The following is a 114,551-nucleotide window of genomic DNA, read 5'->3' as shown; positions in this document are numbered from 1 at the left end:
GCCGGCTCCGCCTTTGCCACCGGGTGGCCGGCCGCGCGAGGGGCCGTTGTTTTTGTCGTTGTCGCGGGGCATGAAGGGTCTCACTGCAGCGGAAGCTGAATTGGGTTGAGCGGTGCGGACAGGGTTCGCGGGCCGAAAATGCGCGCTCATTGGGGCGCATTCTCACGCAAAACCAGTATCCACTTTTGCTGAATGCAACTCCGTAGCAGAGTTTTGCGCAGGAAACGAGCCGTTGACCGCACCTTCTTTCATGGATCTGGCGCTGAAAGCGGCCGAAAACGCCGGAAATGCCGGCGAAGTCCCCATCGGCTGCGTCATCGTAGGGAATAACGAGGTGATCGCCACGGCCGGCAACCGCACCCTCCGGGACCGCGACCCGACCGCCCATGCCGAAGTCCTGGCGATCCGGGAGGCCGCCGCCAGGCTCGGCAGCGAGCGGCTGGTTGACTGCGACCTGTATGTGACCCTGGAGCCCTGCACCATGTGCGCGGGCGCGATCTCCTTCGCCCGGATCCGGCGGCTGTATTACGGCGCAGCCGATCCCAAGGGGGCGGGGTCGATTCCGGCGTGCGCTTCTTCGCTTCGCCTACCTGCCACCACGCGCCGGAGGTCTATCCGTCCGTGGGCGAAACCCAGTCCGCCGCGCTGTTACGAGAGTTTTTTAGAGCGCGGCGCTGAGGCTTTGCTGACAGCCAAGCTAACGGGAACGCGGGTCACTTCGTGTCCGTCTTCGTGGATGACGCAGATGTGGCGCTCATGGTCCTGATGCGTCGCCGGCCGGGCGCTGACTTCGTCGGCGATCACATAAGCCTGTGCAATCGCTTCGGCGTCACTGCGCAGCTCCCGACCAGCATGGTCGCGCTGTGTCGTGCCGTTCTTGAGGTCGAAGTAATAGTGCGCCATGGGTACCTCACAGCCCCATCAACGCGTTCCACAACCTTCGGTTCCCCGAGAGGGTCACCCGAATACCGTTACTTGCCTTTGCGCTCCCGCGCCACCGCCTGCCAGCCGATATCGCGGCGGCAGAAACCTTCCGGCCAGTTGATCAGGCCGATGGCCTCATAGGCGCGGCGCTGGGCCTCAGCGACGGTCTTGGCGGAGGCCGTCACGTTAAGGACACGCCCGCCATTGGCGAGAATCCAGTCGCCGGATGCCTTGGTGCCGGCATGGAAAATCTCGACACCCTCGATCTTCTCGGCCCGGTCCAAGCCGGCGATGCGCGTGCCCTTGTCGTAGTCGCCGGGATAGCCCTTCGTGGCCATCACCACCGTCAGCGCCGGATCCGGGAACCAGCGCAGATCGAAATTCTTGAGTTGCCCGTCACAGCACGCAATCAGCGCCGGCAGCAGATCCGACATCATACGGACCATCAACACCTGACACTCCGGATCGCCGAACCGGGCATTGTATTCGACGAGTTTAGGCCCTTGCTCGGTCACCATGACGCCGGCATAGATCACGCCCTTATAGGGCGTCCCCATGGCGCTGAGCGCGCGCAGGGTCGGCATGATCATCTCGTCCATCACCTGCGCGCAGAGCGCCTCGGTCATAACAGGCGCCGGCGAATAGGCGCCCATGCCACCTGTGTTCGGGCCCTTGTCGCCGTCAAAGGCGCGCTTGTGGTCCTGCGCAGTTGCCAGCGCCAACGCGTGCTCGCCATCGCACAGCGCGAAGAACGAGGCTTCCTCGCCCTGCATGAACTCCTCGATCACGACTTCCGCACCGGCCTCGCCGAAGCCGCCATCGAACATCATGTCGACCGCGTCCAGCGCCTCGGCTTCAGACATCGCCACCACAACGCCCTTGCCAGCGGCGAGGCCATCGGCCTTGACCACGATCGGTGCGCCCTGGGCCCGGATATAGGCCTTGGCAGACTCTGCATCATGGAAATGCCCGTAGGCCGCAGTCGGGATGTTGTTGGCCCGGCATAGTTCCTTGGTGAAGCTCTTCGAGCTTTCCAGTTGGCCGGCGGCTTTACTGGGTCCGAATGCCTTGATGCCGACGGCAGCAAGATCGTCGACGATGCCCGCCGCTATCGGGGCATCCGGGCCGACCACGACGAAATCGACCTTGTTCACCTTGCAGAAATCAATCACGGCCGCATGGTCGGTGATATCCACCGCCACGCATTCGGCCTCCCGGGCGATGCCGGCATTACCTGGCGCGCACCAGAGCTTGGTCAGCAGCGGAGACGCGGCGAGTTTCCACGCCAGCGCGTGTTCGCGACCACCGGAACCGAGGAGGAGAATGTTCATAACCAGCCAGACCAATTGCAATCAAACACGCCCATCGTTTAGCACGGCGCGTCGGGACAGCAATCAGTGGTCTGAGTAATCAACCGGCCAAGCGGCCAACCCTCAAGCGACGGCGACATTTGTTTCCGCGCGATAGCGGCGGATCAAACCCACCGTCCAGCCAAGGAAATAGCCGGCGCACGCCCCCGACACCAATTGCCCGATGAGCGGGACGGCAGCACCCGAACCCAGCTTCATCGCGGTTGCGACCGCCACGGCATATTGCAGGAGGAAGACCGACAGGTTGCGGATCAGCGGCAGCCAGCTCCCGGGGCGCAGAATGGTGCCGTCCTGCCGATCGACGGTCATCTCGCCGGGACCGACCCACAGAGCGACGGCCGCCATCACGATTGCCGCTGCCAGCCATGCCCCGATCAGATGCAATTGGCCGCCGGCAAAGATCAGCCGCGACAGCCCCATCAGGAGAAACACCATCGGAACGATCAGCAAACGGCGCAGCTGTGTCTTTCGCGGCCGGAGCGACAGGCTTCCGAGCCAGATCAGCAGTGCGAGCAACGCGAACACCCAGATCGGTGTGTTGGTCAGAATGCGCCACGCGATGTCCATGACAATCTCCAGAGCTTTACGTTACTTGCTTTGCTCTACTTGCCTTCCGCAGTTGCGATGATCTCACGCAAGGTGGCGACGTGCCGCGCGAAGGCGCCGCGCCCGACGGCGGTGGCCGTCACCGTTGTCTGCGGCTTCTTGCCGACGAACGCTTTCTCGACGCTGACATAACCGGCTTTCGCCAGTGTCTCGATATGCGCGCCGAGATTGCCATCGGTGGCGCCGGTCAGTTTCTTCAAGCGCGGGAAATCCAGCCCTTGTGCCGGATGCAGCGCGTTCAACGCGGCCATGATCTTGAGCCGCAGAGGCTGATGGATGATGTCGTCGAGCTCTGCCATGTCAGTTGCGCCGCATCCAGAGGCCGCCGAGCAACAGGCCGCCGCCATTGACGACAGCCATCCAGAGCGTGAACCACGGTCCGGCGAAGAAGTAACCGAGCAGTGTCAGCGCGATCACGCTCATGCCGATCACGACGAAGACGCGGCCGAACCAAAACCCTGTCATCACGTAAGGCAACATGAAGTAAGTCGTCCAGAACGCTGCGATCTGCCGCGGCGCCATGTTCCCGAAAACGATGCTCCACAGACAGCCGAAAGCCACGAAGGCGATAAACGCTGCCGTTGCGCGGGCATCGAAGGTGCTGACACCTTCGCGCTTCTTGTTGAGGGCCCCGATGCTGATCGCGCAGATGACACCCGCGACAATGACGACCGACCAGATGACGGGAGCCGCAGCAGGCGCGAAGAACGAGAGCAGATAACCGATAAAAGTCGCAACGCCCCATAGAATGAGCATCGTACTGGCGTGCCGATAGAACACCGACTGCCGGACCAGCCGACTGAGGCTCTCGATCTCCATCAACGCAGCACTGGCTTCCTGGCTGTTGATCACGGTGTCACCTCGTTGCGAGATCATCGGCCACGACGGCGACGAAACTTGCCGTGCTGACGACGTCCATATGATTTGCGTCGTCGAGGACGCGCACGTCGATATTGGCTTTCGACTGCATCGCCTCGCGATATTTGTCGGCGAACATCAGCTCGTCATTGCGCCCGGCGATGACCGATATGGGCCCATTCGCCGGATCGAGATCCAGGCGGTAGTCGCGATGCGTGCCGAAATTCTGCAGCAGCCGAAACGAATATTCGGAACTCAGAATGCGTGTCGACCCCGGTTGCACGGCAAAAGCAACCACCGGGAGCTGCGAACAGCATGTCACCCCGAACGACTGCAGCACACTGAGCGCGATGATGCGCGGCACACTCGGACTGGCCCATCCACCTGCGTTCTCGCGTGTGGATGGCGACTTCAGGCCGAGATAGGGTGACAGCAGAACCGTGCGTGCGAAAAGCCCCTGATTGACGGACCCCGCGACGCGCAGCGCGAACCCGCCGCCCGACGAATGCCCGGCGAGCGTCAGTGGCGACGCCAGCCCCTGCCCGCGCAAATGGCCGACGAGATCTGCAAGATCATCGTCGAGCTGTCCGAGATAGGCGATATCGCCGCGGGTCCCGGATGCGCCATGGCCGCGCATGTCGGGAGCGATGCTTTCGACACCCCGCGCGGCAAGCGCTTTTGCGAGAGCGTGCACCGCTATGCTCGATCCCGACGAGCCGTGAATGAGCAGTGCGGCACGGTTCACGGACGGTCCGGATGGCGTGTAGCGCCGGTAGGCCAGATTCGAGCCGTCTCTCGCCTGGAAATACTGCAGCGGCGGAACGTCCCCGCGATACGCACTGCGCGCCGTGTCCGCAATGGAGGCCAGTGCCTTGGGTCTGGAGACCGGCACCGCAATCATGCCAGCCAGCACCAGAGCCACCAGGCCCGCTGCAGCAAGGAGCCAAACGATGCCACGGACCGCGAAGGTCAATATCGACGCCATAATACCCGCCATTCTCTGAATGCAGATAACTCTGTATTACAGAGTTATCTGCAGATCAATATCCGATTGGCGTTTTGCGACCGACATCCCTACTTTGCGACGATCCTGAAAGCCGAGATTCGATGCCCAAAGCCGCCGCCCCCCTCACCAATTCCCCCGAATTCACCGTCTCCGAGCTGTCCTCAGCCCTGAAACGGACGGTGGAAGACACTTACGGGAACGTGCGGGTGCGCGGCGAAATCTCGGGTTTTCGCGGGCCGCATTCCTCCGGCCACTGCTATTTCTCGCTCAAGGACGAGAGCGCCAAGATCGAGGCGGTGATCTGGAAGGGTGTCCATGGCCGGATGCGGTTCAAGCCGCAGGAAGGCCTGGAAGTCATCGCCACCGGCAAGCTGACCACCTATCCCGGCTCGTCGAAATACCAGATCGTCATCGAGGCCATCGAACCCGCCGGCGTCGGCGCGCTGATGGCGCTGATGGAGGAGCGCAAGCGCAAGCTTGGCGCGGAAGGCCTGTTCGACGAAGCACGCAAGCAGCTGCTGCCGTGGCTGCCGGAAGTGATCGGCGTGGTGACGTCGCCGACGGGCGCTGTCATTCGCGACATCCTGCATCGGCTGGAAGACCGCTTCCCGCGCCGCGTGCTGGTCTGGCCCGTCAAGGTCCAGGGCGAAGGCTCGGCCGAACAGGTCGCCGCCGCCATCCATGGCTTCAATGCGCTGCCGGTGGGCGGCACGATTCCGCGGCCGGATCTGCTCATCGTCGCGCGCGGCGGCGGCTCGCTGGAAGACCTGTGGTCGTTCAACGAAGAGATCGTGGTGCGAGCCGCGGCCGAGAGCATGATCCCGCTGATCTCGGCGGTCGGCCACGAGACCGATATCACACTGATCGATTTCGCCGCCGACAAACGCGCGCCGACGCCGACAGCGGCCGCCGAAATGGCGGTGCCCGTGCGCGCCGAACTAATGGTGGAGATATCCGGCTTCGAGCGCCGCATGATGCTGTGCTGGCAGCGCGGACAGGAATCCCGCCGCAACGAACTACGCGCCGCAGCGCGTGCTCTGCCGGATCTCAGCGAATTGCTCGCCATCCCGCGCCAGCGTCTCGATGGCGCAACCGCATCGCTGCCGCGCGCTCTGAAAGCAAATACACACGCGCATCATCGCCGCTTCGCGCAGGCCAGCGCGGGGCTGACGCTGCGCGTGCTGCGCGCACAGATCGCCCATGCTACGCAGCGGCTGACGGTATCGGGCGAACGCCTGAGCCTCTCCGCGCGTGCATTGCTTCGGCAGCGCCGCGATCGTTTCACTGGCCTTGAAGCACGATTGAAGGCCTCCAAGCTCGCCAATGCGCAGGCGCAGCGCAATGCCATCACGCGCGATCGGGAGCGCGCTCTGCGCCTCACTGAGCGCGCGCGCCGTGCATTGACGACACTGGTGCAGCGCCAGCAGGCGCGCGTACAGGCGTCGAGCCAGTTGCTCGGTGCCCTCTCCTATCGCAGCGTGCTGGCCCGCGGCTTCGCGCTGGTGCGCGACGAGCAAGGCGCGGCGCTGCATGCCGCCGCCAATATCGGAACCGGCGCGCGCCTGAGCATCGAATTCGCCGATGGCCGCGTCAGCGTGACTGCCGATGGCGACCGCACGGCACCTGCTCCGCGCGAGGCCAAGCCTGCGGCGCCGGCCGCGCCGAAAAAGGCGCCGAAAATCGATCAGGGCAGCCTGTTCTAGAGGTTGCGCAGGCCGCCTTTATTGGGCGACGCTGCGGCCCTATTTATGCTACGAGATGACGACATTCAGGGCCGGTGACCGATCCGGCGAGACGACTTAGTGACGATCCAGGAGACAGCCGTGCTGAACAAATTTGGCCCCTCGGGCCACGGCGAAGCCCAGTTGCAATATCTCGACGGCGATTTCCGCGTGGTGTCGCCCGGCACCTATGTGACTTGCGCCATCACGGGCGAGCGCATTCCGCTGGACGAGCTGAAATACTGGAGCGTGGATCGGCAGGAAGCCTATGCGGTGCCGAATGCGGTGCTGGCGCGGCATTATCCGGACGCCGTGAAGGGTCAGAAGTAAGGCCGTAGGATGGGTAGAGCGTCTTCGCGAAACCCAGCCTACCTTTTGAGTGATTTCACCCGCGCCTCATTGAGCTTCTCGATCACGAAAGCCTGCAGCGCCGTCTTGTCCTCGAAGGCCAGCGTGACGGCGAATGGCACGATCTCCGCCGCAGCCGACATGCTGCTGAGCTTGACGACATCCTTCTCCGTCGTCACCAGAGTGAGCCCATCACGCTTCGCTTGCAGGACCAGCGCATCGATCTCACCGGACGTATACGGATGATGATCGGCGAAGGCCTTCTCCACAGCCACGTCCACACCTGCATGACGCAACGTGCGGAAGAAGCGTTGGGGATCGCCGATTCCCGCAAAGGCCAGCACGCGCTTGCCGCGCAGGGCCGCCACTGACGCCTCGTCCGGCACGAGGCGCGCCGTCAACACCGGACCACCTTTGCCCGCGACCAGCGCCGCCACGCCCGTAGCCGCAACACCATCGCCAATCACCACGAGCACATCGGTGCGTGCGATCTGCAGATCGAGCGGCGCGCGCAAAGGTCCCGCGGGCAGCACGCGCCCGTTGCCGAGACCGCGATTGCTGTCGATCACAATGAACGACGCGTCCTTGACGATGGCCGGATTCTGGAAGCCGTCATCCATCACGATCACGCTCGCGCCGGTCGAGCGCGCCAGCGCTGCGCCCGCAACGCGATCCCCGGAAATCACCACCGGCACCTGCCGTGCCATCATCAGCGGTTCGTCGCCGACATCTGCTGCCACATGTCTCGACGGATCGACTTTCACCGGTCCACGCAGTCTGCCGCCATAACCGCGACTGAGCACCACCGGCGTCTCGCCGAGATCGCGCAGCACGTGCACCAGTGCCAAAGTAGTCGGCGTCTTTCCGGCGCCGCCGACGTGATAATTGCCGACACAAAGAACGGGAATGCCGACATCGACGCCCTTGCGCGCCATGCGGCTACCTGCGACTTCGCCATAGATGGCGCCAAGCGGCATCAGCAGACGCGACAACCATGTCGATGGCGGCCGCCAGAACGCCGGCTCACGCATCCTGCGCTCCCGCTTCGAGCCGAAGCTGCATCAAATAAGGCTCCAGCGCATGCAGCGTACGGTCGAGCGCACCGCCAAGCCGTTCAACCACGCGGTGCCCGGCCTCGATCGCGGCATCGCGCGCCGCCTCGTTGCCGAGCATCTGGCCGAGCTGTTTCACCATTTGCTCCGAGGAGTCGGCGAGCTTCGCGCCGCCCGCGCCGTCGAGTGCTTCATAGACATCGGTGAAATTGAAGACGTGCGGGCCATGCACCACGGACGCACCGAGCTTCACGGCTTCAATCGGATTCTGCCCGCCATGCGGCACCAGCGAACCGCCCATGAACACCACCGGTGACAGGCGATAGAACAGGCCGAGTTCGCCCATGGTGTCGGCCACGTAAATATCGGCGCCTGCATGCGGCAATTCCTCGCGCGAGCGCAACGCAACCTGCGCACCTGCCACAGTGATCATCTGCGCGATATCCGCTCCGCGATGGGCGTGGCGCGGCACGATGACCGTCAGCAATTTCGGGAAGAAGCTGGTCAGCGTTTTGTGAGTCTCGAGGATGATCTCCTCTTCGCCGGGATGCGTCGACGATGCGACGATGATGGGGCGACCGCGCGTCACCGCCATGAGCTTGTCCAGCTTCACGGCGTCGCTGGGCGGCGCCTGCACATCGAGCTTCAGATTGCCCGTGACGACGACGCTGCGTGACCCCAATGCGCTGAAGCGCTCGGCGTCAGTTTCGGACTGCGCCAGGCAGATCTCGAAACGGCCGAGCAACGCGCCGATGGTCGCCGAAAATTTCTGCCAGCGCGGGAATGAGCGCTGCGACATGCGCGCATTGATCAGCACCATCGGCAGCCGGCGCTTGGCGGCGGAGATGATGAGGTTCGGCCAGAGATCGCTCTCGATGAACAGGGCCAGGCTCGGCTTCCAGTGATCGAGGAAGCGCGCCACGAAGCGCGGTGAATCATAGGGTATGTATTGATGGATGATATCGGTCGGGAACCGCTTGGCGATGATCTCCGCCGACGTCACTGTGCCCGACGTCAGCAGAATGCGCATGCCCAGCGCGCGCAGCCGCTCGATCAGCGCTGCTGCCGCCAGCACCTCGCCGACGCTGGCGCCGTGAATCCAGACCAGCGGCCCGGCGGGGCGCTCGATCTGCGAGATGCCGCGACGTTCGTCGAGGCGCGCAGGATCTTCCTTGTTGTTCTTCAACCGTTGCTTGATCAGGACAGGCGCAAGCGGCGTCAGCGCCGCCGACAATCTGCGATAGGCGCGCAGCGTGATCGGCAGCGCGTTAGGCACGACGCGCACCTTCCGGCCGACCTACCGCGTCATAAGCGCGCTGCGTGGCCTCGTTCAGCGTGGCCTCGAGCTGCAGGCGCAGCGCCTCCATCGTGGCAGCGTCGGCATCGGCAGGAACGCTCAGCGGTTCGCCGCCGACCAGCACACCGCGACCGAAAGGCAGATTGATCGTCGTGCGGTCCCAGTTGTTGAGCTGGACGTAGCGGCTGGTGGCCATGGCAAACGGCATGATGGGCCGGCCGCTTTCGCGTGCCAGCATGATGATGCCCATGCCGGCGACACGCGAGCGCTTCGGCACGTCGGCGGTCAGCGCCATATTGATACCGCGCTCCAGCACCCGCACCATTTCCTTGAACGCACCAACACCGCCCTTGCGGTGAAACGCGCCGCCATGATCGCCGGAGCCGCGAACGGTGGCGATGCCAAGGCGCTCGGCAGCCAGCGCATTGAACTCACCGTCGCGATGCTTCGAGATCAGCACGGCACCGCGATAGTCCTTCTGCCGGATGAACGGCGTCATGAAGTGCTGGCCATGCCAGAACGCCAGAATGACCGGCATCTGCGGCTCGACAATGTCATAGACATCGACGGGATCGAAGGTGAACTTGTTGGTCTTCCAGACCAGACGCAAAAATTCGGCCGCGAGAAACCCCGCGGCGCGCTGAACCCAGCTGCTGCGCAGCGTGTTTCGGAGCAGTCGTTTCAAGCGGCCGGCTTCGCGTCTTGGCCAGGATCGAGCAACCGATGGAGATGGACGATGAAATAACGCATATGGGCGTTATCGACGGTCATTTGCGCCTTCGCCTTCCAGGCCACGAACGCCGACGCGTAATTCGGATAAACGCCCACCACTTCAACCTGGCTGAGATCCTTGAAGGTTGTCCCCTTCAGATCGGTGAGTTCGCCGCCAATAACCAGATGAAGCAGTTGCTGTGGTGTGTCCGACATGAATCCTGTTCCTGCAGCCGCCGGCTGCGATCCGATAAGTCAAAGATAGTGGTGCAGCCGGTTAAACCCGGCGGTTCTGGAATTGCTCGACGATGTAAGCATGGCGATCGGCCCCCGCTGCCACCAGCAACCCGTGCGTGACTTCCCGGCGATTATAGAGGATGGGATCGCCCGAAAGCTCGGTCATCCTACCATTCGCTTCGTGCACGATCAAATCTGCGGCGGCCAGATCCCAGTCCCGGCTCTGCCCCCCGGCAAAGGCCGCATCCAGCCGGCCATTGGCGATCCAGCACAATCGCAGCGCCAGTGAGCCGATTCGCGGATAAAGCGTGATGTCCTGCCGGGGATGGACCATCCGCTCGACCAGAGGTTTCGGGCCCGCCACGCGCGAAAAGTCCATCGCGGAACCGGTCGTGGCCCGAACCGGAACGCCATTGCAGGTGGTGCCCTGCCCGCGGATCGCCAGAAAAAATTCATCTGTGGATGGCGCAAATACCGCGGCCATCACCGGCCGGGCATCCTCGACCAGCGCGACACAGACACACCAGTCCTCGCGACCGGCGAGATAGCTGCGCGTGCCGTCGATGGGATCGATGATCCAGGTCAGGCGCTTGCCGAGACGAGATTCGTCATCGGCACTCTCCTCCGAAAGCCAGCCATAATCCGGCGTCGCGGCGCGAAGCCGCTTCTCGATCAGATCGTTGAGGGCGATATCCGCTTCGGAGACGGGTGAGGATTCGCCCTTGGTCCATTTCCTGAGTTCTGTACCGAACATTGCGAGGCCGAGCTCGCCGGCCGCCCGCACTGTGTCCGCCATCAGGGCAACATCGTGCGCGAGCCGTTTGTCTGTATCGAGATCAGCGTCCGGCAATCGTCAGTCCCTCGACGCGCACGGTCGGCGCGTTGACGCCGTATTTGAAAGTGAGGTCGTTCGCAGGCGTCATCGACTTGAAGATCTCGAACAGATGCCCGGCGATGGTGATCTCGCTGACGGCGTAAGTCAGCTTGCCGTTCTCGATCCAGAATCCGCCGGCGCCGCGGCTGTAGTCGCCGGTCACGCCATTGACGCCGGAGCCGATCAGATCGGTGACGTAAAAACCTTCCTTGATATCGGCGATCAGGACTTCGGGGCTCACGTCGCCTGCTTCCATGTGCAGGTTATACGCGCCGGGTGATGGTGACGACGACACGCCGCGATGCGCGTGGCCTGTCGTGGTCATGCCGAGTTCGCGCGCGGTGGCGCAATCCAGCAGCCAGGTGGTCAGCACGCCGCCATCGATGATGGCCTGCTGCTTTGTCGCAACGCCTTCGGCATCGAAGGACTGCGAGCGCAGGCCGCGCACGCGCAGTGGATCATCGATGATGCGGATATTGCTGCTGAACAGCTGCTTGCCGAGACTGTCCTTGAGAAACGTGGTCTTGCGCGCGACGGACGCGCCATTGGCGGCACCGATGACGTGACCGACCAGCGAGTTCGAGACGCGCGGATCGTACACCACCGGCACCTTGCAGGTCGGCACTTTGCGCGGATTGGCCCGCGCCACCGTACGCTCGCCCGCGAGTTTGCCGACGCTGGCCGGCGACTCCAGGTCGGATGCATGGAGCGCCGAGGTGAAGGCGTAGTCGCGCTCCATCTTGGTGCCGTCGCCGACGATGGCTGTCATCGACACGCCCTGGCTGGAGCGCAGATAGGAGCCGTGAAAGCCGGTGGAGGTCACCAGCACCATGCCGCCGATGCCGGTCGAGGCCGATGCACCGCCCGACTTGGTCACGCCCTTCACCGCGAGTGCCGCCGCTTCGGCTTCCACTGCGCGGCGTTCGAGTTCGCTCACCGACGGCACGACGGGATCGAGCAGATCGAGATTTGCAAAGTCGCGCGCAAGCAGCGCTGGATCGGCAAGGCCGACATATTGATCATCAGGTGCGACGCGTGCCATCGCGACAGCACGCTCGGCCAGTTGCGCGACATTGTCGCCGGACATGTCATTGGTGGAGATCACCGCCTGACGTCGGCCAACGAATACGCGCAATCCCATGTCGTCGCCTTCGGAACGTTCGGAGGCTTCGACCTTGCCGTCACGCACTTCGACGCCATGCGACACGCCGCGCACCGCGACCGCATCCGCGGCATCCGCGCCGGCCTTCCTTGCAGCCTCGACGAGACGCTGTGCCAGCACCGAAAGCGCGGACTGGTCGAGCAGATCGGAATTGTCGGATTTCGTGGAGGCGGACGACGACGCGTTTGGTGAAGAATTCACGAACAAAATCCCAACGTTGAGAGACGATTTTCGACCGGTCCGAAGCGGTGATGGCCGCTGTTAGAGATGTGCCTATTTCGCAGGGACTTCAAGCATTTGCCGTGCCGAAAAGGAAAGAATTTCAGGGCTTTCGCAACGACTCGTCAATCATGCCTGCCAAGCTTCTGTCAATCATGAAGGGCAGTCGGATTCGATTAACCAGCCTTTTTAAGCCGATTCCGAACCGGCTCTGGCAAGCTCTCCCCATCGACCGAAAGCATAATTTCGGCGGGGAGATAAAAAGCCGTGAGGCATCAAACAGCGACAGGTGGGGCCCATGCCCCGGGATCGAGCAGCGCATTGCGGCTCGATCCCCATTCACTTCCGGTTCGTTTCGAGGCGCATGATACCCGCGCCGACGGAGCGATCCGCCATATCGAACTGCACCGTACCCGCGTCGTCCTGCATCGCGCCGTCAGCGGCATGCGCATGGCGATCAATGTGCGCGTCAGCGATTTTCTCGGCGTCACCCTGCGCGGTCTCGACGACGGCAAGATGCTGATGCTCGCGCATCGCGATCCATCGCTATCGATTCCATTGCTGGTCAGTTCCGATCGCGAGGAAATCGACATGGCCTGGCAGATGTGGAGCGAGATCTTCGCACTTCCGCAATTGCCCGAAGAGAAGACCTACGAACCGTCGCAGCGCCGCCGTCGCCGCAATGCGATTCGCGAGCGCCGCCCGAAATTCCTGGTGCGTCGTCGTCCAGGCGCGTTGCTCGGCGAAGCCGGCATGTACAAGGGCGAGCGCGAGATCATCGCGCGACATTAATGAGACAGGCAGGATCACCTGCCGTCTTACTCTCCCGGCAACCGCAACACCTTGACCGGATTCATGATCCGGTCGGGATCGAGCGCAAGCTTCACACGTCGCATCAGATCAAGTTCGACCTCCGACGTATAAAGCGGCAGCCGATCGATATGCATGCGGCCGATGCCATGCTCGGCGCTGATACTGCCGCCACAAGCCACGCTTTCCTGGTGCACGATGGTGTTGGCCTCATGCGCCGCAGCCTCGCGCACCTGTGCATCGCCGATGTCATAGGGAAATACGACGATCACATGCACATTGCCGTCACCGACATGCCCGCAATGCGCGACCTGTGCATTCGGCAACTCGCGCTGCAGCCGACGCGTGACGCGATCGATAAATTCCGGAAGCGCCGAGATCGGCACCGACGTATCGTTCGACACGGTGAAGCCTTCGCGCTTGTTGGATTCCGAAATCGTGTGACGCAGGTTCCAGATCCGGTCGGCCTTGGCCTGATCGGTGGCGATCACCGCATCGCCGATGAGCCCGTCCTCCATCGCTGCGGCCAGTGCGGTCTCGAGGCTTTCCACCGCATTCCAGTCCGCGGCACTGTCGGCCAGTTCAAGCAACACATACCATGGCGCCTCGTCCGCCATCGGACTTCCACTCCCCGAACCATGACGCAGCACGATCTGCAATTGGCTCTGCGACATCAGCTCAAAGGCCTCGACACGACCGCCCGTCGTGCGCTGCAGATACTGCAAGAGCGCAATCGCCTGGCCGACCTCGTCCATCGACACCATTGCCGTCGCCGAAACGACGAGCTTCGGATACAGTTTCAGCACAGCGGCAGTGACGATGCCGAGCGTGCCCTCGGCGCCGATGAAGAGCTGTTTCAGGTCGTAGCCGGTATTATCCTTGCGCAGCGCCTTGAGACCGTTCCAGACACGCCCGTCTGCCAGCACCACTTCCAGCCCGAGCACCTGCTCGCGCATGTTGCCGTAACGCAGCACGCCGGTGCCGCCGGCATTGGTGGAGATCAGCCCGCCGATCTCGCAACTGCCGACGCTGCCGAGCAGCACAGGGAACTGGCGATCATGCTGGTCCGCCAGCGCACGTACATCCGCCAGAATGCAGCCAGCTTCCAGCGTCACCGCATTGTTGAGCGGATCGAGGTGGCGCACGCGGTTGAGTCGCGACACATTGACGATCAGCGCCGCCACGCCATCCGGAACGATGGCACCACCGGTCAAGCCAGTATTGCCGGCCTGCGGTACGATGGCGACGCCGCTTTCACCGCACAGGCGAACCACCGCCGATACCTCGTCGGTACTCGCAGGCAACGCGACAGCCACGGCCTCGCCGCGATAGCGCGCACGCCAGTCCTGCTGATACGGTTCGGCATCCACGCCGGTTCGCACATATTTGTCGCCGATGATTGCCGCCAGCGCCTGCAGAAACGCTGCGCGTTCGCTATCCGTAAGAGGCAAAAGGCGATCCTTTCGACTGTCTATTCCGACTTCAGACCGGCGGCCTGAATGATCGGGCCCCACTTCACGCCCTCGGCCTTGACCTGTGCTTCGAGCTCCGCGCCGGTCGAGCCCACCGGATCTCCGCTCAGCTCGCGCAGACTCTTTGCCACTTCGGGATCCGCAACCGCCTTGCGGAACTCCGAACTCAACCGTTCGGCCAGCGCCGGCGCCATGCCGGGCGGGGCGAACACCGCGTTCCACGTGTAGGTCTCGTAATCAGGCAGGCCGGACTCCGCGATCGTCGGGATGTCCGGGAAGGACGGCGAGCGCTTCTTGGTGGTGACGGCGAGCGTGCGGATTGAGCCCGCCTTGATGAACGGCGCCGCACCGCTCAACACGTCGAACAGAACCGGGATCTGTCCGCCCATCAGGTCGTTCATGGCCGGCGCACCGCCGCGATAGGGCACGTGCTCCATCTTCACGCCCGCCTGCACCTTGAACAGTTCTCCGGACAGATTTGGTGGCGTTCCCACGCCGGACGACCCGTAACTATATTTGGTCGGCTCGGCCTTGAGCAGCGCGATAAGCTCGCCGACGGTGGTCGCCTTCACCTGCTTGGACACCATCAGCACGTTGGGCACCGTAACCAGCATCGAGATCGCCGTGAAATCCTTCACCGGATCGTAAGGCGGCACCTTCGCCATCAGCGGGTTGATCGTATGGGTGGAGATGGTGCCCATCAACAATGTCAGCCCATCGGGCTTGGCGCGCGCGACCCGCGTGGCGCCGACCACGCCGCCAGCGCCGCCGACATTCTCAATGAGGATCGTTTGCCCGAGTTGGTCGGAGACCTTCTTGGCGACATGCCGGCTCACGATGTCGGTTGCCCCGCCTGCGGCGAAAGGCACGACCAGCGTGATCGGACCTTTCGGCAATTCGGCCTGCGCCCAGGCATGGGTACTAGGAATCATCATGCTAGACGCCGCTACGGCTGCCGAGCGGCAGAACGTGCGGCGCGTAATCTTGCTCGCCATTGTTTCCCTACCCTTGATGATGTTTTTGTTTCCCACACTGGTTTTCCAGCATTGGGTCTCCCAACGATAGTCAGAAGGGCGCCGCATCTACATCGATGGGCGCCCTTCCGTTTGTTCAGAGCGGCGCGTGTCCGAGCGCTGCGCGGAATCGGTTCTTCACATAGACACCATCACGCGGCGGCAGCACACGCGGCGGGTTTTCCGCTTTCACTTTGATGGTCGCGAGCTTGACGCCATCGCGCGACGACAGGCGACCGTGCAGATCCTCCACGCCGGCCATGTCGCGAATCTCGCGCGTCCAACCGAAGCCGCAGGCCTGCGCCACGCGATCGAGATTGACGCCGAGCCCGGCGTGGCTGACCTGCATGCCGGTTTCGCCGAAATGCCCGTTGTCGAGGATGGCAATCGTCAGATTGGCAGGTTTGCGCGTGGCGATGGTGGCGAGGCCGCCCATGCCCATCAGCATCTCGCCATCGCCGGTGACGACCAGCACCGAATGATCGGGCTTCGCCGTCGCCAGCCCGAGCCCGACCACGGCGGCGCTGCCCATTGCCGCCCAGAGATAGTAGTTGTTGTCGTGATCGCCAACAGCCATAACGTCATAGGACGGTGAGCCCAAGCCGGTCACAACAAGCAGATCCTTGCGGCCGGCCAGCAGCTTCTGCACGACCTCGCGGCGGTCGAGCGCGCCGCTTGCGTTTACTTGACCCACTGCTTCTCTCCGATCAAACGCTGCCCCAGGAGCAATGCACAGGCTGCATCGCCATTGAATGCCATCGACGCGGCACCGTGCAACAGCGGTGCGACATCTTGCGGCTCATCGGCGCGCCAGGTCAGCACACCCATCAGGTTGAGCGCCTTCTCCGTCGCCTGCCCCATCGGGTTCTGCCACGCATTGAATTCGGCCCAGTCGCCGCGCATGGTCACGACCATCAGAAGCGGGAAGCGCGTGCAGGCCTGCAGCGCCAGCGTGTTGATACAATTGCCGACACCACTGGACTGCATCAGCAGCGCACCGCGCTCGCCGCCGAGCCAGGCGCCTGCGAGATAGCCGATGCCTTCTTCCTCGGTGGTCAGCACCACGGAATTGATCGCATTGTCTTCGTCGGCGAGACGGATCGCCGTGGAATGGCCGGCATCGGGCACATAGACGATGTGCTTGACGTCGGCCTCCTTCAGGATGCGGAACACATCGTGCCGCCAATCCACCTGTGAACCGGGCATGGGCCCTGCGTCTGACATTCCAGTCTCCGTTGCTTGCAGCATAGCGCTGACTCACGCTTAGCCCAAAGCAGACCGCGCAACGCATACAGATTTGCTTGATGAGATATGCCGAGATTTGATCTCTGGCGTTGCAGCACTCGACAGCGCGCGAATGGTGCGACGCAGCTACGTTTTCCTGGGATCGATCATGTGGCCGACCCAGATATTCCGGGCGACGAGATCGGCCGCGATCTCCGTGAATGTATCGCCGACGAAGCGCGCCGCCGCGCTGACCGAGCGGTCTGCCGGATAGGCCAGCACCAGCTTGCGCGCCGGCGTGGGATCGATCAGCGGCGCCGCACAGAGCACGCCGCTCTCGACCAGCGCATGGATCGGCGCAAGCGGCAAAGCCGTTGAGCCGACGCCGTTGCGCACGAGATCGATCATCGCACCGAAGGAGTCCGCTTCGACACTGCCACGCAGTTGGATGCCCGCCTGCCGCGCGCATTCCTCCATGATCCCGCGCAAGCCATGGCGCAGGCTGGGGAGAACCAGCTCTTCGTGAGCCAGCGCCGCGAATGGAACGGGCCGATCCATGCGCAATCCCTTGCCGCCGGCGCTGACGAATAGCAGGTTCTCCATCATGACCGGCACGATGCGCAGTGAACGCAGCGGCTGCGGATCGTAGGACACCGCGAGCTCGAGTTCGCCGCGCTGGAGCCAGTCGAGCAGATGCCCGGTGAAAGCCGACGACAGGCGGATCGAGAGCTGCGGATGCACCTCCTTGATCTTCTTCACTAGGGGAACGGTGACGATCTCGGCCACGGTCGGCGTCGTACCGATGGAAACGAGGCCCTTGAACGAGGCGCTCTCTTCGGATGTGACATTGCGGATGGCATCGAGCTCGGTCATCACGCGGGTCGCGTGGTTGAGAACTTCGCGGCCGATCTCGGTGATGACCATGCCGCGCCCGTGCCGTTCGAACAGCACGGCGCCAAGTTCTTTTTCCAGCAGTCTGATTTGCCGGCTCAGGGCTGGCTGCGCGATGCGCAGGCGATCGGCGGCCTTGCTCAGGCTTCCCAGTTCGGCCACGTGGATGAGTGTCTTGAGCTGTGCGACGTCCATCTCTGTGGTCCACCAGTGCTTCAGACGGCGCGATTACGCCGCCCGCATGATGGCATCCACGAGCAATCCTGCAAACAGCAGCAGCCCCGCGTCGCGGTTGGATTTGAACAGCCGCAGGCACAGCGCGGAGTCGCTGATATCGGTGCGTGCGACCTGCCAGGCCAGATGCACCGCGAATGCCGCGAGGCCAAGCCATGCCGGCCAGCGTGCGCCTGCCAACAACAGCGCCACTCCGATCAGCAACACGGCAAGCCCGTAGAACAGCGTCAGCGCGGCTTGAGTGCGCTCCCCAAACAACAGCGCGGTCGACTTCACGCCGATCAGCGCGTCGTCCTCGGTGTCCTGGTGGGCATAGAGGGTATCATAGGCGATCACCCAGCAGATCGAACCGGCATAGAGCAGCAGCGCCGTCGCATCGATGCGGCCGAACACCACGGCGAAGCCCATCAGCGCGCCCCATGAGAAGGCAAGACCCAGCACGCTCTGCGGCCAGTAGGTAACGCGCTTCATGAAAGGATAGGCGGCAACGATGCCAAGCGAGGCGATGCCGGTAGCGATGGCGAAAGTGTTGAACTGCAGCAACACCACAAGGCCGATCAGTGCCTGCAGCACCAGAAATGCAAAAGCCTGTTTCGCCGTAACCTGCCCAGCCGGAATCGGCCGCGAGCGCGTGCGCTCCACCTTCGCGTCGAGGTCGCGATCGGTGATGTCGTTCCAGGTGCAGCCGGCACCGCGCATGACGAAGGCGCCGATGAAGAACAGCGCGATCATCTTGGGCAGTTGATGAATATCATGCGCCATGCCGGAGGCGAGCGCCGCCGACCACCAGCATGGCATCAGCAGCAACCATGAGCCGATCGGACGGTCGAAGCGCGACAACCGCAGATAGGGCCGCGACCACAACGGCGCCGAGCGATCGACCCAGTTGCCGGTCGCATCCGCAACGCGGGCGGCCGCGTCGCTCATCGGAACAGAATGATCTGCCACCCGATCATCGGGTGAGCACGTTGCCGTTCAGCGTATCGAAGGTGGTGCCGCCGCTCTTGCGCGCATTGTTCGCTTCCGGCAGCGATGCCGACGAGCCGAGTACATCGCTCAGACGCGGCGCAGCCGCCGGGCCGCCACCACCACCACCCCGTTGTTGCTGCGCGACGCTGCAGACCTTCTGCCGCATGCCTTCGGTGTTCTTGTGGCCGGTCTTCATCTGTTCGCCGACATTGGGCGGGATGCCGCACTTCTGCGCATTCGCCTCGATGTATTTGATCATCTTGACTTCGGTCTGCGAGAAAGAGGTGATCAGCTTGCAGGCCTCGTCCGGAGGCGCGCGGCGTTCGCTCGCAGCCTTGATGGCAGCGCCCTTCTTTTCGGCGTCCTGGCGCAGGGGCAGAAAGCCCTTCATGCAATCTTCGCCGCCGGGCGGACCTGCCTGCTGCTGCGGAGGAGCGCCGAAGCCGCCGCCACCGATTGGCGCGGCGCCATTGGAGGGAAACGCGCTGGGCGCAGCCGCTGCACCATTGACCGGCGGAAATGGCGATGCGCTGGCAGGCGCGCCGTTCACCGGCGGGAACGGCGACGAACTCGCAGGCGCAGCCGAGCTGTTGCCCGGCAGCGGCGCGGGAAACGCGCCCTGGGCGTGAACTTCGATAGCCTGCATGGCGAATAGGGCCATGGACAGCGGCACAATCAAACGACGGATGATCACAGATATTCCTCCGGCAGCTCAGTGCCCCGATTGATCGGGGGCGAAGCCCATCCTGATTCAGGACTTTCTACGATTCCTGCCAAGCCTTAACAACCCACCAAGAGCACGCGGATTCGGGCGGCAGCACGGCGCAAACCCGCGTTCCCGCATGATAATTCGTCGCAGTTGGGCTAAAGCTCGCCCTCTGAATGGAACATGAACGATGCCGCAAGCCGATTTCCGCAGTCCCCGCCTGTTTGTCGATGCGCCTTTTGCAGCCGACGCGACCATTTCGCTCGACCGCAACCAGAGCAATTACCTCGGCAATGTGCTGCGGCTAGGCTCCGGCGCCTCGGTGCTGGTGTTCAACGGCAAGGATGGCGAATGGCAGGCTGCCATTTCCGGCGGCAAGCGGGCAGACCGCCTGACCCTGCTGACCCAGGTCCGGCCGCAGGACCGCCTGCCCGATGTGACCTACGTGTTCGCGCCGCTGAAACATGCCCGGCTCGATTACATGGTGCAGAAGGCCATCGAAATGGGCGCGGCAGCGCTGCAGCCGGTGATGACGCGCTTTACCCAAGCCAGCCGGGTGAATACCGAGCGGATGCGCGCCAATGTGGTCGAGGCGGCCGAACAATGCGGAATTCTGAGCGTGGCCGCTGTCGCCGAGCCGCTGAACCTGCCCAAATATCTCGATCAGCGGGATGCCAAACGGCTGCTGATCTTCTGCGATGAGGCCGCCGAGGTGGCCGATCCCGTGACCGCGCTGACGGGCGCCCGGACGGCCGCCTCCGCCGGAATCGACGTGTTGATCGGTCCGGAGGGCGGCTTTGCCGACGAGGAACGGGCTTTGCTGCTGAAACAGGCTAATATTCTCCGGCTGGCGCTGGGCCCGCGGATCATGCGGGCCGATACGGCGGCGGTGGCCGCTCTGGCGCTGGTGCAAACGGCCCTTGGTGACTGGAATGGTAACCAGGTAGGCAAATAGCCCACTGCCATGACCCGACATTAAGGCCGCCGGGCGATGGTGGTCGAAACGTCGCAACCGCCATGCTATGGGCTGCGCCAACGACCACTCTGTTGAGATTGCTGGACTTCGAGATGACCAAACCCGCCGCCCCTCGCGCGACCGGATCCGCCGCCTGGGCGGATGCGCTGCTGTTGTCGTTTGCTGAGGCCGGCTACGCCCATGCCGAGCCGGCGATCCTGCAGCCGGCCGATCCGTTCCTCGATATGTCCGGCGAAGACATCCGCAAGAGCCTGTATCTGACGACCGACGCATCGGGCGAAGAACTGTGTCTGCGGCCGGATCTCACGATCCCCGTGGCGCGCGATTATCTCGCCTCACCGCAGGCCGGCCAGCCTGCGGGCTTCAGCTATCTCGGCCCGGTGTTCCGCTATCGGCAGGGCACGCCCAGCGAATTCCAGCAAGCCGGCATCGAATCCTTCGGCCGTCAGGACCGCGCAGCCGCCGACGCCGAAATGCTGGCACTGGGCCTCGAGGCGACAGCTGCCTTCGGCCTCAGCGATATCGAGATCCGCACCGGCGACGTCGCGCTGTTCGCGGCGCTGATCGAGGCGCTCGACCTCTATCCGGTGTGGAAGCGCCGGCTGATGAAGGACTTCAACCGCAAGATCAGCCTGACCCACGACCTCGATCGGCTGACCCTCGCGGAGTCGCCGGTCCGCAACGAATATGAAGGCGTACTCGCCGCTCTCGCGGGCTCCGACCGCAAAGCGGCGCTGGCACTGGTCACCGACCTGATGTCGATCGCCGGTGCCACCAATGTGGGCGGCCGTTCGGTGGCAGAAATCGCCGATCGCTTCCTCGAACAGTCGACGCTGAAAGGCGGCGCACTGCCGCGCGATGCGTTGGTGCTGATCAAGCGCTTTCTCGCTATCTCCGGCGACCCTGACGACGCTCTGCAGCAACTGCGCAAGCTCGCCTCGGATGCCAAACTCAACATCACGGCCGCCATCGACGAATTCGAAAGCCGCATCGGCTTCATGGCGGCGCGTGGTATCGATACCACCAAGACGCGTTTCTCGACGTCATTCGGCCGCGGCGTCGACTACTACACCGGCTTCGAATTCGAACTGCACCGCAAGGGCAATGGCACCGAGCCGCTGGTAGCCGGCGGACGCTACGACGGACTGCTGACGCAGCTCGGCTCCGCCACGCCAATCCCCGCGGTTGGTTTCTCGGTCTGGATCGAAACCTTGACCCAACACGCCTCCTCGGCGCTCGTTTCCGGGAGCGCGTCATGACCGCACCATTCGTCCTCGCCGTTCCGTCCAAGGGACGGCTGCAGGAAAACGCCGAAGCCTTCTTCACCCGCGCCGGCCTGACGCTGGCGAAGCCGGGCGGCGTGCGCGATTACCGCGGCACCATCGCCGGCTTCGACAATGTCGAAATCGCCTATCTCTCGGCCAGCGAGATCGCCTCGAACCTGGCGCGCGGTGCCGTGCATCTCGGCATCACCGGCGAAGATCTGCTGCGTGAAAGCATCCCGGACGCCGACAAGAAGGTCGCCTTGATCGAAGGTCTCGGCTTCGGCAGCGCCAATGTGGTCGTTGCCGTGCCGCAGGCCTGGATCGACGTCCGCACCATGGCCGATCTCGACGACGTCACCACCGGCTTCCGCGCGCAGCACAATCGCCGCATGCGCGTTGCCACGAAGTATATCAACCTGACGCGCAACTTCTTCGCGTCCCACGGCGTGGTCGACTATCGCATCGTCGAAAGCGCCGGCGCCACCGAAGGCGCACCGGCCACCGGCACCGCCGAACTGATCGTCGACATCACCACCACCGGCGCGACCCTCGTCGCCAACGGCCTCAAGGTACTCGATGACGGCGTCATCCTGCGCAGCCAGGCCAATCTTGTCGCCTCGCGCGCCGCCGACTGGTCGCCGCAGTCTCTGGAAACCGCGCGCATCATTCTCGACCACATTGCCGCGCGCGCCCGCGCCAGCAAATATAAGGAAGTGCGCACCCGCTTCGCCGGCTGCAATCAGGCGCTCCTCACCGAGGCTCATAACCGTTTCGGCGTGGTGTCGCCGTTCGGCGGCCCGACCTCGTCGGGCATGATCACGCTGCACTGCCCGCCGGCGCAGCTTTACGCGCTGAGCAGCTTCCTGCGTGCCAACGGCGCAGATACCGTCTCGGTCGCCTCGCTCGACTATGTGATGGATCGCGAGAATCCGCTGTTCGCCAAACTTGAGGCGTTCTTGCGGCAGTAACGCGCAGCACAGCGTTTCGCCTTGCTGGCGGACGCACCGGCTGATTACCATATGATTCATGAGCATATTTTGGATATCGGAATCTGATCGATGATGCTGGGCAGCGACGTATCGAGCCTATCGACCGATGCCGCGACCGCCGCGGCACAAGGCCTGTCGATCGTTGTGCCTGTTTACAACGAGGCGCCCGGCCTTGCTTTGTTTCACGAGCGGCTGGCCGAGCTTGCGACTACACTGAAAGAACGCCACGGCCTCGCCTGCGAAGTCGTCTATATCGATGACGGCAGCGCCGATGGCACGCTGGCGGTTGCGCGCAGCCTCCAAGCGACGTCGCTCGACGTTCAGGTCGTGTCGCTGTCGCGCAATTTCGGCAAGGAAGCCGCGCTGATGGCGGGGCTCGACCATGTCACCAAGGGCGCGGTGCTGTTCATGGATGGCGATGGCCAGCATCCACCGTCGCTGGTCGAACAGCTGGTGCGCCACTGGATCGTCGAAGGCTATGACGTCGTCTATACCGCCAAGGCGCATCGCGACAACGAGTCCTTCCTGCGCCGCCAGGCCGTGCGCGGCTTCTATGCGCTGATCAACTGGGGCGCGCGGCAGAAAATCCCGGAAGACGCCGGCGATTTCCGTTTGCTGTCACCGCGTGCCGCGGCGGCGCTGCGCCAACTGCCGGAGCGCAACCGGTTCTTCAAGGGACTGGCCACCTGGATCGGCTTCCGCCAGCTCCGCGTCGACTATGAACCGGCCGCACGCGAACATGGCGTGACGTCTTTCAATCCCAAGCAACTGATCGGCCTGTCGATCGAAGGCCTGACCTCGTTCTCGGTGGCGCCTTTGCGGTTCGCCAGCCTGCTCGGTCTGCTGCTCGCCTTCGGCGCGTTTCTGTTCGGTCTGTCGATCCTGTGGGAGACATGGGTGTCGGGCAAGTCGGTACCGGGCTATCCATCGCTGGTCGTCGGCCTGATGACCCTCGGCGGCGTGCAGCTGATCATGATCGGCGTGCTCGGCGAATATATCGGCAAGATCCTGTCTGAGCTGAAAGCGCGGCCGATCTATTTCGTCGCCGAGCACAGCGTGAAGCGCAACACTCCCGATAGCGTGGGGCAAACCACCGACCGGACCGCTGCCGAATGACCGGCGCAGCCCTGCGCCGCATCACACTCTGCGCCGACGATTACGGCATCAGCCCCGGCGTCAATCAGGGCATCCGCGAACTCATTGCGCTTGGACGCCTCAACGCCACATCCGTGATGGTGGTCGGTCCAGCGATTTTGCGCGATGACGTGAGTGCGTTGCAGGACGCCGTCGCCAAGAAGCCGAATTGCGAGATCGGGCTCCACGCGACACTGACCGCCCCGTTTCATCCGCTAACGATGCACTACCGGCCGCTGCTCGATGAACTGTTTCTGCCGCTCGGCAAGATGCTGCGCTTCAGCCTGTTGCGAAAACTTGATCGCGAAGCCATCGAAACCGAACTGACTACGCAGATCGCGAAGTTTGTGACCCTGTTCGGGCGCGCCCCCGACTATGTCGACGGACACCAGCACGTGCAGACCTTCCCGCAGGTGCGCGATGCACTCCTCGCCGCAGTGAAGAAAAATGCGCCGAAGGCCTGGGTCCGCCAATCCGGCCGTGTGCTGCCGTTAGGCCAACGCCTCGATAATCCCAAGGCGCTGCTGCTCGACACGCTCAGCGCCACGTTCCGCCGACGTGCGACGCGCGCCGGCGTGACGTTCAATCCGGGCTTCGCCGGCGCCTACGATTTCACGAAGCACGCCGACTTCGGCGCGCTCATGGCCGGTTTCCTCAACGACCTTCCGGATGGCGGGCTCGTGATGTGCCACCCGGGTCATGTCGATGAAATCCTGATCGACCTCGATCCGTTCACCGACCAGCGCGAGCGCGAATATCAGTATCTGGCTAGCGATGCCTTCGCGCAATTGCTGGTGGCAAACAACGTCACGCTGGCGCGCTAGTCCGCGAACTGCCCGCTCGCCTTGATGATCGGCGCCCAGCGATCGACCTCGCTGTCGAGCTGCTTCTTCAATGCCTGCGGCGTCGCCTGATCCTGGGGCACCGGATCGGTGTTGATGTCGTTGAAGCGCTTGATCAGCTCGGGATCGCGCAGCGATTCCTGCAGTGTCTTCGCCAGCTTCTGCACGATGTCATCCGGCGTGCCCTTCGGCGCATAGATGCCGTGCCAGGCGCCGGCCTCGAACCCCTTCAGGCCGGCTTCGTCGGCGGTGGGCAGGTCCGGCATCGACGACAGGCGCGTCTTCGTCGTGATGGCGTAGCTCTTCACCAGCTTGGCTGCGATCGGGCCGGTGGTGTTGGTAGTCTGATCACAAGTGAGATCGATCTGGCCGGCGATCAGGTCGTTCATGACGGGGCCGTTGCCCTTGTAGGGCACTGACAAGATCTGCTTGTCGATGGCATTCATGAACATCAGGCCGCAGAGCTGCGAGGCCGCGCCGAGGCCGGCATTGCCGAAGGTCATCTTGTCGCCGTTGGCTTTGATATAGGTGATCAGCTCGGCGAGCGTGTTCGGCGGCAGGTTCGGCCTGGAGATGATGGTCATCGGCGCATTGGTGACGAGGCCGATCGGCGCGAAGGCGGTCTTGGTGTCGTAAGGCAGTTTGCGATACAGCGTCGCAGCCGTAGAAATTCCGATGTGATGGATCAGGATCGTGTAGCCGTCCGGCTCGGCGCGGGCCGCGCGGGCGGCCGCGATGGTGCCGCCGGCGCCTGTGGCGTTTTCGATGATGATGGTCTGGCCGAGGATCTTCGACATTGTCGCAGCGGTGACGCGCGCGACGGTGTCGGTGGCCCCCCCGGCCGCGAACGGCACCAGCATGGTGATCGGCCTGTTGGGATAGCCCTGCGCGAAGGCAGCGGAGCTTGCCAGCGTAATCGCAAACGCAAGTGTAGCTGTGGCTTTCATGAGATCCTCCCTGAATATTGTTTTGATTTATTGAAGGCGAACGCCCCGGTGAGGCCGGGGCGTTCGGAAATCGCGTCAGACATTCGAACTATGGATCGCGTCCACCACGGCGTCGGTCACTTCTTTCGTCGTGGCCTTGCCACCGACATCCGGCGTGATGATGCCGGCTTCGCAGACCTTCTCCACCGCACGCATTAACCGCGCGGACGCATCGGGTTCGCCAAGGTGATCGAGCATCTGTGCCGCAGTCCAGAAGCTGGCCACAGGATTGGCGATCCCCTTGCCGGTGATGTCGAAGGCCGAGCCGTGGATCGGCTCGAACATCGAGGGAAAGCGGCGCTCCGGATCGATATTCGCCGTCGGCGCAACGCCGAGGCTGCCGGCCAGCGCGCCGGCGAGGTCAGAGAGAATGTCAGCGTGAAGGTTGGTCGCGACGATGGTGTCGAGGCTCTGCGGCTTCAGCGTCATGCGCACGGTCATGGCATCGACCAGCATCTTGTCCCAGGTGACGTCAGGGAAGTCCTTCGACACTTCGTCGGCAATCTCATCCCACATCACCATGCCGTGGCGCTGGGCATTCGACTTGGTGACCACGGTGAGGAGTTTGCGCGGACGTGACTGCGCGAGCTTGAACGCGTAGCGCATAATCCTGATCACGCCGACCCGGGTGAACACCGACACTTCGGTGCCGACTTCCTCCGGCAGCCCGCGATGCACGCGGCCGCCGCAGCCGGCATATTCGCCTTCGGAATTTTCGCGCACGATCACCCAGTCGAGATCGCCGGTTTCGACACCGCGCAGTGGCGAGGTGATGCCGGGCAGGATTTTGGTCGGGCGCACATTGGCGTATTGGTCGAAGCCCTGGCAGATCGGCAGCCGCAGGCCCCACAGCGTGATGTGGTCGGGCACGTCGGGCGCGCCCACCGCACCGAAATAGATGGCATCGAACTTCTTCAGCTTCGGCAGGCCGTCGGCCGGCATCATGACGCCGTGCTTGCGGTAATAGGCAGAGCCCCAGTCGAAGGTCTCGACATTGAAGGTGACGTCGCCGACCCGTTTCTGCAGGGCGTCGAGCACACGAGTGCCGGCGGCGATGACTTCGGGTCCGATCCCGTCGGCCGGAATGGCCGCGATGGAATATTCGCGCATGGTGAGGTCTCTGCTGGGTTGAACTGGCTCTCGCCACCCTGCAGGCGAGCCGCTCCCGGCTCAATCGCGGTTGTTTATACAAATAAATGATATAATGGTTTGTACTTGTCATGGCCGGGCCTGTCCCGGCCATCCACGCCTTTCTTCGGTGTGGCCAAGACGTGGATGCCCGGCACAAGGCCGGGCATGACGAAGAGGGACCACCGATGGATCTGCACCAGTTGCGCTGTTTCGTGACGGCGGCGGACGAACTGCATTTCGGCCGCGCGGCGCAGCGGCTCGAGATGATGCCGTCGGCACTCGGCCGCTATATCCGCCTCCTCGAGGACGATCTCGGCACACGCCTGCTGACGCGCACGACGCGCAGCGTTGCCCTGACCGATGACGGCGTCGAGTTTCTGAAACAGGCACGCGACCTGCTCGCCCGCGCGGATCAGATTGCGTCGTCCTTCCGCGCACGCGTGCGTGCCCGTGCAGCCACGATCCGCGTCGGCGCAATCGACAGCGCCGCCGCCGGGCTTCTGCCGGCGCTGCTTCACGATCTTCGCGAACGCGCCCCTGACGTTGCCATCAAGCTGGATGAAGACAAGACGATCCGGCTGCTGCCGCGCCTGCTGTCGGGCCGGCTCGATCTCGCTTTTGTCCGGCCGCCCGAGAGTGCCGACAAGCGGCTGGAATTCATGTTTCTGTTTCACGAGACAGCCGTCGTGGCCGTCTCCGAGCGCCATCCGCTGGCGTCGCGCACGCATCTGACGATCGCCGATATCGCCGACGAGCCTCTGATCGTGCCGGAGCGACGGTCGCGGCCGCACAGTCACGACCTGACGATGAAGCTGTTTGCGGAATCCGGGCTGCAGGCCAATGTCGTGCAGATCGCCGACGAGAAGCAGACCATCGTCAATCTCGTCGCCGCCGAAATCGGACTGGCGATCGTGCCACGCTGGACCTCCCGCATGCCCGCACGCGGCGTTCGCTATATGCCGCTAGGCATGGCGGCAATGAACAGGCTTCCGCTCGCCGCGGCGTGGGTCAGAGGGACCCGCGATCCGGCACGGGATCAGATTCTCGACATGCTGAAGGCCAATCTGGCACGCTACGCGCTGGAAGCATGACAAGAGGAAGCACGACAAGGCCTGCCGGTCGTTTTGTCGCATAACTAAATTTAATCCAGGCGGCACTTATTGCGACACAAAGCGTCACTACATCTCCAGCGCGCAAAGCAAGCGCGCTTTGAAGACAGAGGACGCCATGACACCGCAAGAACGCCAACTGGTTGACGATCTCTTTGACCGGCTCAGCAAGGTCGAAGGCGCGCCACGCGATCCAGACGCGCTCGACGCCATTGCGCAGGGCCAGCGCCGCGCCCCCAATGCGCTGTATGCGCTGGTGCAGACCGTATTGCTGCAGGACGAAGCGCTGAAGCGCGCCCATGAGCGCATCCAGCAACTGGAAGGCAACGGCGCCCCCGAACAGGCTGCTCAGGGCGGTTTCCTCGATTCGATGCGGGACGCCCTGTTCGGTCAGGGCCAGAGCCCGAACCAGCCGCGCGGCTCCGTGCCGAGCGTTCGCCCGCCCGAGCCGAGCCGTCCTGCCTGGAACACCGGGCAGGTCATCGGCCAGCCACAGCTACAGGGTGGCTATGGTCAGGGCGGATATGGCCAAGGTCAGGCGCCGGGACAGTTCGGCCAGCAGCAACCTCAGGCTGGCGGTGGCGGTTCGTTTCTGGGTACCGCAGCGGCGGCCGCAGCCGGCGTGGTCGGTGGCTCACTATTGCTCGGCAGCATCCGTTCGATGATGGGCGGCAGCCATCAGCAAGGTTTCGGCGACGCCGCCAATGCCAGCGAGAGCAAGAGCCCGTGGAGCTCCGGTTCGGATTCGTCCGGCGGCAGCCTCGGCAATCAGGCCGGCGTCAATGATATCGGTTCGTCCAGCGGCTCCCGCGCCGGATCGTTCGATCAGGCGCAGGCCGATGCCGATCAGGACCAGGATCAAGACCAGGACGAGGGCGATTACGACGCCATGGATATGGATTCCGACGACAGCGATTTGGCCTGATCGTTTAGACCAGCAACACAAAAACGGCCGCTCTCACGAGCGGCCGTTTTCATGTGACGGGAGATCAATCAGATCACGACAACCCGGGCGCCGACGCCGACGCGGCCATAGAGATCGATGACGTCCTCGTTGCGCATGCGGATGCAGCCTGAGGAAACATTGGTGCCGATTGTCCATGGCTCGTTGGAGCCGTGAATACGGTACAGGGTCGAACCAAGATACATCGCGCGTGCGCCGAGCGGATTTTCCGGACCGCCTTCCATATAGCGCGGCAGATCAGGACGGCGCGCCAGCATTTCCTTCGGCGGCGTCCATGACGGCCATTCCTTCTTCGCAGTGATCGTCTTTACACCGGACCAGGTGAAGCCCGGCCGGCCGACGCCGATGCCGTAGCGCATCGCCCTGCCGCCACCCTGCACCAGGAACAGAAACTTGTTCGGCGTATCGACGACGATGGTGCCGGCGCTCTCGCTGCCCTGATATTCGACCATCTGCGGTTGATACTTGGGATCGAGCGTGGGACGCGCGGGATCTGCCGTCTCTTCCTGCCGATAGACGCGTTGTTGCGGATCCATCGGCGGCAGCAGCGAGCGGCGCTGCTCGTAAGAGTAGTCCGGCTGTTGCTGATAACGCTGGCCCTGCTGCGCCGGACCATCGCTGAACAGAAACTCGATGAAGCCGCCGCCCATGCGCGAGCGTTCGGCATAGGCCGTGCGCTGCATCGGGCGCTGCGGCTGCTGCGCATAGACCACCGGAGGCTCGGCGAACTGCGCCGCGGCTTCCACCGCAAGCGTCTGATGCGATCCAGCGGCGATGAAAGATGCGCTGGCAAGAAGCGTGAGAGAGAACTTTCTGAACATCGACGTACTCTGCACTGTTTCGTCGTGCGCGTTCTCACCTGAGAAGCGCTTTGCACACTCCGACTTAAGGTTAAAATCGCCTCGGTTTGGTAAACACAATCGCCGTTTGGATTCACCACGTCGTCAAACGGCGCAGTTCTATTTGGTAGCGTTTATTTTGAATGAACGCGAAAGCCCCATGGTTAACTAACAGTTTGCACAGCGATTATCGGCTATCGGTGCGATGTTCCCGCGTGAACTTCACGTTAAACTCATAGGTATACGAACGGGGGATTGATTGAACGTTGGGGGACCTGATGTCTGTTCGTCGCAAGCGATTTCGCATTGAAGAAGTTTTCGGTACTGCACCTATGCCCAATGAAGTGGTGGGCAGCAGCGAGCCGATGCCAATGCATCGCGAAATCATGGCTGAGCTCCGCGCGATCCGCGCGCAGATGGGAGCGCCGGCCCGCAACGCCGTGACAGATCAGGTCGGCGCCGCCGCCGATCAGCAGGTTGCGGAAGCACAGGCTCTGCTCGCAACCTACCGCGCTCAGATCGAGCAGTGCGAAAAGCTCAAGATCGAACTCGATCTGATCCACGACGCCATTACCCGCACCAAGATGGAAATCGCAGTTCTTCACGGAAAGAGCTTCGAAGGCGACGAAATGGCGAAGGTCAACGGTGAACTCGGCGCCGTCGTCGGCGGCACCGAAGAAGCCACGCAGCAGATTCTCGCCGCAGCCGAAGCCATCGATAATGCATCGACAGCGCTCGGCAAGGTGACCTCACCCGATCAGCAGAAGCAGATGCTGGAAGAGATCGGCGATAACGTCGTCGCGATCTTCGAAGCCTGTAACTTCCAGGACCTCACCGGCCAGCGCATCAGCAAGGTGATGACCACGATGAAGTTCATCGAAAACCGCATTACTGCGATGATGGACATCTGGGGTGGCGTCGATGAGATCAAGGCGCATGCGCCGGCCAAGGTCGATGACCGCAGCGAAGACGACAAGCTGCTCAACGGCCCGAAGCTGGACGGCGACGTCGGCCACGCTTCGCAGGACGATATCGACGCGCTGTTCGGCTAACGCCGAAACCTGCGCGCAAGGTTAGAAACGACTTAACGCCGGGCCGCAACGCCCGGCGTTTTTATCATCACGAAGCAGACCAGTACGATCAACGCTCCCGCCGTCCCGAGCAGCAGTACAGTGCGGTCCGACAGCGTCTCGACCGCGGATGCCACCACGAACGGTGCAAAGGCCTGCACGAACAGAGCCGGCCGCGCGATACGGCCGATGACGCGCCCATACCCGACCGGACCGAACATCAGAAGCGGCAGCGCACCGCGCGCGATGGTCATGACGCCATTGGCCGCGCCGAAGCCGATAGCGAACAAGGCCGCCAGCGGAAACGAAATCCCTGCAAAGGCCAGCATTGCGAAGGCCGATACTACCAGCACCACCGCCCCGCGCGCGATCCACAGCGGATGGGTGCGCCCCGCCAGCATGAAGTCTGCCAACCGCGATGCCACTTGCGCCGGACCGAACATCGCACCGATGGTCACTGCCGTTGCAGCACTGAGCCCGCCGCGCTCCAGCAGCGCCAGCAGGTTCGACGTCACGCCCGACAGAATGAAGCTGTAAAGCGAGAACGCCGCCGCCAGCAGGATGAACGGCCAGCCTTCCGGGCGCAGGGTTGCCTGCTGGGGGACGACAACGGCGTCCGCCACGGGCAGAGGCGCGACGGCGACGTGGCGCGGCAATGCAAAAGCATGAAGCGGCGCAACGACAAAGGCGAAGATCGCTGCGAAGGTCAGATACGTCCCGCGCCAGCCGACAGCCTCAAGCAGAAGATGGGTCGCCGGCCAGCCGACCGTCGAGGCGAAGCCACCTGCAAAGGTCACGAAGGTGATCTGCCGCCGCGCCGAGGCACCGAAGATGCGCGTCAGCGTGGCGAAGGCGGGATCGTAGAGCGACGCAGACATTGCAGCGCCGAGCAACAGCCAGCAGGCCAGATAGGTCGCGGGATGATCGGCTACTGAAAATAGAGCGAGGCCCAAGGCACCGGCCAATGCGCCCGATGCCATGACGACATTACCGCCGTGGCGGTCGATCAATCCACCAACCACCGGCGACAGCAGTCCCGATACGATCAGGCCCAGCGAAAAGCCCGCCATGCCGAAGGCCAGCGACCAGCCATGCGCCGCCGTGACATGCGGCATGGTCAGCACCGGTGGATAGATCAGGATGCCCCAGGTCAGGATCTGGGTGAATGCCAGCACAAGGACCGCGCGGCCCGGTCCGAAAACAAGGTCGCGCAATCGGTGCATGGGTTCACGTCTTCAAGGGAGTGGCGGGGCCCGCCTTACGCCTCAGGTCAGGCCTTGTCAGGTCAGGCCTTGTCAGGTCAGGCCTTGGGTGCGCAACGGACATAGACCATGTTGCCGTAGCGAACCGCAGCGTCCTTGTCGATGAAGCGCGTGACCAGAATCCGACCGTCGAAGGAGACGATCTCGCGATCCTTCTCGCCACCGGCGGGACCGGGCGGGCCGATATAGTTCTTGCCGCTCGGCGAGCCCTTGAGGCGCAATTCCTGCGGCGTCGCCTCGTCGGCGAGATGCATGATGACCCCGCCAGTGGCGCCCTGGCCGATGATATAGGGCTGCTTGCACTGGCCGCGCGCGGCATTCTCGGTGCGAACGCGATCGTTGGGATTCATGTAGGACGCCAGACCCCAGCGGCCGACGAGTTCTTCCGAGCGGATCGAGGCTGGCAGTTCCGGCGCCGGCGGGGGCTCCGGCGGCGGTGTCGGCTGCGAGTTCCCAAAGCTGAACCCGCCCAATCCACCAGACGTGCCGCACCCGCCCAATGACAGCGCCAAAGTTGAAACGATCGCCAGATGGGCAACCGTGCGGGCGTAGCGTGACCTGATCATATTATCCCCTAGAGCAAATTCCCCGGCTGCCCGTCCCGGCAGCCAAGCGCAAAACACCTGACGGCGCAATGAGGTCGGCAGAATTACGCCGACTCTCCATTATGGTTTCCAGATCATCCTATATTGGCCTCACCAAGGCCTTAAGGCCTCGCTTGACTCAAAAAGCGTCTGGCCATATTTCCCGGACGCTCAATTAGCACTCCCGGAGCGCGATTGCTAAGGGAATGAGCCGGCCGCCCCCGAGCGTTCCGGCTGGATTCCCGCCCGCCTCCGAGATGGCAACGAAATCGCAAACCCTAAAGGGACACTCCCATGGCCAAGACCAAATTCCGCCCGCTGCACGACCGCGTCGTCGTCAAGCGCATCGTCGCCGACGAGAAGACCAAGGGCGGCATCATCATCCCGGACAGCGCCAAGGAAAAGCCGTCTGAAGGCGAAGTCGTCGGCGTGGGCCCTGGCGGCCGCGACGAAGCGGGCAAGCTGATCCCGATCGACATCAAGGTCGGCGACAAGGTTCTGTTCGGCAAGTGGTCGGGCACCGAGATCAAACTCGACGGCGAAGAACTCCTCATCATGAAGGAGTCGGACATCATGGGCGTGATCGCCTAAGCGACTCGCTTCAGCCTCCCCACACGCCGTCATCACCGGGCTTGTCCCGGTGATCCACGTCTAGGCCGCAAGCTCGGCAAGGCGTGGATGGCCGGGACAAGCCCGGCCATGACGGAGCTTTAAACTTCCCAAATTGGAGCACCATCAACATGGCAGCCAAAGACGTTAAATTCTCCGGAGACGCGCGCGATCGCATGCTGCGCGGCGTCGACATTCTCGCCAACGCCGTCAAGGTCACGCTCGGTCCGAAGGGCCGCAATGTCGTGATCGAGAAGTCGTTCGGCGCTCCGCGCATCACCAAGGACGGCGTCACCGTCGCCAAGGAGATCGAGCTCGAGGACAAGTTCGAGAACATGGGCGCGCAGATGCTGCGCGAAGTTGCCTCGAAGACCAACGACACCGCAGGCGACGGTACCACCACCGCCACCGTGCTGGCCCAGGCCATCGTCCGTGAAGGCGCCAAGTCGGTTGCTGCCGGCATGAACCCGATGGACCTCAAGCGCGGCATCGATATCGCCGTCGCCGCCGTCATCAAGGACATCACCAAGCGCGCCAAGCCGGTTGCGTCTTCGGCTGAAGTCGCTCAGGTCGGCACCATCTCCGCCAACGGCGACGCCGCCATCGGCAAGATGATCGCCCAGGCAATGCAGAAGGTCGGCAACGAAGGCGTCATCACGGTTGAAGAGAACAAGTCGCTCGAGACCGAAGTCGACATCGTCGAGGGCATGAAGTTCGATCGCGGCTACCTGTCGCCCTACTTCGTCACCAATGCCGAGAAGATGACCGCCGAGCTCGAGGACGTGTACGTCCTGCTCGTCGAGAAGAAGATCTCCAGCCTGCAGGCCATGCTGCCGGTGCTCGAAGCCGTGGTGCAGTCGGGCAAACCGCTGCTGATCATCGCTGAAGACGTCGAAGGCGAAGCGCTCGCCACCCTCGTCGTCAACCGCCTGCGCGGCGGCCTCAAGGTTGCTGCCGTCAAGGCACCGGGCTTCGGCGATCGTCGCAAGGCGATGCTGGAAGACCTTGCGATCCTGACCGGCGGTCAGCTCGTCTCGGAAGATCTCGGCATGAAGCTGGAAAGCGTCACGCTCGCCATGCTCGGCCGCGCCAAGAAGGTCGTGATCGACAAGGAAAACACCACCGTCGTCAACGGCGCTGGCAAGAAGCCGGCCATTGAGGCCCGCGTCAACCAGATCAAGGCGCAGATCGAGGAAACCACCTCGGACTACGACCGTGAGAAGCTGCAGGAGCGTCTGGCCAAGCTGGCTGGCGGCGTTGCCGTCATCCGCGTCGGCGGCGCGACCGAAGTCGAAGTGAAGGAAAAGAAGGATCGCGTGGATGACGCGCTGAACGCGACCCGCGCGGCCGTTCAGGAAGGCATCGTCCCCGGTGGCGGCACTGCGCTGCTGCGTGCCAAGAAGGCCGTCGGCCGTCTCACCAACGAGAACGCCGATGTGCAGGCTGGTATCAATATCGTGCTGAAGGCGCTGGAAGCTCCGATCCGCCAGATCGCCGAAAACGCCGGCGTTGAAGGTTCGATCGTGGTCGGCAAGATCCTGGACGAGAAGTCCGAGACCTTCGGCTTCGACGCGCAGACCGAAACCTATGTCGACATGGTCGCCAAGGGCATCATCGATCCGGCCAAGGTGGTGCGTACTGCACTGCAGGACGCCGCCTCGGTTGCCGGCCTGCTGGTCACCACCGAAGCCATGGTCGCCGAACTGCCGAAGGAAGCTGCACCGGCGATGCCGGGCGGTGGCGGCGGTATGGGTGGCATGGGCGGAATGGGAGGCATGGGCTTCTAAGCCCTGCTTTCACGCTCAACTGTATTGTGATCGAAGGCCGCCTCCGGGCGGCCTTCTTTTTTGCCCTGATACAATGCGCCTGCGACTTATGGCCTTTCGCCTTGGTCGCGGTTCTGATTCAATCCCGTGATTAATCTCGCATGGGCGGAATCAGATAAATCCGCCCGGAGACACGTCGATAACGTCCAGGGACTTTGGAAATGCGCGCGCTTCATCTTTGTCTGCTCGGCCTTACGGTCACCGCCTCGGTTGGAACCGTCCACCACGCTTTCGCGCAGGTGAAAGCCGCGCCGAAGAGCCAGCCGGCAGGCCCCGAGACACGCTATTTCACCTCGATCGACGGCGTCATGAACGGCAATGCCGACGTCATCCTGCGGGAGACGCGGCAGGGCAAGGCCGTCACAGCCGCGACGCTTGATGTCTGCTATCCCGCCGAGAAGGGCAGCGACCGCAAGGATCGCTTCGTCGCCAATCTCACAGTCAGTGGTTCGACGCTCACCGGCGCAACGCAGACCCAGGTCGACAAGCTGCCGGTGACCATCAAGCTGAACCGCCGGCCGACCGGCGACACGTTCGAGTTCAAGGGACAGATCTCGGTCGGTCAGACCAACAACAACGTGACCTCCTCGGACAATTCCGATCAGAGCGAGAAGGAATTCCAGGACAATCAGTCCACCGACGACAACATCGCGCCCGCGCCGAAGGATTTCACCGAAGTCTCGCCAGAAGCCATCGCGGTGAAGATCAAGCTCGAAGCGGCGCTCGATTTCGTGCGCACGCTGCGCGGGCAGAATGTCGAAGTCGCATTGAACAGTCTGACAGTCTCCTGCGACGCGCTACGTGCCGGCGAGCAGGTCATCAGCCTCGCCATCGATCCGGAACGCGCTGCAGCGTTCGTCGCCAAAACCAAGACCTATCCCGGCGTCGTCAATGTCGGCTGGACCACGGGCGCTATCGACATGGATCGTACCGTGCGCTTTGCAGCCGCCGACTGGCGCGATGGCGACAAGATCAATCGCGACAAGGTTGCGACCACGCTGGCGAATGTGCTCGCCAGGACCATGTCCGGCAAACCTGCCGCCACGTCATGGGACGACGAGACCGGAAAGCTCAAGCTGACCTTCAAGCGTCCGAGTCAGGTTCTGCCCGCGCTAGAATTGACCGAGACGGTCGAGGTCAGCGCGATCATCGCTCCCGACAAGCCCGGCACGACGGATAAGCTCATCCTGTGGGTCAGCACACCGTCAGTAACGACCGCGGATGAGACTTCGGGTGCGAAGCTGGCTCTCGCGGATTCGCCGACCGCCGATGAAGAAAGCGATCCGCGCGATGACAACGGCGCGGTTGCAGCCGTCGCGGCGGAGTTCAAGGCACAGCGTTGGGATGCAGATAATTCGAACTGGAAGTAGCACGTAAGACTAAGCGCTCTTTCTTCCCCTCTCCCCCAGCGCAGCAAAGCTGCGCGCCGCGGGAGAGGGTGCCTGAGCGCAGCGAAGGCGGGAGAGGGCCGGAGTTCGTGGCGCCCCCTCTCCCGTCTCGAACCGCTTTGCGGTTCGATCCACCCTCTCCCACCTCGCGGAGCTACGCTCCGCGGGGGGGGGCGAGGGAGGAAACGCCCGTGCTATCAGTTCGTATTCAGCCGAAACCGCAGCGACTTCGGTCCGACGAATGTCACAACGTCGCCCCGCCGCTGCCAGTTGGCGGCCGCGCCGAGATCGGCGAGCAACTGATCGTCCATCGTGGCCTGTGCGTCCGAGCAACTGCGGTTCTCCATCGCGCCGGCGACGAAGACGACGGTGTTGCCGGCGACCGAGAACTGGCCCTTTCCGCCCTTGCACCACAACTCCACCCGCGCCTCGCCGGCGTCGCCGATTTCCAGATTGGGAATTCGCTTCGAGCCGGGCTGACGTTGCGCATCCAGAGTCATTTCCATGCCGAATGGAAACTCGTCGGCGGCATGCACAGGGACGGCAATCAGAAACGCAGCACCGGCAAGAGTGGCCCGCAGCAAAGTGGTCATGGCAGTCATATGAATTCTCGGCGTGATGGGATCGGCGACAATGGCCGCGGTTCTACGCGCGGCGGCGCTGGTTGACCAGAACCGTCGGGAAACAATATGGCGCGACAACGAAAAATCCCCGCGGCCTTGCAGCCACGGGGATTCGTCATTGTGACGTTGCGTGCGCCCTACGGCGCCAGAACCATCAGCGTAAACGGATAGACATAGGCCTGCAGCATCACGAACAGGCCGACCATGCAGGCCAGCACGATCGAGTGCCAGAACACGAAGCGCAGGATTGTGCCCTCATGCCCGAACCAGTTGGTCGCGGTGGACGCCACAACGATCGATTGCGCGTCGATCATCTTGCCCATCACGCCACCGGACGAGTTCGCCGCGCTCATCAGGATCGGCGACAGACCGAGCTGTTCGGACGTGATCCTCTGCAGGTTGCCAAACAGCACGTTCGATGCAGTATCCGAACCGGTGAGCGCCACGCCGAGCCAGCCAAGCAGTGTGCCGAAGAACGGGTACAGCACACCGGTGGCAGCGAAAGCCAGACCGAGCGTCGCGTCGACACCCGACAGGCGCGTGAGCGTGCCTATGGCCAGCATCGCCGAGATGGTGATCAGCGAATAGGCGCAGATCTTGATGGTGCGGCCATATTCCACAATCATCTTCGCAGGCGAGAAGCCCATGATGAAACCGGAGATGATCGCAGCCAGCAACATGCCGCTGCCAGTATAGGAGACGTAGGTGAACGCGAACACCGCGCCTTCCGGCGTCGGCTTGGCGGCCACCGGCGGCACCTTGTTGATCATGTTGTGCAGCTCAGGCACTGGAAAATTCCAGGAGAAGATCGGATTGACGATCCCCTTGAACCAGTTGGTGCCCCAGACCAGCAGGATGACGCACAGGATGATCCATGGGGTCAGTGCGCTCCAGACCTGAGCCGAGGTCAGCTTCTCCGTGCTCATCGGCTTCACCGGTGGCACGGTCGACGCCGAGTCGTCATGCTGGCGCAGCGCGGCCGAGGTCCAGATCGTCTTGGGCTGCCAGACCTTCAGGAACAGGATCAACGCGCCCATGGAGATCAGCGAGGCGCCGATGTCGACGATCCACGGATTGATGAAGTTCGAGATCACGAATTGCGGGATCGCGAAGGAGAGCGCGGTAACGAGGATGGCAGGCCAGACTTCCTTCATGCCCTTCCAGCCGGCAAAGGCCCAGACCACCCAGAACGGGACGATCATGGAGAAGACCGGCAACTGCCGACCGACCATCGCGCCCAGAATGAAGGGGTCGAAGCCGGTGACGGTGGCAAGGCCCTGGATCGGAGTGCCGAGCGCGCCATAGGCGACGGGCGCAGTATTGGCGATCAGCGACAGGCCGGATGCTGCCAGCGGCGAGAAGCCGAGGCCGATCAGCACGGCGCCGGTGACGGCCACCGGCGTACCGAAGCCCGACGCGCCTTCGAAGAATGCGCCGAACGAAAACGCGATCAGCAGGATCTGCAGACGCCGATCATTGGTGACGCCGCCTATGGCGCGCTGCAGTACCTCGAAACGGCCGCTGTCCACCGTGAGGCGATACATGAAGATGACGTTGAGGACGATCCAGCCGATCGGGAAGAAACCGGTCACGACGCCAAGTGCCGATGCGCGAAGCGACATGTTGGCGGGCATCGTGAATGCGTAGATCGCCACAAGATTGGCGAGCACCAGCGCAATGATCGCTGCGATATGCGCCTTGACCTTGTTGGTGGCGATCAGCACCAGCAGGACGACCACCGGTATCGCGGCTACAAGCGTCGAGATCGCGGAGCTATTGAATGGATTGTAGACCTGATTCCACATGGTCGTTCTCCCCCTTTATATTATTGCAGCGGCTCGATCGTTATCGATCGGCAAATTGCTGATTGTTCACTTGCGAGGGCATCCACGATCGGTCAAAGCCGATAGCGCCCATAAGCTACGCGAAGGCGAGGCCCCCATGCCTCGCTTTTGGTGATGCTAGGGTGAATCACAGTTTCGCGACAAGGTGCCGCAGGCCATCAAACCAGCTACTTTAGTCTAAACGCTGGAATTCATTTCTGATCTTAAGGGCTTAGAGCCCTCCTCCCGGAGACGACCTGTGAATAACATCCGCTCCACGCTCGCGACCGTTTGGCGGATCGCGGTTCCTTATTTTCGTTCCGAGGACAAATGGGCGGGACTCGGCCTCCTCACGGCGGTGATCGCCATCGAGCTGGCGGTGGTCGGTCTCAGCGTTTTGTTCAATCGCTGGAACAACACCTTCTACAACGCACTGCAGGACAGAAACCTCGACGTCTTCACCTATCAGCTCGCTTACTTCAGCGTGCTTGCGGCGATCAACATCGCACTCAAGGTCTATCAGCTCTACCTCAACCAGTGGCTCCAGATCCGCTGGCGGCGCTGGATGACCGAGCGCTATCTCGGCAACTGGCTCGCCGACGCCAACCACTATCGCATGCAGCTGCAGGGCGACGCTGCCGACAACCCGGATCAGCGCATCGCCGAAGACGTGAAGCTGTTCGTGGAGAAGACGCTCGACATCGGCATCGGCCTGCTGAGTTCGGTCGTCACGCTGTTCTCCTTCGTGATCATCCTGTGGGGCCTGTCCGACGCGGCACCGCTGCATGTGTTCGGTCGGGATATCCCGATCCCCGGCTATCTCGTCTGGGGCGCACTCGTCTATGCCGTGATCGGCACTGCGCTGACGCACTATATCGGCGCGCCATTGATGGCACTGAATTTCCAGCAGCAGCGCTATGAAGCGGACTTCCGCTTCAATCTGGTGCGTGCGCGCGAAAATGCCGAGCAGATCGCTCTGCTGCGCGGCGAACCGGTCGAGCGCCAGCGACTCTCGACCCGCTTCCAGCTGGTCGTCGGCAACTGGATCGACATCATGCGCCGCACCAAGAAGCTGACATCCTTCACGGTCAGCTATCAGCAGATCGCGATCATCCTGCCCTATGTTCTGGTCGCACCGGCCTATTTTGCGGAGAAGGTCCAGCTCGGCGCCGTGATGCAGACCGCGGATGCGTTCGGCACCGTGCAGGGTGCGCTTTCATTCTTCGTCACGGCCTATCGCACACTGGCGGAATGGCAGTCCGGCGTGATGCGCCTTGATGGCTTCGAGACAGCCATTGCCAATGTACAGGCGCTGACGACCAAGGCTGATATCGTTCACGCCACTGAGACCGGCACCAGTGACATCGCACTGAGCGATCTGACGCTCACCCTCCCCAATGGCGCTCCCATGGTGCAGACGCCGGGCTTCAGCTTCCGCCGCGGGGAACGCACGCTGTTTACGGGCCCATCGGGCTCCGGAAAATCCACGCTGTTTCGCGCCATCGCCGGCATCTGGCCATTCGGCAAGGGCAAGATCTCGATCCCCGCGGATGCGGCGATCATGATGCTGCCGCAGCGGCCGTATTTCCCGGTCGGCACGCTGCAGGATGCGGTGGCTTATCCTGCCGGGACCGACGCGTTCAGCCCAGAGGAAGTCGCCGATGCAGTCAGGGCCGTGGGTCTGCCTGCGCTGGCGACCCGGCTTGACGAAGATGGCCACTGGAATCGCATGCTGTCGCTCGGTGAACAACAGCGTCTCGGTGTCGCCCGTGCGCTGCTGCAAAAGCCGCAATATCTCTTCCTTGACGAGGCTACCGCATCGCTCGACGAACCATCGGAAGCGGCTTTGTACCAGCTGCTGGAAGACAAGCTGCCTGGCACGACCATCGTTTCGATCGGCCACCGCAACACGCTCGATGACTTGCATCGGCGCAAGGTGTCGCTAACGCGGTCCGGCGATCATTTCGCGCTGGGAGATGCAAGGGCCAGGACGGAAACCGCCTGAGGCGTGACACGCCCCGCTAGAGCCTTTCCGTTCCGATGGAATCGGAACGGGGCTCTAGCTTCTTGTTTGACGCGTTTTCTTAACGCGAACCGATACCCACTTCGCTCGAAAACGCTCTAAAGCCAGTGCCGCGGCCAGTCGCGGCCTGCCGCATAGCGATGCCAGACAAACGTGAAGCTCGCGAGCAGCAGCGCGCCGACCAGCACCGGCGCGAGCAGGAACGTCCACGGTAGTGCGTGAGACACGACAAGCAACGGATTGATCCCGGCAGGCGGGTGGAATGTGCCGGTGACATACATCGCCAGCACGGCGAGGCCGACTGCCATGGCGGCGGCCCAGGCATGGGGGCCAGTCAGCTTGAGCACCGCGAGCCCTACCAGCGTCGCGACGATGTGTCCGCCGACCAAAGCGCGCGGCTGCGCCGGCTCGGCTTCGGGTGAGCCGATCACGAGGACGATCGAGGTCGCAAAAGGGATGATGACCAGCGGATAATGCGCAACGGCCGAGAAGAACTCCATCACACCGATGGCAATCCCCGCCCCCAGCCCGGCAACGGCGCCGGCCAGCGCATTGCGATGATTGTTGCGACGGATCGTCTTCGCTGCGCGCCGCAACCAGTCCCGATTCATGGAAGCCCTATCCCAAAAGAAAAGGGGCGGCAGATTGCTCTGCCGCCCCTTCGATCTCAGTCGAAGTTCTTACTTCAGGTTCGACATCGCGGTCAGGTCAGCCGAGAGCTTGACGATGCCGGTCGCGCCGCACCAGCTCGAGCCAGCGCCCGACGGGTTGATCGCGGTCACGTTGTTCGTGCCCGAAGCAGTGAAGTCCGAGGTGAAAGCGTTGCAATCACCCTTGGACAGGTTGGTGTCCGAGTAACGCAGGTCCAGCGTGAAGACCTTGTAGGTGAAGCCGATGCCGATGTTCCAGGTGTTGTAGTCGGCGTACTTGATGCCGTTCGGGAACTGAGCGGTACCGTAGAAGGCATCTGAGGTGCCCAGCCACTGACGACCGAACTCACCCGAGACGTAGGAGCCGATGCCGGTCGAACCGAACCAGGTCGACGGCGCGATCACCTTACCGGTGATCGAAGCGTAGGTGCCATCAGCGCCGGTGTTCAGGAAGTTCGGCGAGTAGAAAGCGTTACCGCCGAGCGAGAAGTAGTCGTTGAAGGTGTAGTTCACCTTCGCGTAACCCTCGTAGAAGCTGACGTTCTTCTTCATGACGTTGAAGGCAGGACCAGCAACGTTCGAGCCGACCGGGCACACGCCGCCGCCGCCAACGACGGAGTCGATGCACTGGCCACCCGGATAACCGTAGTACCAGAAGCCGAAGTCGAACGCGGCTGCGCCCCAGGTCGGGCGGATACCGAAGTAGCCGTCGAGCTCCATGGAAGCGCGGTTGGTGAACGAGATGCTCTCACCGGCGACACCAGCGTAGATCTGAACGTCCTTGGTGATGTTGTAGCGCGGCTCGAAGTAAGCTGCGACTGAGCCCTTCTGGCCGTTGGACTGGGTGATACCACGGAACACGTAGTTGCTCATGATCGCGCTGCCGAACGCGATGTCCCAAGGATCGTAGGCAGCCACGATCGGCGGCGCCTTCTTGTACATCTTCGCGCCCAGATCGGCTGCGGAAGCCGAGCTCATCCCCATGGCGAGCACCGCAGCAGAGGCGACAACAATCTTCTTCATGACATTCCCCATCACTTTTGAAACCAGAGGCAGTTCCGTGTCCGAAAGACGGCGAGACCGCGAAATTCATCGACTGAACGCAACTTTGAGGCGCAAAGCCGGAGTGGTGAAGGAAAAAAAACGAGCAAGTGCCGCCTAAATAGGCGTTCTGACGTTTCCGTAAGAGGTTGTGGCGCGGTGTTGCAAAAGCACAACGTTTTTGGAGGGATTCCAGCCCGAAAATACCACCACGGGGAATTACCACTGACTGGGAATTGTGGATTGCCGTCCCTGGAGCGGTTAACAGGTGCCCGGTCAGAGCCTCCGGGCCGACGACCAGTCGAATCGCCTGCAAATTCAGGACACCCGGGCATCGGTTGAAATACGCATGCGCGACAGAGCCAGACCAAGCAAAAACCGCAGCGGCGAGCGCTGCGGTTTTCCGGAGTTTATTGGCGAGTCAGGAACGCCGACTTGATCCGGTCCGACTATCTGGTTTCGTCGTGATCGGGCGACGTATCGCCAGGAGATTCGATTGCCGTCGTCTCGCCTGAAGAATGTCCTTCGACCGGTGACGGATCAGGCTCCGGCGTCGCCCAGCTCGGTGTCTCAGCGATTGCCGGTGCGACCGGCTTGGGCTTGGGAGCACGCGGCTTGCGCGGCGGCTTCGGCGGCAGCGCAACCGGCGCTGGAGCTTCTGTCACAGCGGGTGCGGGCGCCGTGCTCGACAACAGCGTAGAAGGAACCTTCACGGACTTCTTGGCAGCTTTCTTCGGCGTTGCTTTCTTGGCAGCCTTTTTCGGCGCAGCCTTCTTCACTGCCTTCTTGGCCGGAGCTTTCTTCGGCGCCTTCTTGGCAGATTTCTTCGCGGCTTTCTTGACAGTCTTCTTGGTGGCTTTCTTGGCCGCCTTCTTCACCGTCTTCTTGGCTGATTTCTTCGCAGCCTTCTTCGCGGATTTCTTGACTGACTTCTTGGAGGACTTCTTCGCGGGTTTCGCCGCCGTCAAAAGCTTCTTCTGCTTTTTCTTGTCCTTCTTCGACTTCTTGCCTTTAGCCATCGTGGTCCTCCTGTTGGCGCCGATCCAAAAGGGACCGGCGTTTCAAGTCTTCCGCGCCAGCACATGGCCAGTTTAACGCGGGGCCGGTGTCACAAATAGGTGTCACAATTAGATCAGTTCAATCCTGGCCTGGGACCGCCTGTCGCCCAATCGAGTAGCTCAATCGTATGTACGACCGGGACTGACGTCCCTCCGGCGATCTGAACCATGCAGCCGATGTTGCCCGCAGCGATGATATCCGGCTTGACCATCGCGATGTTGGCGACCTTTCGATCGCGCAACCGGCTCGCAATATCAGGCTGGAGAATGTTGTACGTCCCCGCCGAACCGCAACACAAATGGCTCTCTGGGATATCTTTCACCACGAATCCATTCTTGGAAAGCAATTCTTTGGGAGCGTGTGTGATTTTCTGCCCATGCTGCAGCGAACACGCCGAGTGATAGGCGACGACGAGGTCGCTTTGTTTGTCAGGCTTCGGCAGATCCATGGCGCTGACATACTCGCTGATATCCTTCGCCAGCGCAGAGACCTTGGCGGCCGGCGCGGCAAACTCCGGATCCTCGCGCAGCATGTAGCCATAGTCCTTGATAACGGTTCCACAGCCGGACGCCGTGACCAGGATGGCGTCGAGACCGCCCCGGTCTGCCTCCCCGAGCCAGACGCCGATATTGGCCCTGGCCCGCGCCAGCGCATCCCGGTCGCGGCCGAGATGATGGGTCAGCGCACCGCAGCACTGTTCGTCCCGGACCAGCACGACCTCGACGCCATGACGGGTCAAAAGGCTGATAGCAGCCTGGTTGATTCGCGGCGCCAGCACCTGCTGGGCACAGCCCTGCAGGAGTGCGACCCGGCCACGGCGAGCACCGATCGCGGGAAAAACGCTGCCACCCGATGGACCGGCGGCGGGTAACTGCTTCGGCGCCATGGTCAGCATCGCCTTCACGCGGCTAAGCAGGTTCGGGTTGGATTGCTTGCTGGTCGAGGGCAGCAGCGCCCCCAGCGGCCGCGCCAGCCGGGCCATGGTCATGCTCAGGCGAAACAGACCGGGACGCGGCAGCACCCAGGCCAGCACGTCACGCAGCAACCGCTCGGAGAGCGGCCGTCTGTAGTCCTTCTCGATCTTCACCCGCGCCTGATCGACCAGATGCATGTAATTCACGCCGGACGGGCAGGTCGTCATGCAGGCGAGGCAAGAGAGGCAACGATCGACATGCTTGACCACCTCCTGCGTCGGCTTCTGATCCTTTTCCAGCATCTCCTTGATCAGGTAGATACGGCCGCGCGGACTATCGAGTTCGTCGCCAAGCAGCACATAGGTCGGACAGGTCGCCGTGCAGAAACCGCAATGCACGCATTTGCGCAGGATCTTGTCGGCCTCGGCAATATCCGGATCGGCCAGTTGGGTCGGGGTGAATTCGGTTTTCATGTCGCAAGTCTTTCAAGTACCAAGGCCACGCGACATCCGGCCGCGATTGAGAATGGTCTTCGGATCGAAACTGTTACGCACGCGCTCGCCGAGCGCCGCGATGCCTTTGGGCTGCGGATGAAACACGTCAATGGCACGGCGCACATCTTCCGGCGCGCGGATCAGCGTCGCATGGCCACCGGCTGCATTGACCAGCTTGCGGAGTTGCGCTGCTTGCGCATCGGCCGATGGCGGTAGTGCCGCCCAAATCAACCCGCCGCCCCAGTCATAGATGACCTCGCCTTGCGAGCCTTTGGCGATAGCTTGGCCAAGCGCACCGCCGGATGCCGGCGGCGTCACGATGCGCCAGACCGGCCACATCGCACGCGGCCCGCTCGCTGCGAATGGCGTTACGTCACGGACAGCCGCCCACAATACCGCGGACGCAGCGTCTTCAAGTATCCCAGCCACGCCGAATGGCTTCAGCGTCGCGCTCAGTGACACCGCACGCTGCGACGCGGACGGGGTGATGCCTTCAAGGCGGATCAGCGTGGCCGACTGGTCGGGCGACCCGATTTCGCCAAGCGCGCCCTGCGTGGTGCGCAACGCCGAGCCGGGCAGATGCGCGGCACCTGACACATCGAAGGGCGACCCCAGCGCCACGGTCATCGCCTTGTTCGCTGCGATATCATCGAGTCCGCGCAGCACCAGCGTGCGCTCGCTCTCCGCCCGCGGCATCACCTTGAGGGTCACTTCCGTCATCACGGACAGCGTGCCCCACGCGCCGGCGAGCAGCTTGCAGACATCATAGCCGGTGACGTTCTTCACTACCCGGCCGCCAGCCTTGTAGCTGTCGCCAAAGCCGGACACCGCATGCAGGCCAAGCAGATGATCGCGCGCACCGCCGGCCTGAATGCGCCGTGGCCCGGCGAGCCCGGCCGAGATCATGCCGCCGATCGTGCCGATATCCGGCGTGCCCAGAAGCTGTGACGTGTTCATCGGCTCAAAGGAGAATTGCTGGTTCTTGGAATCGATCAGCGACAGCACGTCGGCCATCGGAGCGCCTGCCTGTACGGTGAGGATCAATTCGTTCGGCTCATAGGACGTCACCGCATTGAGCGCCGACAGATCAAGCACCGCATTGGTCGCAATGGGCTGGCCGATCATGCGCTTGCTGCCATGACCGATGATCTCCAGCGGCTGCTCGCTGGCAATCGCCGCGCGCACCGCCTGCTCGACGTCCTGAGCGTCTCTGACTTTCAAAATATCCACGGATGCGTCCAACTAAAATCGTGGCAAATCAGGGAAAGCGAGCTTGCCACCATGCACATGCACACGGCCGAGTTCGGCACAACGATGCAATGTCGGGAACACCTTGCCGGGATTGAGCAGACCCTGCGCGTCGAAGGCGCATTTGATGCGCTGCTGCTGGTTGAGATCGACCTCGCTGAACATCTCCGGCATCAGGTCGCGTTTCTCGATGCCGACGCCGTGCTCGCCGGTCAGCACGCCGCCGACCTCGACGCACAGTCTCAGAATATCTGCGCCGAAATCCTCTGCGAGCTGCAACTCGCCGGGCTTGTTCGCATCGTACAGGATCAACGGATGCAGATTACCGTCGCCGGCATGAAACACGTTCGCGACGCCAAGACCGTATTTGGCAGACATCTCCTTCATGCGGCGCAGCACCAGCGGCAAGGCCGCGCGAGGGATCGTGCCGTCCATGCAGAGATAATCCGGCGAGATACGACCCACGGCAGGGAATGCCGCCTTGCGGCCAGACCAGAACAGCAGGCGTTCCTGTTCGGAGGTCGATATCTGGCAGGTGGTCGAGCCGCAGCCGAGCGCTATCTTCTCGACGCGCTTGATAAGTTCGTCGACCTCGACGCCAGGGCCATCAAGTTCAATAATTAAGAGCGCTTCGACATCGAGCGGATAACCGGCATGAACGAATGCTTCCGCCGCGTGAATGGCGGGCTTGTCCATCATCTCCATGCCGCCGGGAATGATGCCGGCGCTGATGACATCGGCAACGCATTGGCCGGCGTGCTCGACCTCGGCAAAGCCGATCATCAGCGCACGCGCCGTTTCCGGCTTCTGCAAGATGCGCACGGTGATTTCGGTGATGACACCCAGCAGACCTTCGGAGCCGGTGATGATCCCCATCAGGTCGTAGCCCGATGTCTCCGCCGTCTTGCCGCCAACGCGAATGACTTCGCCCGACATCAATACGATCTCGCAGCCGAGCAGATTGTTGGTGGTCATGCCGTATTTGAGGCTGTGCACGCCGCCGGAATTCTCCGCAACATTGCCGCCGATCGAACAGGCGATCTGCGATGACGGATCCGGCGCGTAGTAGAAGCCGGCATGCGCCACCGCCTGGCTGATGGCGAGATTGGTGACGCCGGGCTCGACGACGACGGCGCGGTTGTCGAAATCGATCTCGCGCACGCGCTTGAACTTGCCGAGACCAAGCAGCACCGCGTCGGCCAGCGGCAGCGCGCCACCGGATAGTGACGTGCCCGAGCCGCGCGGCACCACCTTGATGCCGTTCTCGTGACAGTATTTTAGAACTTTTGAGACCTGCTCTGTCGTATCGGGCAAAACGACGACCATCGGCGGCTGACGATAGGCCATCAGCCCATCCGACTCATAGGGCAGCATTTCTGCAGCGCTGGAGATCACGCCCTCGCCCGGCACCAGCTTGTGCAGCGCAGCGACAATGGCCTCGCGCCTTGCGAGGACAGCCTGATCCGGCGCGGGCATCATGATGGTCATTGAACGCGCACTCCCGAAGATCGCAGCGATCACTCGGCTGCTTTGTCATGAATCAACCACGTCCATGCGGCTTTGGGTAGCTTACCAAAGTGTGACGTGCCGGGACGCGCGGCATTCGCCATCGCACTTGTGGACTACTCGGAGCGTGTGCAACAAACTAAGCTGGAAAGCCAACCAACAAAAAGAGCCATCCATGAAGTCTGTCACTTTCGGCGCCCTGATCGTCCTTGCCGCCTCGACCGCCTCCTCCTTCGCACTTGCACAGGACGTCGCCGCCGGGAAATCCTCCTTCAACAAGTGCCTCGCCTGCCACGCCGTCGGCGAAAACGCCAAGAACAAGGTCGGTCCGGAACTCAACGGGTTGAACGGCCGCAAATCCGGCACCGCCGAGGGCTATTCCTATTCGGACGCCAACAAGAATTCCGGCATCACCTGGGATGAAGCGACGTTCAAGGAATACATCAAGGACCCGAAAGCCAAGATCCCGGGCACCAAGATGGCCTTTGCCGGCATCAAGAAGGAATCCGAGGTCAACGACCTCTGGGCCTTCCTCGCGCAGTTCGACAAGGACGGCAAAATCAAGCCGTAAGCGCTGAAGTCTTTTGGTTTGACGCGGCTTCTCGATGCGAACCGGTGCCCACTGCGCTTGAAAACGCGCTAGGCGCCGGCCGCCATCTTGGTCGGCAGTACCGCCTGCACGACGAGGCCGCGGGCGCGGGCATCCATCACGCCGACGGCGCGCAGCGCCAGCAGCGTGACGGTCTGCACCGCGTCGCGCAGCTTGGCCTGATCTTCGAGATTGTCAGGCGCCATCGGCCCGACCAGCGCTTCATGCAACGCGCCGAGCAGTGCAGCGGCTGCGAGCGCCGTGTCCTGCGCCGGCAGATGACCGGCGCGAATAGCAGCCGCAATGCGGGATTCGACTTCGCCGGCGATCTCGCGGCGGCTGGCCAGCCGCGACTCCGTCACATCGACCTCGACCGGCTCGGCCAGGATGCCCCACGACAATTTGCGGTGAGAGACGACATGCACGGCCACTGTGGTCACCGCAGCGGCGAGCGCCGATGACGGTCCCGGCGCAGCATCCGCAGCCCGGCGGATCGCGGCCAGTTCATCGCGCGAGACGTCAGCGATGAGTTCGGAAATCAGGTCGGCCTTGGACGGGAAATACCGATAAACCGTGCCCGCTGCGACATTGGCGCGAACCGCAACCGGCGCGATCTGAACCGCCGCCATGCCACCTTCGGCACAGGTTTCGCGTGCCGCCGCCAGAATGGCGCTGCGCCGCGCCGCAAGCCGCTTCACGACTTGATGGGTCCGTCGGTAAACCATGAGCGTCTCATCCCCGGCACCCCTTGGCCAACCTGACGGCTGTCACAAATAAGGCGCGTAACTTCAAGGTTTTGAGCGAGCTCCGAGGTGCTCGCGATAAGAACTGAACACTAGTTCAGACTCATTGACAAGGTATTTTGCGCATAGCGGGATTCAACTTTTCGGGTAGGCCTAGCCGCCGAATCCGAGCGCGCGGGCGGCCGCAGCCACTGCCATGCCGGTGATGACGGCAATGAAGTCGTTACGGCGGATGATGGTCACGGCCATTGCGGCGAGGATCGCGAAAACCACGACCGGCCCGCCATTGACGGCCACGGGCAGCGCGGCGGCGACGATGATCGAGCCCGGCAATGCATCGAGCATCCGCCGCACCCGCGGCGTGACGTTGACGTAGCCCATCAGCCAGTAGCCTCCGAGGCGCGAAGCCACCGTGACCGCGGTCATGACCGCGAAGGCGATTATCACATCACTGCGCAAAAATTCCGTCATGCGGACACACCCGCCGGATGCTGCGGTTCGGGTTCGTCCATGAGCCCGGCACTGATCGCTCCCGATAGCGCGCCGGCGATGATAAACCACCAGCCCGGCACCAACCAATGCACCGCGAGGGCAATGACGCCCGACACGAGCCAAGGAATGGCACGGCGGCGCCCCTTCCAGGCAGGCACCAGCATCGCGGCATAGAAGGCCGGCATCACCAGATCGACGCCGTACTTTCTCGGGTCAGTGAGTTGTTCGGCCAGCAGGAAGCCCGGGATCGCCGAGAACAGCCAGGTGAAATACAGCACGATGCCGCCGCCGAGATAGAACGCCGCGTCGGCCCCGCCATGATCGCGGTAGCGCATGGCCGCGAGCCAGCCGCCATCGGTGACCAGCAGCATCGACGGATAGGCCTGCCAGGCCGGCAGCGTCCCGAACCACGGCCGCAGCGTCGCGCTCATCAGGAAGAAGCGGATGTTCACGGTGAGTGTCAGCAGCGCCAGCGTCGCGATCGCCCCCGGCGTCAAAACATCCGGCCACGACTGCACCGCAACAAATTGCGACAAGCCGCCATAGACCGTCGCCATCATCACCTCGACTTCGGCAAGCGAGAGGTTCTTCTGCGCGCACAGCGCACCGAACGCCATGCCGAAAGCGAGCGTGCCGGGCAGCATCGGGCCGATGGCAATGATGCCAGGCACGATGGCGGCCTTCGACCAATAGGCCGGTGCTTTAAGGATGTGGGTGGCGTGCATCGACTGATCCGCGTGATGCCGAAAGGCGAGATCATGCCTGCGGATCTCACGCGATCAGGTCAAGTGATGCGGATTCATATGCGCCATGCAGCGGCGGATATGAGACCAAAGACTACTCCCAGTTCAGCGCGCCGCCGTTCTGGTACTCGATCACACGCGTTTCGAAGAAGTTCTTCTCCTTCTTCAGATCCATCGCTTCCGACATCCATGGGAATGGGTTTTCCGTCTCGTTGAAAACAGGCGCGAGACCGATCTGCGCGCAGCGGCGGTTGGCGATGAAGTGCATATAGGTTTCGCACAGCGCCGCATTCAGTCCGAGGAAGCCGCGCGGCATGGTGTCCCGCCCATAGGCCGCCTCGAGCTCGGCGGCCGTGCGGATCATGTCGCGGATTTCCTCCTGGAACGCTTTTGTCCAGAGGTGCGGATTCTCGATCTTGATCTGGTTGATGACGTCGATGCCGAAGTTCAGGTGGATCGATTCATCGCGCAGGATGTATTGATACTGTTCAGCGATCCCGACCATCTTGTTACGACGGCCGAGCGACAGGATCTGCGCAAAGCCCGTATAGAACCACATGCCCTCGAAGATCACATAGAAGGCCACGAGATCGCGCATGAAGGCCTGATCGGTTTCGGGCGTGCCGGTCTTGAAATCGGGATCGTCGAGATGCTGGGTGTGCTTGAGCGCCCAAGCGGCCTTCTCGGTGATCGAGGGCACCTCGCGATACATGTTGAACAGCTCGCCCTCATCGAGGCCGAGGCTTTCCACGATGTACTGGAACGTGTGCGTATGCACGGCTTCCTCGAAGGACTGTCGCAGCAGATACTGGCGGCATTCCGGATTGGTGAGGTGGCGATAGATCGCCAGCACGATGTTGTTGGCAACGAGACTCTCCGATGCTGCGAAAAAGCCGAGATTGCGCTTGATCGCGCGGCGTTCGTCTTCGGTGAGGCCGTCGCGCGACTTCCACAGTGCAATATCAGCCTGCATCGAGACTTCGGTGGGCATCCAATGATTGTTGCAGCCGGCGAGATACTTCTCCCACGCCCACTTGTATTTCAGCGGCAGCAGCTGATTGACGTCGGCGCGGCAGTTGATCATGCGCTTCTCGTCCACCGAGACGCGGCCGCCGGAGCGATCGATGGTGCCGAGGCCGGTTTGATCGATGGATGTTTCAGGGAGCGGGATGAAGGCGGGCGCCTTGGGGGCGGATGAGGTATCGGACCAGTCGAGCATGGGTGTTCCTTTGAATTCTGTGTCGGCTCTCATGGTGAGGAGCCCGCTTCTTCAGCGGGCATCTCGAACCATGAGTGTGTCGTCACTCATCCTTCGAGACGCGGCCAAGAGGCCGCTCCTCAGGATGAGGACTGTGTATGGTGCAGCAAGCCTTACTGGCACGCCTCACATTCGGGATTGTCGATCGAACAGGCCATTGCGACGTTCAGCTCGGGCGCTGTCACGGCGGACGGCTGAACGAGAATCGGCGCACCGGCCGCTTTCGCTGTCGCCACCGTCGCTGACACAGCATTGAGCTTGCCGTCCGTACCCTTCAGTGTCGATTTCTCCACATGCGTCGCACTGCGCGAGCGCAGGTAGTAGGTCGTCTTCAATCCCAGCGTCCAGGCCAGGCGATAGAGCTGGTCCAGCTTCTTGCCGGATGGATTGGCAATGTAGAGATTGAGCGACTGCGCCTGATCGATCCATTTCTGCCGGCGCGAAGCCGCCTCGATCAGCCACGCGCTGTCGATCTCGAACGAGGTCGCATACAGCGCCTTGAGATCGTCCGGCACGCGGTCAATCGATCCGACGCTACCGTCGAAATATTTGAGGTCGGAGACCATCACCTCGTCCCACAGGCCCCTCTTTTTCAGATCGCGCACAAGGAAGGCGTTCACCACCGTGAAATCGCCGGACATATTCGATTTGACATAGAGGTTCTGATAGGCCGGCTCGATCGACTGGGCGACGCCGCAGATATTCGAGATCGTCGCCGTCGGCGCGATCGCCATCACATTGGAATTGCGCATGCCGGTGTCCTTGACCCGTGCACGCAGGCTATTCCAGTCGAGTGTAGTGGATCGATCCATCTGCACACCACCGCGGGCCTCCGCAAGTATCTCGATGGAGTCGATCGGCAGGATGCCGCGGCTCCACAGCGATCCGTCGAAGGACGGATAGCGGCCGCGCTCGCCGGCAAGATCGACCGACGCCGAGATCGAATGGAAGGCAATCGCCTCCATGCTGGTATCTGCAAAGGCCACCGCCGCATCGGACGCCATCGCGATGCCCTGCACCTGCAGTGCATCCTGAAAGCCCATCAAGCCGAGACCGACCGGACGATGCCTGAGGTTCGAGCGGCGTGCTTCCGGGATGGTGTAGAAATTGATGTCGATGACGTTGTCGAGCATCCGCATCGCCGTGGTCACGGTGCGCTTGAGCTGCGCATGATCGAGACCATCCTTGCCGATGTGATTGAGGAGATTGACCGAACCGAGATTGCAGACTGCGACTTCGTCATCGGACGTATTCAGCGTGATCTCGGTGCAGAGATTCGACGAGTGAATGACGCCAGCATGCTGCTGCGGCGAGCGCAGGTTGCAGGGATCCTTGAAGGTGATCCAGGGATGGCCGGTCTCGAACACCATGGTCAGCATGCGACGCCACAGATCGGTGGCCCGCACCTTCTTGAACACGCGGATTTCACCGCGCGCCGCCTTCTCTTCATAAGCGGCATAGCGCTCGGCAAAGGGCTTGCCGTAGAGATCATGTAGTTCCGGCGTCTCGTCCGGCGAGAACAGCGTCCATTCGCCATCAGCCTCGACGCGTTGCATGAACAGATCCGGCACCCAGTTGGCGGTGTTCATGTCGTGGGTGCGGCGGCGGTCGTCGCCGGTGTTCTTGCGGAGATCGAGGAATTCTTCGATGTCGATGTGCCAGGTCTCGAGATAGGCGCAGACCGCGCCCTTGCGCTTGCCGCCCTGATTGACGGCGATGGCCGTATCGTTGGCGACCTTGAGGAATGGCACCACGCCCTGGCTCTCGCCGTTGGTGCCCTTGATGTGGGCACCGAGGCCGCGCACGCGGGTCCAGTCATTACCGAGACCACCGGAATATTTCGCCAGCAGCGCATTGTCCTTCACCGACTTGAAGATGCCGTCGAGATCGTCGGCTACGGTCGTGAGGAAGCAGGACGACAGCTGCGGACGCAGCGTGCCCGAATTGAACAGCGTCGGCGTCGAGGCCATGAAGTCGAACGACGACAGCAGATTATAGAATTCGATGGCGCGGGCTTCGCGGTCGATCTCGCGTAGCGCGAGGCCCATGGCTACGCGCATGAAGAAGGCCTGGGGCAGTTCGATGCGATTGCCCTGCACATGCAGGAAGTAGCGGTCATAGAGCGTCTGCAGGCCCAGGAACTGGAACTGAAGGTCCCCTTCCGGCTTCAGCGCGGCAGCGATTCGCTTGAGATCGAAGCGCGCGAGTTCGGGATCGAGCAGCTCCGCCGCAATGCCGGTCTTGATATAGGCGCTGAAATATTCGGCGTAACGCGTCGTCATATCGGCCTGTGACGCGTGGGTCGGGCTGCCGTGAACGAAGGACAGAACTTCGGTGCGCAGCTTGTCGAGGAGCAGGCGGGCGCTGACAAAGGTGTAGTTCGGCTCCTGCTCCACCAGCGTGCGCGCGGCCATGATGCCGGCCAGTGCCAGTTCATCCAGCGTGATGCCGTCATAGAGATTGCGGCGGGTTTCCTCGAGCACCGGGGCGGCATCGACTCCGTCGAGACCGGCGCAGGCCTCGTTGACGATCAGCGCCAGACGCGCCGAATCGAGCGGCGCACGGGTGCCGTTGGCGAGCGTGACATGCAGCACCGGTGCGGTGGAGACGAGCGCCGGCTTGGCGGCCAGTTCCTCGGCGCGGGTCCGCGCGCGTTCTTCGCGATACAGCACATAGGCGCGGGCCACCTTGTGGTGCTCGCTGCGCATCAGCGCCAGTTCCACCTGATCCTGGACGTCCTCGATATGGAAGGTGCGGCCTTCACCGACGCGGCGCGTCAGCGCCGCCACGACTTCGCCGGTCAGTTGTTCCACCGCCTCATGGACGCGGCGCGACGCCGCTGCCGTGTGGCCCTCGACCGCAAGGAAAGCCTTGGTCATGGCCACGGAAATCTTGCTGCCGTCGAAGGGAGATACGGTGCCGTTGCGCCGGATGATCTGCATTGAGGGTTCGCGCGCAGGCGCAGCGAGCGTTTCCGGCGACAGTTGAATCAGCGGCGCATGAGCCGCATCGCGTCCGTTGGACAAAACAGAAGATGAAGTAGGCATCGGCAAGACCCCGTGTGATGCATCAAGCAATGGGGGCTGGGGCCGAAAGGACGCTGCAAAATACACGGCGGAGATCCGCCGGCATTGCCTGCAAGCGACCGCTGGGACACCCCGCCCATGGACGTTCTGGTGTCGCGGCAGGTCTCCTGGCTCGCAGGTCAATGTCTGTTTCAGCCTTCCCGATGCTTGCGCATCAGTGACTTCAATCGAAACAGACTCACTGCTTACAGTTGCGGGGGCAGCGCCGGAATATGACGCAAAACAACGTCTTTACCGGCTTCCCTCTTAGCCACCAAGTCTTGCGACAGGGCGGACCGTGACGTCTACATTTGGTGTGACCTGCGGTGAAGTGTCAAGCGAGCATTGGCGCCGAACGCAACAAATTCGGTAGGGCTGTTGGTTCAGTGGACAACCGCTTGCGTGGCGGAAACCGCGGGGTCGTTGGCCGTTTCTGAACGATGCGATTCGTTGTCCGAAAGGACCGTGAGGCGCAAAACACCGTCATCAACCGATGGAGGATGCGATGCGCAACCTGGTAACGACCACTGAGAGGATCAAACTCAACGCTTTCGTCGAGCATCCGGGCGCACTCGCGGCGTTCGAGACGACGGAGCAGACCGCCCGGCGCCGGCTCGACGAGATGCTGAACGAGGCGCTGATGGACAGCTTCCCCGCCAGCGATCCGATTTCTTCGCTGCAACTCGCCTGAGCAGAATCAGACCGCGCGAAAGCTGGCCCGATACTGGCTGGGCGTCAGGCCGAGCCGTCGTACGACCACCTGACGCATATGTTCGGCGGTGGTGAAACCGGATTCATAAGCCACGACTTTCAGCGGCAGATCGCTGCCTTCGAGGCGGTTACGCGCCGTGTCGATCCTAGCGCCTTCGACAAAATCCGCCGGAGTCATCCTTGTTTCCTGCTTGAATGTCCGCGCGAAAGTCCGCGCGCTCATGCCCGCCACATCGGCCAGTTCGTCCACGCTGTGCGCATCGCGCAGATGGGCCATCACATGGGCATGAACTCGCGCGATCGGCGAGCCCGACTCGGCCGGCGGCACCAGATAGGGACTGAATTGCGACTGACCACCCTGGCGCTGCGCGACAACGACAAGACGCTTGGCCACGGCCAGCGCGACCTCCGCGCCATGATCTTCCTGGACCAGAGCAAGACCCAGATCGATGCCTGCGGTGACGCCGGCCGACGTCACCAGGGCGCCGTCACGACTATAGATGCGGTCGAACTCCACATGCGCTTTGGGGAAACGCAGCGCCAATAGCGGCGCATTCTGCCAGTGTGTCGTCACCGTCTTGTCGTCGAGCAAGCCTGCATGGCCGAGCGCGAATGCCCCGGTGCACACCGAACCATAACGCTCCGCATGGAGCGCCGCATTGGCCAGCCACTGTGTAAGCTGCGGATCGGCTTCAGCCGTCGGCAGCCCTGGCCCGCCGGCCATCAGAACCAGATCCCAGGGTTTGTCCGCGTCACTGAACGTCAGATCAGCGGACATCCTCAGGCCGTTCGATGCACGCAGCGGCGCGCAGTCTGCAGCGACAAGTGTGATGTCGTAGCCGTCGCCCGGCGCGACGAAGCCATTGGCCTCCATGAACACATCGAGCGGACCGGCCACATCCAGCGACTGGACGCCGGGGAATATCGCGAGGGCAACGCTCTTCATGGTGAGGCTTCATTCCAATGGCGAGGACAGGCCCAGGTCATTCTGAACAGATAGTCGTCTTGCGGCAGGAAATCACGGGTGAATGGCAGTCTCGAAGGTGGCCGGGCGATTGAGGATACAACGCGCCGGGGCGACAAGGGTGGATGACAATCCAGATTGCAAGGAGCATCCCATGAGCAAGACCATAGCCGGCATCAAAGTGCCAGACAGCGCCCTCGCCCGCCAAATCGATCAACTGGTGCGCGATACCGAAAGCGATCTTCTGTATCATCACTCCAATCGGGTTTTCCTGTTCGGCGCGCTCGCCGGGCAGCGCAAGGGTCTCAAGGTCGATTCCGAGTTACTTTATGTCGGCGCGATGTTTCACGACATGGGCCTGCAGGCGCCTTATGCGAGCAAGGAGGAACGCTTCGAGGTCGATGGCGCGAATGCTGCCGCGGACTTTCTACGCAACCACAGGATTGATGAGCGCGACATCGACGATGTCTGGGACGCCATCGCGCTTCACACGACACCGGGCATTCCCAAGCACAAGCGGCCCGTGGTGGCGCTCGTGACAGCGGGTGTCGAGATGGATGTGCTGGGTCTTGAGTACGACGCCTTCACCGATCATCAGCGCCACGAAGTGTGTGCCTGCCATCCGCGCGGCCATGACTTCAAGAACGGCATCATCGATGCATTCGCTGCAGGGACGATCCACAAGCCCGAGACCACCTTCGGCAACGTCAAGGCCGACGTGCTCGACCTCCGCGACCCCACTTACAAGCGCGCGAATTTCTGCAGCATCATTCTGAACTCGGCGTGGAGCGAATAGCCTCCCGCACACGCATGGCGATCAACGCTGCCACCAGCAGCGTTGCGCCGAAGCCAGTTGGCGCGCCGAGAAATGGATAGGCGATCAGCAGCGCAGCAGCGAGACCGAGCACCGGCAGTTCGTGACGGCGAAAGCCTTCCGCGAGACCTATACGGGCGATGAAGCCGATGGCAATCGCAAGCACCATCACGTCGTACAGGAAAAGGTAGGGCGTCGTGAGCAAGGCGCCGACTGCCAGCGCAGCGGCTTTCAGCTCGTAGCGCACGCTGCTGCGCCACACCGGCACCAGCGCCGCTACGACAGCACCAATCATGATCCACTGAAACGTCCAGGCCAGCGGCTCGCTACCGTCGAAATAGCGCACCAGTGCGAAGATGCTCTGCATCTTGCCCCATGGCGCGCGGCCTTCGGTAAGGAAGGCCTGCGAGAACATCGGCATCCAGTGAATAAAGGCCTGCCAACTCTCGGTGCCGAAAGCGAGCCACGACACCGCGGCCAGCAGCACGGTGGTGATGCCTGCGCTGACGAACGCCTTCCATTGTGACACCGCGATCAGCATCAGCGGAAACAGAAATCCGTATTGCGGCTTGTAGCTGAGCAGGCCCAGACAGATCCCCGACAGGATCGGCCGCGTCGGCAGCAGCACCAGCATGCCGCCGATCAGCGCCGCTGTCAGAAATCCGTTCTGCCCGACAAGGCCGTTGGTCATCACCACCGGAAAAGCCGCAGCCAATAAAAGGCCAAAGGGACGACCGACGATCGCACGCATCGCCGCCAGATACGGCACGAAGCTGACTGCAGCCCAGCCGGCAAAGGCCACGGCATAAGGCAGCTTTGCGAGCAGTGCCGCGATGAACAGGAACGGCGGCGGATAGTGCCAGGCGAAATTGCCGGGATAGCTCTGACCGAGAACAGCGATCTGGACCTTTTTCTGGATGTCCCAGTCATAGGCCCAGGCCGGATGACCATCGAGCACCAATCGCCCGGCAGACCACACATTGACGAAATCGGTGGGCGAGCCGAGGCCGTCTTCATAGATCCAGCCGCGACCGTAGAAGGTCGGGAAGAAGGCGAGATGCAACATCGCCAGGATGATGCAGACAATCAGCAGCGCCGGCGGAATTGGGCCACGCTCGGGTGTCGAAGTCATCGTGAGCGGCGCTGGCATAGGGTCCCCAATGCGCATCAAGGGCGCCGGGCGACAGTGCCGAGGGAAGTTTGAGGAAGGTTTAAGTGGGACGTGGTCCCCAGATCGGGCCTCGCTCCATTTGAGCTACAGATAACAAAAAACGCGGCCTTTCGGCCGCGTTTTGCATATTTGCGTGTGAACGACTTTACGCCTGCGGCTGCGGCTCCAGGCCACCGTCCGGACGCGGGCGCGGCTTGCCAGCGGGCGGCACAGCCGAGGTGCGCGGGCCCGACGGCTCCAGCACCGACTCGCGGTTCGGCTTCTTGCCATTCAGCAAATCCGTGATCTCGTCGCCCGAGAGGGTTTCGAATTCGAGCAAGCCCTTGGCCAGCGTTTCGAGGTCATCGCGCTTCTCGGTGAGGATCTTGGTCGCTTCGTCATAGCCTTCGGCGACCAGACGCTTCACTTCGGAGTCGATCTTCTGCGCCGTGGATTCCGAGACCGCCTGGGTGCGGTTCATCTGCATGCCGAGGAAGACTTCGTCGTTGTTCTCGCCATACGACACCGTACCGAGTTCTTCCGACAGGCCCCAGCGCGTCACCATCATGCGAGCCAAGCGCGTGGCCTGCTCGATGTCGGAGGACGCACCCGAGGTGACCTTGTTGCGGCCGAAGATCAATTCTTCAGCAACGCGGCCGCCCATCATGATGGCGAGGCGCGAGGTCATCTGCTCCAGGGACATCGACATCTTGTCGCGTTCCGGCAGCTGCATGACCATGCCGAGCGCACGGCCGCGCGGAATGATAGTCGCCTTGTGGATCGGGTCGGTGGCGATGACGTTGAGGCCGACGATGGCGTGACCGCCTTCGTGATAGGCCGTCAACATCTTCTCTTCCTCGGACATCACCAGCGACTTGCGCTCGGCGCCCATCATCACCTTGTCCTTGGCCTCTTCGAACTCGCTCTGCGTCACCATACGCTTGTTACGGCGCGCGGCAGTCAGGGCGGCTTCGTTGACGAGGTTCATCAGGTCCGCGCCGGAGAAACCGGGCGTGCCGCGAGCGATGGTTTTGAGGTTGATATCCGGCGCCAGCGGCACCTTGCGGACATGGACCTTGAGGATCTGCTCGCGGCCGACGACGTCCGGATTCGGTACCACGACCTGACGGTCGAAACGGCCGGGACGCAGCAGCGCGGGATCCAGCACGTCAGGACGGTTGGTGGCGGCGATCAGGATCACGCCCTCATTGGCTTCGAAGCCGTCCATCTCGACCAACAACTGGTTGAGGGTCTGTTCGCGCTCGTCATTGCCGCCGCCCAAACCAGCGCCACGATGACGACCGACGGCGTCGATTTCGTCGATGAAGATGATGCAGGGCGCATTCTTCTTGGCCTGCTCGAACATGTCACGCACCCGGGATGCGCCGACGCCGACGAACATTTCGACGAAGTCCGAACCCGAAATGGTGAAGAACGGCACATTGGCTTCGCCCGCGACCGCACGCGCGATCAGCGTCTTACCGGTGCCGGGGGGGCCAACCAGCAGCACGCCGCGCGGGATACGTCCGCCGAGGCGCTGATATTTGCCGGGGTCGCGCAGGAATTCGACGATCTCCTGCAGGTCCTGCTTGGCTTCGTCGACGCCGGCGACGTCCTCGAAGGTGACGCGGCCGTGGGCCTCCGTCAGCATCTTGGCGCGCGACTTGCCGAAGCCCATCGCCTTGCCGGCGCCGCCCTGCATCTGGCGCGACAGGAAGATCCACACGCCGATCAGCGCGATGAACGGCAGCCATGACACGAGCAGCGACACGAACCACGGCACGTTGTCGCCCGGAGCCTTGGCGGTGATCGAGACCTTGGCGTCATACAGACGCTTGATCAGGGTCGGGTCGCTCGGCGCATAGGTCTGGAAGCTGGAGCCGTTGGTGAAGGTGCCGTGAATCTCGGGACCCTGGATTACGACATCGCGGACGTGATTTTGATCAACTTCGGTGAGGAGCTGCGAGAACGAAATGTCCTGCGAGGCGGTGCGCTGACCAGGATTCTGGAAAAGCGTGAACAGCGCCAGCAGCAACAAAACGATAATGACCCAGAGGGCAAAATTGCGCAGGTTCGCGTTCATCGATCTTCCTTCGTCGCCGCGCGAAATCGCGGCCTTATTCCCTTGTGGGTCGCCACAAGGGTTCACCCTGGGTCGGTCGGATACAATCTAGGTGCGACCGAGGGCGCTGCCAAGGGAACTGGGATGGACTATTTAACGCATCTACGCGCATTTCCGGTTCAAATAATGGCAGTGCTGACAGGGTTTTCCCACGGTGGTTAAGGTACTGTGGGGCCACAGGTAGGTCTTTGCACTCAATGGGCGCGGCGACGCCTCGGCGGCGCAGGAACGATTCTCAGGCGGTCCTGAGTCAGCGTGATCATGGCACCGGCGAGCGTCTGCTTCAGCAGAATACCTTTTCCGCCCGATCGCGCGGCCTGAAACATGGCGAATACGAGCGTTTCGACCTTGCCGAGCTCGGCCGGCCCTTCGTGCCCGACCTGATCGATCATCCGCAGCAACAACCGAACGCGAATTTCCTCCGCCAGCCCCGCAAATGCTCCTGCATCGATGGCTTCGGGCACCCTCCCCGGACTGTGCAGCGCCAGAAACCGCTCTGCCCCGTCGACCATCAGTTCCAGCGCGGCATCGGCACGCCGCAGCCGCGTTGCCAGCCGGGCGAGATTTCGCGAATCGAAGCCCTCGGACGACAGCGCTGGCATCAGAGCCCGCAGCCGCGGACGGGTGTAGTTCGAATCTGAGTTACTCGGATCGGTCACGAAGCCGATTTTCGCTTTGGTCAGCGTCGCAACAAGTTGCACTTTCGCGATGTGCAAAAAGGGACGCGCGAGCTGGATGCCGTCGCGCTCGGTCAGTCGCGCCATGCCCGCGAGGCCGGCGATGCCGCTGCCGCGCGCCATCCGCATCAGCAGGGTCTCGGCCTGATCGTCGCGGGTATGGGCAGTCAGTACATGGAATGCACCGACGCTGCGTGCGGCCTTGGCCAGCAGCAGATAGCGCGCATCGCGGGCCGCGGCAGGCAGCCCGGTTTTCGGCTTGGCGCCGGTCCAGCGGAGAGTGCGGTGAGGAATATCGAGAGATGCCGCGAGCCGCTTCACGTCGCGGGCCTCGCGGGCCGCTTCAGGCCGTAAACCATGGTCGATGGTCACGGCAATAAGGTCGGGGCCGCGTTTGAGCGCACGCCGCCAACGCGCGGCGAGCCACATCAGGGCGACGGAATCAGGACCGCCGGACACGGCAAGGACCAATGCTGGCGCGGACGCCCAGTCAGCGAATAGCTGTTTCGCCATCTGGGCCGAAATCGGCGACTGGTCGTCGTCGGACATGCGCGTCAGAACCGGTTGCGACCCGGCTGATTGTCCGGATCGATCACCTAGCACTTAACGCGTTTTTGCTCGCGATCCACGCCCTGTTTCACGCCGGCCGAGGCACGGGGATATTTCCGCGTCACTTCACCGAAAGCGGCACAGGCCGCTTCCTTTTCCTTCAGCGCGGCCAGCGACTGGCCAAGCCGCAGCAACGCATCAGGCGCCTTGGCGGAGGTGTCGTATTTCGTGGTCACGCCCAGGAATATCTCGGCGGCATCGCGATATTTCTGACGCTGGAAGAAGCTCTCGCCGAGCCAATACTGCGAATCCGCAATCATTGGATCGCCGGGATATTTCTGAGCGAAGTTGCGCATGGTCTCTTCGGCCAGCGCGTAATCACGACGCTGCATATAGCCGATGCCGAGATCGAACTCGTCCTTCGGGGTCGCGCCCGGCGGTAAGGTCGTCAGTGCTGGTGCTGCTCCGCCCGGGGCGGCATTGCCCAGCGGGAGCGGCTCGCCGGCCCCACGACCGCCCTGTGCACCGACCGGCGCGTTTGCGGGCATCGGCTGCTGCCCGCCACCCAGCGCGCGCGGCACGCCCGGCGCATTGGGGTTTGCATTGGGATCGAACGCATCGTTGCGTCGGCCAGCGCGAGGAGCCGGCGCGGGATCCTGAGCAATTGGTGCGGGTGCCGCGATCTGCGGCTGTTGCTGGTTGTAGCCCGGCTGTTGCACGGGAGCCTGCTGCATCGGCGGCTGCTGGACCGGCGCGGCAGCGACATTGGGACGGCCTCCTGCGCCCGCTGGGGCGGCGCCGACCTGCAGCTGCCGAAGCTGATCTTCGAGCTGGCGGTTACGGAATTGCAGTTCTTCATTCTGGCCGGTGAGCTGCCGCAGCTGGTTCTGCAATCGCTCGATCTGCAAGCCCTGATCGGCATCGTCGTCGCCCGATTGCTGGCCGTAGCCCTGCTGACGGGGAGCCGGCTGACCAAACAACTGCGCGGATACGGGCGATGCCGTCACGAGCAGGACAGACAATAACGCAGCGCCGGCGAGCGAATGAGATCTGGATGACATTTGAGCCTGAAAATGACCGGTTTCGCGCCCCATCGGCGCGCATCACGATGAGGATTTCACTACGCCAAAAATGTGACTTTCGACAGCGACAAAGGCGCCTGCCCCAAACAAAAACGGCGCCTGCCCGGGGACAGACGCCGTTTTGTTTGATATCAGACGTCGCTTACGCGCCGGCGTTCAGCACAGTGACCGCACGGCGATTCTGCGACCAGCACGAGATGTCGTTACACACCGCGACCGGACGTTCCTTGCCGTAAGAGATGGTGCGCATCCGGCTGGCATCGATACCGCGCGAGGCCAAGAAGGTGCGAACCGACTGGGCACGGCGAGCGCCCAGCGCAATGTTGTATTCGCGGGTGCCGCGCTCGTCCGCATGACCTTCGATGGTGAAGGAATAGCGGTTGTACTGCTGCAGCCACTGCGCCTGCTTGTCCAGGGTCGCGATCGCCTGCGGCGACAGTTCGGTCTGATCGCTCTCGAAGAACACGCGATCGCCGACATTGACGACGAAGTCCTGCTGGCTACCCGGCGTGGCAGCATTGGCCATCGCGCCATCGCCACCCAAACCATTCTTGTTGGCGCAGGCGCCCATCGACAGCGCCACGGCCAGCACTGCAGCCAGTTTTAATCCCTGGAGGATACGCATCTGATGCTTCATTCCCGGAGCCTCCACGCTCACGCTTTACCCAACTGTCATTCGGTCTACAGGGCGTTGGTTAAGCGAACGTTCCGTCAACCTTGATGAGGTGTTGCCAAAACCGATCAAAAGCCACAGGCCGCGAAAAAGCAACGACGTGGTTAATGGTTGGCAAATGTGGCGCGACGGTGAAGGTTCTGAGAAAGCAGCTGGTTTTAGGCAGAATCCCACTGCAGGGACTGCTGAGAAAGTCAGCAATGGCTGGCGATGGGATCGCCGCCGCCCTTCGCCCTCAGCTGCGGGGCAACACCGCGGCCTGAGCGATATGGAACTCGGATGAATGGAGATCCGGCGCCAGGGGTTCGCTCTTGCGCTCGAACAGAGCCCGCTGCTCGAAGAGACTGGAGCGGAAATGCGGGTAGCGCATAAAAATGCGTTCGCGCACCGCGGCGTAGTCGGCCGCCATCAGGCATAGCGGCTTGGTCAGCGTCGGATAAGGCCGCGGCTCGCACATCGGCGTCTGCAGGAAAACCTTGCGATAGAACGCGCGATGCTCGGCGCGCACGGTTGCCGTCCCGATATCGGCTTTGAAATAGCCGCAGGCGACATAGCCCAGCCGAACCGTCATATAGGGCAGTTCAGGAAACTTGGTGCGGTTGTTCGGGTCGGCCACGAAGCGGTTCGGGTCGACGATGATCTTCCCTTTGTCCAGCTCGGGACGCAGCAAGTCTCCGAATGCATCGACAGCGGGCGTTTCCGGATTATCCGGCGTCGCTACGCTGACGCGCAATGAGCTGGCGAGCTCGCCATCAACGAATATCCCGAAAGTCCATGAATTCGGCAAATCATCGAAACGGTCGGCGAGACGGCGATCCGCCCGAGGCTCGATGGCCCCCTCATGGAGATAGGCTCTATAGCGCAGGCTATAGATCGCCTCTTTCTCAGCTTCGGTTTCGGCAAGACGGTAGTCAACCCGGTCGAGAATATCGCTGCGCTTCGAAGCTTCAGTCGCTTGATCGGCCGAAGCCATCATTCCGTCTCCTACGCACCAACGCCATGACTACGCGAGTAAGGAAAGGTTAAAGCTTTCTTAAAAGTTGTCAAAGGTTCTGCCACAATGTGGTTAACCCTTTTGGGCTATTCGGCGCGCGAAACGAATGGAAATGGAAGTTCGAGAGTGTGGCCCGCGGCTGGTCAGGCCGGCGCGCGCGTGGCCTCGACATTGGCGCCGGGCTCGATCACGCGACGTCCGTGGGACGCGTCCAGGAGCTGCCTGATCCGGGTCGCAGGCACCGGGCGGCTGAACAGATAGCCTGGGCCTCGCTGATCGTGCCGTCGGCACTGATCAGCTCGAGCTGCTCGTTGGTCTCGATGCCTTCGACGACAACCGTCATTCCCAGATCGGCACTGAGGCGCGCGACGCCGCGCAGCAGCGTCAACGGACGGTCCGTATCGATCCCTTCGAGGAATGAGCGATCGATCTTCACCTTCTGCAGCGGGAAATTGTGCAGATAGCTCAGGCTCGAATAGCCGGTACCGAAATCGTCGAGCGAAATCCGGCAACCTGCTGCGTGAAGCTGCGCGAGGGCATCGTGGGTCCACTGCGTGTTACGCAGCAGGGACGATTCGGTGATCTCGATTTCAAGACGACGCGCCGGCAGACCGGACACGTCGAGGGCGTAGCGTACCTCGCTCAACACGTCGCGCTGATGAAACTGCTGTGACGAGAAGTTGACGGCAACGCTGACCGCGTCCGGCCACTTCATGCATTCGATACATGCCTTGCGCAAAATCCAGCGGCCAAGATCGACGATCAGACCCATGTCTTCTGCGACGGGAATAATATCGACCGGCGAAACAGTGCCGCGGACAGGATGATTCCAGCGCAGCAGCGCTTCGCAGGTCGAGATGCGTCCCGACTTCAGATTGACCAGCGGCTGGTAGTAAATCTCGAATTCTTCATTGGCGAGCGCCTGGCGCAGATCCAGTTCGAGCACGCGGCGCGCCTCGACCGTCTGGGCCATCTCGTCGCGGAAGAAGCAGAAGGTGCCACGGCCGGAGGCCTTCGCACGATACAACGCCATATCGGCGTTCTTCAAAAGGTTGTCAGCGCTGACATCGGGTTCCGTCAAGGCGATGCCGACGCTGGCGCCGATCTCGACCTGATGATTGTCGACCTCGTAGCGTTCACTGAGCCGTTCGACGATGCGACGCGCCAGATCGGCTGCATCATGATTTGTCTTGATGGCGCGTTGGAACACGACAAATTCGTCACCGCCAAAACGAGCCACGAAGTCATCCGCGCGCAACATTTCGCGCAGCCGATCGGCGACCATGCACAACAGCTGGTCGCCGCATGGATGACCAAGCGTATCGTTGACCTGCTTGAACTGATCGAGATCGACGAACAGCAGGGCCGACAGCGTGGATTGGTCCGAGCTCTTTAGCATGCGGCCGATTTCGTTCCGGAAACTGACCCGGTTCGGCAGCCCCGTCAATTCGTCGAAACGCGCCATGTGGCTGATACGCGCTTCGGAATTGCGGCGCTCGGTAATGTCTTCAAGCAGAACGACCGTGCCGCCGCCGACCATCGGCTGAAACTTCCACGACAATGCGCGTTCACTCTCGTGGGCATGATCAAGGGTCGTGATTTCGGCTGCCTTCGAGCTTTCAATCTCGGTGATGATGGTCATCGCGCTGGCCGACGACACCGTCCCCGCATTGACGCAGAGCGAGACGACTTCGCGAGCAGTCACGCCGCGCTGCACGAGATCCTCTGAAATCTCCATCATCGCGGTAAAACGATTGTTGAGCACCGCCAACCGACCATCGGCGCCGAACATGCACAGGCCGTTGGGCATGTTGTTCAGCGCCGTATCGAACTGGCCGGCGATGGAGCCGACCCGCTCGGTGGCCAGCAACGCCTTGACGTAGACGTCATGCAGACGAAGCGTGATCCGGCGCAGGCCGACAAAGAACAGGACGTTCAGAAACGCAAAGCCGATATAGTAGAAGTCACCGTGGATAATCAGCGCCAGCGCCATCGGACCGCACGCCAGCAGCACCTGCAACTGCGCGATCTTCGGACGGCCATAGGTTCGGCCGGCACCGGCCGCGATATAAGCGACGGTCACTGCCGTACCCAGCATATGCGCGACCGGATCATCGCTGCCGAGCAAAACAACCCAACACCACAGGCCCAACGCGGCTGCATAGAGCGAGCCGCCAACCATGTAATTGAATTCCCAGCGGATCGCCTCGTCAGGCGTCAGCGCGGTCTCGCGCTTTTCATAGCGGCTAAGCTGAAGGGCCCGCAAAGCGCCAATGACGATGATCAGGGCGGCGCATGGCCACAGCAAAGGATTGCCGGTCTTCACCGCAGTCATGACTGCGCCGGTCCCGGCACAGACCGCACCGGCCAGCATCGGAATCGGGTTCTCGAACAATGAATCGACGAGCGCCGTGTAGATCGACGGCGACATCGATTTGCTATTCGTCCGGTTGTGATCGGCGAGCTGCATCGGGCGTAAATGCGTCCTGTTCAGGCGCACATTGGTACCGGGTCCTGATGAAGTCTTTCTGAGGGAACATCGTTAGCGAACTGTTTACGCATTCGCATAAACAGCAAATCTGCTCGTGATTTCAGCGCGGTGGGCAAAGTTTGCCGGGAATAGCCGGTAATCCGCCGGTCGCCGCCAATCGTTTGTTTACGATAGCAATGGCGACCAGGCCGGGTCGGACGCGAAGCCAGGCGTCGGGACCTTGAGCTCGTTGCGGCCGGACACGTCGACCGTAAACAGGGACGGGCCCCCGCCGGTATCGCGGAAGAACATGATCACGCGGCCGTTCGGCGCGAAGGTCGGACCTTCGTTGTGATAGCCCGACGTCAGCAGCCGCTCACCGGAGCCATCGGGCTTCATGATGCCGATCGAGAACTGACCACCACCCTGCTTGGTAAAGGCGATATAGTCGCCGCGCGGCGACCAGACCGGGGTCGAATAGCTGCCTTCGCCGAACGAGATGCGCTGAGCGCCGCCGCCGGTGGCCGCCATCGTATAGATTTGCGGTTTGCCGCCGCGATCCGATTCGAAGCAGATCTTCGAGCCATCCGGAGAATATGACGGCGAGGTATCGATCGCCGGCGTATCAGTCAGACGCGTCGTCGACTTCGACCGCAGATCCATGACGAACAGGTTCGAATTGCCGCCCTGCTGCAGGCTCATGATGACACGCTGGCCATCGGGTGAGAAACGCGGGGAGAACGACATGCCCGGAAAGTTGCCGACAACCTCACGCTGGCCTGTCTCGATATTGAAGAGATAGACCTTGGGATCACCCTGGCCGAATTCCATATAGGTGATCTCTTGCGTCGACGGCGAGAACCGCGGCGTCAGCACCAGATCGGCACCACGCGTCAGGTAGCGCACATTGGCGCCGTCCTGATCCATCAGCGCCAGTCGCTTGACGCGGCGCTCCTTGGAGCCCGTTTCGTCAACGAAGACCACGCGGCTGTCGAAATAGCCCTTCTCGCCGGTCAGGCGCTCATAGATCTGGTCGGAAATGATGTGGGCGATACGACGCCAGTATTCCGGCGAGGTGAAATATTGCTGGCCGGCCAGTTGCTGACCGGTGGCGACGTCCCACAGCCGGAATTCGGCCTTCAGGCGACCATCGCCCTGCCGGGTCATGCGGCCAGTGACCAGCGCCTGCGCATTGACGGTCTTCCAGTTCACGAAGTTCGGCGGCGCGTCGATGTTGATGGCCTTCTCGACAAAGGCCGCCGGATCGATCGGCGCAAACAGACCGCTGCGCTTGAGATTGTTGGTGATGACCTGCGAAACGCCGACGCTCACCTCATTGTCCGCGCCAGTGCCAGCGGAGAAATTGGGGATTGCGATGGGCAGCGGCGCGACATTACCTTCCGTGATCTGTACGCGCGCCTGTCCGAAGGCGGTTCGCGCACTGGTGCCCATCAGCAGACCGGTCGCCGCCATTCCTGTGATGATCTGTCGGCGGCTTGGGCGAAACAACATCGGGGGCAATCCATTCTTGTCGGTCATTATTGCGGGCTTTGCTCGGTATTCGTAATCGTCACCAGGAGTGACGTGCTCATGACCGTCGTTCGGTGAAAACGGGTTCGAAAAACTTCCACTCGTCAAAAAACGCCGTAGGCAGTTTATACGGCGCACATTCGATGATCGCACGCAGTGCGCTCTCCTGATAGACGCGGAAATACGGCGTCGATGGATTGCTGATGGCGACCGGCGTCGTTTCCAACGACCCGTCACGCTTCAGCTTGACGCTGAAAATCGACTCGGTCGTCTGCGCTTCGATGCCGCCATAGGGCTTCTTCCAGCAGCGCTCGACCTGCGACTTGAACATTGCGCCCCAAGTGGCGACGTTGTTGCTCGCATTGCCTTTCGCCAAACCCAGAGCCTCGTTCGGATTGAGGTCGGACCCCGTCACCGAATTCCGTGTCGGATCGCGCTTGTCGATCAGCGCCGCGATCTTCGACTGGTCGAACACGCGTTCGGCTTTCTTGGCTTCCGCCTGAGCCTTTGCTTCGGCCTTGGCCTTCGCATCGGCGTCAGCCTTGGCTTTGGCCTCAGCCTTCGCTTTGGCTTCTGCTTTAGCCTTGGCTTGCGCTTCGGCCTTCGCCTTGGCTTCTGCCTGCGCCTTGGCGTCAGCCTCGGCCTTCGCTTCAGCCTCTGCCTTGGCGTCGGCAACCGCCGCCGCTTTGGCTTCGGCCTTTGCCTTGGCATCGGCCGCGGCTTTCGCTGCAGCCTCAGCTTTTGCCGCAGCCTCCGCCTTCGCTGCTTCGGCCGCCGCTTTCTCGTCAGTCTTCGGCTGTTCCTTCGGCGCCGTCTCCGTGATCACCGGCGGCTTCTTGTCGTCGATCTTGCCGACGGTATCCTCGACCGGCGGCTTGGCCTCGGCGACCTTCTCCACCTTCGGCTTCGGATTTTCCTTCTTGCCGGTCTTTTGACCGACCATGGACTGGCTTTCGACGCTGATGTCGACGCCGACGGAATCCTCCGGCATCACTTCCAATGCCTTGGAAGAGAACGTGAGAAGTCCCCACCCGATCACGATGACGTGCAGGGCTACCGATGCGATGAGTGTCTTGTCGACCTTCACGATCAGATTTCCAATCCTGCTCCTGCCCAGATCAACCGGCTGTTCCACGAGCTTACGTCCCCTGCTCCGGCAGGATCACGATATTGGCCTTGAATCCGGCAGAGCGAACGGTGCCGAGCAATTTCATCATGTCCGTGTAACAGACGTCCTTGTCACCACGGAGAAACACGGTGTTGTCTGTCTCCGAACGCGTCGCCCGGATCGCCTTGATCTTGGCGTCGAGCTCACTCACCGGCACCAGGGCGTCGCCGACATACATTTCGACCGCCGAATTACAGCCGCCGCCCGTGCGCTTCACCGACACGGTGAGCGGCGGAGCATTCTGCGATATCGACTTGCCGCCGCTCGCGATCGGCAGGTCGATATCGATGGTCGAGGTCATCAGCGGCGCCGACACCATGAAGATGATCATCAACACGAGCATGACGTCGACCATCGGCGTGACGTTGATCTCGGCCATGACGGCAGCACGCCGGCGCCCGCGCCGACCTCCGCCACCACCGCCCGAGCCCATATTCATCCCCATGACAGGGTGCTCACTTCAAGGTTCAATTCGTCACCCATCAGACGCGCTCGTCGATCTGGCGCGACAGGATCGCTGAAAACTCGTCGGCAAACCCCTCCAGGCGCTGGGCCTGTTTGTTCACTTCTGACGTAAATTTGTTGTAGAAAATAGTCGCCGGGATGGCGGCGATAAGGCCGATGGCCGTGGCAAACAGCGCTTCCGCGATGCCCGGCGCGACCACCGCCAGCGATGTGTTCTTGGACGCCGCGATCGCCTGGAAGCTCGACATGATGCCCCAGACGGTGCCGAACAGGCCGACGAAGGGGCCGGCCGAACCGACCGTCGCCAGCACCAGAAGCCGGCGCTCGAGGCGCTCGACCTCACGGGCGATGGAGACGTTCATCACCTTGTCAATGCGCATCTGCAGGCCGGTGAAGGAGCGCGCCTGGCTTTCGAAAGACCGCTTCCACTCGCGCATCGCGGCGACGAAACAAGCCGCCATCGACTGCGTCGGCTTGGCAGAGAGCGCGCGGTACAAATCCTCGATGGACTCGCCGGACCAGAACGCCTGCTCGAACCGGTCCATGGCGCGGCGTGTGCGCGAATACAGGAACATCTTGTCGATCGCGATCGCCCAGACCCACACCGAACAGCCCAGCAGTCCCAGCATGACCGCTTTCACGATCCAGTGGGCCTGCAGGAACAGCGCGATCAGCGAAACGTCGGATGAAGCCAGCGGCAGGGCTGACTGCGCCACATCGGCCGGGTTCATGAACGGTATCCTCTCAACGCAAAAATCCTCAATTTGCCAGCGACTTGCTCATCGCTGGTGTCGCGGCCACGCATCGCGCGCGGCGCGGAACGCCAGTGCAATGTTCTTGTTGTGTCGCATGGAGGGCTTGTCCGAAGCCGGGCCCTAAATTCCCTGCCAACATGTCAAAACAAGGGCTTGCACGCGTTTCTGCGGCTTTTACCAGACGCCAGTCATGGTTAATGCGGAGTTACCAAAGCGTGTTTTGGCCGAGAAATGAAGCGGTATTCGCTTGTTCGTGAAGGGCCCGTGACAAAGCAAAACCGCCCGCCTGAAAGATCAGACGGGCGGCGATGTCGGCATCGGGCGAAGGGGGCGCTACCGCCTGACGCCTATCAGTTCCGGGCTGTTAGCCCTGCGGCTGATTGTTATCCGATGGCGGGGTCGGCTTTGGGCGGTGCTGCGCCATGAACTGGTCGAACTCTTCCTTGTCCTTGGCGTGACGCAGACGATCGAGGAAGTTCTTGAACTCGTGCTGTTCTTCCTCGAGGCGGCGCAGGGTTTCGACGCGATATTCGTCGAAGGCGCGGTTGCCCGAGGTCGGCGGGCCGAAGCCGAAGCCCGATCCGAAGCCTGAGCGCTCCATGCGGTTGCGCATGCGCTCCATCTTGTACTGCATCCGCTCCATCTTGTTCTCAAAACGGCCGTTACGATCCCAGCAACCCATTTTTCTGCTCCCGAGTGTGAAGAAGAGAAGTGCGAGGCCAACCGGCCACCAGACGATAAAACCCAGCACGATCAGTATGATGTGCCATGGTGAGCGCATCTGGTAGGACACCCGATCATCGGCGGGCGGACCCCATCGATTGTAATCTGCAGCGTTGGCCATTTTCCTCTCCATCAGCGGCACCATGCCGCTTGTGAATGTAAATAACATTTACATACGTAGCTCACGGCCGGATTTTGTCAAGGCGACCGCAAGGGGAGCGCTGCGAATTATTTTGGGGCGATTCCCCAAGGACCCGATTTGGGCGCCGTGGATGTGTCGGACTTGTGGACGTTTTGGTCGGTTGGAAAGCCCAGCCCGCGCAAATAAATCAGCGCACCGGCCTCCAGCAGGTCGTCCGGCGACATCGGCAATTTGCGCCGCGCGGCATCGCCGCGGCCGAACAGCGAGGCCACGCCGTGCGCCAGCGACCAGATATGCAGCGCCATCATCATCGCCGGCGGACGCGTCACACCGGGCGGCGTCAAGGCGGCCAAACGTTCTGCCGCCGCACGGATCACACCGAAGGCACGTTCTCCCGCCGCGGCCAGTTCAGGACTGGAATCTACGGGGATTCCGGATTCGAACATCGCCGAATAGAAGGCCGGTTCAGTGCGGGCGAAAGCGAGATACGCCTTGCCGATCCGCTCGAAGGCCGTGACCGTATTCGGCCGGCCATCGTCCCACGCCGCCGTCAGCACCAGTTCGAACTGCTCGAAGCCACGCTGCGCGATGCTGGCGAGGAGGTCGTCGCGATCGCGGAAATGGCGATAGGGCGCGGCCGCGCTGACGCCGGCCGTGCGCGCGGCATCGGCGAAGGTGAAGCCCGCAGGCCCCTTCTCCGCAATCAGCCCCAGCGCCGCCTGCAGCAGGGCCTCTTTCAGATTTCCGTGGTGATAACCGCGCTCGCCGCGGCTGTCTTTGCGCCAGCTCATGTGAAGGGCTTTAACATGAGCCGGGCCAAAAGGTCACACCAAAACGGTGTGACCGGCGCAAATTCCCTCAACAAATCAACGCCCGCCGCATGCGAAAATCCTGCGGCAGGCATGCGGCCGTGTTGCGACACGACCGTTTCATGCCCGTCGCAGTGATTTTGCCTCAGCCGAGCCGCTTCGCGGTGGTCTGCATCGCCTCAAATCCCGAGGCGACAGCCTGCACGTCCTCCGGATAATCGGCCATTTCCTGCACCTGGCGGACCTCGATCACCTCGTTGGGCGTCGCCGGGCAGCGACTGGCCCAGGCGATGGCCTCATCGCGCGAGGCGACGTCGATCATCCAGTAGCCGCCGAGCACTTCCTTGGATTCCGCGAACGGCCCGTCGGTCACCACCGGCTTGCCGGATGGAAAGGACACCCGCGCGCCCATCGATGGCGGGTGCAGTCCGTCGCAGGTGATGAGCACACCGGCATCCATCAGCGCCTTGTTATAGGCCATCATCGCGGCGACGCGCTCGACGTCCTCCGGCACGGTGCCCGGCGCCGCAGTCTCATAGCCACTGGGGATCATCAGCATCATGAATCGCATGGTCGTGGTCCTCGTTGATCTCGTCGCTTATTTCCTGGCGGCTTGCGCGCGCAGGCGCTCTTCCTTCTCGCGCAATTCGGGTGTGAGGGCGTCGCCGAAATCCTCGGCCGCAAACACTTGACGGATCTCGATCTCGTCGCCGGCCGCAAATGGCGCGCGCTTCATCCACGCGATCGCCTCGTCCTTCGAGGCAACGTCGATCAGCCAGAAACCGGCGATCAGATCGCGCGTCACATCGAACGGCCCCTGCTTCACCACCGGCTCACTGCCGGTAAAGGCGATCCGCGCGCCTTTCGACGTCGGGTGTAGCCCCTCGCCGGCCTGCATCACGCCGGCATTGCACATCTCCTCATTGAACTTGCCCATCGCGGTCAGCAGTTCCGTCGTCGGCATCACGCCGGCTTCGGTGTCCTTGTTTGCATGCACGATCACCATGAAACGCATTTGTCTCTCCCGTTTACGTCATCGACCGGACTGGAATTCATTGCCCGCCACAACCCGGCTCTGCCAGAATGACGAATGAGCTTTTGGCAGACCGACATCTCTTTCGACATTATTTCCGGGGTCATGCGACCTTACGACACCTTCTTCTGAAATACCCCATTCCTGTATGTCGCGCCGAAATACACATCGATCGACCGGATGAGATCGCCGTCGAAGCCGAAGACTTCGGTGTTGCGAAAGCTCTTGCCGTCCTTGGCTAGGCAGCGATAGGTCACGAAAGCCACATCGCCATCGACCGCGATACGCTCAAGATCATGCTGCGCGATCCAGTCGGCGACACGCCAGCAGCGGGCGAAATAGGTCACCTTGTCGATCCCGTCGTCGAACGGGCTCGTAAAGGTGAAGTCGTCCGTAAACGCATCTTCGACGGCCTTGCGGTCATTGCGCAGATAGGCTGCAAACAGGTCTCGAATGATCCCGGCCTTGTCGGCACTCATGATGCTCACTCCCGCGGAAACATGTGCGCGTACGGCTCCGCCTGCTTCACCACCCGTGCGAATGATGGACGCGCCAGCAGCCGGCCCAGATAGGCCGAGACGTTGCGATGTGCGTCTCCGAACGGGTGCGCCTTGTTCGCGTAGTAGAGCGCCGGCGCAGCTGCACAGTCGGCGAGCGTGAACGCTGTGCCCATTGCCCACGCGTTCGTCGCCATCTGCTTGTCGATCATGCCGTAGGAGGTGGTGAGCTGCGCCCGCGCCATGGCGACGCCGTGCGGATCCTTCTTGTCGGCCGGCACCAGACGGTCGCCGACGATTTTCTGGGTCGGCGTGTGCACATAGAGATCGTAAAAGCGATCGCGCAGCCGCGTTTGCAGGCCGAGATTGCCGTCGGGGATGAAACTGGTGCGGCCGGGGAAATGCCGGTCGAGATATTCGATGACGATGGAGGACTCCGGGACGATCGCGCCGCGCGCATCGTCCTGCAGCACGGGGAATTTTCCGATCGGCCACAGTTTCAACAGCGCCGCGCGCTCGGCCTCGTCGCCGAGATTGACCATATGCGGCGTAAACGGCGTGTCGTTCTCGTACAGAGCGACCAACGTCTTCCAGCAGTAGGACGACAGCGGATGGAAATGCAGTGTGAGGGACAAGGGAACCTCCAGTCGGGATGGATGAAATACATCGCCGCTGCATGAGCCTGGCGAATGATGTCGACCAAGGACGAATGAGCCCTACACGTTCCGACAGGTATCGGCCCATTTTCGCGACAGAGGAGCCAAAATCCTTCCATACGGGCCTTGGACATATTCAGAGCTCGAAAAGTAGAACGATACTAAGCTGGCAACCTGTGGAAACGGTTGTTTGCCGTTCACACTGCCTCACGCGCGCGTTACCGACTTAGCTGAAAATTAGCTAAGGAGCGTAAGCGTGGCCATTTCCCAAACCTCACAGCGACTCTTCGGAGCGTCTGTCGCAGTTCTTATGACCTTCGCGATCGAAGCTCCGGCGCAGGCGCAGAGCCAGCTTCCGCCCGTCGTTGTCGAACAGGCCAAACCGCGTGCCACGCCAGCACGTCCGCAGCGGTCGCAGGCGGCGCGCTCCGCCGCCAGCCGTCGAACTGCAGCGCGGGGGCCGACGGCGCCGGCCGCGACCGCCGCTCCGGCTGCCGCAGCCTTTGAATCCGGCACCGGCCCTGTGCGGGGCTATCTCGCCGGGCAGAGCACCACCGGCATGAAAACCGACACGCCGCTGCGCGAGACGCCGCAGTCGATCACGGTGGTCACGACCGATCGCATGGCCGATCAGGGCGCGACGAGTGTTCAGGATGCCCTGCGCTATATCCCGGGCGTCTTCGCCGACGCCTACGGTGTGGACTCACGCGGCGACTATCCGCGCATCCGTGGTCAGGACCCCAATATCTATCTCGACGGCACGCGCGCGGCGGACGCCTATCGGTTCAACGAATGGCGGCCCGATCCCTATACGGCCGAGCGCATCGAGGTGATGCGCGGACCGGCGTCCGTACTGTACGGCGACACGTCCACGGCGGGCCTGATCAACCTGATCTCGAAGCGCCCGCAGGCGGAAGCGGCGAGCGAGATCGGCGTTCAATTTGGCAGCTTCAACCGCAAGCAGGTGCAGATCGATACGACCGGCAAGCTGACCAAGGATGGCGAGTGGTTGTATCGCTTCGTCGGCGTCTTCCGCGACAGCAACATGCAGACCGACTTCACTAAGGACGACCGCATCGTGCTGGCACCGTCGCTGACCTGGCGGCCGACCAACAACACCAACTGGACTGTGCTCGGCACCTATCAGAAGGACACGAGCGGCAGCTCTACGGCGTTCCTGCCGCATGAAGGCACGCTGTTCGCGGGGCCGAACGGCTTCATTCCGGTGAATCGCTTCGCGAGCTATCCCGGCTACGACAAATACCAGACCGAGACCGGTGCTTTCAGCAGCCTGTTCGAACACAGCTTCAACGATGCCGTGAAAATCACCCAGAACCTGCGCTTCACGCATGTCGAAGGCATCTATCGGACAGCCTACCCGGATTCCTACTCAAATCCCTCGAATCCGTTTCTGGATCCCGAGCACCGAACGGTGGCGCGCTACATCTCCAGCCAGGAAGTGGCCAAGGACAGCCTGACCATGGACAACAATGTCCAGCTCAAGCTGCTGACCGGACCTGTTTCGCACAAGATGCTGTTCGGCCTCGACTATCGCGACCTGAACCAGCGCACACGTTCAGGCGGTGGCTTTGATCCAACACCATTCGATCTCTATGCTCCCGTCTACACCAGTCTTACGGCGCCTGTGTTGTCCGACACCCCCGCGGTGCGGCAAAGCCAGCTCGGCCTGTACGCGCAGGACCAGATGCGGCTCGGCCCCTGGCTCGCCACGGTCGGCGTTCGACAGGACTATGTCAGCAACCGCGTCGCAGGCAGCCCCGACGAAGACACCAAGGCCACAACGGGCCGCGTGGGCCTGATGTATGAAACGCCTGTTGGCTTCAATCCCTACGTCACCTACGCGCAATCGTTCAATCCGATCTTCGGCGCCAATGTCTGCGCCGAGATCTGCAAGGCGCAGCGCGGCGAGATCTACGAGGTCGGTTTCAAGTACAATCCATTCCCGGGCACCGCGATCAACGGCGCTATTTTCGACACCGTCGAGAAGAACCGGCTGGCCTCAGGATCCGTGCCCGATGCAAATGGTTTCATCGCTTCGATCCAGACCGGACAGGTGCGTATCCGTGGCGTGGAGCTCGAGGTCATCACCCAGGTGACACCCGACCTCAGACTGATTGGCAGCTACTCCTATCTCGATGCCAAGGTTGAAAGCGGCGACAATGTCGGCAAGCATGTGGAAACCGTGCCGGATCATCAGGCATCGCTGTGGGGCACCTATCGCTTGACGTCGCTGGGTCTGCGCGACGTCACCCTCGGCGGCGGCGTGCGTTATATCGGCGAGTCCTGGGACGGCACGGATACGCTCCGCACGCCGGACTACACGCTGTTCGACGCCATGATCAAATACGAGACAGGCCCTTGGCGTTTCCAGGTCAACGCCAGCAACATCGCCGACAAACGGCACCTCGCCACCTGCCTCGCGCGTGGCGACTGCTTCTATGGCATCGGGCGCACAGTGCTGGGGTCAGCGACCTACCGATTCTGAGCGGGTCAGACCTGCCACACCCAGATCGCGGCCGGGCTTGTCCCGGTCGTTGTCGTTCTCTAAACAGCCCTGAACGAGCAAGACACAGGGCAGGATATGACCAAAGCTGACGGTAACATTCGCAAGGTTGCACTCGTCACCGGCGCCGCGCGCGGCATCGGCCTTGCGGTCGCCAAGCGCTTTCTCGGCGAAGGCTATCGTGTCGCGCTGCTGGATATCGAACGCGAGCTGCTCGACGCCAGCGTCAAGGCGCTGAACGATCCCGACAACACGCTGGCGCTGCATACGGATGTCTCCGACGCCGCTGCTGTGGATAAAGCCTTTGCCGCCACGCAGGCCCGCTTCGGCCGGCTCGATGCGCTGGTCAACAATGCCGGCATTGCGAATTTCAAGCCCCTGCTCGAGACGACGCTGGAGGAATGGGAACGCATCATGGCCGTGAACCTCACCGGCCCGTTCCTGTGCACCAAGGCGGCGGCTCCCTTGATGCGCGAGCATGGCGGCGGCGCCATCGTCAACATTGCCTCGATCTCCGCACTGCGCGCGTCCACGCTGCGCGTCGCCTACGGCACCAGCAAGGCCGGCATCATTCACTTCACCAAGCAGTCCGCTGTCGAGCTCGCGCTGCTCGGCATCCGCGTCAATGCGGTGGCGCCGGGCCCGGTGGAAACCGCGATGGCCAAGGCCGTGCATACACCGGCGATCCGCGCCGATTATCACGATGCGATTCCGCTGAATCGTTACGGCGGCGAGGACGAACTCGCGGACGCGATCTTCTTCCTGTGCAGCGACCGGTCGAGCTACATCACCGGCCAGATGCTGGCAGTCGACGGCGGTTTCGATGCCACGGGCATTGGCCTGCCGACGTTGCGGCGCGAGGGCATCAACGGCTAGCGAAGGTCAGCGCCCGGACGCGCAGCATCATCCGGATTGCACGGCTGCCGATCCATCGCGCAGCTTCGCCAGCTTAGAGAGATACTAATTCCAGACTAAATGTATGACGCCCCCGACGTCTTCCGGGCGCGGCGCTGCGTGATAAGTCGCCTGCATCACTTGGTAATGGGGTGCGGGCAAATGAAATTCAAATCTTCCACTCATCTGGGATGGCTTGTCGGAGCGGCGCTGCCGATGCTGGCGTTGATCACGACGCCATCGCAGGCGCAATCGCCGCAAGGCAGCACGGCATTGCCAGCCGTGGTGGTGGATCAACCCATTCGCCCGGCCGCACGTGCGCGCGCGACCCGCCCATCGACAGCACGCGCGCGTGCAACGCGCCAGGCTGCGGCGCGCAACAATGCGCCGGTTGCTGCTGCCACCGCGGCTGCCGGTGTTCGCGCGGAAACTGCCACCGGGCCGGTGCAGGGCTATCTCGCCAATCGCGGCATGGGCGGCACCAAGACCGACACGCCACTCCGCGAGACGCCGCAGTCGATCTCGGTCGTGACCGCCGATCGCATCACCGACCAGGGCGGCCTGTCTGTCCAGGAAACCCTGCGCTATGTGCCCGGCGTGACCGCCGATCCGTTCGGCGGCGATGCCCGCGGCGACTACACGTTAATCCGCGGCCAGGAGCCAAGCCGCTATCTCGACGGCATGCAGGGCTCGCGGCTCAGCCAGGTGCTGGAATGGCGCCGCGATCCCTACGCAGTGGAGCGCATCGAAGTGCTGCGCGGGCCATCGTCAGTGCTGTATGGCGGCTCGTCCACCGGCGGCGTGCTCAACGAAGTGTCGAAGCGCCCGCAGGCCGAATCCCGCAACGAGATCGGCGTGCAGTATGGCTCCTTCGACCGCAAGCAATTGCAGATGGACTCCACCGGCAAGCTGACCAAGGATGGCGAGTGGCTGTATCGCTTCGTCGGCGTGCTGCGCGACTCCAACTCGCAGGTCGACTACGTGCCAAACGACCGCATCCTGCTGGCGCCGTCGCTGACCTGGCGCCCGACCAATGACATCTCCTGGACCGTGCTCGGCAACTACCAGAAGGACAGTTCCAGCTCGTTCAGCGCCTTCCTGCCCATCGAGGGCGTGCTGAAGCCCGGCCCCAACGGCTATATCCCGGTCAACCGCTTCGCCGGCGAGCCGAATTACGATCGCTACAACATCACTACCGGCGGCATCACCAGCTTGTACGAGCAGAACTTCGGCGATGCGCTGAAGATCAAGCAGAGCTTCCGCTACAGTCACACCGATGGCGATTACGCCATCATGTATCCGGACCTGTATTCCAACCCGACCAACCCGTTCCTCGACGCCGGCCGGCGTACCGTACAGCGGATCTACTACGCCCGTCAGGCGGCGAAGGACGCCTTCACCTCCGACAGCAATGCCGAAATCAAGCTGCAGACTGGCGCGGTGTCGCACAAGGTGCTGGTGGGCATCGACTATCTCGGCTTGCACGAGAAAACCCGCAGCGGCAGCGGCCTCGATCCGCGGCCGTTCGATCTGTATGCGCCGGTCTATAGCAATTTCTCGGCCTCGCTAACCGACGATCGGCAGGCACAGCAGGGCCAGACCGGCTTCTATGCGCAGGACCAGATGCGGCTGGGACCATGGCTCGCGCTGCTCGGCGTGCGGCAGGACTATGTCAGCTATAGTATCGAGGGGCTGCCCACGCAGAACGACAGGGCCACCACCGGCCGCGCCGCGCTGATGTACGAATTGCCGTTCGGCGTGACGCCCTATGTGTCCTGGGCGCAATCGTTCAATCCGATTTTCGGCGCCGGCACCTGCGCCACGTTCTGCAAGCCGGTGCGCGGCGAGCAGTATGAGGTCGGCGTCAAGTACAATCTGTTCGCCGGCACAGCGATCAATGTCGGATTTTACGACACCACCGAGAAGAACCGGCTGTCGGGCGACCCATCCAATCCGATCTTCTCGATCCAGACCGGCCAGGTGCGGATCAAAGGCGCCGAACTGGAAGTGTTGACCAGCGTCACACCCAATCTCGACCTGATCGGCGCCTATGCCTATACCGACGCGCGGATCGAGTCCGGTGACAATGCCGGCAAGCGCGTCGCCAGCGTGCCGCAGCAGCAGGCCTCATTGTGGGGCAAATATCGCCTGGCCTCGCTCGGCCTGCCTGACGTTACCGTCGGCGCCGGCGTGCGTTATATCGGCGAGTCCTGGGACGGCATCGACGTGCTGCGCACGCCCGACTACACGCTGTTTGATGCCATGATACGCTGGGACAATGGCCCGTGGCGGCTGCAGTTCAATGCGACCAATATTGCCGATACCCGCAACATCGCCACCTGTCTGTCGTTCGGCGATTGCTTCTACGGCATGGGCCGCACGCTGCTGAGCACCGCGACCTATCGATTCTGAGGCCCGGCACCCGCTTCGCTCGAAAACGCTCTAGAGAACGCGGAGCCCCAGCATAAAAAAGGCCAGCGCGCCGATGGATGCCGCCGTGCGCACGTGGTTCCAGCCGGTCCAGACCGACAGATAGCGCGTCCACAGACTTGCCGCCTCGGCGCTGTCGGCGGACGCGACTGCGAGCGCGTCGTTCAGCGGCGCGTTGAAGACGACGGTGACTAGGAAGGTGCCGACGGTATAGAGCAGCGCGCCCGTGACGAGGTAGGGTGACGCCGGATGCGACCAGTTCAGCACCGCGATCACAGCGATGATGACGCTGAGCAGGACCGTGCCCATGAAAGCGGTGAGGAACAGCGGACTGAGGATCGTGCTGTTGATCGACTGCATCGCGGCAATACCGGCCGGGGCTGGCAGCTTGCCGAGCGCGGTCATCACCGTCACCGAGAATACGAAGAACAGCCCCGCCATCAGGCCGGAGCCTATCGCTGCCGCGAATGTCAGGCCGAACGACATACGTCCCATCCTCACCTCGACCCTGTCGGAGCTCAGCCTAGCAGTTTTACTACTCCGCGAGCTGCGGCGAAAGTTCGCGCGGGCGTAGCGTGGCGATACTGACGGCAAGCGCACCAACCGCCGTGCAGGCGATGGTCGCGACCATCGGCAGCGAGGTGCCGTCGAAGAACAGCCCGGACACGCCGATCATCACGCCGCCACTGACCATCTGCAGCGTGCCGCCCAGGGCGGAGGCGATGCCGGCGATGGGGCCATGGTTCTCCAGCGACAGCACCATGGTGGACGGGATCACCAGACCAAGGAAGGCGAAGGACACGAACAACAGCGGAATCAGTACGGCAAGGCTGCTGAAGCCGGCCAGCGTGAGCGCCAGCAGCACGACTGCGAAAAACGCATAGGCCGACACCGCCGCCATCACCACGCGGCCCATACCGAAGCGCCCGCCGAGATATCCTGCGAATTGCGAGGCGCCGATGAAGCCGATGGCGTTGACCGAGAAAGCCAGGCTGTATTGCGTCGGGGTCAGGCCGTAGTGTCCGATATAGACAAAGGACGATGTCGCCAGGAACGCGAAGAAGCTCGCCATGCCGAGGCCGCCGATGAAGGTGAGCCCGAGGAAGTGCCAGTCGCGCAGCAGCTCGCCGAAGCTGCCGAGCACATTGCGCACACTGCCCGAGATGCGCTCATGCGCGGGGCGCGTCTCCGGCAGCAGCGAGGCGACCAGCACAAGGGCAATGACGGCTGCAATGGTCGTTGCGACGAACACTGCGCGCCAGCCGAACGGCACGATCAGCGCACTGCCGCCGAGCGGCGCGAGGATCGGCGACACCGAGAATACCAGCATCACCAGCGACATCAGTTTCGTCGCCTCGACGCCGGTGTGCAGATCCCTGATGATCGCGCGTGGGATCACGCCCATGGCGGCGGCGCCGAGGCCCTGAATGAAACGAAACGCAATCAACCACGCCACCCCCGGCGCCAGCGCGCAACCAATCGACCCGGCGATGAACAGCGTCAGACCCGCATAGAGCGGCGCCTTGCGGCCATAGACGTCGGACAGCGGACCATAGGCGATCTGGCACAGGCCGAAAGCAATGAAGAACGCGATCAGCGTCATCTGCGTTGCCGAGGTCGTGGTGTGCAGATCGGCGGTGATCGCCGGCAGCGCCGGCAGATACATGTCGATAGCGAAGGGGCCGACGGCGGAGAGTAGGCCGAGCACGATGGCGTTGCGGGTAAAGGCGGACATGGGGAAATCTTTTTCTTTTCAGAATCTGGGCAGTGACGCGCGGACTGCGCGCTCCTTCTCCCCGCACCCGTGCGAAGCGAAACTTCGCTAGGCGGGGAGAAGGGTGGGATGAGGGGCAAGGCATGGCGCACCCACAACCATGATTTATCGGATCGCGCTGTAAGACGCGACCCTTGTCTGCAGTGTCTGCGATCAGCTCAGTGCCCCGCCCCTCACCCGCCGCGACGACGTGGCGACCTCTCGCCGCGCGAGTGCGAGGAGAGGTCAGAAAGCGGCGTACGCCTCACATCACTCCATCGCGCAGTTGATCATCCAGGGCGCGCCGAACTTGTCGACACACATGCCAAATCCCTTTGACCAGAACGTGGCGCCGAACGGCATCTTGATGGTGCCGCCCTCGGACAATGCCGCGAACACCTTGGCGCCATCTGCAGGATCCTTGATCTGCAGACAGACCGACATGCCCTGCATCTTCTCGAAATAATCTGGCGGCGCGTCCGAGGCCATGATGACCTCGCCATCGACCGAGATCTGGCCATGCAGCACCTTCTTGGCCATCGAGGGCGGCATCTGTTCCGCCGCAGGCGAGCCTTCCACATGCATGATGACGTCGATCTTGGCGCCGATAGCCTTCACATAGAAATTGAGCGCCTCTTCGCAATTGCCGTTGTAGTGAAGATAGGGATTGACCTGCATCGCTCTTTCCTCCGGTTAAAGACTTTGGGGTCGGATCGGGATCATCGCGCGCAAATGGGGATCGCGCAGGTACAGCCCACCCCATGCCATCACGCCGATGTAAAAGCCAAACAACAGATGCGTGAATAGCGGGCTGTCGACGCGCAGGTGCGTCGCCATCGCGCCGCCAAGAAGCCCGGTGAGCAGAATGGCGCCGAAAACGGATGTACGCGGGATCGCGTAAAGCAATGCGCAGAGCAGCGTGAGGACGCCAAGGCCGCGCGCCTGTGCCATGCTGCCGCTATAGCCGAGCTGCTGCATGGTCTCGGTAACCTCCTTGATCGGCACCAGCTTGATGCCGCCATCCATCACCAGGAAGAGGACTACGAGGGTACTGAGGATGCGGCCGATCCAGATTGAGGCACGGGAAATGGGCATCAAATGGTCCTGCGGTTCGAATGGTGTGTTGTCTCAAAGACGAGCGGCGTGGGCGCAATCCGACACCGCCATGAAAATTATTTTGGAGCAGCCGCCTTGTTCTTCGCCTGATTCTTGGCCTTGTTCGCGACTTTCGGTCGCGGTTTGCTCTCCAGCATCAGCCGGTCGAGATGCATCCGGATGTGATCGGCCTCCGCGGACGTATTTGCCAGCGCGATGGCGCGGTTGAAGCTCTCGCGCGCTTCGTCATTGCGGCCGAGCTGCATCAGATAGGCGCCCCGCACGCCGAAAAAGTGGAAGTAATTTGAAAGTTTCGCGGCCAGCGGCGCGATCATCTCCAGTGCCGCTTCGGGGCCGCGCACTTTCGACACCGCCACCGAGCGATTGAGCGTGATCACCGGCGACGGCTGCAATATCTCCAGCGAGCCATAGAGCAGTTCGATCTGCGCCCAGTCGGTGTCTTCCGGCTTGGCCGCGCGGGCATGGAGCGCGGCAATGGCAGCCTGGATCTGATAGGCGCCGGTGCGACGATGGCGCATCGCCTTGTCGATCAACGCCAGGCCTTCGGCGATCATCTTGCCGTTCCACAGCGTGCGGTCCTGATCGTCGAGCAATACCAGCGCGCCATTGGCATCGAAACGCGCCGCCGAGCGGGCATATTGCAGCAGCATCAACGCTACCAGGCCCATGATCTCCGGCTCGGCCGGAAACAGCTTGAGCAGCAACCGTCCCAGGCGGATCGCCTCCTCGCACAACGGCGCGCGCAGATCGATACTTTCACCTGATGCCGAATAGCCCTCGTTGAAGATCAGATAGAGCATGGCGGCCACGGCAGCGAGACGCTCGCTGCGCTCCGGCGCGCCGGGTGTCTCGAACGGCACATTGGCCTTGGCGACGGCTGATTTCGCGCGGGTAATGCGCTGTTCCATCGCGGCGTCCGAGACGAGGAACGCGCGTGCGATCTGCTTCACCGTCAGGCCCGAGACGATGCGCAGTGCCAGCGCGATCTGCTGCGTCGCCGGGAGCTGCGGATGGCAGCAGATGAACAGCAGCCGCAGGATATCGTCGCGATAGTGCGAGCCGTCGAGCCGGTCGGCGAGCTCGCTTTCGGCATCATCCAGATCAGATATCGCATGGTCGTCGTCCGGCAGCGGCTGCTGCTTCGCGCCGCGGCGGATATCGTCGATGGCCACGTTGCGACCGACCATGATCAGCCACGCCGCGGCATCGCGCGGCGGGCCATTTTGCGGCCAGGTCTTCAGTGCGCGCAGGCAGGCGTTCTGGAACGCCTCCTCTGCAGTGTCGAGATTGCGGAAATAGCGCAGCAACGCACCGAGCGCCTGGGGACGCGCCGAGGTCAGCGCCGCATCGATCCAGGCGACATCCGTCATGGCTGGAACGCTCCGTGAAAGACGCCAATGGGTCGGATCTCATACGCACCGCCGGGATTGGCGCGGCCGAGTTCCCCGGCAATCTCCAGCGCGCCATCGAGATTTTCTGCCTCGACGACATAGAAACCGAGCAACTGTTCCTTGGTTTCGGCGAAGGGGCCATCGAGCACCACCGGCGGCTCGTCCTTGCGCAGCGTTGTCGCCGCGGTGGTCGGCAGCAGGCGCGCCACCGGGCCGAGTCGGCCCTGCTGCGCGAGCTTGCCGTGCACGACGGCGAGCTTCGCCATCACGGCGTCGTCTTCGTCTTTCGACCAGCCGCCGACAACGGCTTCATCATGGTAGCAGAGGATGGCGTAAAGCATGGGGTCTCCTTGGATGAAAGACGGTCGGCATCGTGCGATACCGACAGGTTAGCGGAATTTATTGTGAAGCCGATCGGATTTCGCGCCGAGGGAACCGGCTAGCGCACCGGGCCGCAGAGCAAGGCAATTGCACCTTTCACGATCGCATTCAGCTCAGTGCGGAGAACACCGGCTCGGGCACGGATCGACAGCGAAAACAATATCGCCGACGCCATCTGCGATAGCGCCGCAACGTCCACGGTGTCCGGCATTTCGCCGCGCGTGAGTGCGGTGCGGAAGCACCAGCCGAAGGCATCGTCGACATCAGCAAAACCGCGATAGACCAATTCGCGGATGTCGGGATCGGCAATCGCATCCGAGGCCACGGTCATCACCGTGAAGCAACCGCGCGGCTCCTCACCGGTGAGATAGATGTCGAGTGCCGCATCGAAGAACCGGCGCAGCCGCTCCCGGATATCGATATCGGCCTTGAAGATCTCGATGACCCGGACAGTGTAGTCGTCCCGATAGCGCTGGTAGCTCTTGATATAGAGTGCGCGCTTGTCGCCGAACGCGCCATAGAGCGACGGCCGGTTCATGCCGGTGACTTCGCTCAGATCGTCCAGTGATGTCGCCGCATAACCGCCTTTGCGAAACAGCGCCAGCGCCTGCCCAATCGCCACATCGGGCTCATAGGCCCGCGGCCGCCCTCGCCGCTTCGGCCCAGCGGCAGGCTGCGGAGTTGCCACGACAACGGGCTTTTTCTTTTTTGTACCATTTCGCACTAAATTCCTTGACCGGATCTATATTATGCGAGACGGTACGAAAATCAATCAATGGATCGACCACTACGGTCCGTCAGCCCAAGGAGACTTCCAATGGATCTCTATTTCTCGCCGATGGCCTGTTCGATGGCGACACGCATTGCGCTCTATGAGGCAGAAGCTGGCAGCGCCGCGCAATTCCTCGAGGTCGATCCGCTGAGCAAGGAGGTCCTCAGCGATGGTTCGGATTTCCGCAGCGTGAACCCGTTGGGGCTGGTGCCGACGCTGCGCACCGACGATGGCGCAATCCTCACCGAGAATGCCGCGATCCTGCAGCATGTCGCGGAGCGATTCCCGCAGTCGCCCATCGCAGCCGGTTCAGGTCTGGAGCGGAGCCGGCTGCAACAGTGGCTCTGCTTCATCGGCACGGAACTGCACAAGGGGCTGTTCGTCCCGTTGCTCGCCAAGAAGGCGCCGGCCGAGATGAAGGCCTATACGCTGCAGAACGGCCTGTCCCGGCTGACCTATCTCGAGAACCATCTTACCGGACGCGACTTCCTGCTCGACAGGTTCAGCGTGGCCGATGCCTACCTCGTCACTGTGCTGAACTGGACGATGGTGCTGCCGGAGATCGATCTGAAGAACTGGCCGGCGATCAAGGCCTACCACAAGCGCCTGCGGGAACGGCCGAGCATCGTGCGCGCGGTCACTGAAGAGTTCGAACTGTTCAAGGCCGAACAGGAGCGCCACAAGGCGGCGGCGTGATCACGCCACCGCGCGGCGGCCGATGATGGCAAAGCGCAGTCGGCTGGAGATCCAGTCGATTGCCGCCACCGCGACCAGGATCATCAGGATCAGGAACGAGACCTTCTGCCATTCCAGCACGCAGAATCTGTTCGGCGAGCTGAAGACCAATACCACCCGCGCCGACGATACCGATGATCGTGGCGGAGCGGGTGTTGGACTCGATGAAATACAGCACCTGACCGGCAATCACCGGCAGCACCTGCGGCATAAGGCCGAAACGAATCTCGTGCAGCGCGCTGCCGCCGGAAGCGCGGATGCCCTCGACCTGCTTCTTGTCGGCGGCTTCAATAGCTTCCGAAAACAATTTGCCAAACGCGCCGAAATCCGAAATCGCGATTGCCAGCACGCCGGCGAACGGGCCAAGACCGACGACATTGATCCAGACCAGCGCCCAGATCAGCGTATCGACGCCGCGGATCGAATCCAGAAACCGCCGGACCGGAAAGCGTAGCCACGCCGACGGAATGACGTTGCGTGCCGCGAGCAGGCTGACCGGCAGCGCGAACACGGCTGCGAGGGTTGTGCCCAGCAGCGCGATCGACAGCGTCTCGCCCATGGCCTGCAGATAGGCAGGCAGTGACGAACCGGGATTCGGCGGGATCATCATCATGGTGATCCAGCCGAGTTCGCGCAGGCCGGTCCACATCCGCGCCGGCGAGAAGTCGAGTTCATTGAGCCCGAAGATGAAAAGCGCCAGCGCCGCGACCAGGATCGTGGGCACGCCGGCGCGCGAGGCCATCGGGCGGTTGAAGACATCAGGATAGCGCCCGCGCAATGCGGGGGTATTGATGTCAGGCTGCCTGCTCATGATCTGGCTTCCTTGCCGAACAGACGGCCGCGCAGCCAGCCGGTTCCGATGTCGATGATGAAGACCGTGACGATGATCATCAGCAGGATCGCACTGACGTCGGAATAGTAGAACTTTCTGACAGCAACGACGAGTTCCTGGCCGATGCCGCCGGCGCCGACGAAGCCCATCACGGACGCGCCGCGCACATTGATCTCGAAGCGCAGCAGCGTGTAGCTGGCAAATCCGGCCGCGACCTGCGGCAGCACTGCAAAGCGCATGCAGTCGATCCAGCCCGCTCCGGTCGAGCGAATGCCTTCCACCGGCTTCATGTCGATATTCTCGACGATCTCGCCATAGAGCTTGCCGAGCGCCCCAACGCAGTGAATCGCAATGGCCAACACGCCTGCCATTGGGCCGAGACCAAAGGCGATGACGAAGATCAGCGCGAACACGATATCCGGCACGGTGCGGCAGAATTCCATGAAGCGCCTGACAGCAAAGCGCAGCGGTGCGGACGGCGCGGTGTTCTCAGCCGCGAGAAAATTCAGCCCAAAGGCCAGCACGGCGCCGATCAGTGTGCCGACATAGCTGATCAGCACGGTCTCGCCGAGCAGCGACAGCCACTTCTTCCAACCCCAGAACCATTCATTGACGTCGGTCCAGACGCGGGTGCCGGCCTCAAGCGTGAAGATACGATCGAAATAGCTGCCGAAGTTGCCGATCTTCTCGATGAAAGTTCTAAGATTGACCTCGGCACCGAGCGACGCGACGAACAGCGCTGCAAAGCAGGCCACCACAACGAACAGCGTGCGCAACCGCCGGCGTGCCACCGCTTTGCGGTAGGCATCGTTCAGCGCAGCGAGCTGCGGAGCCGGAAGGATGGAAACGGCGGCGGACATGAAAGGTTGTGCCTATAAAAGTAACATACCGTCAGAGCGCTGCGCTCAGGATAACCTCTCCCCGCAAGCGGGGCGAGGGAAGAGACCGCAGCGTTCCACACAGAAAAGGAGCCGGACCATTGCTGATCCGGCTCCTGTCAACTGCAGATACTTACGACGCCTTCTTCTTACGAAGCGCGTCGACGAACTTGATCAGGTCGATGGTCGCGTCCCAATCCTTGGTGGTCGCGGCATGGAAGCCCTTCTTCTGGCCGTCCGACAGGCGATCAAAAGCCGCCTTGTCCTTGGTCGGTGCATCGACGAAGGCCTTGGCGATGGCGACCTTGAGCTCTTCCGGCAGGTCGGAGCTATAGGCATAGGGGCCGTTGATGATCGGGGCCGACTTGTGGATGATGCGGAAGTCTTCCTTCTTCATCGGCGTGCCATCGGCATTCTTCAGCATGCCCTTGGTCAGCATCTGCTGCAGCGTCGAGTCGTTGTCGTTGGTCCACTGGTTGGCGGCGACATCCACCGTGCCCTGTGACAGCGCCAGCAGCGCATTTTCGTGGCTGCCGGTGAACACGACCTTGCTGAAATAGGTGTCGGCATCGGAGATGCCCATTTTGTCCAGCTCGAAGCGCGGCACGTTGTTGCCGGAGGTTGAATTCGGATCGACCAGGCCGAGGTTCTTGCCCTTCAGATTATCGATGGTCTTGTAAGCGCTGTTCGCCTTGACGAAGAACACCGAGTAATAGCCGGTCGAGCCATCGATGTTGATGTCGTTGGCAAAGGCATCGGTCTTCACACCGGTGAGGCGGGCACGGGCGAACGAGGCCGAACCATAGCTGGCGATGTGGATGTTGCCGGAGCGCTGGCCTTCGATGACGGCTGCGTAGTCATTGGCGATGCGCAGGTTTACCTTCACGCCGAGTTCTTTCGACAGATAAGCGACGAAGGGCGCCCAGCGCTCGGTGACGCCCGACGCGTTCTCTGCCGGGATGATGGCGAAGGTCAGTTCCGGATACTTGGCCTTGTAGTCCTGGGCCGAAGCCGAGGTGGCGGCGAAAGCCAGCGCTGCGGCGCTGAGCAGAATGGAGCGACGGTTGATCATGACAATCCCTGTTTTGATCTGAGGTGAAACGTTTCTTCTTGGCAGAAGGCGCGTCTATCGCGGCGATGGCATCGTTACGATGACGTCACCGCGATAATTTCAACGCACTGCAATCACGCGACGGCGGCAACGCCGTATTCGGGAACGCGGGCGGGCGTCGGCACATGCGCCGATCCCATCACCTCGTCGGCTTCGAGATCGTAGAGTTCGCGGGCGATATGTTCGGTGAGCGCGGACGGCGCGCCATCGAACACGACGCGACCAGCGGACATGCCGATCAGGCGATCGCAATAGGTGCGCGCCAGATCGAGCGAATGCAGGTTGCACATTACGGTGATGCCGAAGTGTTTGTTGATGCGCAGCAGCGCATCCATGACGATGCGGGTGTTGCGCGGGTCCAGTGACGCGATCGGCTCGTCCGCGAGGATGATGTCGGGCTGCTGCACGAGGGCGCGGGCAATGGCGACGCGCTGCTGCTGGCCGCCGGAAAGCTGGTCGGCGCGCTGCGAGGCGTATTGCGCCATGTCGAACTGTTCCAGCGCTGACATCGCCAGCGCGCGGTCGTCCTCGGGCCACATCTGGGTCAGCGAGCGCCACTGCGGCATCTCAGCCAGGCGGCCCATCAGCACATTGGTCAGCACGTCGAGACGGCCGACGAGATTGAACTGCTGGAAGATCATCGCCGAGCGGGCGCGCCACTTGCGCAGATCGCGGCCCTTGAGCGCAGTGACATCGGTGCCATCAAATACGATACGGCCTTCGGTCGGCTCGCACAGGCGATTAATCATGCGCAGCATGGTCGACTTGCCGGCACCGGAACGGCCGATCACGCCGACGAATGCGCCGGGCTTGATCTCGAACGACGCGTTATCGACGGCAGCCTTGGCGCCGAAACGGCACGTCAGCTTATCCACCACCAGCATGAGGCACTCCAATGACAATAGACATCGCCACCGGTAACGCCCGCGTTTAACAATGATGTGACATGTGCCCTGCGCATACGGGTTATCCTCGTTGCGGGAAAAGCACGCCCGAATTCACGCGAACGTCACGACACCGTCACGAAACCGACCGAAGAGGTGCCCGCGCGCCAGCGCACACTCTGATATATCACCCACCGATTCCTCTTCCGTCGCACGAGCGTCACATGGCTGGAAAACAACTCTCGCTCACGCCAGCGGTAGATCCCACCGCGAAACTCGTCGATACCGAGCTCGGCGCCTATACCGAAGTCGGCGCGCGCACGATCCTCAACGAAGTGACGATGGGCGACTACTCATATGTCGTGAATGATGGCCAGATCACCTACACGACGATCGGAAAATTCTGCTCGATCGCAGCGATGATCCGGATCAATCCCGGCAATCACCCGATGCACCGGGCGACGCAGGCGCACTTCACCTATCGCGCCAGCGCCTACTTCTCCGGCGAAAGCGACGACGCCGACTTCTTCGTCTGGCGGCGCGAACATCACTGCACGATCGGCCACGATGTCTGGCTCGGCCATGGCGCCGTCGTGCTGCCCGGCCGCAATATCGGCACCGGCGCGGTGATCGCCGCCGGGGCCATCGTGACCAAGGACGTCGCCCCCTATACCATCGTCGCCGGCAATCCAGCGCGGCCGGTGCGGCGGCGATTTTCGGAAGCTGTGGAAGACGGGCTGATGGACCTCGCCTGGTGGAACTGGGACCACGAGATGCTACGACAGGCGCTGCCGGATTTCCGCAAGCTTCCGGTCGAGGATTTCTTGAGCAAGTATAAAGGCGTCAAGGCGCCCAGGCAGATGGCAGTCACATGACGGATATCTTCATCGACGGCGGACGCACCTTGCTCGGCCAGGACATCGCCGAGACCTCTCTGCAGATTGGGGATGGCGTGATTGCGGATATCCGATCGGATGCGCCCCATGGCGCGCTCGGCCTCGATGCCTCCGATCTGCTGGTGCTGCCGGGAATCGTCGACCTGCATGGCGACGCCTTCGAGCGGCAGTTGATGCCGCGGCCCGGCGTCGACTTCCCGGTCGATGTTGCCTTGATCGACAGCGACCGCCAGGCCATCGCCAATGGCATCACCACGGTGTTTCACGGCACTACATGGTCCTGGGAGCCGGGCCTGCGCGGCGCCGAGAATGCCCGCAAGCTGCTGGACGCCATCGAGACGCTGCGGCCGCGGCTCGCATCGGATACGCGCTTCCATCTGCGGCAGGAAACCTTCAATCTCGACGCCGAAGATGAGATCGTCGGCTGGCTGAAGGCCGGCCGCATCGATCTACTCGCCTTCAACGATCATATGGACATCGCCGGCATCTCAAAGCCGGCGAAGCGCGCGCGGATGGTGGAACGTACCGGGCTCAGCAGCGAGGCCTTCGACCAGCTGGTCGATCGCGTGCTGTCGCGCACCGATGAGGTGCCGGCCTCGATCGCCCGCCTCGCCAAAGCGGCGAACGCTGCCGGCGTGCCGACGCTCTCGCATGATGACGCGACGCCTGCGATGCGCGACGACTTCCGCAGGCTCGGCGTCAATATCGCCGAATTCCCGATCAACGTGGAAACCGCACAAGCCGCCGCCGATGCTGGCGACTTCATCGTATTCGGCGCACCCAACGTCGTGCGGGGCGGTAGCCACACCGGCTGGACCAAGGCATCCGACATGATCGCCAAGGGCCTCTGCTCGATTCTCGCCTCGGACTATTATTATCCCGCACAACTGCTGGCCGCGTTCCGGCTGCTCCATGACGGCATTCTGTCGCTGCCGCAGGCCTGGGCACTGATCTCGTCCGCACCAGCGAAAGCTGCCGGTCTCACCGACCGTGGCGAGATCGCCGAAGGACGCCGCGCTGATTTGCTGCTCGTCGATGACAGCGTCGCAATGCGTCCGCGCATCGTCGCCGTGATCGCGCAGGGCAAGCTCGTGCATCTCACCGATGCCACAAGGCTTCAGCCGGCGCGTGCCATGCACCGCAAGGCTATTGCCGCAGCGTAGCGCGGCGACTCCTCTCTTACTTGAGCATGATCGTTCCCGAAAATGAGCATCCCGAAAACCGGCATCCACTTTTCGGGATCATGCTCTATGGTGCGGTCATGAATGAATTCCCGCGCTACGCGCTCTATTACGCCCCCGACGCCGACAGTGCCCTCGCCCGCTTCGGCGCCGAGACCCTCGGTTACGATCCTTTCACCGGCAATGACGTGCTGGTGCCCGGCGATCTCATCATGCAGGCGCCGGACTGGCCGGCGCTGATCAAGGATCCACGCAAATACGGCTTTCATGCCACGCTGAAGGCACCGTTCTCGCTGGCGCCGGAAGCCACCGAAGCCGACCTGATCGCGGCCTTCGATGACTTCGCCCGGATGCCCCGTGCCATCCCGAAAATCTCGCCGGTGGTTCGTATCATCAGCGGCTTCACGGCTGTCGTGCCGGATGCGCCCTCCACTGAGCTCGCCGCATTAGCGCAGACCTGTGTCGAAGGATTCGAGGTGTTCCGCGCCCCGATGACGCCGGAGGATCGCGCACGGCGCAAACCGGAGAACCTGACGCCGCGACAGGTCGAGCAGCTGGATCGTTTCGGCTATCCCTATGTGCGCGACGATTTCCGGTTTCACATGACGCTGACCGGACGGCTTGCTCCCGAGCGCAGCGCAGCGGTGCTGGCGATGTTGCAGCAGCGGTTCGCGACACTTGATCTCACCTCACTGCGAATCGACCGCATCGGCCTGTTTCGCCAGGCATCGGCCACGTCGCGCTTCCAGGTGCTGCGTCACGCGCCGCTGACGGCAACCTGACGCGTCACGAGGATGCCATCTCGTCCGCCCGCTTCCAGGCAGGAAACGGATCGGCGAGCCTGGCCCAGCCGGGGATATCCATGCCGGGCTTGCCGGGCACGAGGCAGGCATCGAGGCGGCGACGGATGTCGCTCTCATCCATGTCGGAACCGATGAAAACTATCTCCTGACGTCGGTCGCCATAGATCTCGTTCCAGTTCTTCTTCAGGGACTGCCGCCAAAAGGGATCGTCCGGCCAGCGATCGGCGGGGACATTGGCCCACCAGAAACCCATCCCTTCGGTGCGCACGATGGCGCCCGCCTGGCTGAGTTCGCCGACCCATTGTGGCCTCGTTGCCAGCCAGAAATGCCCCTTGCTGCGGATCACGCCGGCCCAGCTCTCGCGCAGAAAGGCCTGAAACTTCACGGGATCGAACGGCCGCCGCGCGCGATAGACGAAATTCGTCACGCCGTATTCTTCGGTCTCCGGCACATGGTCGGCAAAACCATAGAGCTCCTTGTGCCAGAGCGGATGCTGCTGCGCCTTTTCAAAATCAAAACGGCCGGTATCGAGCACACGGTCGAACGGCACGTTGGCAAAATTCGCCTCGATGATGTCGGCATCGGGATTGAGTGCGCAGATGATCTTGCGCGCGTTGTTGCATTGCTCGGGCGTCGCGGCATTGACCTTGTTCAGCACCACGACGTCCGCGAATTCAATCTGCTCTACCAGCAGGTCCACCAGCGTACGCTTATCACCGTCGAGCGCCTCGCCGCGGTCCTGCAGAAAGTCGGTGGAGGAATAGTCCTTCAACAGATTCACCGCATCGACGACGGTGACCATGGTATCGAGCTGCGCCACGTCGGACAGGCTGTCGCCGTTCTCGTCACGGAAATCGAAAGTCGCGGCCACCGGTAACGGCTCTGCAATTCCGGTGGATTCGATCAGCAGGTAATCGAACCGCCGGCTTTCGGCGAGCGCCCGCACTTCCTTGAGCAGATCGTCGCGCAGCGTGCAGCAGATGCAGCCATTGGTCATCTCGACCAGCTTCTCATCCGTCCGTGACAGGTTGGCACCGCCATCGCGAACGAGGTCCGCATCGATGTTCACCTCGCTCATGTCGTTCACGATCACCGCCACTTTCAGGCCGTGACGGTTGTTCAGCACGTGGTTCAGCAAAGTTGTCTTTCCAGCCCCGAGGAAGCCGGACAAGACTGTGACGGGGAGTTTTTGCATCGAGATCGAACAGTCTTTTGAGGGTACGGGACATTGGGCTCTTCTTATTTGTGATGTTATAACATTACATATATAATGCCTGTCAACACGCTCCCACCGATCCCGTCGATGCGCTGTCAGCTTTTCTGATCTGCAGGAAATCTCATCTGGCGCGGGTCAGCCCACGCTCATTGCCTCGACGCTAGCCTGCCCGCGCGATTGTCTCGGCATCCACCGGCTTGGCAAAGGTCACGCGGTTTCGGCCGCTGGCTTTCGAGGCGTAAAGCGCCCGGTCCGCAGCAGGCGTGAGATCGCAGGGATCGTCGCCCTCGCGGCCGATGGCGATCCCGACGCTGGCGCCGACGGTGAGCTCAAGCCCATCGACAATGAACGGCTCGGAGAGCGTCCGAATGATGCGGCGGCCCAGCAACATGGCCTCCTCGCGATTGCCGACGACGGATTGCACCACGACGAATTCGTCACCGCCCATGCGCACCGCGAAATCGCCGTCGCGCAAAATTCCGCTAAGCCGGCTCGCAACTGCCTGCAGCAGCGCGTCGCCTACGGGATGGCCATGCACGTCGTTGACCTCCTTGAATCGATCGAGGTCGACGCTGTGAACGGCAATAAGACAGCCCACCGCCCTGGCGCGCGCCGCTATGATCGCGAGGCGTTCCTGAAAGCCAAGCCGATTGGCCAGGCCCGTCAGCGCATCGTGCCGCGCGAGGGTCGAGAATTCGTGCTTGAGCGAGATCTGCTCGATATTCTGCCGATAGATGAAACGCACGGTCTCGAAGCTGCCGAGCAGGAACGCGATCAGGATCACGGCATAGAAAGCCAGATTGCTATCGACACGGGCCAGCGCAGAGAATGCCGTCGGCAAGGCAACCAGCATCAAGGCCGGCAGCGCGATCCCGGGGCGAACGGAAATCCGGCAGACGATGCCGGCCGCATAGCCGAAGACCAGCGCCGTTGCGAGAAGTTGATGCGCAGGGTTCTTCGCCCAGAAAGTCGCCGCGCCAAGCAGGCCGATCAATCCTGCAAAGACGTAGCTGCTCCACGCGTAAAGCCGCTCCCATCGCTCGGCCGCGGCGATGGTGAAGCTGCGTTGACCTTTGCTGCGATGATAGACGCCCTCTGTCGCCACGCGGAAGATCGTGACGATCACTCCGGCTGCACTCAACCCGTAGAACCATGGATTTGCAGAACTAATGGCGACGTGACACGAGACGATGGCCAGTGTGAAGCCGGCGATCGAGAGCGGCACACGCGTCTGGAAGAGCATGTCGATGAGTTCGATCCGGACATGGTCCGGAACGCCTACGAAAATTGATCTCCAGAATTTGACCACGTCGCTTCTCCCCGAAGCACCCGATACCGCCAAAGTCTGAAATTTTCATCGGCGAACTCGCTCAAAATCTAACTGAGTTAATCGGCGGTTACCAAACGTACCGCTTGCCTCGTCGCATCCCCCGAACCTGTGAGCCAGACGGCTGACCCAGCAATGCGCGAGCTGGCCATTTGCCCACTGACGACGCCAACTATCCCTTGTATCCCTTGGCGCCTGCACTCCCAGCGTACTGCTGCCATCAGCAGTCCTGAGCTGTTTCAAACGTCCCAAATTCTGGTAGATGAAGCCGTCCCGGCAATCAGCCGAACGACATTCCCCCAAATATCCACCCGCCCCGCCGCCAGATCTCTGGCGCCGATCAAGTGCAGACGACCGGGCAAAGTTGGCCTCATGAACGACCTGTTGATCAAATTCGGTCTGCGCTTCGAGAGCCCTGAACAGGAAACAAGCTTTGTCCGAAGCTTTGCGCTCGGAGAGCTTCGCCGCGCACAGGCCGCGATGGTGCTTGGTGCAATCGTCTATTGCGCTTTCGCCATCTGGGACCGGATTCTCGATCCCCTCGCATGGACCACGACATTCGCCATCCGCGCCGCAGTCGCCGCCATCATTCTGCTGCCCCTCACCGCGGCACTGTTTCTGCCGCGTGCACGCCGCTGGGCCGAACCCATCTATCTTCTCTACTGCGTCGTGCCGGGCTGCGTCCTCAGCATCATCTATCTGTTCATCGATCGCGGCTTCGAACATTCCACGGCCGGAATGATCATCGTGATCCTGTTCGTCTCGACGCTGCTGCCGCTTCGCCTCCCCGCACTGACGGTTTTCTGCATCACTACATGGGCGTGCTTCATCTATTGCCAGACCTTTGCGACCTATCTGACGGACGGCTTGCGCTTTATCAACAATTTCGAGATCGGCTTTGCCTATGTGCTCTCGCTCTACGCGGTCGGTGCACGGGAATTTCAGGCGCGGCGCCAATTCCAGACATCGCAAGCCCTGCAGGACGAGAAAGAGCGCTCCGTTGCCGCGCTGGTTGAACTGCAGAGTACGCAATGGCAACTGGTGCAGGCCGAAAAGTTGGCGTCGCTCGGGCAACTGGTCGCCGGTGTCTCGCATGAAGTCAGCACGCCGCTCGGCGTCGCCCTGACCACCGCGACCGTTCTCGAAGGTGAGCTGAAGATGCTGACCGCCACAATCGAATCCAGTCAAGTGCGGCGCTCCGCGCTCACGCAGAGCATCGCGCGGCTCAGCGAAGGCATGAAACTGCTGTTCGACAATCACCGGCGGGCTGCGGACCTGGTCCACAGCTTCAAACAAGTCGCGACTGACGAAGCCAACCAGGAACGCCGCGCGTTCGAAATACGTGGCTGGCTCGGCGAAGTCATGAGTACGCTGCAGCCGCTGCTGGACCGCAGCGGCCACACGGTTCGCGTGATATGCGAGGACGGCATCGTGGCCGACACTTATCCGGGTGCCCTCGCGCAGGTTATTCGCAATCTGGCGCTGAATGCCGCGGTCCATGGCTTTCCCGATGGCCGCACCGGTGTGATCGAGCTTGCCGTCTCCCGGCTGGACGATTGCAACATGCGCGTCGTCGTGGCTGACAATGGCGCCGGCATCCCACCGGACGATCTGCCGAAAGTTTTCGATCCGTTTTTCACGACACGGCGCGACAAAGGCAGCACCGGCCTCGGCCTGCACATCGTCTTCAATCTGGTCGTCTCGACCCTGAAGGGGCAAATCGATCTGGCCAGCGAACCGTGGCAAGGTACACGGTTCACACTGGACTTGCCGCTGGATCCCGAGAACCCTAGCTCACCGGCGTCGAAGACCGGCGAGTTCCAGGTCAGTCACGGCGCGACGGGACCTGAAGCTCGCCATCGCGCCTTGTCCTGATCGATCAGAAGCCGAGTGCGAGACCGTCCTTGCGGTGGTCCGAGGCGCCGAGCAGCACGCCGCGCTTGTAATCGATCTGGATGGCCTGGCAGCCGCCGATGCCGGTATCCATCATCTGCAGCGTATGGCCGCGGGCGGCCAGATCGTTGCGCACCGCTTCCGGGATGGTCTTTTCAAGCTGCAGCAGATTGTTGGTCGCGAACGAGCGCGGCGCCTCGGCAGCGGCCTGGATGTCCATCTTGCGGTCGATCACATCGGATATGAACTGGGCATGGCCGGTGGCCTGATAATGGCCGCCCATCACGCCGAATGGCATGACCGCGCGACCGTCTTTCATCAGCATACCCGGGATGATCGTGTGCATCGGCCGCTTGCGCGGGCCAAGCGAATTCACGTGGCCGGGCTTGGCGCGGAAACTCCAGCCACGATGGTGCAGCAGCACGCCCGACTTGCGCGCATAGATGCCGCTGCCGAACGGACCGAACAGCGAATTGATCAGTGACACGGCGTTGAGATCGCGATCGACCACGGTCAGATAGACCGTGTCCTTGTGGATGACCGAGTCCCAATCCTCTTCCGCAGAGGCGTGCTTCATGTCGATCTTGGCGCGAAGGTCGCCGATGAATTTGTCCGACAGGAAGCGTTCGACATCGACCTGGCCATAGGCTGGATCGCAGAAATAGGCATCGCGGGTGCGATAGGCCGCCTTGGTCGCCTCGGCGAGAACATGGATGCGGTCGGCCTCGCTCAGATTGGCGATGTCGTAGCCGGCCAGCACGCGCAGGATCATCAGTGCCGCGAGGCCCTGCCCGTTCGGGGGACATTCAGCGACGTCATAGCCGTGATGATTGGCCGAGATCGGCGTCACATAGTCGGAGCGCTGCTCATTGAAATCATCGGCCTCATGCACGCCGCCGACGGCGCGCAGCGTGGTGATGATGTCGTCGGCTACCTGGCCCTGGTAGAAGCCGTTGCGGCCCTCGCGTGCGACCCGGCGCAGCGTGGCAGCGAGCGCCGGCTGGACGCGCTTGTCGCCGACCGCGGGGGCATGGCCGCCCGGCAGGTATTGCGCGGTCGCGTCGGGATGCAGTTCCAGCTTGCGGCGCCATTTGGCCCAGTCAGCGGACACGCGCGGCGTAATGAGGAAGCCGTTCTCGGCGGCATCGATGGCTGCGGCAAACACCTCGGCCAGCGGCTTCGAGCCATGATCCTTGCTGAGCGTGCACCATGCATCGATGGCGCCAGGCACGGTAACGGTCTCGACACAGGTCTCGGGAATGTCGCGGGCGCCGGACGCCGCATATTTCTCGGAATCGATCTTGGCCGGCGTACGGCCGGAGCCGTTCAGCGCGATCGGCGCGCCGCCCTTCGGCGAATAGAGGGCGAAACAATCGCCGCCGATGCCCGTCATCGCGGGATCGACCACGCATTGCACAGCGACCGCTGCCAGCGCCGCATCGATGGCATTGCCGCCCGACTTCAGCATCTCCACTGCAGCCAGCGTCGCCAGCGGATGCGAGGTTGCGGCCATCCCGTGCTCGGCAACGGCGACGGAACGGGCAACGGCCATGAAATCACGCATGAGAGTCCTCTATCGGTACGAAGCCGCCTGGCGCGGATCGCGCGATGAGGCGGGAGAGATGCGGTCGAGCGCCGAGCAGATCGGCTCCCAGGCGCGCGGGGATGCCGTGTGGTTTAGCGCGTGAATCGGCAGTGCGGTAGCCGTTAGCGCAATAATGATACCGGCAGCCGCCCATGCGACCGTAATATCCCACCGCAACCCAGCCGTGCATCTGACGAGCTAGCTCCCGAGTGAACGGCGCGGCGCCGAGCGCGCAGTCTCATATTCATCGCGCGTGCGGGCGACCAGCGTCGCTACGGGCTCGATTGCAGCAACACCTGAGACAGAGTGGCCTGCGCTCCAGACGTCGCGCCATCGCTTGACTCCGGACGTCGCCTGCCGGCCATAGAGCGCATCGGCGCGCTCCCTGGTCATGTCCGTCGGCAAATCTTTCGGATCGAGGCCCGCGGCGACAATCGAGGGAACCAGCGTATTGGTTTCCAGCCCGGTGAAAGCCCGTGACAGCAGGACATCGTCGAGCTCGGACGCGACGAGCATCTGCTTGTACTCGTCCACCGCCATGCTCTCCTTGGTGGCAATGAATTTGGTGCCCATATAGCTGAGATCACAGCCCAGCACCTCGGCGGCAAACACCGCCTGCCCGTCCGACACACCGCCGGCCAGCACGACCGGCCCCTCCCAGAACGAGCGAACCGCACGCACGAACGAAAAACCATTGACCCAGCCGGTCTGCCCGCCGGCACCCGCGGTCAGCAAGACGAGCCCATCGACTCCCGCTGCGATGGCTTTCTTCGCATGCCGGATCGAAGCGACATCGGCAAAGACCATACAGCCTGCCTCATGCAGCGGACCGACGACCACATCCGGCGGTCCGACGCTGGTGATCACCATCTCGCAGCCATGCCGGATCACCGTCGCAAGATCATCCTGCAAGCTCTCGCGACGGATGATGAGATTCGGACAAAACGGCGCGTCGTCCGGCCCGAGCGCACCGAGAATGCGCCCTATCCAGCTATCAAGTTCATCGTCGGTTCGGCAATTGGCCGTTGGAAACGAACCGATCACGCCAGCCTTGGACGCCGCAATGACGAGTTCCGGACCCGACACGCGAAACATCGGCGCTGCGACCAATGGCACCGACAGCCGTGGCCGAATTGTTTCCGCAAACCGCGCGGCACTCGCTTTGCCGCTGGGGTCGTTGATCACGCAGCGGTCACCCGAAGGCAGCGGCATCTGTTTCCATCCCTGTCATTTTTCGGGAGGATAGCCGGAATTCCCCGGTGACCGCTATAAGCCGGACGGAATGTCCGGTATGACGCGGCTACTCCGCGGGCGATGCCACCGCATGCTCATGCGTCTGGCCCTTTTCGTCCTTCTTGCGGCCCGGAAACAGGCGCCGCACCAGCACGTAAAGAACCGGCACGAAGAAGATGCCGAGCGCCGTCGCTGTGACCATACCGCCCGCGACGCCGATGCCGATGGCATTCTGGCTGGCCGAACCTGCGCCGGTCGCCATCGCCAGGGGCAGCACGCCGAGAACAAAGGCCAACGAAGTCATCAGGATCGGGCGCAGACGCTGCCTCGCTGCGTGCAACGTCGCCTCGACCAGCGACTTGCCCGCCGCCTGTTGCTCGATTGCGAATTCGACGATCAGAATCGCGTTCTTCGCGGACAAACCTATCGTCGTGAGCAGGCCGACCTGGAAATAGACGTCGTTGGCCTGGCCGAACATCGTGGCCGCAGCAAGCGCTCCAAGGATACCTATCGGCACAGACAGCATCACGGCAAAGGGGATCGACCAGCTCTCATAGAGGGCCGCGAGGCAGAGGAACACGATCAGAACCGAAATCGCATAGAGATAAAGTGTCTGGCTGCCGGTCAACCGTTCCTGAAACGACAGACCCGTCCACTCATGCGTATAGCCGGGCGGCAGTTTCTTCACCTGTTCGTCGACCGCGGTCATCGCGGTGCCCGAACTGGTGCCGGGTGCCGCCTGTCCCTGGATCTGCACGGCCGCCACGCCATTGTAACGCTCGAGGCGCGGCGAGCCGTAGCTCCATCTCTCGCTCGCGAAAGCTGTGAACGGCACCATCGAGCCCGCCCCGTTGCGCACATACCATCTTCCGATATCGGTCGTCCCCATCCGGAACGGCGCGTCGCCTTGCACGTAGACCTGTTTCACGCGGCCGCGGTCGATGAAGTCGTTGACATAAGAGCCGCCCCACGCCGCCGACAGAGTCGTGTTGAGGTCAGTCAGGTTGATGCCGAGCGCGGTAGCTTTCGGCTGATCGATATCGAGATTGAATTGCGGCGTATCGTCCTGACCGTTCGGTCGCGACTGCGCGACACGCTTGTCGCCTGCAAGCTGTCCGAGCAATTGATTCCGGGTCTTCAGCAGCTCCTCGTGGCCGGCACCGCCGGAGTCCTGCAGATAGAAGTCGAAGCCGCTGGCATTACCGAAGCCCGGCAACGACGGAGGCAACACGGTAAAGGCCATCGCGTCACGAATCTTCGAGAACACTGCCATTGCACGCCCGGCAATGGCCTGCGCCGACTTGGCATGATCCGCACGTTCGGCAAACGGTTTCAGGCTGACGAAAGCAAGGCCGACATTCTGCCCCTGACCAGCAAAGCTGAAACCGCGCACCGCGAACACGCCTTGCACTGTATCCTTCTCATTCTCCATGAATTGATGCTCGACCTGCTTGATCACATCGAGCGTCCGACCGGCGGTGGCGCCCACCGGTAGCTGGATCAGCGAGATGAGCGTGCCTTGGTCTTCATCGGGAAGGAACGAGCTCGGCAACCGGACGAACAGAAGCACCATGCCGGCGACAACCGCAACGAAAGCGATCAAGGCAGCGGCGGGCCGCCGTACCACAGCGCCCGTGGTCTTTTCATAGCCACTCGCGGTGCGATCGAAAGTGCGATTGAACCAGCCGAAGAAACCGCGCTTCTGGCCATGACTCTTCTCGGGCTTTTTCAGAATCGTCGCACACAACGCCGGCGTCAGGATCATCGCCACCAGCACCGACAGCACCATGGCCGAGACGATGGTCAGCGCGAACTGCCGATAGATAATGCCGACCGAACCTGAGAAGAAGGCCATCGGAATGAACACCGCCGACAGCACGACGCCGATGCCAACCAGCGCGCCCGTGATCTCGTGCATCGACTTCTCGGTCGCCTCACGCGGCGACAGGCCCTCTTTCTCCATCACGCGCTCGACGTTCTCCACCACGACGATGGCGTCATCGACGAGAAGGCCGATGGCGAGCACCATTGCGAACATGGTCAGCGTGTTGATGGAATAGCCGGCAATCGACAGTACACCGAAGGTGCCGAGCAGAACCACCGGCACGGCAATGGTCGGGATGATGGTCGCCCGCCAGCTCTGTAGGAATACGAACATCACGATGAAGACCAGCACGATCGCTTCGAACAGCGTGTGCACGACCTTCTCGATCGACAGTTTCACGAATGGCGTCGTGTCATAAGGGTAGATCACCTTCAGCCCCGCCGGCATATTCGCCGTGAGCTGATTAATGCGCGCCTTCACACCCTCCGACGTCGCCACCGCATTGGCGCCGGTCGCTAGACTGATACCCATGCCGGCAGCCGGCCTGCCGTTATAGCGCGCGACGGCGTCATAACTCTTGGAGCCGAGTTCGACGCGAGCGACATCCTTGATACGAACCGTCTGGCCCGACGTGCTGGTGCGCAGGATGACGTCGTTGAACTGCTCGATAGTCTGCAACCGGCTCTGCGACGTGATCGTCGCATTGAGCTGCTGACCATCGACCGCCGGGAGACCGCCAAGCTGGCCTGCCGTCACCTGCGTATTCTGTGCCTGGATCGCCGCGGTGACATCACCCGGCATCAGATTGTATTTCGCGAGCTTGTCGGCATCGAGCCAGATCCGCATCGCATATTCGGCGCCGAACAATTGCACCTGGCCCACACCGGAGACGCGGCTGATCGGTTCGTTGATCGAACTCGCCACATAATCCGCTATGTCGCTGGCGGTCATGCTGCCGTCCTCGGAGACGAAGCCGAGAACCATCAGGAAGCTCGACGACGACTTCACCACGCGCAGACCCTGCTGCTGCACCACCTGCGGCAGAAGCGGCATCGCAAGCTGCAGCTTGTTCTGCACCTGCACCTGCGCAATGTCGGGATTTGCCTCATTGCTGAAAGTGATCGAGATCTGCACGGTGCCGGTCGAGGTCGAGTAGGACGACATATATTGCAGATAGTCGACGCCTGTCATGTTCTGCTCGATGACCTTGGTCACCGAGTTCTCGGCCGTTTGCGCATTGGCGCCCGGATAGGTCGCGGAGATCGTGATCACCGTCGGTGCGATCTGCGGATACTGGGCGATCGGCAGCCCGAGAATGGCCAGCAGGCCACCGAACATGATCAGGATCGCAAGGACCCAGGCAAAGATCGGCCGCTTGATGAAGAAATGCGACATGCCCGTTATTCCTTGCGGTCCGCGGGCGCAGCGTCGGCACCTGCATCAGCCTGCTTGGCGGGATTGAGGGTCAGGCCGGTGGCGGGATCGACGGTCACCTCGACAGTCCGGGCATTGGCGCCCGGCTTGACCTTCTGCAATCCGTCGATGATCACGCGATCGCCCGATGCAACGCCGCGCTCGACAAGCCAGTTGTTGCCGATCGCCTGAGCGACTTCGATAATGCGCTGTTCGACCTTGCCGTCCTTGTCGACGAACATGGCGGTCGCTTGCCCGAGCGGATTGCGCGACACCGCACGCTGCGGGATCATGATCGCGGTGGGATCGACACCGGCCACAACGCGCGCACGCACATACATGCCAGGCAATAGCGCCCGGTTTGGATTTGCGAAGATGGCGCGGGTGCTGACCGAGCCTGTCGCCTCGTTCACGCTGGAATCGGTGAAGCTGTATTTGCCTTTCTGATCATAGGTTTTGCCGTTCTCCAGCAACAGCTCGATCTGGACACGGCCGTCCGGCTGCTTCAACCGGCCGTTCTGAATCTGAGAGCGCAGCCGCTCCATTTCCGAGGTCGATTGATCGAGATCCACATAGATCGGATCGAGTTGCTGGATCGTGGTCAGCGCACTGGCCTGGCTCGCGGTCACCAAAGCACCCGGCGTGATCGACGACTTTCCAATGCGGCCTGAGATCGAGGCGGTCACCTTGGTGCGGTCAAGCGCGATTGCCGCGGTATCGCGATTGGCCTCAGCAGCCTTGAGATCGGCTTCGCCCTGCTTGAAGGTGGCGACGGCATCATCGACATCCTGCTGGCTGGCCGCATTGGTCTTGAGCAACTGTGTCTTGCGCTCGGCCTTAAGCCGCACACTTACGAGATTGGCCTGCGCCTTCAGAACCGCAGCCTCCGCGCTTTCGAGCGCAGCCTGATATTGAACCGGGTCGATCTCGTAGAGAAGATCGCCGACCTTCACTTCCGAACCTTCGACAAAGTTTCGCTTCTGCAGGATTCCCGTAACCTGCGGACGCACTTCCGAGACCTGGTAGGCATTGACCCGGCCGGGAAGCATCGTGGAGACCGGCGCCTCCCGTGTCTTCAGAACCAGAACACCAACTTCAGGCGCCGGCGGAGCCGCAGCTTCCTTCTTCGCCTCGCCACATCCCGTGAGCGCCAACAAGCCAACCAGGGCGAAAGGGCGCGCAAATCCAAGGCTCATCATCAGTTCACCAATACAAAACGGCGTCCGGCATCCGCGCAAATCGCGGACGACGTCGCCGTTGGAAATATGTGGAAACTCTTCGGTTTCCATGCAGGAAACTTGGTAGTTTCCTTTCGGCAAGTCAAGTGCTATACTGCGGGGGAAGTCGCTGCTCAAGCGTTTGTGAGACGGCCTCCATTAACGGAATCGATGCGCAATGGTTGCACCAGCAAGTGCGAGGAAGAATCGCGATGGCACTTTGTCGCAGGCAACGCGTCCGCCTATAGTGAACGCTGCCGCCTCAGCCGCTTCGGCTCCACCGTCCGACGAACGCACCGAGCATCTGCTCACGGTGGCCAAAGCCACCTTCACGTTGAAGGGCTTCGCGGCGACCACCATGGATGACATCGCCGGTGCGGCCGGGATGTCGAAGAAAACGCTCTACAAGATGTTCGCCAGCAAGAGCGAGCTGTTCCGCGCCATGCTGCTGCGAAGCCTGCCGCAAGTCCGCTTCGGTCACGCGGAAGCCAAAGGCACGCCGATCGACCAGTTGAGGCTATCTCTGAAGCGCATTGTCGATATAGCGCTGGCGCCCGACGAGATCGCGCTGCATCGGCTGATCATCAGCGAACGCCTGCTCTCCCCGGATATCGCCGGTATCTTCGCCGAGGTCATCTTCGAACTGGGCGCCCGGGACGTGGTCGAGGCCCTTAAGCGCGTGACACTCCGGTCCGAGCTACGCGATCAGCCCATCAAGCAGGTGTCCGAAATGCTGCTCGGAATCGTGTTCGCCAATGATCATTTCAGGCTGATGGCGGATAACAGCTATCGTCTCAACCGGCGCATGCTCAACACGCGGATCGAGTTGGCGATCGCGATGTTCTGCAAGCCTGCCTGATCACGTATCCGATTTCTTAACCGATTGATCACCATAATCGGCCAAGCTGCGCCATTGCGCGGCATACCGCCGCGCGCCCTTGGACCGGATACGGCATGTTCCAGATGTTCCTGCGGGCTCGTGCCCAGAACTATCTTCGCAGCCTTGTCGGCGAGCGTGAGTTCAGGGCGCGTTCGGCCGAGCGCGATGCCGAAACTGATCGCGAGCGGCTGGATTACGTCCTTTCGGCCCTCGATAGCGCGCTCAGCAATGCCGAAGCCGAACAGGCCGGCCTCACCCGGCGCGTTGACGATGTGCTGGCGCGCGCGGCTGTGACCTTCGGCAATGGGGACGACGAGTATCTTACGCGGGAGAAGCTCGACAGCGATCACCTGGACCTGTTCGAGACCGAAATTTCAAACGGCCAGCGCCGGTTGCGCGACCTTGCTGTCAGCATCTCGCACTTCAAGTTCCTGAAGACCGCCATGCTGTCGCGGTTTCCGGATTACAAAGGGCCGGGGTCGCGGGCGTCATCGTAACGGCAGATGCCTATTCGCTTCGGGCGGAATCCTTGGCATCGCTCCAGCGCCGCTTGAAGCCCGCCGCATCCGGCGAACTGCCATCGCGATTGCGCCGCCGCTCACCGCTGAATGTCCGCATGTGATCGTTCACGAACGACATCAGTTCGTTGCGGAAACGCTCGGCCGAGAATTTCTCGGCTTGCATGCGGCAATCGGCACGCGAAAACGAGTGTTCATTCGCCACGAAGGCACGGACGCATTCCGCAATAGCTTTCGGCTCGTTGGAATCGAAAAACATGCCGGTGCGCAATTCGGGAGAGGCAGAGACCGTCTCGCGCGCACCGCCGCGGCCGAACGCCAGAACCGGCGCACCCTCGGACTCAGCTTCGACTACGATGATCCCGAAGTCTTCCTCGGCCGCAAAGACGAAGGCACGCGCCGTCGCCATCAATTCGCGCAACTTCTCATCACTGACGAAGCCGACAAATGTCACGTTCGGGCCGGCGATTGCCTTCAACCGCTCCGCATCTGGGCCGTCGCCTGCAACGATCAGCTTCTGATCCGGCAGTTCGGCGAAGGCCTGGATCACGGCTTCGATCTTCTTGTAGGGCACCAGACGACTTGCCGCGAGGAAGTGGTCCCCGGTAGGCAGATCAGCCGGCAGCTTCGACATGGTCACCGGCGGATAGATGACCTTGGCGTCGCGGCCATAGACCTTCTTGATCCGCTTGGCGACGAAATTGGAATTCGCCAGCATGGCATCCGGTCCATGCGCCGTGCGCACGTCCCAGATCCGGATCCGGTGCAGCAGCGCCCGCGCCAACGCGCTCTTGATGCCAGCGGTGTAGCCGCTTTCATTCAGATAAGCGTGCTGCAGATCCCACGCATAACGCATCGGCGAATGCACATAGGACACGTGAAGCTGGTTCGGGCCGGTGATCACGCCCTTGGCCACCGCATAACTGCTGGAAATAACCAGGTCGTAGCCCGACAGATCGAACTGCTCGATCGCGATCGGCATGAGCGGCAAATATGTCCGATGACGTTTGCGGATGAACGGCATCTTTTGCAGGAAGCTGGTACGCGCTTTCTTGAAGCCAATCTTGGCGCGATCTTCCGGCGTCAGTACATCGAACAGCGTGAACACGTCCGCTTCCGGATAGCACTGCAATATCTCGCGCAGCACCTGCTCGGCACCGCCCAGCGTATAGAGCCAATCGTGGACGACAGCGACGCGCATAGGACCTCAGCGGCGGAAACGACGAATGTGGGCTGACCTGAAAATAGACCAATGCGCCCCTTCTACAATCCACTCCTACAACTTGCGTTAATTCGATTGCGAACTGTCGGTAAAAATTGAATCAATTCAGATGTGTTCTGATAACCTCTGCGGAAAATGCTACCCGGGTCGCAGGACGCGGTCGGCACCATGTCCATCCAGGGCAGAAGAGCGCGCATTCTGGCGCACCATCCGCGCCATTCAGGATAACGAGAGTTTTTTGCGCATGATGACGTTACGCCAGGTTGAAGTGATCCGCGCCGTCATGGTGACGGGCACCATTGGCGGCGCTGCCAAACTCCTGAATGTGTCCGCGCCCGGCATCAGCCGCCTGGTCAAATACACCGAGAAGTCGCTCGGCATCCGCTTCTTCCAGCGCCAGAACGGACGCTACTTCCCGACGCCTGAAGCGCAGAATATTTTCGAGCAGATCAACGGTGTCTACAAGAAAGTCGACGATCTCACCGAGATCATCTCGAAGATCGGCCACGGAACGCTGTCGGAATTGCGCATCGGGTCGGTTCCCAGTATCTCGCAGGTGATGGTGCCACGCGCCATCGAGCAGGTGCGGCGTCGTTATCCCGGCCTGCGGATCGACATCAACATTCTCAAGCTTGAGGAGGCCATCGACTATCTGCTGCTCGGTCGCGGCGACTGCGTCGCCATGAGCTATCGGCTCGAACATCCCGGGCTCGACTTCATGCCGCTGGCGTCCGGCGAATTGTTCTGCATCGTGCCAGAGGGACACGAACTCGCAGGTCGCAAGCAGGTGTCGGCCAAGGAGATCATCCGGTATCCCCTCATCGGCATCGACCCCAACGATCCCTACGGTCGGATCATGGCGGAGATTTTCGCCCGCAATAAACTCAAATACGACATCACCATCCGGGCGAGATTTGGCACCACGGTCTGTGCCCTGGTGAAGGCAGGGTTGGGCATCGCGGTCATCGACCAGTTCACGGTGGCCCATGGCGGCTATCCTGGCGTCGAGGTGATCCGCATCGTCGAACCCACCCGGTTCGATACCTATGTCGCCGTGAAACGCGGCGCGCCGCTGTCGCTGCATATCGAGCATTTCATCGACTGCCTGCGCACCGAGATGCGCGCAGTCGGCTCTCACAAAATTGCCGCAGCAAAGCCGGCCTCGCGCGTCCGTAAAAAATAACATCATGTTATGTTTGTTGTATAACAGGGTAATTGTGTTAGATCGCCGCCGCGCTATCTTTCTTTCAGTTTTCCGATGACCGGCTGACAGTGACCTTCGATCATGACCTCTGCGACGCCCCATACCCCGGCGACGGGCCAACGCTTCCTTACCGGCCTGCTTGGTGCCCCGATCGCGCATTCGGCGTCGCCGGCGATGCATGAGCGGGCCGCCGACGCCATGGGTGCACGCTGTTACTATCAGCTGATCGAGATCGCCGGTGCCGACCGCAGCGGATTGCGCGCCATTCTGGACGGCGTCCGTCGCCTCGGTTTTGCCGGCATAAACGTGACCTTCCCCTATAAGGAAGCCGTGGTCGATCTGCTCGACGATCTGTCCTCGGGGGCCAAAGCCATCGGCGCCGTCAACACCGTTGTGGTCCGCGACGGCAGACTGACTGGCCACAACACCGACACCACGGGCTTTGCAAGGGCCGCCAGGCAACTGGTCGCCAATTCCAACCACGGCCCGGTCGCGGTCATCGGCACCGGCGGCGTCGGCAAGGCCATCGCCTTTGCATTGGCTGATCTCGGCGTTTCGGAGATCCGGATTTTCGATACGGACACGGCCAAGGCCCGGCATCTCGTTTCCCTGCTCCAAAACAGGCAAAGCATCCGCGTGGCGGACAGCGTCGATGACGCGGTTCGCGGTGCAGTCGGCATCGTCAACGGCACACCCATCGGCATGTTGCCCAATCGCGGCACGCCGGTGCCCGATGCGCTGCTGCATGCGGAAGCGTGGGTTGCGGATGCGGTGTATTCCCCGCTGTGGACGCCGCTGCTCAACGCGGCCAAGGCCAAAGGCGCGCCGGTCATGACCGGCCGCGACCTGGCGATCTACCAAGCCGCAGATGCCTTTGAGTTGTTTACAGGATTTGCGCCTTCACCGACCGAAATGGGAATTGCTTTCGACGCCGTCATGGTCAAAAGGTACCCGACACCAAACGCAGCCTGAATGAAGCGGCCGCTCATAAGGCCGCATCGATAACCACAACAATTAGCAACAGGAGGATTCCATGAAGCCAGTGTTTTTGGCGAGCGCCCTGCTCGCAACTGTATTGACCGGTGCTGCCGTCGCGCAGTCCGGAGCCCCTATTAAACTCGCCAATGTCGCCGAGCTCTCGGGCGGCGGCGCCACCGTCGGCACCAACTGGAAGAACGGCATCGATCTCGCGATCGAGGAGATCAACTCCAAGGGCGGCGTGCTCGGCCGCAAGCTGGAAGTGACCCACGCAGACTCACAGTCGAACCCCGGTGTCGCCCGCGCCCAGGTTCAGAAGGCACTGGACGCCGAGCCTTATGTGCTGCTCGGGCCCGGCTATTCCGGCTCGGTGAAGGTCACCGCGCCGCTCGCCGCCGAAGCCGGCATCGCGCAGATCATGGGCGGCGAAGCCGCCGAACTGACGCAGGCCGGTAACAAGTTTCTGTTCCGCACCTCGTTCGGCCAGCAGTCGTCGATGCCCAAGGTCGCCAAATACATCAATGACGAACTGAAAGCGAAGTCTGTCGCCATCGTCTGGGTCAACAACGACTTCGGCAAAGGCGGGCGCGATTCCATCAGCAAGGAATTCGCCAAGTACAATATCAAGGTCGCGGCGGATCTCTCCACCGAAGCCGGCCAAGCCGACTTCGCGGCCGATGTCAGCAAGATCAAGTCGGCGGCGCCGGATGCAGTCTTCGTTTACGTCAACGAAGAAGAGAGCGCGCGCATACTCAAGGAGCTGAAGCGCCAGGGCATCACTGTGCCGCTGGTCGGCGAAACCACGCTGGTCGGACAGAAGGTCGTCGAACTCGCCGGCGACGCCGCCAATGGCGCGCGCGGCCATGTCGGCCTCACCACCGACGCGCCGGTCGAACTGATCAAGGCGTTCCGCGACAAGTTCGTGAAGAAGTACAACTACGTCCCAGACCATAACGGCCTCAAGGGCTGGCTCGCGATCTACATGATCAAGGCCACCACCGAGAAAATGGGCAAGGTCGATTCCAAAGGCTTCGCCGACGCGCTGCACGGCTTCACCATCACCGCCGCCAAGGAGCCGGGCATCCTGATGGACGCGACCTTCGACGCCAATGGCGACATCGACAGACAGGGTTTCCTCGTCGAGATCGTCGAGGGCAAGCAGGTCGTCAAGCAGGTGCTGCCAAAGCTCGGCAACTGAGGCCTCGCGTACTTAACCTCTCCCCGCTTGCGGGGAGAGGTCGGAGCCGAGCGGAAGCGAGGCTTCGGGTGAGGGGGAGCGAGTGTTTCACTCGCAAGAGCCCCTCACCCCAGCCCTCTCCCCGCAAGCGGGGCGAGGGAGCGCGCGGCCGGTGCTTTAGCTGCCGGCCATTTGGAGAACCACATGTCCAACCTTCTCGATCTCCTCATCGCAGGTCTTGCCACCGGGGCGATCTACGCGATCGTCGCCGTCGGCTTCACGCTGCTGTGGCAGACCTCGCAGACCATCAATTTCGCGCAGGGCGAATTCGTCATGCTGCCGGCCTTCCTGATGCTGGCGGTGATGCATGCTGGCGCACCGTTCTGGCTGGCGATCCTGATCGGCATCGCGCTGTCGCTGCTGCTGTTGGGCCTCGGCTTCAAGATGCTGCTGGTCGATCCGATGCTGCGCCATGGCGTACTGCCGCTGGCGATTGCGACCATGGCCCTGGCCATCGGCATCAAAGAAGCCGCCAAGCAATTCTGGAGCGCCGAAGCCTCGCCATTTCCATCGATCATCCCCGGCGGTGACATCACGATTTTCGGCCGCGTCGTCGCCCTGCAGAGCATTGGCGTGCTGGTGCTGGCGATCCTCGCCGTGCTCGGCCTGACAACGCTGCTGAACCGCACCTCCATCGGTCACCAGATGCAGGCTGCCGCGCAGAACCCGACGGTCGCGCGCATCATCGGCGTGCCCGTTGAACGCATGATCCTGCTGACGTTCCTGATCAACGCGTTTCTGGTCGCGCTGGCCTCGCTTCTCATCACACCGATCTATCTCGCTAAATTCTCCAACGGCGAAGTGCTCGGCCAAGCAGCGTTCATCGCCGCCATTGTCGGCGGCTTCAACCAGGTCCGCGGCGCCATAGCTGGCGGCCTGCTGATCGGCGTCGTCGACAATCTGTCAGCCGCCTATGTCTCCACCCAGTATCGCGCCGCCGTGCCATTGGTTCTGTTAATCGCGATCATTCTGTTTCGGCCGCAGGGCATGCTCGGCCGCCCCGAGGAGCGCACCGTATGACCGCGGCCAAGTATCTCAAGATCGGCTTCGGCATCGTTGTCATTGCCGCGCTGATCATCGTTCCGATGAACTTCAACCGCTACGGCCTGTTCATCCTCAGCCAGTGGGCTGTGATGACCATCGCCGCCATGGGGCTCAATCTGACGCTAGGCTATGCCGGGCAGGTCTCGCTGGCGCAGGGCGCCTTTGTCGGCATCGGCGCCTATACAGCGGCGATCATGACCTCCAGCGGCATGCCGCTGATCGCGGCACTCGGCGTCGCCATCGTGCTGTGTTTCGTTATCGGCTGGATCCTCGGTTATCCCGCCCTGCGCGTGCAGCATCACTACCTGGCTTTTGTCACCCTCGCATTTTCGACGCTAGCCTTCCTTGTCTTCCGCAACGAGGATTGGCTGACCAAGGGTATCTACGGCATCAGCAACATCCCTCGCCCGGAGATCTTTGGCTATCCGACGCGACGACCACTGCCGTTCTATTATGTCTGTCTGGGATCGCTCGGCATCGTCTCACTGGCCGTCTGGTGGCTGATCCGTTCGCCATGGGGCCGTGCTTTCATTGCGCTGCGCGAAAATCCCGTTCGTGCGCTTTCGCTCGGCATCGACACGCGGCGCTATACGCTGATGGCCTTTGCGATCGGCTCCGCACTCGGCGGTGTCGCTGGCACGCTCTATGCACCGCTGACCCAATATGTCGATCCCGTGCCATTCCACCTGTCGCTGTCCCTCGATCTCCTGATGATGGTGATCGTTGGCGGCTCCGGCTTCTTCTTCGGGCCCTTCCTCGGCGCGATGATCGCTGTGCTGCTGCCTGAATGGCTGCGCTTCACGCAGGGTTACTATCTCATGCTCTATGCCATCGCGGTGATCCTGCTGCTGATCTACTCACCCACCGGCATTCTCGGCATTCTCGATCGTTACATCTCCGAACGCCGCACCAAGGCCGCTTCCGCGTTGCGCGCGGTCGCCAAAGCGAAACTGGAAACGGCGCCATGACCGCAGTCCTCGAAGTCAGCAATATCCGCAAGAGCTTTGGCGGCATCACCGCCGTGAACGGCGTCTCGTTCGATGTGCAGGAAGGTGAGATCCTCGGCCTGATCGGTCCGAATGGCTGCGGCAAGTCCACTTTGTTCAATTGCATCCTCGGCCAGCTCACGCCCAGCGCTGGCGAAGTGAAGGTCGACGGCAAGGTGGTCACCGGCATGCGCCCCTCGGAGCTGAATGGCCTCGGTGTCAGCCGCACGTTTCAATTGCTGCAGGTATTCCCAAAGCTGTCGGTGCGCGAAAATCTGATCCTCGCCGGTCAGGAACACCAAGGTAACATGCTGTCGCGCCTGCTCGGCCCATCCGATGCCGGACTGACCGAGGCCGCCAACCAGATGATCGGCTTCTTCAAGCTCGACCATCTCGCCGATGAACCCGCGGGCGGCCTATCTTATGGCCAGCAGAAACTGCTCGACGCAGCGATGGCCTTCATGGGCGGACCGCGCCTCGTGCTGCTCGACGAGCCTGCCGGCGGCGTCAACCTGACCATGCTGGCGGATCTCAAGGACCGCCTCGCGGCGATCAACCGGGAGAAGCGCGCCACTTTCGTTGTCATCGAGCACAACATGGAATTCGTGATGTCGCTCTGCACACGCGTGATGGTGATGGCCGAAGGCAAGGTTCTTGCGGTGGGGCGACCGGACGAAATCCGCGCCAATCCTGCCGTGATCGAAGCCTATCTGGGACATTGAGGATAGTGCCATGAGCGATGCAATCCTGGACGTTCAGAACCTAGTCGGCGGCTACGGCAAGATGACGATTTTGAATGGCACCACCTTCTCGGTGCCGGCTGGGTCGATCACCACCGTCATCGGGCCAAACGGCGCCGGCAAGTCCACGGTGTTCAAGGCGATCTTCGGCCTGCTGAAGCTGCGCGAAGGCAAAGTCATATTCAAAGGCAAGGACGTCACCGGTCTCAGCCAGCGTGCACTACTGACGGCAGGCATCTGCTATGTCCCGCAGGGCCGCAATATCTTCCCGGAACTCACGGTCCGTCACAATATCGAACTCGGTGCCGTCGCCGCCGGCCGCGACATCACCGATCTGCCGGCCCGTATCGAGGCCGCTCTCGACAAATTCCCAGTGCTCCGCACCAAGGCCAAGCAACAGGCGTCAACCTTGTCCGGGGGCGAGCAGAAGCAGCTCGAAATCGCCCGCGGCCTCTTCCTCGATCCACAGCTGGTGCTGATCGACGAACCTTCCATCGGGCTGTCGCCGCTGATGGTGTT

General features: G+C 62.2%; 107 protein-coding genes, 3 pseudogenes and 1 riboswitch (2 of these 111 running past the window's edge). Of the genes and pseudogenes, 36 read left to right on the top strand and 74 right to left on the bottom strand.

Annotated elements, in window-relative coordinates; genetic code table 11:
• A protein-coding gene (locus tag RSO67_RS23530; protein WP_315840797.1) for a pseudouridine synthase crosses the window boundary here: on the bottom strand, positions 1–72 show its beginning. 2,223 nt of this gene lie to the left of the window's left edge; only the first 72 of its 2,295 coding nucleotides appear in the window; the start codon lies at positions 70–72; the stop codon falls past the left edge of the window.
• 178 nt (positions 73–250) lie between these two features.
• Here RSO67_RS23530 and RSO67_RS23525 point away from each other — a divergent pair.
• Positions 251–678, top strand: a pseudogene (locus RSO67_RS23525) (nucleoside deaminase).
• On the opposite strand, the gene RSO67_RS23520 reads toward RSO67_RS23525, so the two are convergent.
• From RSO67_RS23520 to RSO67_RS23495, 6 genes are all read right to left on the bottom strand, one after another.
• Complete coding sequence (locus RSO67_RS23520) at positions 649–903, bottom strand: DUF6894 family protein (protein ID WP_315840796.1); 255 nt, start codon at positions 901–903, stop codon at positions 649–651. The pseudogene RSO67_RS23525 and the gene RSO67_RS23520 sit on opposite strands and share 30 nt — an antisense overlap.
• A gap of 68 nt (positions 904–971) precedes the next feature.
• A complete protein-coding gene (purD, locus tag RSO67_RS23515) occupies positions 972–2,255 on the bottom strand; it encodes a phosphoribosylamine--glycine ligase (protein WP_184513747.1) in 1,284 nt (427 codons plus the stop codon).
• Between the two features lie 102 nt (positions 2,256–2,357).
• Complete coding sequence (locus RSO67_RS23510) at positions 2,358–2,861, bottom strand: DUF6622 family protein (protein ID WP_315840795.1); 504 nt, start codon at positions 2,859–2,861, stop codon at positions 2,358–2,360.
• A 35-nt stretch (positions 2,862–2,896) separates the two neighbouring features.
• Complete coding sequence (locus RSO67_RS23505; RefSeq protein WP_315840794.1) at positions 2,897–3,199, bottom strand: transcriptional regulator; 303 nt, start codon at positions 3,197–3,199, stop codon at positions 2,897–2,899.
• Between the two features lies 1 nt (position 3,200).
• On the bottom strand, positions 3,201–3,752 hold the full coding sequence (locus tag RSO67_RS23500; RefSeq protein WP_315840793.1) for a hypothetical protein: 552 nt from the start codon (positions 3,750–3,752) through the stop codon (positions 3,201–3,203).
• Between the two features lie 4 nt (positions 3,753–3,756).
• Positions 3,757–4,743 (bottom strand): alpha/beta fold hydrolase, encoded by a 987-nt coding sequence (locus RSO67_RS23495; RefSeq protein ID WP_315840792.1) that lies wholly within the window; start codon positions 4,741–4,743, stop codon positions 3,757–3,759.
• 122 nt (positions 4,744–4,865) lie between these two features.
• On the opposite strand from RSO67_RS23495, the gene xseA reads away from it, so the two are divergent.
• Both xseA and RSO67_RS23485 read left to right on the top strand, forming a co-directional pair.
• Positions 4,866–6,467 (top strand): exodeoxyribonuclease VII large subunit, encoded by a 1,602-nt coding sequence (xseA, locus tag RSO67_RS23490; RefSeq protein ID WP_315840791.1) that lies wholly within the window; start codon positions 4,866–4,868, stop codon positions 6,465–6,467.
• A gap of 120 nt (positions 6,468–6,587) precedes the next feature.
• Entirely contained in the window at positions 6,588–6,815 is a 228-nt protein-coding gene (locus RSO67_RS23485) for a DUF2093 domain-containing protein (protein WP_089261889.1), read from the top strand.
• A gap of 38 nt (positions 6,816–6,853) precedes the next feature.
• Here the strand turns inward: RSO67_RS23485 and lpxK are convergent, their stop codons facing one another.
• The 6 genes from lpxK to RSO67_RS23455 all read right to left on the bottom strand — a co-directional run bounded on the left by lpxK (position 6,854) and on the right by RSO67_RS23455 (position 12,367).
• Positions 6,854–7,864: a tetraacyldisaccharide 4'-kinase gene (gene lpxK / locus RSO67_RS23480; protein WP_315840790.1), complete on the bottom strand. Its 1,011-nt coding sequence runs from the start codon at positions 7,862–7,864 to the stop codon at positions 6,854–6,856.
• Positions 7,857–9,161, bottom strand: coding sequence for a 3-deoxy-D-manno-octulosonic acid transferase (locus RSO67_RS23475; RefSeq protein ID WP_315840789.1), 1,305 nt, complete (start codon positions 9,159–9,161; stop codon positions 7,857–7,859). The genes lpxK and RSO67_RS23475 overlap by 8 nt, the downstream gene beginning before the upstream one ends.
• Complete coding sequence (locus RSO67_RS23470) at positions 9,154–9,867, bottom strand: lysophospholipid acyltransferase family protein (RefSeq protein ID WP_315840788.1); 714 nt, start codon at positions 9,865–9,867, stop codon at positions 9,154–9,156. Before RSO67_RS23470 ends, RSO67_RS23475 begins: the two co-directional genes overlap by 8 nt.
• Entirely contained in the window at positions 9,864–10,109 is a 246-nt protein-coding gene (locus tag RSO67_RS23465; protein WP_315840787.1) for a DUF4170 domain-containing protein, read from the bottom strand. Before RSO67_RS23465 ends, RSO67_RS23470 begins: the two co-directional genes overlap by 4 nt.
• A 61-nt stretch (positions 10,110–10,170) precedes the next feature.
• A complete protein-coding gene (locus tag RSO67_RS23460; RefSeq protein ID WP_315840786.1) occupies positions 10,171–10,980 on the bottom strand; it encodes a 3'(2'),5'-bisphosphate nucleotidase CysQ in 810 nt (269 codons plus the stop codon).
• Entirely contained in the window at positions 10,967–12,367 is a 1,401-nt protein-coding gene (locus RSO67_RS23455; RefSeq protein WP_315840785.1) for a TldD/PmbA family protein, read from the bottom strand. The genes RSO67_RS23460 and RSO67_RS23455 overlap by 14 nt, the downstream gene beginning before the upstream one ends.
• A 285-nt stretch (positions 12,368–12,652) precedes the next feature.
• Here RSO67_RS23455 and RSO67_RS23450 point away from each other — a divergent pair, with 285 nt between their 5' ends.
• Positions 12,653–13,177, top strand: a complete 525-nt coding sequence (locus RSO67_RS23450) for a DUF6101 family protein (RefSeq protein ID WP_315840784.1) — start codon at positions 12,653–12,655, stop codon at positions 13,175–13,177.
• Positions 13,178–13,203: 26 nt separating this feature from the next.
• Here RSO67_RS23450 and RSO67_RS23445 read toward each other — a convergent pair whose 3' ends face one another.
• The 7 genes from RSO67_RS23445 to RSO67_RS23415 form a co-directional block, all read right to left on the bottom strand.
• Complete coding sequence (locus RSO67_RS23445; protein WP_315840783.1) at positions 13,204–14,646, bottom strand: FAD-binding oxidoreductase; 1,443 nt, start codon at positions 14,644–14,646, stop codon at positions 13,204–13,206.
• Positions 14,647–14,666: 20 nt separating this feature from the next.
• Complete coding sequence (locus RSO67_RS23440) at positions 14,667–15,662, bottom strand: Bug family tripartite tricarboxylate transporter substrate binding protein (RefSeq protein WP_410001774.1); 996 nt, start codon at positions 15,660–15,662, stop codon at positions 14,667–14,669.
• Between the two features lie 115 nt (positions 15,663–15,777).
• Positions 15,778–16,374, bottom strand: a complete 597-nt coding sequence (locus tag RSO67_RS23435; RefSeq protein ID WP_315840781.1) for a thiamine pyrophosphate-dependent enzyme — start codon at positions 16,372–16,374, stop codon at positions 15,778–15,780.
• Positions 16,362–16,904, bottom strand: a complete 543-nt coding sequence (locus RSO67_RS23430) for a thiamine pyrophosphate-binding protein (protein ID WP_315840780.1) — start codon at positions 16,902–16,904, stop codon at positions 16,362–16,364. The genes RSO67_RS23435 and RSO67_RS23430 overlap by 13 nt, the downstream gene beginning before the upstream one ends.
• A gap of 147 nt (positions 16,905–17,051) precedes the next feature.
• Entirely contained in the window at positions 17,052–17,990 is a 939-nt protein-coding gene (locus RSO67_RS23425) for a LysR substrate-binding domain-containing protein (RefSeq protein ID WP_315840779.1), read from the bottom strand.
• 33 nt (positions 17,991–18,023) lie between these two features.
• A complete protein-coding gene (gene ubiA, locus RSO67_RS23420) occupies positions 18,024–18,956 on the bottom strand; it encodes a 4-hydroxybenzoate octaprenyltransferase (RefSeq protein ID WP_315840778.1) in 933 nt (310 codons plus the stop codon).
• A 25-nt stretch (positions 18,957–18,981) separates the two neighbouring features.
• Complete coding sequence (locus tag RSO67_RS23415) at positions 18,982–19,689, bottom strand: hypothetical protein (protein ID WP_315844340.1); 708 nt, start codon at positions 19,687–19,689, stop codon at positions 18,982–18,984.
• 205 nt (positions 19,690–19,894) lie between these two features.
• Here RSO67_RS23415 and RSO67_RS23410 point away from each other — a divergent pair, with 205 nt between their 5' ends.
• From RSO67_RS23410 to RSO67_RS23390, 5 genes are all read left to right on the top strand, one after another.
• Positions 19,895–20,659, top strand: coding sequence for a 16S rRNA (uracil(1498)-N(3))-methyltransferase (locus RSO67_RS23410; RefSeq protein WP_315840777.1), 765 nt, complete (start codon positions 19,895–19,897; stop codon positions 20,657–20,659).
• A gap of 113 nt (positions 20,660–20,772) precedes the next feature.
• Positions 20,773–21,939: an ATP phosphoribosyltransferase regulatory subunit gene (locus RSO67_RS23405; protein WP_315840776.1), complete on the top strand. Its 1,167-nt coding sequence runs from the start codon at positions 20,773–20,775 to the stop codon at positions 21,937–21,939.
• Positions 21,936–22,913: an ATP phosphoribosyltransferase gene (hisG, locus tag RSO67_RS23400; RefSeq protein WP_315840775.1), complete on the top strand. Its 978-nt coding sequence runs from the start codon at positions 21,936–21,938 to the stop codon at positions 22,911–22,913. Before RSO67_RS23405 ends, hisG begins: the two co-directional genes overlap by 4 nt.
• A gap of 90 nt (positions 22,914–23,003) precedes the next feature.
• Positions 23,004–24,050, top strand: coding sequence for a glycosyltransferase family 2 protein (locus tag RSO67_RS23395; RefSeq protein WP_315840774.1), 1,047 nt, complete (start codon positions 23,004–23,006; stop codon positions 24,048–24,050).
• Positions 24,047–24,892: a ChbG/HpnK family deacetylase gene (locus RSO67_RS23390; RefSeq protein WP_315840773.1), complete on the top strand. Its 846-nt coding sequence runs from the start codon at positions 24,047–24,049 to the stop codon at positions 24,890–24,892. The genes RSO67_RS23395 and RSO67_RS23390 overlap by 4 nt, the downstream gene beginning before the upstream one ends.
• Here the strand turns inward: RSO67_RS23390 and RSO67_RS23385 are convergent.
• Both RSO67_RS23385 and RSO67_RS23380 read right to left on the bottom strand, forming a co-directional pair.
• Positions 24,889–25,857, bottom strand: a complete 969-nt coding sequence (locus RSO67_RS23385; protein ID WP_315840772.1) for a tripartite tricarboxylate transporter substrate-binding protein — start codon at positions 25,855–25,857, stop codon at positions 24,889–24,891. The two genes, RSO67_RS23390 and RSO67_RS23385, sit on opposite strands and share 4 nt — an antisense overlap.
• 75 nt (positions 25,858–25,932) lie before the next feature.
• Positions 25,933–27,006 carry a tartrate dehydrogenase gene (locus RSO67_RS23380; RefSeq protein WP_315840771.1) on the bottom strand — a complete coding sequence of 358 codons (1,074 nt, stop codon included), beginning with the start codon at positions 27,004–27,006 and terminating at the stop codon, positions 25,933–25,935.
• A 206-nt stretch (positions 27,007–27,212) separates the two neighbouring features.
• Here RSO67_RS23380 and RSO67_RS23375 point away from each other — a divergent pair, with 206 nt between their 5' ends.
• Positions 27,213–28,118, top strand: coding sequence for a LysR family transcriptional regulator (locus RSO67_RS23375; protein ID WP_315840770.1), 906 nt, complete (start codon positions 27,213–27,215; stop codon positions 28,116–28,118).
• A gap of 136 nt (positions 28,119–28,254) precedes the next feature.
• The gene (locus RSO67_RS23370; protein WP_315840769.1) at positions 28,255–29,061 is read left to right on the top strand and encodes a DUF2076 domain-containing protein; all 807 of its coding nucleotides are present in this window, start codon (positions 28,255–28,257) and stop codon (positions 29,059–29,061) included.
• 68 nt (positions 29,062–29,129) lie between these two features.
• Here RSO67_RS23370 and RSO67_RS23365 read toward each other — a convergent pair whose 3' ends face one another.
• Positions 29,130–29,921, bottom strand: a complete 792-nt coding sequence (locus RSO67_RS23365; RefSeq protein ID WP_315840768.1) for a L,D-transpeptidase — start codon at positions 29,919–29,921, stop codon at positions 29,130–29,132.
• Between the two features lie 296 nt (positions 29,922–30,217).
• On the opposite strand from RSO67_RS23365, the gene RSO67_RS23360 reads away from it, so the two are divergent.
• Entirely contained in the window at positions 30,218–30,991 is a 774-nt protein-coding gene (locus tag RSO67_RS23360; protein WP_089261924.1) for a protein phosphatase CheZ, read from the top strand.
• Positions 30,992–31,023: 32 nt separating this feature from the next.
• Here RSO67_RS23360 and RSO67_RS23355 read toward each other — a convergent pair whose 3' ends face one another.
• Both RSO67_RS23355 and RSO67_RS23350 read right to left on the bottom strand, forming a co-directional pair.
• Positions 31,024–32,232: an MFS transporter gene (locus RSO67_RS23355; RefSeq protein WP_315840767.1), complete on the bottom strand. Its 1,209-nt coding sequence runs from the start codon at positions 32,230–32,232 to the stop codon at positions 31,024–31,026.
• 77 nt (positions 32,233–32,309) lie between these two features.
• Positions 32,310–32,837 carry a hypothetical protein gene (locus RSO67_RS23350; protein ID WP_068733601.1) on the bottom strand — a complete coding sequence of 176 codons (528 nt, stop codon included), beginning with the start codon at positions 32,835–32,837 and terminating at the stop codon, positions 32,310–32,312.
• 312 nt (positions 32,838–33,149) lie between these two features.
• Between RSO67_RS23350 and RSO67_RS23345 the strand changes: the two genes are divergently transcribed.
• From RSO67_RS23345 to RSO67_RS23335, 3 genes are all read left to right on the top strand, one after another.
• Positions 33,150–33,446, top strand: a complete 297-nt coding sequence (locus RSO67_RS23345) for a co-chaperone GroES (RefSeq protein ID WP_089261928.1) — start codon at positions 33,150–33,152, stop codon at positions 33,444–33,446.
• Between the two features lie 149 nt (positions 33,447–33,595).
• Positions 33,596–35,251, top strand: coding sequence for a chaperonin GroEL (groL, locus tag RSO67_RS23340; RefSeq protein ID WP_068733597.1), 1,656 nt, complete (start codon positions 33,596–33,598; stop codon positions 35,249–35,251).
• A gap of 200 nt (positions 35,252–35,451) precedes the next feature.
• On the top strand, positions 35,452–36,660 hold the full coding sequence (locus tag RSO67_RS23335) for a hypothetical protein (RefSeq protein WP_315840766.1): 1,209 nt from the start codon (positions 35,452–35,454) through the stop codon (positions 36,658–36,660).
• Positions 36,661–36,875: 215 nt separating this feature from the next.
• On the opposite strand, the gene RSO67_RS23330 is transcribed toward RSO67_RS23335, so the two are convergent.
• Both RSO67_RS23330 and RSO67_RS23325 read right to left on the bottom strand, forming a co-directional pair.
• Positions 36,876–37,280 carry an META domain-containing protein gene (locus tag RSO67_RS23330; protein WP_410001773.1) on the bottom strand — a complete coding sequence of 135 codons (405 nt, stop codon included), beginning with the start codon at positions 37,278–37,280 and terminating at the stop codon, positions 36,876–36,878.
• A gap of 158 nt (positions 37,281–37,438) precedes the next feature.
• Positions 37,439–39,106: an L-lactate permease gene (locus tag RSO67_RS23325; protein WP_175366442.1), complete on the bottom strand. Its 1,668-nt coding sequence runs from the start codon at positions 39,104–39,106 to the stop codon at positions 37,439–37,441.
• A 277-nt stretch (positions 39,107–39,383) separates the two neighbouring features.
• Between RSO67_RS23325 and RSO67_RS23320 the strand changes: the two genes are divergently transcribed.
• A complete protein-coding gene (locus RSO67_RS23320) occupies positions 39,384–41,129 on the top strand; it encodes an ABC transporter ATP-binding protein/permease (protein WP_315840765.1) in 1,746 nt (581 codons plus the stop codon).
• A 116-nt stretch (positions 41,130–41,245) separates the two neighbouring features.
• Here RSO67_RS23320 and RSO67_RS23315 read toward each other — a convergent pair whose 3' ends face one another.
• From RSO67_RS23315 to RSO67_RS23290, 6 genes are all read right to left on the bottom strand, one after another.
• Entirely contained in the window at positions 41,246–41,758 is a 513-nt protein-coding gene (locus RSO67_RS23315) for an HPP family protein (protein ID WP_089261937.1), read from the bottom strand.
• Positions 41,759–41,827: 69 nt separating this feature from the next.
• Positions 41,828–42,820 (bottom strand): TorF family putative porin, encoded by a 993-nt coding sequence (locus RSO67_RS23310; protein ID WP_315840764.1) that lies wholly within the window; start codon positions 42,818–42,820, stop codon positions 41,828–41,830.
• A 467-nt stretch (positions 42,821–43,287) separates the two neighbouring features.
• Positions 43,288–43,857: a hypothetical protein gene (locus RSO67_RS23305; protein ID WP_315840763.1), complete on the bottom strand. Its 570-nt coding sequence runs from the start codon at positions 43,855–43,857 to the stop codon at positions 43,288–43,290.
• Positions 43,858–43,970: 113 nt separating this feature from the next.
• Entirely contained in the window at positions 43,971–45,284 is a 1,314-nt protein-coding gene (gene glcF, locus RSO67_RS23300; protein WP_315840762.1) for a glycolate oxidase subunit GlcF, read from the bottom strand.
• A 12-nt stretch (positions 45,285–45,296) separates the two neighbouring features.
• Positions 45,297–46,535 carry an FAD-binding protein gene (locus tag RSO67_RS23295; RefSeq protein WP_315840761.1) on the bottom strand — a complete coding sequence of 413 codons (1,239 nt, stop codon included), beginning with the start codon at positions 46,533–46,535 and terminating at the stop codon, positions 45,297–45,299.
• 12 nt (positions 46,536–46,547) lie between these two features.
• Positions 46,548–48,041 (bottom strand): FAD-linked oxidase C-terminal domain-containing protein, encoded by a 1,494-nt coding sequence (locus tag RSO67_RS23290; RefSeq protein WP_315840760.1) that lies wholly within the window; start codon positions 48,039–48,041, stop codon positions 46,548–46,550.
• 193 nt (positions 48,042–48,234) lie between these two features.
• Between RSO67_RS23290 and cycA the strand changes: the two genes are divergently transcribed.
• Positions 48,235–48,630, top strand: coding sequence for a cytochrome c-550 CycA (gene cycA / locus RSO67_RS23285; protein ID WP_115034028.1), 396 nt, complete (start codon positions 48,235–48,237; stop codon positions 48,628–48,630).
• Positions 48,631–48,698: 68 nt separating this feature from the next.
• On the opposite strand, the gene RSO67_RS23280 is transcribed toward cycA, so the two are convergent.
• From RSO67_RS23280 to RSO67_RS23260, 5 genes are all read right to left on the bottom strand, one after another.
• The gene (locus RSO67_RS23280) at positions 48,699–49,373 is read right to left on the bottom strand and encodes a TetR/AcrR family transcriptional regulator (protein WP_175366435.1); all 675 of its coding nucleotides are present in this window, start codon (positions 49,371–49,373) and stop codon (positions 48,699–48,701) included.
• Positions 49,374–49,544: 171 nt separating this feature from the next.
• Complete coding sequence (locus RSO67_RS23275) at positions 49,545–49,862, bottom strand: AzlD domain-containing protein (RefSeq protein ID WP_315840759.1); 318 nt, start codon at positions 49,860–49,862, stop codon at positions 49,545–49,547.
• Positions 49,859–50,608: an AzlC family ABC transporter permease gene (locus RSO67_RS23270; RefSeq protein WP_315840758.1), complete on the bottom strand. Its 750-nt coding sequence runs from the start codon at positions 50,606–50,608 to the stop codon at positions 49,859–49,861. Before RSO67_RS23270 ends, RSO67_RS23275 begins: the two co-directional genes overlap by 4 nt.
• A gap of 112 nt (positions 50,609–50,720) precedes the next feature.
• Complete coding sequence (locus tag RSO67_RS23265; protein WP_315840757.1) at positions 50,721–51,845, bottom strand: ribonucleotide-diphosphate reductase subunit beta; 1,125 nt, start codon at positions 51,843–51,845, stop codon at positions 50,721–50,723.
• A gap of 152 nt (positions 51,846–51,997) precedes the next feature.
• Positions 51,998–54,931 carry a ribonucleoside-diphosphate reductase subunit alpha gene (locus tag RSO67_RS23260; protein ID WP_315840756.1) on the bottom strand — a complete coding sequence of 978 codons (2,934 nt, stop codon included), beginning with the start codon at positions 54,929–54,931 and terminating at the stop codon, positions 51,998–52,000.
• Positions 54,932–55,049: 118 nt separating this feature from the next.
• Positions 55,050–55,265: riboswitch (cobalamin riboswitch) on the bottom strand.
• A 189-nt stretch (positions 55,266–55,454) separates the two neighbouring features.
• Between RSO67_RS23260 and RSO67_RS23255 the strand changes: the two genes are divergently transcribed.
• Positions 55,455–55,640 carry a hypothetical protein gene (locus RSO67_RS23255; protein ID WP_315840755.1) on the top strand — a complete coding sequence of 62 codons (186 nt, stop codon included), beginning with the start codon at positions 55,455–55,457 and terminating at the stop codon, positions 55,638–55,640.
• Positions 55,641–55,646: 6 nt separating this feature from the next.
• On the opposite strand, the gene RSO67_RS23250 is transcribed toward RSO67_RS23255, so the two are convergent.
• On the bottom strand, positions 55,647–56,606 hold the full coding sequence (locus tag RSO67_RS23250) for a GlxA family transcriptional regulator (protein WP_315840754.1): 960 nt from the start codon (positions 56,604–56,606) through the stop codon (positions 55,647–55,649).
• Between the two features lie 172 nt (positions 56,607–56,778).
• Here RSO67_RS23250 and RSO67_RS23245 point away from each other — a divergent pair, with 172 nt between their 5' ends.
• Complete coding sequence (locus RSO67_RS23245; protein ID WP_315840753.1) at positions 56,779–57,420, top strand: HD domain-containing protein; 642 nt, start codon at positions 56,779–56,781, stop codon at positions 57,418–57,420.
• Here RSO67_RS23245 and RSO67_RS23240 read toward each other — a convergent pair.
• The 17 genes and pseudogenes from RSO67_RS23240 to RSO67_RS23160 all read right to left on the bottom strand — a co-directional run bounded on the left by RSO67_RS23240 (position 57,392) and on the right by RSO67_RS23160 (position 74,912).
• A complete protein-coding gene (locus tag RSO67_RS23240; RefSeq protein WP_315840752.1) occupies positions 57,392–58,588 on the bottom strand; it encodes a glycosyltransferase family 87 protein in 1,197 nt (398 codons plus the stop codon). The genes RSO67_RS23245 and RSO67_RS23240 overlap by 29 nt on opposite strands.
• Before the next feature lie 166 nt (positions 58,589–58,754).
• Positions 58,755–60,671 (bottom strand): ATP-dependent zinc metalloprotease FtsH, encoded by a 1,917-nt coding sequence (ftsH, locus tag RSO67_RS23235; protein ID WP_089261969.1) that lies wholly within the window; start codon positions 60,669–60,671, stop codon positions 58,755–58,757.
• A 233-nt stretch (positions 60,672–60,904) separates the two neighbouring features.
• Positions 60,905–61,936, bottom strand: coding sequence for a tRNA lysidine(34) synthetase TilS (gene tilS / locus RSO67_RS23230; RefSeq protein WP_315840751.1), 1,032 nt, complete (start codon positions 61,934–61,936; stop codon positions 60,905–60,907).
• 47 nt (positions 61,937–61,983) lie between these two features.
• On the bottom strand, positions 61,984–62,997 hold the full coding sequence (gene ybgF, locus RSO67_RS23225) for a tol-pal system protein YbgF (protein WP_315840750.1): 1,014 nt from the start codon (positions 62,995–62,997) through the stop codon (positions 61,984–61,986).
• Between the two features lie 163 nt (positions 62,998–63,160).
• Entirely contained in the window at positions 63,161–63,655 is a 495-nt protein-coding gene (pal, locus tag RSO67_RS23220) for a peptidoglycan-associated lipoprotein Pal (RefSeq protein WP_175366426.1), read from the bottom strand.
• Positions 63,656–63,926: 271 nt separating this feature from the next.
• Complete coding sequence (locus RSO67_RS23215; protein WP_410001772.1) at positions 63,927–64,667, bottom strand: N-acyl amino acid synthase FeeM domain-containing protein; 741 nt, start codon at positions 64,665–64,667, stop codon at positions 63,927–63,929.
• Positions 64,668–64,828: 161 nt separating this feature from the next.
• Positions 64,829–67,155 (bottom strand): annotated as a pseudogene (locus tag RSO67_RS23210) (putative bifunctional diguanylate cyclase/phosphodiesterase).
• 186 nt (positions 67,156–67,341) lie between these two features.
• Entirely contained in the window at positions 67,342–68,667 is a 1,326-nt protein-coding gene (tolB, locus tag RSO67_RS23205; RefSeq protein ID WP_068733785.1) for a Tol-Pal system beta propeller repeat protein TolB, read from the bottom strand.
• A 76-nt stretch (positions 68,668–68,743) separates the two neighbouring features.
• Positions 68,744–69,772: a cell envelope integrity protein TolA gene (gene tolA / locus RSO67_RS23200; protein WP_315840749.1), complete on the bottom strand. Its 1,029-nt coding sequence runs from the start codon at positions 69,770–69,772 to the stop codon at positions 68,744–68,746.
• A gap of 52 nt (positions 69,773–69,824) precedes the next feature.
• Positions 69,825–70,298, bottom strand: a complete 474-nt coding sequence (locus tag RSO67_RS23195; protein WP_093759405.1) for a biopolymer transporter ExbD — start codon at positions 70,296–70,298, stop codon at positions 69,825–69,827.
• Positions 70,299–70,335: 37 nt separating this feature from the next.
• On the bottom strand, positions 70,336–71,049 hold the full coding sequence (gene tolQ, locus RSO67_RS23190; RefSeq protein ID WP_068733549.1) for a protein TolQ: 714 nt from the start codon (positions 71,047–71,049) through the stop codon (positions 70,336–70,338).
• A 388-nt stretch (positions 71,050–71,437) separates the two neighbouring features.
• Positions 71,438–71,917 (bottom strand): DUF2852 domain-containing protein, encoded by a 480-nt coding sequence (locus RSO67_RS23185; RefSeq protein WP_068733781.1) that lies wholly within the window; start codon positions 71,915–71,917, stop codon positions 71,438–71,440.
• A 107-nt stretch (positions 71,918–72,024) separates the two neighbouring features.
• A complete protein-coding gene (locus RSO67_RS23180) occupies positions 72,025–72,729 on the bottom strand; it encodes a TetR/AcrR family transcriptional regulator (RefSeq protein WP_315840748.1) in 705 nt (234 codons plus the stop codon).
• Positions 72,730–72,892: 163 nt separating this feature from the next.
• Positions 72,893–73,318 (bottom strand): YciI family protein, encoded by a 426-nt coding sequence (locus RSO67_RS23175; RefSeq protein WP_315840747.1) that lies wholly within the window; start codon positions 73,316–73,318, stop codon positions 72,893–72,895.
• Between the two features lie 27 nt (positions 73,319–73,345).
• Positions 73,346–73,762: a YciI family protein gene (locus tag RSO67_RS23170; RefSeq protein ID WP_315840746.1), complete on the bottom strand. Its 417-nt coding sequence runs from the start codon at positions 73,760–73,762 to the stop codon at positions 73,346–73,348.
• Between the two features lie 131 nt (positions 73,763–73,893).
• Complete coding sequence (locus RSO67_RS23165) at positions 73,894–74,259, bottom strand: nuclear transport factor 2 family protein (protein ID WP_315840745.1); 366 nt, start codon at positions 74,257–74,259, stop codon at positions 73,894–73,896.
• A 5-nt stretch (positions 74,260–74,264) separates the two neighbouring features.
• The gene (locus tag RSO67_RS23160) at positions 74,265–74,912 is read right to left on the bottom strand and encodes a glutathione S-transferase family protein (RefSeq protein WP_315840744.1); all 648 of its coding nucleotides are present in this window, start codon (positions 74,910–74,912) and stop codon (positions 74,265–74,267) included.
• A 331-nt stretch (positions 74,913–75,243) separates the two neighbouring features.
• Between RSO67_RS23160 and RSO67_RS23155 the strand changes: the two genes are divergently transcribed.
• The 3 genes from RSO67_RS23155 (at position 75,244) to RSO67_RS23145 (ending at position 80,763) form a co-directional block, all read left to right on the top strand.
• Positions 75,244–77,439 carry a TonB-dependent siderophore receptor gene (locus RSO67_RS23155; protein ID WP_315840743.1) on the top strand — a complete coding sequence of 732 codons (2,196 nt, stop codon included), beginning with the start codon at positions 75,244–75,246 and terminating at the stop codon, positions 77,437–77,439.
• A 96-nt stretch (positions 77,440–77,535) separates the two neighbouring features.
• Positions 77,536–78,333: an SDR family oxidoreductase gene (locus tag RSO67_RS23150; protein ID WP_315840742.1), complete on the top strand. Its 798-nt coding sequence runs from the start codon at positions 77,536–77,538 to the stop codon at positions 78,331–78,333.
• A gap of 180 nt (positions 78,334–78,513) precedes the next feature.
• Entirely contained in the window at positions 78,514–80,763 is a 2,250-nt protein-coding gene (locus RSO67_RS23145) for a TonB-dependent siderophore receptor (protein WP_315840741.1), read from the top strand.
• A gap of 30 nt (positions 80,764–80,793) precedes the next feature.
• On the opposite strand, the gene RSO67_RS23140 is transcribed toward RSO67_RS23145, so the two are convergent.
• From RSO67_RS23140 to RSO67_RS23110, 7 genes are all read right to left on the bottom strand, one after another.
• On the bottom strand, positions 80,794–81,267 hold the full coding sequence (locus tag RSO67_RS23140; protein ID WP_410001771.1) for a DUF1772 domain-containing protein: 474 nt from the start codon (positions 81,265–81,267) through the stop codon (positions 80,794–80,796).
• Positions 81,268–81,316: 49 nt separating this feature from the next.
• Positions 81,317–82,516 (bottom strand): multidrug effflux MFS transporter, encoded by a 1,200-nt coding sequence (locus RSO67_RS23135; protein WP_315840739.1) that lies wholly within the window; start codon positions 82,514–82,516, stop codon positions 81,317–81,319.
• 288 nt (positions 82,517–82,804) lie between these two features.
• The gene (locus tag RSO67_RS23130; protein WP_116661152.1) at positions 82,805–83,212 is read right to left on the bottom strand and encodes a VOC family protein; all 408 of its coding nucleotides are present in this window, start codon (positions 83,210–83,212) and stop codon (positions 82,805–82,807) included.
• Positions 83,213–83,227: 15 nt separating this feature from the next.
• Entirely contained in the window at positions 83,228–83,629 is a 402-nt protein-coding gene (locus RSO67_RS23125) for a DoxX family protein (RefSeq protein WP_315840738.1), read from the bottom strand.
• A 77-nt stretch (positions 83,630–83,706) separates the two neighbouring features.
• Positions 83,707–85,020, bottom strand: a complete 1,314-nt coding sequence (locus RSO67_RS23120; RefSeq protein WP_315840737.1) for an RNA polymerase sigma factor — start codon at positions 85,018–85,020, stop codon at positions 83,707–83,709.
• Positions 85,017–85,382 (bottom strand): YciI family protein, encoded by a 366-nt coding sequence (locus RSO67_RS23115; RefSeq protein WP_315840736.1) that lies wholly within the window; start codon positions 85,380–85,382, stop codon positions 85,017–85,019. Before RSO67_RS23115 ends, RSO67_RS23120 begins: the two co-directional genes overlap by 4 nt.
• Positions 85,383–85,480: 98 nt before the next feature.
• Positions 85,481–86,146: a TetR/AcrR family transcriptional regulator gene (locus RSO67_RS23110; RefSeq protein ID WP_410001770.1), complete on the bottom strand. Its 666-nt coding sequence runs from the start codon at positions 86,144–86,146 to the stop codon at positions 85,481–85,483.
• A gap of 93 nt (positions 86,147–86,239) precedes the next feature.
• Between RSO67_RS23110 and RSO67_RS23105 the strand changes: the two genes are divergently transcribed.
• On the top strand, positions 86,240–86,890 hold the full coding sequence (locus RSO67_RS23105) for a glutathione binding-like protein (RefSeq protein ID WP_315840734.1): 651 nt from the start codon (positions 86,240–86,242) through the stop codon (positions 86,888–86,890).
• Here RSO67_RS23105 and phnE (RSO67_RS23100) read toward each other — a convergent pair.
• From phnE (RSO67_RS23100) to phnC, 4 genes and pseudogenes are all read right to left on the bottom strand, one after another.
• Positions 86,891–87,740, bottom strand: a pseudogene (gene phnE, locus RSO67_RS23100) (phosphonate ABC transporter, permease protein PhnE). It abuts the gene before it with no gap.
• Positions 87,737–88,621, bottom strand: coding sequence for a phosphonate ABC transporter, permease protein PhnE (phnE, locus tag RSO67_RS23095; RefSeq protein ID WP_315840733.1), 885 nt, complete (start codon positions 88,619–88,621; stop codon positions 87,737–87,739). Before phnE (RSO67_RS23095) ends, phnE (RSO67_RS23100) begins: the two are co-directional and overlap by 4 nt.
• A gap of 151 nt (positions 88,622–88,772) precedes the next feature.
• Entirely contained in the window at positions 88,773–89,711 is a 939-nt protein-coding gene (gene phnD / locus RSO67_RS23090) for a phosphonate ABC transporter substrate-binding protein (RefSeq protein WP_093759422.1), read from the bottom strand.
• A gap of 113 nt (positions 89,712–89,824) precedes the next feature.
• The gene (gene phnC / locus RSO67_RS23085) at positions 89,825–90,634 is read right to left on the bottom strand and encodes a phosphonate ABC transporter ATP-binding protein (protein WP_315840732.1); all 810 of its coding nucleotides are present in this window, start codon (positions 90,632–90,634) and stop codon (positions 89,825–89,827) included.
• Positions 90,635–90,858: 224 nt separating this feature from the next.
• On the opposite strand from phnC, the gene RSO67_RS23080 reads away from it, so the two are divergent.
• From RSO67_RS23080 to RSO67_RS23070, 3 genes are all read left to right on the top strand, one after another.
• Positions 90,859–91,509: a chloramphenicol acetyltransferase gene (locus RSO67_RS23080; RefSeq protein WP_315840731.1), complete on the top strand. Its 651-nt coding sequence runs from the start codon at positions 90,859–90,861 to the stop codon at positions 91,507–91,509.
• Complete coding sequence (locus RSO67_RS23075) at positions 91,506–92,693, top strand: alpha-D-ribose 1-methylphosphonate 5-triphosphate diphosphatase (RefSeq protein ID WP_315840730.1); 1,188 nt, start codon at positions 91,506–91,508, stop codon at positions 92,691–92,693. Before RSO67_RS23080 ends, RSO67_RS23075 begins: the two co-directional genes overlap by 4 nt.
• Before the next feature lie 98 nt (positions 92,694–92,791).
• A complete protein-coding gene (locus RSO67_RS23070) occupies positions 92,792–93,493 on the top strand; it encodes a DUF1045 domain-containing protein (protein ID WP_315840729.1) in 702 nt (233 codons plus the stop codon).
• A gap of 4 nt (positions 93,494–93,497) precedes the next feature.
• Here the strand turns inward: RSO67_RS23070 and zigA are convergent, their stop codons facing one another.
• A complete protein-coding gene (zigA, locus tag RSO67_RS23065; RefSeq protein ID WP_315840728.1) occupies positions 93,498–94,709 on the bottom strand; it encodes a zinc metallochaperone GTPase ZigA in 1,212 nt (403 codons plus the stop codon).
• A gap of 181 nt (positions 94,710–94,890) precedes the next feature.
• A complete protein-coding gene (locus RSO67_RS23060) occupies positions 94,891–96,039 on the bottom strand; it encodes a GGDEF domain-containing protein (RefSeq protein ID WP_315840727.1) in 1,149 nt (382 codons plus the stop codon).
• Between the two features lie 390 nt (positions 96,040–96,429).
• Between RSO67_RS23060 and RSO67_RS23055 the strand changes: the two genes are divergently transcribed.
• Positions 96,430–97,932, top strand: a complete 1,503-nt coding sequence (locus RSO67_RS23055) for a HAMP domain-containing sensor histidine kinase (RefSeq protein WP_315840726.1) — start codon at positions 96,430–96,432, stop codon at positions 97,930–97,932.
• A 4-nt stretch (positions 97,933–97,936) separates the two neighbouring features.
• On the opposite strand, the gene ggt is transcribed toward RSO67_RS23055, so the two are convergent.
• From ggt to RSO67_RS23035, 4 genes are all read right to left on the bottom strand, one after another.
• Positions 97,937–99,514, bottom strand: coding sequence for a gamma-glutamyltransferase (gene ggt, locus RSO67_RS23050; protein ID WP_315840725.1), 1,578 nt, complete (start codon positions 99,512–99,514; stop codon positions 97,937–97,939).
• Between the two features lie 219 nt (positions 99,515–99,733).
• Entirely contained in the window at positions 99,734–100,747 is a 1,014-nt protein-coding gene (locus tag RSO67_RS23045) for a nitronate monooxygenase (protein WP_315840724.1), read from the bottom strand.
• Positions 100,748–100,835: 88 nt separating this feature from the next.
• The gene (locus RSO67_RS23040; protein WP_315840723.1) at positions 100,836–103,988 is read right to left on the bottom strand and encodes an efflux RND transporter permease subunit; all 3,153 of its coding nucleotides are present in this window, start codon (positions 103,986–103,988) and stop codon (positions 100,836–100,838) included.
• Positions 103,989–103,993: 5 nt separating this feature from the next.
• Positions 103,994–105,205, bottom strand: a complete 1,212-nt coding sequence (locus RSO67_RS23035; RefSeq protein ID WP_315840722.1) for an efflux RND transporter periplasmic adaptor subunit — start codon at positions 105,203–105,205, stop codon at positions 103,994–103,996.
• 196 nt (positions 105,206–105,401) lie between these two features.
• Between RSO67_RS23035 and RSO67_RS23030 the strand changes: the two genes are divergently transcribed.
• Together RSO67_RS23030 and RSO67_RS23025 are read left to right on the top strand one after the other, a co-directional pair.
• Complete coding sequence (locus RSO67_RS23030; RefSeq protein WP_315840721.1) at positions 105,402–106,082, top strand: TetR/AcrR family transcriptional regulator; 681 nt, start codon at positions 105,402–105,404, stop codon at positions 106,080–106,082.
• Positions 106,083–106,177: 95 nt separating this feature from the next.
• Positions 106,178–106,600, top strand: a complete 423-nt coding sequence (locus RSO67_RS23025; RefSeq protein ID WP_116661170.1) for a hypothetical protein — start codon at positions 106,178–106,180, stop codon at positions 106,598–106,600.
• Positions 106,601–106,610: 10 nt separating this feature from the next.
• Here the strand turns inward: RSO67_RS23025 and RSO67_RS23020 are convergent, their stop codons facing one another.
• Complete coding sequence (locus tag RSO67_RS23020) at positions 106,611–107,822, bottom strand: glycosyltransferase (RefSeq protein WP_315840720.1); 1,212 nt, start codon at positions 107,820–107,822, stop codon at positions 106,611–106,613.
• Positions 107,823–108,087: 265 nt separating this feature from the next.
• Between RSO67_RS23020 and RSO67_RS23015 the strand changes: the two genes are divergently transcribed.
• From RSO67_RS23015 to RSO67_RS22985, 7 genes are all read left to right on the top strand, one after another.
• Complete coding sequence (locus tag RSO67_RS23015) at positions 108,088–109,026, top strand: LysR family transcriptional regulator (RefSeq protein ID WP_068733475.1); 939 nt, start codon at positions 108,088–108,090, stop codon at positions 109,024–109,026.
• Between the two features lie 102 nt (positions 109,027–109,128).
• Positions 109,129–110,019: a shikimate dehydrogenase gene (locus tag RSO67_RS23010; protein ID WP_315840719.1), complete on the top strand. Its 891-nt coding sequence runs from the start codon at positions 109,129–109,131 to the stop codon at positions 110,017–110,019.
• Positions 110,020–110,080: 61 nt separating this feature from the next.
• The gene (locus tag RSO67_RS23005; protein ID WP_315840718.1) at positions 110,081–111,223 is read left to right on the top strand and encodes an ABC transporter substrate-binding protein; all 1,143 of its coding nucleotides are present in this window, start codon (positions 110,081–110,083) and stop codon (positions 111,221–111,223) included.
• 183 nt (positions 111,224–111,406) lie between these two features.
• Positions 111,407–112,282, top strand: coding sequence for a branched-chain amino acid ABC transporter permease (locus tag RSO67_RS23000; RefSeq protein ID WP_068733471.1), 876 nt, complete (start codon positions 111,407–111,409; stop codon positions 112,280–112,282).
• Positions 112,279–113,274 (top strand): branched-chain amino acid ABC transporter permease, encoded by a 996-nt coding sequence (locus RSO67_RS22995; protein WP_315840717.1) that lies wholly within the window; start codon positions 112,279–112,281, stop codon positions 113,272–113,274. The genes RSO67_RS23000 and RSO67_RS22995 overlap by 4 nt, the downstream gene beginning before the upstream one ends.
• Positions 113,271–114,014 carry an ABC transporter ATP-binding protein gene (locus RSO67_RS22990; protein WP_089262045.1) on the top strand — a complete coding sequence of 248 codons (744 nt, stop codon included), beginning with the start codon at positions 113,271–113,273 and terminating at the stop codon, positions 114,012–114,014. Before RSO67_RS22995 ends, RSO67_RS22990 begins: the two co-directional genes overlap by 4 nt.
• Positions 114,015–114,024: 10 nt before the next feature.
• Positions 114,025–114,551, top strand: partial view of an ABC transporter ATP-binding protein gene (locus tag RSO67_RS22985; protein WP_315840716.1) — the 5' portion only. 214 nt of this gene lie beyond the right edge of the window; only the first 527 of its 741 coding nucleotides appear in the window; its start codon is at positions 114,025–114,027; the stop codon falls past the right edge of the window.

Origin of the sequence: Tardiphaga sp. 709 (assembly GCF_032401055.1) — a bacterium.
Taxonomy (GTDB): domain Bacteria; phylum Pseudomonadota; class Alphaproteobacteria; order Rhizobiales; family Xanthobacteraceae; genus Tardiphaga.
This window is presented reverse-complemented; position numbering and strand designations above follow the sequence as displayed.

What these genes read in the sequence shown, in the direction of transcription:
- RSO67_RS23270 (WP_315840758.1), bottom strand. Translation starts at nt 50,608, where the DNA reads ATGCACGCCACCCACATCCTTAAAGCACCGGCCTATTGGTCGAAGGCC.
- RSO67_RS23075 (WP_315840730.1), top strand. Translation starts at nt 91,506, where the DNA reads ATGACGGATATCTTCATCGACGGCGGACGCACCTTGCTCGGCCAGGAC.
- RSO67_RS23315 (WP_089261937.1), bottom strand. Translation starts at nt 41,758, where the DNA reads ATGAATCGGGACTGGTTGCGGCGCGCAGCGAAGACGATCCGTCGCAAC.
- groL (WP_068733597.1), top strand. Translation starts at nt 33,596, where the DNA reads ATGGCAGCCAAAGACGTTAAATTCTCCGGAGACGCGCGCGATCGCATG.
- RSO67_RS23145 (WP_315840741.1), top strand. Translation starts at nt 78,514, where the DNA reads ATGAAATTCAAATCTTCCACTCATCTGGGATGGCTTGTCGGAGCGGCG.
- RSO67_RS23135 (WP_315840739.1), bottom strand. Translation starts at nt 82,516, where the DNA reads ATGTCCGCCTTTACCCGCAACGCCATCGTGCTCGGCCTACTCTCCGCC.
- tolQ (WP_068733549.1), bottom strand. Translation starts at nt 71,049, where the DNA reads ATGAACCCGGCCGATGTGGCGCAGTCAGCCCTGCCGCTGGCTTCATCC.
- RSO67_RS23465 (WP_315840787.1), bottom strand. Translation starts at nt 10,109, where the DNA reads ATGTCGGACACACCACAGCAACTGCTTCATCTGGTTATTGGCGGCGAA.
- RSO67_RS23015 (WP_068733475.1), top strand. Translation starts at nt 108,088, where the DNA reads ATGATGACGTTACGCCAGGTTGAAGTGATCCGCGCCGTCATGGTGACG.
- RSO67_RS23510 (WP_315840795.1), bottom strand. Translation starts at nt 2,861, where the DNA reads ATGGACATCGCGTGGCGCATTCTGACCAACACACCGATCTGGGTGTTC.
- RSO67_RS23305 (WP_315840763.1), bottom strand. Translation starts at nt 43,857, where the DNA reads ATGGCTAAAGGCAAGAAGTCGAAGAAGGACAAGAAAAAGCAGAAGAAG.
- RSO67_RS23140 (WP_410001771.1), bottom strand. Translation starts at nt 81,267, where the DNA reads ATGTCGTTCGGCCTGACATTCGCGGCAGCGATAGGCTCCGGCCTGATG.
- RSO67_RS23360 (WP_089261924.1), top strand. Translation starts at nt 30,218, where the DNA reads ATGTCTGTTCGTCGCAAGCGATTTCGCATTGAAGAAGTTTTCGGTACT.
- phnD (WP_093759422.1), bottom strand. Translation starts at nt 89,711, where the DNA reads ATGATCAACCGTCGCTCCATTCTGCTCAGCGCCGCAGCGCTGGCTTTC.
- lpxK (WP_315840790.1), bottom strand. Translation starts at nt 7,864, where the DNA reads ATGCGTGAGCCGGCGTTCTGGCGGCCGCCATCGACATGGTTGTCGCGT.
- RSO67_RS22990 (WP_089262045.1), top strand. Translation starts at nt 113,271, where the DNA reads ATGACCGCAGTCCTCGAAGTCAGCAATATCCGCAAGAGCTTTGGCGGC.
- RSO67_RS23350 (WP_068733601.1), bottom strand. Translation starts at nt 32,837, where the DNA reads ATGATCAGGTCACGCTACGCCCGCACGGTTGCCCATCTGGCGATCGTT.
- RSO67_RS23010 (WP_315840719.1), top strand. Translation starts at nt 109,129, where the DNA reads ATGACCTCTGCGACGCCCCATACCCCGGCGACGGGCCAACGCTTCCTT.
- zigA (WP_315840728.1), bottom strand. Translation starts at nt 94,709, where the DNA reads ATGCAAAAACTCCCCGTCACAGTCTTGTCCGGCTTCCTCGGGGCTGGA.
- RSO67_RS23045 (WP_315840724.1), bottom strand. Translation starts at nt 100,747, where the DNA reads ATGCCGCTGCCTTCGGGTGACCGCTGCGTGATCAACGACCCCAGCGGC.
- RSO67_RS23030 (WP_315840721.1), top strand. Translation starts at nt 105,402, where the DNA reads ATGGTTGCACCAGCAAGTGCGAGGAAGAATCGCGATGGCACTTTGTCG.
- RSO67_RS23240 (WP_315840752.1), bottom strand. Translation starts at nt 58,588, where the DNA reads ATGCCAGCGCCGCTCACGATGACTTCGACACCCGAGCGTGGCCCAATT.
- hisG (WP_315840775.1), top strand. Translation starts at nt 21,936, where the DNA reads ATGACCGCACCATTCGTCCTCGCCGTTCCGTCCAAGGGACGGCTGCAG.
- phnC (WP_315840732.1), bottom strand. Translation starts at nt 90,634, where the DNA reads ATGCTGGTGGTGGATAAGCTGACGTGCCGTTTCGGCGCCAAGGCTGCC.
- RSO67_RS23325 (WP_175366442.1), bottom strand. Translation starts at nt 39,106, where the DNA reads ATGTGGAATCAGGTCTACAATCCATTCAATAGCTCCGCGATCTCGACG.
- cycA (WP_115034028.1), top strand. Translation starts at nt 48,235, where the DNA reads ATGAAGTCTGTCACTTTCGGCGCCCTGATCGTCCTTGCCGCCTCGACC.
- RSO67_RS23080 (WP_315840731.1), top strand. Translation starts at nt 90,859, where the DNA reads ATGGCTGGAAAACAACTCTCGCTCACGCCAGCGGTAGATCCCACCGCG.
- RSO67_RS23390 (WP_315840773.1), top strand. Translation starts at nt 24,047, where the DNA reads ATGACCGGCGCAGCCCTGCGCCGCATCACACTCTGCGCCGACGATTAC.
- pal (WP_175366426.1), bottom strand. Translation starts at nt 63,655, where the DNA reads ATGAAGCATCAGATGCGTATCCTCCAGGGATTAAAACTGGCTGCAGTG.
- RSO67_RS23175 (WP_315840747.1), bottom strand. Translation starts at nt 73,318, where the DNA reads ATGCGATTCATGATGCTGATGATCCCCAGTGGCTATGAGACTGCGGCG.
- RSO67_RS23040 (WP_315840723.1), bottom strand. Translation starts at nt 103,988, where the DNA reads ATGTCGCATTTCTTCATCAAGCGGCCGATCTTTGCCTGGGTCCTTGCG.
- RSO67_RS23290 (WP_315840760.1), bottom strand. Translation starts at nt 48,041, where the DNA reads ATGACCATCATGATGCCCGCGCCGGATCAGGCTGTCCTCGCAAGGCGC.
- RSO67_RS23375 (WP_315840770.1), top strand. Translation starts at nt 27,213, where the DNA reads ATGGATCTGCACCAGTTGCGCTGTTTCGTGACGGCGGCGGACGAACTG.
- RSO67_RS23115 (WP_315840736.1), bottom strand. Translation starts at nt 85,382, where the DNA reads ATGCTTTACGCCATCCTCTGCTACCATGATGAAGCCGTTGTCGGCGGC.
- RSO67_RS23020 (WP_315840720.1), bottom strand. Translation starts at nt 107,822, where the DNA reads ATGCGCGTCGCTGTCGTCCACGATTGGCTCTATACGCTGGGCGGTGCC.
- xseA (WP_315840791.1), top strand. Translation starts at nt 4,866, where the DNA reads ATGCCCAAAGCCGCCGCCCCCCTCACCAATTCCCCCGAATTCACCGTC.
- ybgF (WP_315840750.1), bottom strand. Translation starts at nt 62,997, where the DNA reads ATGTCATCCAGATCTCATTCGCTCGCCGGCGCTGCGTTATTGTCTGTC.
- RSO67_RS23265 (WP_315840757.1), bottom strand. Translation starts at nt 51,845, where the DNA reads ATGCTCGACTGGTCCGATACCTCATCCGCCCCCAAGGCGCCCGCCTTC.
- RSO67_RS23430 (WP_315840780.1), bottom strand. Translation starts at nt 16,904, where the DNA reads ATGTCAGACGCAGGGCCCATGCCCGGTTCACAGGTGGATTGGCGGCAC.
- ubiA (WP_315840778.1), bottom strand. Translation starts at nt 18,956, where the DNA reads ATGAGCGACGCGGCCGCCCGCGTTGCGGATGCGACCGGCAACTGGGTC.
- RSO67_RS23385 (WP_315840772.1), bottom strand. Translation starts at nt 25,857, where the DNA reads ATGAAAGCCACAGCTACACTTGCGTTTGCGATTACGCTGGCAAGCTCC.
- purD (WP_184513747.1), bottom strand. Translation starts at nt 2,255, where the DNA reads ATGAACATTCTCCTCCTCGGTTCCGGTGGTCGCGAACACGCGCTGGCG.
- RSO67_RS23345 (WP_089261928.1), top strand. Translation starts at nt 33,150, where the DNA reads ATGGCCAAGACCAAATTCCGCCCGCTGCACGACCGCGTCGTCGTCAAG.
- RSO67_RS23055 (WP_315840726.1), top strand. Translation starts at nt 96,430, where the DNA reads ATGAACGACCTGTTGATCAAATTCGGTCTGCGCTTCGAGAGCCCTGAA.
- RSO67_RS23165 (WP_315840745.1), bottom strand. Translation starts at nt 74,259, where the DNA reads ATGAGTGCCGACAAGGCCGGGATCATTCGAGACCTGTTTGCAGCCTAT.
- tilS (WP_315840751.1), bottom strand. Translation starts at nt 61,936, where the DNA reads ATGTCCGACGACGACCAGTCGCCGATTTCGGCCCAGATGGCGAAACAG.
- RSO67_RS23280 (WP_175366435.1), bottom strand. Translation starts at nt 49,373, where the DNA reads ATGGTTTACCGACGGACCCATCAAGTCGTGAAGCGGCTTGCGGCGCGG.
- RSO67_RS23335 (WP_315840766.1), top strand. Translation starts at nt 35,452, where the DNA reads ATGCGCGCGCTTCATCTTTGTCTGCTCGGCCTTACGGTCACCGCCTCG.
- RSO67_RS23310 (WP_315840764.1), bottom strand. Translation starts at nt 42,820, where the DNA reads ATGAAGAAGATTGTTGTCGCCTCTGCTGCGGTGCTCGCCATGGGGATG.
- RSO67_RS23105 (WP_315840734.1), top strand. Translation starts at nt 86,240, where the DNA reads ATGGATCTCTATTTCTCGCCGATGGCCTGTTCGATGGCGACACGCATT.
- RSO67_RS23520 (WP_315840796.1), bottom strand. Translation starts at nt 903, where the DNA reads ATGGCGCACTATTACTTCGACCTCAAGAACGGCACGACACAGCGCGAC.
- RSO67_RS23425 (WP_315840779.1), bottom strand. Translation starts at nt 17,990, where the DNA reads ATGGACGTCGCACAGCTCAAGACACTCATCCACGTGGCCGAACTGGGA.
- RSO67_RS23380 (WP_315840771.1), bottom strand. Translation starts at nt 27,006, where the DNA reads ATGCGCGAATATTCCATCGCGGCCATTCCGGCCGACGGGATCGGACCC.
- RSO67_RS23150 (WP_315840742.1), top strand. Translation starts at nt 77,536, where the DNA reads ATGACCAAAGCTGACGGTAACATTCGCAAGGTTGCACTCGTCACCGGC.
- RSO67_RS22995 (WP_315840717.1), top strand. Translation starts at nt 112,279, where the DNA reads ATGACCGCGGCCAAGTATCTCAAGATCGGCTTCGGCATCGTTGTCATT.
- RSO67_RS23125 (WP_315840738.1), bottom strand. Translation starts at nt 83,629, where the DNA reads ATGCCCATTTCCCGTGCCTCAATCTGGATCGGCCGCATCCTCAGTACC.
- RSO67_RS23005 (WP_315840718.1), top strand. Translation starts at nt 110,081, where the DNA reads ATGAAGCCAGTGTTTTTGGCGAGCGCCCTGCTCGCAACTGTATTGACC.
- RSO67_RS23120 (WP_315840737.1), bottom strand. Translation starts at nt 85,020, where the DNA reads ATGACGGATGTCGCCTGGATCGATGCGGCGCTGACCTCGGCGCGTCCC.
- tolB (WP_068733785.1), bottom strand. Translation starts at nt 68,667, where the DNA reads ATGTTGTTTCGCCCAAGCCGCCGACAGATCATCACAGGAATGGCGGCG.
- RSO67_RS23185 (WP_068733781.1), bottom strand. Translation starts at nt 71,917, where the DNA reads ATGGCCAACGCTGCAGATTACAATCGATGGGGTCCGCCCGCCGATGAT.
- RSO67_RS23410 (WP_315840777.1), top strand. Translation starts at nt 19,895, where the DNA reads ATGCCGCAAGCCGATTTCCGCAGTCCCCGCCTGTTTGTCGATGCGCCT.
- RSO67_RS23505 (WP_315840794.1), bottom strand. Translation starts at nt 3,199, where the DNA reads ATGGCAGAGCTCGACGACATCATCCATCAGCCTCTGCGGCTCAAGATC.
- RSO67_RS23130 (WP_116661152.1), bottom strand. Translation starts at nt 83,212, where the DNA reads ATGCAGGTCAATCCCTATCTTCACTACAACGGCAATTGCGAAGAGGCG.
- RSO67_RS23035 (WP_315840722.1), bottom strand. Translation starts at nt 105,205, where the DNA reads ATGATGAGCCTTGGATTTGCGCGCCCTTTCGCCCTGGTTGGCTTGTTG.
- RSO67_RS23440 (WP_410001774.1), bottom strand. Translation starts at nt 15,662, where the DNA reads ATGGCGAGCAAGATTACGCGCCGCACGTTCTGCCGCTCGGCAGCCGTA.
- RSO67_RS23405 (WP_315840776.1), top strand. Translation starts at nt 20,773, where the DNA reads ATGACCAAACCCGCCGCCCCTCGCGCGACCGGATCCGCCGCCTGGGCG.
- RSO67_RS23330 (WP_410001773.1), bottom strand. Translation starts at nt 37,280, where the DNA reads ATGACTGCCATGACCACTTTGCTGCGGGCCACTCTTGCCGGTGCTGCG.
- ggt (WP_315840725.1), bottom strand. Translation starts at nt 99,514, where the DNA reads ATGCGTGATTTCATGGCCGTTGCCCGTTCCGTCGCCGTTGCCGAGCAC.
- phnE (WP_315840733.1), bottom strand. Translation starts at nt 88,621, where the DNA reads ATGTCCGCCGCCGTTTCCATCCTTCCGGCTCCGCAGCTCGCTGCGCTG.
- RSO67_RS23025 (WP_116661170.1), top strand. Translation starts at nt 106,178, where the DNA reads ATGTTCCAGATGTTCCTGCGGGCTCGTGCCCAGAACTATCTTCGCAGC.
- RSO67_RS23170 (WP_315840746.1), bottom strand. Translation starts at nt 73,762, where the DNA reads ATGCGTTTCATGGTGATCGTGCATGCAAACAAGGACACCGAAGCCGGC.
- RSO67_RS23260 (WP_315840756.1), bottom strand. Translation starts at nt 54,931, where the DNA reads ATGCCTACTTCATCTTCTGTTTTGTCCAACGGACGCGATGCGGCTCAT.
- RSO67_RS23155 (WP_315840743.1), top strand. Translation starts at nt 75,244, where the DNA reads ATGACCTTCGCGATCGAAGCTCCGGCGCAGGCGCAGAGCCAGCTTCCG.
- RSO67_RS23255 (WP_315840755.1), top strand. Translation starts at nt 55,455, where the DNA reads ATGCGCAACCTGGTAACGACCACTGAGAGGATCAAACTCAACGCTTTC.
- RSO67_RS23250 (WP_315840754.1), bottom strand. Translation starts at nt 56,606, where the DNA reads ATGAAGAGCGTTGCCCTCGCGATATTCCCCGGCGTCCAGTCGCTGGAT.
- RSO67_RS23195 (WP_093759405.1), bottom strand. Translation starts at nt 70,298, where the DNA reads ATGGGGATGAATATGGGCTCGGGCGGTGGTGGCGGAGGTCGGCGCGGG.
- RSO67_RS23355 (WP_315840767.1), bottom strand. Translation starts at nt 32,232, where the DNA reads ATGCACCGATTGCGCGACCTTGTTTTCGGACCGGGCCGCGCGGTCCTT.
- ftsH (WP_089261969.1), bottom strand. Translation starts at nt 60,671, where the DNA reads ATGAACGCGAACCTGCGCAATTTTGCCCTCTGGGTCATTATCGTTTTG.
- RSO67_RS23365 (WP_315840768.1), bottom strand. Translation starts at nt 29,921, where the DNA reads ATGTTCAGAAAGTTCTCTCTCACGCTTCTTGCCAGCGCATCTTTCATC.
- RSO67_RS23370 (WP_315840769.1), top strand. Translation starts at nt 28,255, where the DNA reads ATGACACCGCAAGAACGCCAACTGGTTGACGATCTCTTTGACCGGCTC.
- RSO67_RS23245 (WP_315840753.1), top strand. Translation starts at nt 56,779, where the DNA reads ATGAGCAAGACCATAGCCGGCATCAAAGTGCCAGACAGCGCCCTCGCC.
- RSO67_RS23495 (WP_315840792.1), bottom strand. Translation starts at nt 4,743, where the DNA reads ATGGCGTCGATATTGACCTTCGCGGTCCGTGGCATCGTTTGGCTCCTT.
- RSO67_RS23070 (WP_315840729.1), top strand. Translation starts at nt 92,792, where the DNA reads ATGAATGAATTCCCGCGCTACGCGCTCTATTACGCCCCCGACGCCGAC.
- RSO67_RS23215 (WP_410001772.1), bottom strand. Translation starts at nt 64,667, where the DNA reads ATGATGGCTTCGGCCGATCAAGCGACTGAAGCTTCGAAGCGCAGCGAT.
- RSO67_RS23275 (WP_315840759.1), bottom strand. Translation starts at nt 49,862, where the DNA reads ATGACGGAATTTTTGCGCAGTGATGTGATAATCGCCTTCGCGGTCATG.
- RSO67_RS23000 (WP_068733471.1), top strand. Translation starts at nt 111,407, where the DNA reads ATGTCCAACCTTCTCGATCTCCTCATCGCAGGTCTTGCCACCGGGGCG.
- RSO67_RS23395 (WP_315840774.1), top strand. Translation starts at nt 23,004, where the DNA reads ATGATGCTGGGCAGCGACGTATCGAGCCTATCGACCGATGCCGCGACC.
- RSO67_RS23180 (WP_315840748.1), bottom strand. Translation starts at nt 72,729, where the DNA reads ATGAGCTGGCGCAAAGACAGCCGCGGCGAGCGCGGTTATCACCACGGA.
- glcF (WP_315840762.1), bottom strand. Translation starts at nt 45,284, where the DNA reads ATGAAAACCGAATTCACCCCGACCCAACTGGCCGATCCGGATATTGCC.